Genomic DNA, 112381 nt, shown 5'->3' with positions numbered 1-112381 from the left:
ATCGTCTTCTTCGACCGCTCCTGGTACAACCGGGCGGGGGTCGAGCGGGTGATGGGCTTCTGCACCGAGGAGGAGTACCGGCTCTTCCTCCACCAGTGCCCGCTGTTCGAACGCATGCTGGTCGAGGACGGCGTCCACCTGGTGAAGTTCTGGTTCTCCGTCTCCCGGTCCGAGCAGCGCACCCGTTTCGCCATCCGCCAGGTCGATCCGGTGCGGCAGTGGAAGCTCTCGCCCACCGACCTCTCCTCCCTCGACCGCTGGGACGACTACACCGCCGCCAAGGTCGCCATGTTCCGGGAGACGGACACCGACCACGCCCCCTGGACCGTGGTCAAGAGCAACGACAAGCGGCGCGGCCGCCTGGAGGCCATGCGCAGCCTCCTGGCCCGCGTCGACTACGCGAACAAGGACGAAAAGGCGGCCGGTACGCCCGATCCGCTCATCGTCGGCGCGGCGGACACCCTCCTCGAACCGGGGGAGGAGATGACCGACCTCTCTCCCACCCCCCTGGTCCCGGCCCGGAAGGGCCCGGGGGAACACCCGGGCCGCTGACCGCGCGGAGACGCCCGGGGCGCCCCCCCCGGCCCCCCCGGACGACCGGCGCGCGGTCGCGCGATGCCGGACGGCGGGAGAAAGTGGACCGGTGCGTGCCGTGCGGACCGGCCCCGGGCGACGGCCCGGCGCGTGCCGTGCCGGACGGACGCCGCGAACGGGCCGGAGCCCCTCCCGGACGCGTCACGGGGAACCCCGCCGGGGCGCGGCGGGCGCGCCGGGACGCGATCGGCGACAGAGAGGAACGAACGACAGATGGAAATCGGCTACAAGCTGTCCGCGGAGGCGTTCGGGCCGGGCGAACTCGTCCGGCAGGCCGTCGCGGCCGAGGCCGCGGGCTTCGACTTCGTGGAGATCAGCGACCACTTCCACCCCTGGCTGGACAACCAGGGCCACTCGCCCTTCGCCTGGACGGTCCTGGGCGCCATCGCCGCCAGGACCGAGCGCATCGGTCTCGCGACCGGCGTGACCTGCCCCTCGATCCGCTACCACCCGGCGATCATCGCCCAGGCGGCGGCGACCCTCTCCCTGGTGTCCGACGGACGTTTCGTCCTCGGCGTCGGATCCGGCGAACGCCTCAACGAGCACGTCGTCGGCCGCGGCTTCCCCGACACCGTCCGGGCGCGCCACGAGCTGCTGCGCGAGGCGCTGGAGATCATCCGCCTCCTGTGGAGCGGCGGCTACCGTTCGTACGAGGGCAAGCACCTGAGGCTGGCGGACGCGCGGGTCTTCGACCTCCCGTCCGAACTCCCGCCGATCGCCGTGGCCGCCAGCGGCCGCAGCTCGGCGCGGATCGCCGCCGAACTCGGCGACGGGCTCTTCGCCACGGAGCAGAAGCCGGAGATCGTGCGCCACTACCGCGAGGCCGGGGGCACCGGCCCCGGGTACGCGGAGGTGCCCATGGCCTGGGCGGAGGACGAGCACACCGCGGCCCGGGAGGCGCTCAGGACCACCCGGTGGGCCCTCTCCGGCTGGAAGGTCATGAGCGAACTGCCCAACCCGGTCAACTTCGAGGCCGCGACCACCACGGTCCGCGAGGAGGACATCCTCGCCAAGTTCGCCTGCGGCTCCGACCGGAACCGCTACCTGGAAGTCGCCCAGCAGTTCGTCGACGCCGGTTTCGACCGGCTGGTGATGCAGAACGCGGGCCCGGACCCCGACGGTTTCATGGACTTCTACCAGCGGGAACTCGACGGACCGCTCCGCCGCATGACCCCCGGGGCCGCGGTGTCCTGACCGGCCGCGCGGGACCGGTCGGCACCACGGGAGGGACCGCCGGCGCGCGGGACGGGCCCCGTGGGCGTCACCGCCCCGGACACCGGCGCGCGACCGCCCCCGTGGGCGTCACCGTCCCGGACGCCGGCGCCCGCGACCGCGTTCCCCTCCCCGGCACGCCCCGGACGGCCCTCGGTGCCGCCGGGGCGCCGCCGTACGCGCGTCAGCTCCCCCGGACGGCCCGGCCCCGGACCGGCCGGGCTCCGGGACCGCCGCGGGCGGGCGGTGCCGTGCTCTCGCGGACGACGAGCCGCGGCAGCAGGAGACGGCGGCGCCGCTCGGCGGGCCGGGCACCCCCGGCCGCGTCCAGGAGCACCCCGACCGCCTCCCGCGCCATCTCCCGCGTGGGCAGGACCACACTGGTGGGGGCGGGACGCGTGAGCAGCCCCTCCGGCGTGTCGTCGTGGGCGACCACCGACAGGTCTCCCGGGACCGAGTACCCCCTGCCGCGCGCGGCTTCGAGGGCCCCGACGGCGAGCACGTCGTGCGTGGCGAACAGCGCGGTCGCCGCCGGCCCGGCCTCCAGCGCCTCCAGGGCCGCCGCGATCCCGCCCCGGAACGACGGCTCCGGCACCAGGCGCACGGCCCCGTCGGGGATCTCCAGCCCGTCCTCGGCGAACGCGCGGCGGAAGCCGTTCACCCGCATCGCGTGCGCCGGGCTCGCCAGGACGGCCACGTCCTCGTGGCCGAGCTCCCGGAGGTGACGCCCGGCGAGGTACCCCCCGTGCTCGTAGTCGACGGTGACGACCGGGAAACCGGCGGGAACCCGCGTCTCCCAGGCGCACAGGACGACGGGGAAGCGGGTGCGGGACAGCGGCGGGAGCTGGTCGGTCAGCCCCTGGTCGCCCGCGATGAGGAGCGCGTCGACCGACCGGCTGGTCAGCCCGGCGAGATGCCTCCGGGCGCGCGCCCCGTCGCGGCGGGTGGTGCAGAGCAGCAGACGGTGGCCGCGCTCCTCCAGGACGTCTTCCACCTCCTCGACCAGCTCCGCGTAGAAGGCGGTGGACACGGTCGGGACGAAGAGGCCCACCGTCCGGGTGCTGCCCGTGGCCAGGGAGCGCGCCACCAGGTTGGGGACGTAGCCGAGTTCGGCGATGGCCGCCCGTACCCGCGCCTCCGTGACCGGCCGTACGGCGACGCGGCCGGAGAGCACGTTGGACACGGTCTGCTTGGTGACGCCGGCACGTTCGGCCACGTCCCGCATCGTCACCATGGACCACCCCGGCTTCACCGATCGGAAGGCGACCGCAAAGTACCGCGCCCCCGGAGCGAGGTCAACGCACCCCCGCCCCACGGCCGTCCCCGCCACCGGGCCCCCTTCTCCGCAGGGGTGAAGTTTTGCGTTCCGCGGCCTTGTTTTACCGGTCAAATGAGCCGTACGGTCCCCCCAGCCGACGGCCGGCGGCTCCCGCGACCCGGGCCCGCCGACGCGGCACGACCCGTCACGCCACGGACCGGAACACCCGCTCCGGTCCGGACCCGGCCGCCGGCCGGACCGCGCCGTCCCCTCCCGCACCTCCGGCGCGCCCCTCCCGCGACCCCGCGCACGACCGCCCTCCCCGGGGACGGCGGGCCATTCACGAAGCCGCTCCCCCCTGCGGCCCCTCCGATCAGGGAGTACCCGTGACCACTCCTCGCAACAGACTGACCGGCGCGCTCGCCGCCGTCGCGCTGGTCCTCACGGGCGGCGCCGTGCCGACGGCGTCGGCGGCCCCGACCGCCGCCGCCTACACCGTCACCGTCGGGGCGAAGGGTTCCTGGACCACCCCGGACGACACCCCCGCCGGTACGTACATCGACAAGGACGGCACCTTCTACTTCCAGCAGTCCCACGCCCTCTACGGCGCGAAGGACCCGCGGAAGTGGACCTTCTACACCGGCACGAACCTCGACACCGCCACCCGGTCCGCCACCCTCAGCGACGCGGTCGACCCGGCCAACTCCAACGACCGGAACAACGACACGACATGGCGCTGCAACAACAGCCCGACCGGTGTGGAAGCCACCCCCGCGCCCTCCACCACCTCCTACGCGCACCGGAACTACTGCGACCTGGCCGGCGTCTGGGTCGATCCCGACACCGGTGACTGGTACGGACTCGTGCACAACGAGTTCACCCCGCAGCCCTTCGGCGACGGCATCCACTACGACGGCGTCGACTACGCCGTCTCCAGGAACCAGGGCCGCACGTGGACCATCAAGGACCACGTCATCACCTCGCACCACAGCACCAGACGCGGGGACACCGCCGCCTTCCCGCAGCAGACCTACCACTACGGCACCGGCGACCAGCGGCTGTTCGTCGACACGGCCTCCGGCTACTTCTACGCCTTCTACGGCTCCCGGATCGTGAACAAGGGCGGCGGCTGGGCCGCCTTCTACGGACACGTGGCCCGCGCCCCGATCTCCGCGAAGATGGCCCCCGGCTCCTGGCGGAAGTGGTACAACGGCGCCTGGACGGAGCCCGGCGTCGGAGGCCGCGAGAGCACCATGGTCCCGGTCGGCTCCGGAAGCACGACGGGATACGTCCCGCCGTCGAAGGAGTACGACCCGGCCAACACCGGGACCGTCGCCCAGCAGGTGGCCGCCGGCCTGACGCCCCCGACCTCCCCGCTGTTCGTCATGGACATCACCTACAACGCCCACCTCGGCCTGTACATCGGACAGCCCCAGGCGGTCGACCAGAGCGGCAACACCCCCCAGGAGATCTACGCCACCAAGGACCTGACGACCCAGAAGTGGTTCCGCCTCGGTGACACCGGCGCCCACCGGAACGCCTCCTGGTACCGCTGGTTCCTCGACAGCGGCAACAGGACCGCCTCCGGCCTCGTCGGCAGGAACTTCCGCTCGTACTGCTCCTTCGGCTGCTCCGGCGGAGCGAGCGGCGAGTACGTCAACCTGACGATCGACACGACCGAACCCGCGGCCCCGGTCGACACCTCCCGGGCGTACCGCATCACCAGCGCCGACGGGCGCGTCCTGGCCCAGGTCTCCGGCGACCCGTCCACCACCTCGCTCGCCGCCGCCACCGGCTCCGCCCTGGAGTCGTGGACCTTCACCTCCAACGGCGACGGCTCCCACCGCATCACCAACTCCGCCACCGGCCGGCTCCTCGGCGTCGGCGCCACCTCCACGAGCACGCGCGCCTGGGGCACCAGGCCCACCGTCACCGCCCCCGGAACCGGCGGGCCCACCGTCGGACAGCAGTGGTTCGTCATCCGCGGCACCTCGCCCGCCGACGGCACCGCCACCGGCACGTACAAGATCGTCAACCGCTACAGCGGCCTGGTCATCGGCCTCTCCGCCGACCCCGCCCGCCCCGCCGAGACCACCCCCGTCCGCAGCTGGACCAACACCACGGGCAACGCGGTCGGCGGGACCCGCACCGGCGGCGAACAGACCCTGAGCCTCACCCCCGTCGCACAGGCCCCCGAAACGGTGACGGTCGTCAACCCGGGCGACCGGACCACCGAACCCAACAAGGCCGTCTCCCTCCAGCTGGAGGCCACCGGCCCCGCCGGGAAGCCCCTGACCTTCACGGCCACCGGCCTGCCCGCCGGCCTGGCCATCAGCAGCGGCGGCCTGATCACCGGCGTCCCCACCAGGGAGGGAACATCGACGGTCACCGTCACCGCGTCGTCCGGCAGCGCGAGCGGCACCGCGACCTTCACCTGGGTGGTCACGGCCTCCCTCGACGGGACCCACACCCTCACCACCGGGGGCAAGGCGCTCGACGTCCCCGACCACAGCACCACCGCCGGGACCCGGCTCGTCGTCTGGACGCCGACCGGCGGCGCCAACCAGCGCTGGACCTTCACCCGGCAGACCGACGGCACCTACGAACTCAGGAACGCCGAGTCCGGCCTGTGCGCCGACGTGGAGAGCGGCTCCGCCGGCGCCGGGGCGAGGGTCATCCAGTGGACCTGCACCCGCGGCGCCAACCAGCGCTGGACCCTCACCCGCCGGAGCGACGGCACCCACACCCTCGCCTCCGCCGCGAGCGGACTGCTCCTGACCGCCGCGTCCTCCGGCGACGGCGCCTCCGTCACCCAGCAGCCCGACACCGGCGCCGCGCTCCAGCGGTGGACCGTCGGCTGACACCACGACGGGTGTGACCGGCCGCCGGGACCCGCGCACCGCACGGGTCCCGGCGGCTCCCGGCCGCGCCGGACCGTGGGGGCGTCAGACCATGAGCAGGAGCCGCGTGTTCGGTACGAGCTTCCGGTTCACACTGGTGCTCTGCACGAAGATCGTGAACTCGTCGTTGTGGTCCGGCTTGACGCGTACCTCCACGTCCGGCAGGCCGAGCAGCGCACGGGCCTCGGGCCCCGTGTACACCCGGTCCGTCTTCTTCTCGAGGACCGCGATCCGCTTCCGCGCCTGGACCTTCTCCGCCTTGCTCAGCTGGTAGAACGCGCACCCGGTGCGGTAGGTGTGCCCGGACTCGACGACCCGGTCCCGGATCGCCACGTCCTGGGCCACCGGTATCAGCTCGTACGCCGACGGCTCCACCGGCGTGAGCCCGGCCGCCTCGACGGTGTCCTTGTTGACCGCCTCCGCACCGGTGGAGAACACCGCCCGCGAACCCCGGATGCCCTTGGTGCGGCCCACCATGAACTTCTCGGTGGCCTCCTGGATGACCTGCCCGGCCTCCTCCAGGCCCCGGGTGCTCGTGGCGTCCCAGACGGCGATGTTCTCCTGCGGGAAACCGCACTGCATGGCCTCGCGCCTGCCCATCTGGTCCGGCACGAGAACGGCCAGCGTCCAGTTGTCCTGCTGCGCCCGGATCATCCCGGCCACGGCCTCCACCAGCTCGCGCGGCTTCGTGGAAGGGGCGTCCGGGGAGCGGTGGCTCGCGTTCTCCTGCCCGTCGGTCAGCACGAACGTCAGGAAGCTGTGGTCGCCGTACAGTTGCGCCGTCTGCGCCAGCTCGTGCTGCGACTTCAGCGCGGCCGCCAGCAGGGCCGTCATCCCGCCGACCCGGTACAACTCCTTCAGCGACGGCATCCGCAGCACGTCCTTGTCGTAGATGACGCACTCCACCGTGTCCGCGAAGACGTACACCGTGACACGGGTCTCCTGGTCCAGCTCCCTCGACCGGCGGGCGAGGTACGCGATCTGCTGGTCCGCGACCTCCACGACCTTGCGGCTCAGGTGCGACATGGACGAACTGGCGTCCAGGACAAGGGCGACGTGGTTGATGTAGTTCTGGTTTCCGGACATGACGGTTTCCCCCTCTTTCCGACGTGGTGCTTCCAGCCTCCCATCCACCACTGACAATCGATCTTGGGCGCGGACCGGAGGGGGACCCCGCCGCGCGGGGTCCCCCTCCGGTCCGCGGGCCTCACGGTGCGACGGGGGTGCCGTCCCGCTCCGGGGCCGGTTCCCGCTCCGGTCCCTCCTCGCCGAGCTGCTCGCGCAGGTAGTTCCAGACCACCGCGATCAGCGCGGCCACCGGGACGGCGAGCAGGCTGCCCACGATGCCCGCGAGGCTGCCGCCGAGCGTCACGGCCAGCAGTACGACGGCGGCGTGCAGACCCAGGCCACGGCTCTGGATCATCGGCTGGAAGACGTTGCCCTCCAGCTGCTGCACCACCACGATGATCGCCAGGACGATCAGGGCGTCGGTGGGACCGTTCGACACCAGGGCGATGAGGACCGCGACCAGACCGGCGAAGAGCGCGCCGACGATCGGCACGAACGCGGAGACGAACGTCAGCACCGCCAGGGGCAGTACCAGCGGAACGTCGAGGACCCACAGGCCGATGCCGATGAAGACGGCGTCGAGGAGGCCGACGAACGCCTGCGAGCGGACGAAGGCGCCCAGGGTGTCCCAGCCGCGGGCCGCGACGACGGCGGCGTCCGAGGCGAACCGGCCCGGAAGCTGACGGGTGAGCCAGGGCAGGAAACGGGGGCCGTCCTTGAGGAAGAAGAACATCAGGAACAGCGCCAGGAAAGCGGTCACCACACCGTTGAACACGGACCCCACGCCGGTCGCCACCGCGGTGACCATGCTGCCCATGCTGTCCTGGACCCGGGCGACCGCCGTGTCGAGGGCGCCGCTGATCTGGTCGTCACCGATGTTGAGCGGCGGTCCGGCGGCCCACGCGCGCAGCCGCTCGACACCGGCGGTCACCCCGTCGGCCAGCTCCCCGGACTGGGAGGCGACCGGCACCGCGATCAGCGCGACGATTCCGACGACGACCAGCAGGAACAGGACCGTGACGGTGGCCGAGGCGAGGGCGGGGGGCCAGCCGCGCCGGCGCAGGAACCGCGTCGGCGGCCAGGTCAGGGTCGTGAGGAACAGGGCCACGACGAGGGGCCACACCACCGGCCACATGTAGCCCAGAAGCCGCAGGGCGACGGCGGCCATCACCAGGACGAGCAGTGACTCGCCGGAGAAGCGGGCCGCCGTGCGCAGCGCGGCACGGGATTTGGCGGAGCTCAATATGGCAGACATGACGGCCACTGTATTGACCCGTCGCCCCGCCGTTCCCCTCCCCGAAGCCGTCGGCGTGCTGCCCCGCCACCGCCCCCGCCGTCCGTTGCGGGCAACCCCCGGCCCGGGGCCCGTGGTTCGGGAGGGGGTAAGATCTTCGGCAAGGCGGGGTCGTAGCACAGAGGTAATGCGCCGCGATGACATCTCGGAGGACGCCGGTTCGAATCCGGCCGCCCCGCCCCTTCACCGTCCCCGGACGCGGCAGTGTGCGCCGTCCGGGCTCCCGCCGGCGCGGAGATCCGCCGGAACCGGTCGCCGCGCCCCCTCGCTCTCCGCCGCGAACCCCCTTGGACACCCGGGGAGTCGGCTTTCGTTCCGGCGCCCGGCGGGCGGGACGTGCAGACATCGATCGCGCCGCCCGTGCCCCCCCCGCACCGCCTTCGCTCGGACGGGCCGCCGTATGCGTCGCCGGCCGGAACCGCGGTCACGGTCGGTGCGGGATGCGCCTCCCTCGGGTACGGACACGACCGAAGCGCCGCGAACCTCCCCGGAGTAGTTTCCCGTCGGGTTCCGGTGCAGAAAATCTGTCGTGGCGAAGGTAGACATTGGCGGGTGGTGGGGTTAGTGTTCTGTTCGTAGCCAAGGAAGTCCGAAGGGCGCGGCAGGGACGTATTGCCGCGTGAGCAGGTTCAGCAGGTGCGGAACGGCGGTGGGGTGGTGGAGCCGGGTGTGATGGGTTCCTCCGCCGGCCGCCGGGCCGGGCGGTCCCAGGGGCCGCGCAGCAGTGCCCGTTGGTGGAGTGAAGGAAAGAAGAGGTAAGGAGCGGACGCCATCAGGATCGCCCGGGCGTACGCGCCCGGGTACCGCAGGCCCCGGATGGGAAGGTGGTCCCCGGTCACACAGCCGCGATCCCCGCTCCTTCGCCCCGGTGGGCGCAGGGGAGCGGAAGAAGAAGGCCGGTGCGGTTCGGCCGGCACATGGTGGTGAAAGCTCGGGGCCCGGGCGCCGGTGACGGCGACCGGGCCCCCCGACGATCGCCTCCTGGTTCCACTGCGGGAACTTCCGCGACGACGGGAACGCGCGGACATCGACCAGAAAGGTGACCTCGCTCTCCCGCAGATCGACACCAGCTCGTCGAAGCCGCGCGTCGAATGTCCCACCGTGCAGATCCGGTTCGTCGTCCCGCCGTCCGTCCGGGGGAGCGCGCCACCGTCACGAAGGGGTCCGCGACTTCGTCAGCGCGCCGCCCTTGTGCAGGGCGATGTGACCGGTCCTGTCACTCCTGATCTCGTACTGGGGATCGTCCTCGGTGCACCGGTGCGTGTGTCCCTTGTACTCCACGTCCTCCGTGTGCTTCCGGATGATCTCCCCCTCCACGAACCCGGCCTCGGAGTTCCACCGGACGTGGTCTCCCACCGAGAACTTCTCCGGCATGTCCCTTTCCTTCCTCTCGCGTTCCCTCCGGCGAAATCGTTCCTTACCTGGACGATAGGACGACAGCGGTACGAGGGGCCACTCGTCGCGCCCCGCCCCTCCACGGACCCGGCCTCCGGACCCGGGGCCGGAGACCGGGCGGGGGCGTCAGGTGGTGAGGTCGGTGTCGTCCGCCGGTTCGGTGACGGGCCGGCGTACGGCCCTGGGGATGCCGAGCCGGGCGCGGGCCCGGTGGACGGCGGCGAGCTGGTCGGTGGTCTGCGGACCCCGGTCGAAGAGTTCCAGGGCCTGCTCGGGCGCGGCCAGGATCCGGATGCGGGCGCGGCCGGTGACCGGATCGACGGGCGGGGGACCGAGGCGGGTGAGCGCGGCGGCGTGACGGAGACGGACACCCGGCTCGCCGGGCCCGGAGAAGTGCCCGAGGAGCAGCGGTTCGCCGAACTCGGCCGCGGCCTCCTCGCGGGCCTTCCGGCGCAGTGCGAGCAGCGGGTCCTCGCGGTCCCCGGGCCCGGGAGCGCCTCCGGGCAGAGAGGCCGTGCCCGTGTCCGGGTCCAGCAGCACCAGCACACGGCCGTCCGGCGCGAACAGCCACCCCCGGGTCCGGCACACGGGAAGGTGCTCCGGGGCCGGGCCGGCGCGGAAGGAGAGACGGGACCGGGCGCGGGCGGTGCGCAGGACGCCGGCCCGGTCCAGGACGGTGGGGGCGATCGGGAGGCCGTTCTCCAGGAGCGCGGGGCCGGCGGCGTTGACGCGGGCGCGCAGGGCGGACAGCGTGCGGCGGACGTCGCCGGGGGCCATCAGGTCGGGCAGGCGGGCGGGTTCGGCGAACTCGACGCTCTCCACCTCGCCCTCGGGGAGCCGGATGGCGGCGATCCGCTCGTCGTTCCACACGCCGCCGTCGTAGACGTGCAGGATCTCGCCGGGGAACCGGACGGCGGGGCGCGTGAGGGCGTGGTCGGGGGAGATCCAGTCCACGGCGAGACCGCGGTCGACGGCCAGGGTGACGCCGAGTTCCTCCCGCACCTCGCGCGCGGCGGCACGGGAGGGGGATTCGCCCTTGTCGACGGCGCCGCCGGGCAGAAGGCAGGTGTCGCGGTAGTCGACGTGCTGGACCAGGACCCGCCCGTGGCGATCGGTGATCAGTACGGAGGCCCCGGCCCACAGGGCGGCCGAGGCGCGCAGGATCCCGTACTCCTCGTCGGTCATCGACGGGTTCGGCGACTCGTCGGGAGCGGGCGTGGTGGTCATCTCTGTCTCCGATCGTGCGGTGGTACCGGGGCGCTCCGGTCTGCCGTTCGGTGCCGGTCGGACGGCACGGGGCCGGGCGCGACGGCTCGCGTCTCGGGCTGCGACACGGGTTCAACGACGTGCGGGCGCCGGGGGGCACGGTCTCGTCGGCCCGGTCCGCGCACCGGTCGACGGTTCCGGAGCCGTCCCGCATACTTCCCGGATGATCACCCCGAGGGCTTCCTGGCACAACACCACGCACGACTGGGCGGCCGCCGTCGATCCCGGTCATCTGGAGCGGATCCGCCGGAACCCGGCCGTCTTCGCCCCCCACGGCATCCCGCACCTGATCCTCGAAGTCGTCGCCTACGCGGCCGACGAGGCCGAACACGGCAACGGCGGACACTGCCGCGTCGTCCTCCACCCCGACGGTTCCGTGGCCGTCGCGGACGACGGGCGGGGCACCGACACGCGCCTCGACGAGCACGGGCGCACCGTGAGGAAACCGGTCATGGCGACGAAGGACCTCCGGTTCTTCGACCGCCCCGACGCGCCGGCCCTGCCCGACGCGCACCCCCGCCGGGGCATGTCCGTCGTCGCCGCGCTCAGTACGTGGCTCGTCCACACCAACCGCCGCCGCGACGGATCCTGGACCCAGCGGTACGAACACGGAGTACCGGCCACGGAGCTGCGGCCGATCGCCGACGACGGCACGACCGGGACCACCGTCCACTTCATGCCCGTCGGGGCGTTGACGTCGGACGGCACCACGTCCGGCGACCTGGCACGGCTCACCGGGGCGTGGCCGCACCTCTCCGTGGAGATCGACGACCGTCGCGTCACGTGAGAGGAGCGATTCCCGGGCAGGGGCCACCCCTGTCCCCGGACCTTGCGGTCGGGGCCGTTCGGGGCCGTTCGGGAGCGGCCCCGGGGCGCGGACGTGACGGGGGACCGGTGGGCGGGCCGGCCGCTCGCGGCGTTCCGGGCGCGGCCGCCCCCGGCCGCTCAGGAGCCGCCGGATTCCGGCTCGTGGAGGGTGATCGCCCCGGCGGGACAGACGCCGGCGGCCATGCGCACGGCCGCGCGGTGGACGACGGGCGGCCGTGCGCGCAGCAGGAGCACGAGGCCGTCGTCCGGGTCCTGGTCGAACACCTCGGGGGCCGTCATGACGCACATCCCGGCGCCGATGCAGCGCTCGCGGTCGACGCTCAGGTCCGGCGTGCTCACTTCTCGTCCCAGGTGACCGGGAGGCTCTTCACCCCGAAGATGTCCGCGCTCTCCGGACGCAGCCGGACCTCCGCCGCCGGTACGGCCAGGCGCAGCGAGGGGAAGCGGTCGACCAGCGCGCGGAACGCGACCCGCATCTCGACGCGGGCCAGCTGCTGCCCCAGGCACTGGTGGATGCCGTGGCCGAAGGCCAGGTGCCCGGTGGCCTGCCTGCGGAGATCGAGCGTGTGGGGGTCCTCGAAGCGGCCGGGGTCGCGGTTGGCGGTGTGGTACGAGAGCACGACCGTCGTGCCGGCCTCGATGGTCGCGCCGCCCAGCTCGACGTCCTCCAGCGCGGTCCTGTGGAACGTCTTGGCGACGGTCAGGTACCGCAGCAGTTCCTCCACGGCCCCGTCGGTGAGCGAGGGGTCGGCGCGCAGCGCCGCGAGCTGTTCCGGGTTCCGCAGCAGCGCGAAGGTGCCGAGGGACAGCATGTTCGCCGTGGTGTCGAACCCGGCCGCCAGGAGGATGAGGGCGATCCCCTTCAGTTCCTCGTCGGTCAGGTCGCTGTCGGTGAGTTCGCTGAGGACGTCGTCGGTGGGGCGGGCGCGCTTGGCGGCCACCAGCCGTGCGAGGTACTCCTGCGTCGCCGTGTAGGCCGCCACCAGCTCCTCGTCGCCGGCCTCCCCGCCCATGAACACGTCGATCTGCTCCTGGAAGGAGGCCCGGTCCTCGTAGGGCACGCCCAGGATCTCGCAGATGACGATGGTGGGGAGGGGCTTGGCGAACGCGGTGACCAGATCCGCCGGCGGCCCGGTCTCCTCCATGGCGTCCAGGCAGTCGGCGGTGATCCGCTCGATCCGTTCGGTGAGCATCCGCATCCGCCGCACGGTGAACCTGCCCACCAGGGGCTTCCGGTAGCGGCTGTGGTCCGGCTCGTCCATGAGGAGGAACTCGCCGGGCGGTGCCGGGGGGAGCGCGAAGTCGACGACGTTCAGGAGGTCCTTGCGCGAGCTGAACCGAGGATCGGCCAGGACCGAGCGCACCATGTCGTACCCGGTGATCAGCCAGCCGGGCTTTCCGCCGGGATGGGTGCAGTGGCTGAGGGGACCGTGCCGGCGGGCGTCGATCAACTCGGCCGGCGGGTCGAAGGGGCAACCGGCCCGGCGCTCTGTCGGCAGCGTCGTGACGGTGGGGAGGGCTTCACTCATGGTCCATCCTCATTTCGCGGTGCACAGTGTTCGAACTTTCTTGAACGCTACGTTGCGTTTTCAAGTCGGTCAACGAGATATGGGCGTTTTCCCTTGTGAGTAAAGGGAATTGATGCAATCGCCTTGAGAGTGAATGCAATGGATCGTTGCAATGAAGCAGAGTGAAGGTAACGCTTCCCGCGTGCCGGGAAAGAGAACCGCCCCGTGGACCGGGGTCCACGGGGCGGTGAGTGCGGTGGTACGCGATCAGCCGTTGATGTACTGGGCGAGGTGCCGGCCCGTGAGGGTGGTGGGCGTGGCGACCAGGTCGGCGGGGGTGCCCTCGAAGACGATCCGGCCGCCGTCGTGGCCGGCGCCGGGGCCGAGGTCGATGATCCAGTCGGCGTGCGCCATGACCGCCTGGTGGTGCTCGATGACGATGACCGACTTCCCCGAGTCCACGAGCCGGTCGAGCAGGCCCAGGAGCTGTTCGATGTCGGCGAGGTGGAGGCCGGTGGTGGGTTCGTCGAGGACGTAGACGCCGCCGCTGTCGTGCATGCGGGTGGCCAGCTTCAGGCGCTGGCGTTCCCCGCCGGACAGGGTGATGAGGGGCTGGCCGAGGGTGATGTAGCCGAGGCCGACGTCGATGAGGCGCCGGAGGATCTTGTGCGCCGCGGGGATGCGGGCCTCGCCGGTGGCGAAGAACTCCTCGGCCTCGGTGACGGGCATGGCGAGGACCTGGCTGATGTCGCGCCCGCCGAGGCGGTGTTCGAGGACGGAGGCGTGGAAACGCTTGCCGTCGCAGTCCTCGCAGGGGCTGGAGACGCCGGCCATGATGCCCAGGTCGGTGTAGAGGATGCCGGTGCCGCCGCAGGTGGGGCAGGCACCCTCGGAGTTGGCGCTGAACAGCGCGGGCTTGACGCCGTTGGCCTTGGCGAACGCCTTGCGGATCGGGTCGAGCAGGCCGGTGTACGTGGCGGGGTTGCTGCGCCGCGAACCGCGGATCGGGCTCTGGTCGATGGAGATGACGCCCTGGCCGGCCGGGATGGACGAGTGGATGAGGGAGCTCTTCCCCGCGCCGGCGACACCGGTGACGACGGTGAGGATCCCGAGGGGGATGTCGACGTCGACGTCCCGGAGGTTGTGCGCGGTGGCGCCGCGGATCTCCAGGGCGCCGGTGGGCTTGCGCACCGAGGTCTTGAGGGCGGCCCGGTCGTCCAGGTGGCGCCCCGTGACGGTGTCGGAGGCCCGGAGCTTTTCGAGGGTGCCCTCGAAGCAGATGGTGCCGCCCGCGGTGCCGGCGCCGGGACCGAGGTCGATGACGTGGTCGGCGATCGCGATCGTCTCGGGCCTGTGCTCGACGACGAGGACGGTGTTCCCCTTGTCGCGCAGGCGCAGCAGGAGGCTGTTCATGCGCTGGATGTCGTGGGGGTGCAGGCCGACGGTGGGTTCGTCGAAGATGTAGGTGACGTCGGTGAGCGCGGAGCCGAGGTGGCGGATCATCTTGACGCGCTGCGCCTCGCCGCCGGACAGGGTGCCGGAGGGGCGGTCGAGGGAGAGGTAGCCGAGGCCGATCTCCACGAACGAGTCGAGGGACTGCCGGAGGGCGGCGAGCAGCGGGGCGACGCCGGGTTCGTCGAGGTCGCGGACCCACCGCGCGAGGTCGCGGATCTCCATCGCGCAGGCGTCGGCGATGCTGATCCCCTTGATCCTGGAGGAGCGGGCCGCCTCGCTGAGCCGGGTGCCGTCGCACTCGGGGCAGACCGCGAAGGTCATGGCCCGTTCGACGAACGCGCGGATGTGCGGCTGCAGCGCGTCGAGGTCCTTGGCCAGCATCGACTTGCGGATCTTCGGGATCAGGCCCTCGTAGGTCAGGTTGATGCCGTCGACCTTGACCTTGGTCGGTTCCTTGTGGAGGAGGTCGTCCAGCTCCGTGTCGGTGTACGCGTCGATCGGCTTGTCGGGGTCGAAGAAGCCGCAGCCGGTGAGGATGCGGCCGTACCAGCCGTCCATGTTGTAGCCGGGGACGGTGAGCGCGCCCTCGTTGAGGGACTTGGTGGCGTCGTAGAGCTGGGTGAGGTCGATGTCCGAGACGGAACCGCGCCCCTCGCACCGGGTGCACATTCCGCCGATGCGGTTGAAGTCGGCGCTGACGGCCTTCTTGCCGCTGCCCTCGACGCTGATGGAGGCGCTTCCCTTGAGCGAGGCGGTGTTGAAGGAGAACGCGCTCGGCGGTCCGATGTGCGGATCGCCGAGCCGGCTGAAGAGAATGCGGAGCATGGCGTTGGCGTCGGTGGCGGTGCCGACGGTGGAGCGCGGATCGGAACCCATCCGCTGCTGGTCCACGATGATCGCGGTGGTCAGGCCCTCCAGGACGTCCACCTCGGGCCGTGACTGGGTGGGCATGAGGGTCTGCACGAACGTGCTGTAGGTCTCGTTGATCATCCGCTGGGACTCGGCGGCGACCGTGCCGAACACCAGGGAGCTCTTGCCCGAGCCGGAGACGCCGGTGAACACCGTCAGCCGGCGCTTGGGGATCTCGACGCTGACGTTCTTGAGGTTGTTCTCGCGCGCGCCGTGCACGCGGATCAGGTCGTGGCTGTCGGCGGCGTGCGGCGCGGCCGACGGTGACGGGGAGGTGTGCGTGTACGGGACCATGCTCGTCGTTCTCCAAGACTGTTGTGCGGCCGAAGTGGCTGTGCGGACGTGGGGTCGTCACCGGTCTCGCGGGTCCGCTGCCGCGTGGTGGGCCGGTACCGGGACGTGGTCCGGGCCCGCGGTCCGGCGGACCGCGGGCCCGGACCCGGTCGTCAGCGGCTCAGGTCCCGGAACCTCTTGACGGCCAGGGGGAAGAACACCGCGACGAGGACCAGCGGCCAGGCCACGGCGAGGAGTTCCGCGTGGGTCGCGGCCCAGGAGTCGCCGGTCGCCCCCGGGTTGCCGAACAGGCCGCGCACCGCGGTGGCCGTCGCGGACATCGGGTTCCACTCCACGACCGCGCCCAGCCACGCCGGCATCGACTCGGGCGTGGCGATGGCGTTGGACAGGAAGGCGACCGGCCAGACCAGGATCTGCACCGCCTGCACCATCTCGGGCTTGCCCGCGACCATCGCCAGGTGGATGCCGATCCACAGCATCGCGAACCGCAGCAGCAGCAGCAGTCCCACCGCGCCCAGGAAGGAGGAGAAGCCCTCGTGCCAGCGCCAGCCGATCGCGTATCCGACCGCGATCATCACGACCAGGCCGACGACCGACTGCAGCATGTCGGCGACGCTCCGCCCGACCAGGACCGCGCCGGAGTTCATCGGCATCGAGCGGAACCGGTCGATGACCCCCTTGCCGAGGTCCTGGGTGACCGAGAGCATCGTCGCCTCGAGGCCGAAGGCCATGGTCATGGTGAGCATGCCGGGCACCAGGTAGGACGTGAAGTCCCCCTCGACGCCCCGTCCGCCACCGATCAGGTAGCTGAACATCAGCAGCATCATCACCGGGAAGACCAGCCCGACGACCACCTGCACGGGCTGGCGCGCCCAGTGCGCCAGCTCGCGCCGGGTCATGGTCCAGGAGTCGGCCGCCGCCCAGCTCAGTTTCGAGCCCGTGCCGTGTGCCGTGCTCACGCCGGTCGAGGTCATACCGTGGGTCGCGCTCATGCGGCGTCCTCCTTCGTCAGGTGCATGAAGACCTCGTCGAGGGTCGGGCGGCGCACCGCGATGTCCTCCGCCTCGATGCCGGCCGCCTGCAGGGCCCGCACGGTCTCCGTCAGTGCGGCCATCCGATTGCTGACCGAGGCGCTGATCATCCGCCGGTCCTCGTCCACCACCGTGTCGCCGGACAGGAGGGAGGCGGCGCGGGTCAGCTGGGCCGTGTCGTGCAGGACCACGTCGATGCGGTCGCCGCCGGTCTTGCTCTTCAGCTCGTCCGCCGTGCCCTCGGCGATGACCTTCCCGTGGTTGATCACCGCGATCTGGTCGGCGAGCTGGTCGGCCTCCTCCAGGTACTGGGTGGTCAGCAGGACGGTCGTGCCGCCGCCCACCAGGGACCGCACCGCGTTCCACACCTCCGTGCGGCCGCGGGGGTCGAGCCCGGTCGTGGGTTCGTCCAGGAAGAGCACCTCCGGCCGGGAGATCAGGGAGGCCGCCAGGTCGAGCCGCCTCCGCATGCCGCCGCTGTACTGCTTGACGGCCTTGGTGCCGGTGTCGGTGAGCCCGAACTGCTCCAGGAGTTCGTCGGCCCGCGTGCCGGCCCGGCGCGCGCCGAGGTGGTAGAGACGGCCGAACATCTCCAGGTTCTGACGGCCGCTGAGCTCCTCGTCGACGGCGGCGTTCTGACCGAGCAGCCCGATCCGTGCACGCACCTCGTCGGCCCGGGTCCTCACGTCGATGCCCGCCACCTCGACGCGGCCCTCGTCGTGGCGCAGCAGCGTCGACATGACGCGTACGGCCGTGGTCTTGCCCGCGCCGTTGGGGCCGAGGATTCCCTGGACGGTCCCGGCCCGGACCGTGAGGTCGAGACCGTCGAGGGCCTGCTTGTCCTTGTACTTCTTCCGCAGACCCTCGACGACGATCGCCAGATCGCTGTCAGACAAAACACCCTCCTTCGAGACAGTGGTAAAACTTGTCTAGTGGCTCCACCGTAGGGCACTCAAGCTTGTTGGTCAAATTTGATTAGCGAGGAAACGGCGGGGGTTTCACGGTCCGCGAGGGGCGGGCAGGGGTAGCCTAGTCAAAATTAACTAGAAGGGGGATGGGCATGTCAGCGATCCGGCTCCTGGTTCTCGGCGCGGTCCGCCAGCACGGGCGGGTGCACGGCTACCAGGTACGCAACGACCTGGAGTTCTGGGGCGCCCACGAGTGGTCCAACGCCAAGCCGGGTTCGATCTACCACGCGCTCAAGCAGATGACGAAGCAAGGACTCCTCGTCGCCCACGAGGTCGCGCCGAGCACCGCCGGCGGCCCGCCCCGCGTCGAGTACGAGATCAACGACAAGGGGACCGAGGAGTACTTCGCGCTCCTGCGCGAGGCCCTGGGCTCGCACGAGCAGAAGGCCGACATGCTCTCGGCCGGCATCGGCTTCATCGTCGACCTGCCGCGCGCCGAGGGCGTGGAGCTCCTCAAGAAGAGGGTCGTGGGGCTCGAACAGTGGCGGTCCGCCGTCACCGGGTACTACCTGCCGGAGACCGGGTTCGAACAGCTCGGGCACATCGGCGAGATCATGAACATGTGGGTGCACTCGGCCGACTGCGGCGCGGAGTGGACGCGCGGTCTGATCGAGCGCATCGAAGGCGGGGCGTACACGTTCGCGGGGGAGGGGGAGCCCTTCGTGGGCGTGCTCGCGGAGGACCAGCCGAACCCGTTCGCCACGGGGCCGCACCCGGAGGACCACCGGTAGGGCGCGCTCCGGAGGCGCCGGCGCCGGGCGGTGGCGTCGTGCCCCGCCGGTACGCTCGGATCATGAGCGTCTCCCTCTACTACCGCGCGAGCCGGGCGGTGCCCCTCACGGCGGCCGAGGCCCTCGCCGTCGAGCGCGTCACCGCCGCCCGGTCGTCGTCCTTCCCGTACCGGGACGAGGAAGGGCTCCACCTGTACGGGAACGGTGGCGGCGGACCGGACGGGATCGTGGCCGGGTCCACCCGGGTGCCGCTCGACCCCGACCGGGCGCTCCCGGTGATCGCCCATGTGCTGGACTCGGTGACCGGGTTGCGCCGCGCCCTGCCGGGAGCGGAGTGGCACGTGCACCTGGACGACCTCGACGTCCCGTGGGACGAGGACGGGGGCTACGACCTGCCGGGCCTGCGCGACGCGGGCCCCACCGGGTCCGGCGCGACGGCCCGGCCGCCGCACGGGTGACCGCGTCCGCGGCCGGCGGGCTCCGTGACGGCGGAGCCCCGCGCGGCCCCGGTCAGCCGGCGGTGCCCAGGCCCTCGCGGGCCTCGGCCGCCTCCAGGGCCTCGGCGTAGACCGCGGCCCCCCGGCCCGCGGAGAGGTCGAGCGAGGCGAGGATGGAGGGGGTCACCGCGCTGGGCAGCACGTGCCGCATCATCGCGGAGACCCTGTCGGCCAGGTCGCGGTACTCGCAGAGGGCCTGGGACATGGACTGGATGCCGGCGAACGAACCCACGATGACGTCGGCCGTCTCGGCGGGCACGGCATGGGGGAGGAGTTCGCCCCGCACCTGTGCCTCCCGCAGCAGTTCGCGGCCGATCCCGGCCCAGCGCAGGAACGGACCGCTGCGGTCGGGGTCCTCCACCACCTGGTCCGTCGTCAGCCGGACGCCGGCACGGACCATCGGGTCGGTTTGCAGGCGGTGGGCGTGCAGCATCACGACGTCCATGATCTCCTGCACCTTGGAGACGCGGGGCGGAACCGTGATCCGCCGGTCCTGCTCGGCCAGCACGGCCTGGGCCAGATCCACCTTCGACACGAAGTGGAAGTACAGGGCGCCCTTCGTCGTCCTCGCCTCCCTGAGGATCTGGGAGATCGTGGCCGCCTGGTACCCGTGTTCCTCGAAGATCTTGGCCGCCGCCGACAGGATCGTCTGGCGCGTGCGGATGGCCCGGACCTGCTCAGCCACTCCTTCTCCTCCTCCCTCGGGATCGTCGAGCGCCGGGGGTTCCGAAGAGGCCGCCCAGTCCGTACCCTACGGCGGACGGCCAGTACCGCTCATCCATGGGCGGGGAAAGACCAGGTCAAGAAGGAAGCCCGTGACGCTCGCCCCCGGTCCCGTCGGAACCGTGGGACGAGGGGAGGACGGCGTGCTCCCCGTGGCCGTCCGCTCCGGCGGCGCGGAGCGGTCCCGGCGCAACGCCCTCCGGTTCCCGCGTCGTTCCACGACGCCCGAGCCGCGAGCACCCCTTCGCGGCACCCCCGCGCTCCTCCGCCGGACGCCCTCGGCCCGGCGGGGAACGTACTCGCGGGTGCCGCCGTCCGCCCCGGCCGGTCCGGCGCCGTCCGAGCCGTCCGCGAGCGGGTCGGACGAACGTGCTCCCGGTGCCGTACCGCCCCGGTCCTGCCGGGGACCGGCTCCGTCCGGCCCGGAAGGCGTTGCCTCGTCCGACCGATAGAAACGGCACGGACGGTTTGTTATGCTCCCTCGCGAGAGGGCGCACCACGGCGGAGACAGTGGCCGTGGCGGTGAGGGGCGCCCACGCGTGCCCGATCCCGGGCTCTCCTCGTGAAGCGCCGTAGTCAACTCTCTGGCCTCCCCTTCGACGGGCACGGCAATCCCCCTGCAGTGACGGAGCGGTCGATGGTCAAACAGGAGCGTGCGATGCGTACGCGCGAAACCCTGATCCGGTCCGCGGCGGAGGTCTTCGGCCGAGAGGGCTTCACCAGGGCCTCGCTCACCGCGATCAGTTCGTCCGCCGGGGTCAGCAGCGGGGCGCTGCACTTCCACTTCGAGAGCAAGGCCGCCCTGGCGGACGCCGTCGAAGCGGAGGCGCTGGCAAGGCTGTTGGCCCTCACGCGTACCGAACTCCCGGCCGGAACGAGCCATGTCCAGCTCCTGGTCGACGTCACTCACCGCCTCGCCCACGAACTGCGCGGCGACGTCGTGCTGCGGACGGGATTCGCCCTCGGCGGCGAGCTGTCCCGTCCGGTGCGGGCCGGGCCGCGGGAGCACTGGTGGCGCTGGGTCGGGGAGGAGTTGGAGCGCGCCGAGGCGCGGGGCGAGCTGCGCGCGGAGGTGACGGCGCAGGACGTGCTGACCGTCGTGGTGGCCGCCATGGCGGGGCTCGAAGTGCTCGGTGTACGGGACGCGATGTGGCTTTCGGCGGCCACCGTGAGCCGGATCTGGCGCCTGCTGCTGCCGGCCGTCGCGCCGACCGCCCTCCTGGCGGATCTCGAGATCGACGGAACCCGCTTCCGGTAGGACCGGCCGGACCATGCCCCGGTGCCCCGCACGCGCGGAGCACCGGGGCTTTCGCGTGCGGACGCGTCACCAAGGAGACCTCAGGGTCTGTTTTCGGCCCTCTCGGACCGCCGGGGAGGGGTGGGGGAGCGGTCCGGCGTCGGAGGAGGTGTGGACGGAGACGTCAAAACCCCTGGTGGGAAAGGCAGTTGAGAGTCTGTCAGGTCGGTCGGAAGGGGGAGGCGGCTCGGTCTGTTTTGCGTTGACAAAACCGTCGGCCCTGTTTTTTACTGAGTCGCCATCCATGGACAGGGAGTAGGCGTGGACATCGAACTACTGGGCACTCTGGCGGTTCGGGAGCAGGGGCGCTCCATCACGCCTACCGCTCCCAAACCGCGACAGGTACTGGCGTTGCTGGCGCTCCACGCCGACCGGGTCGTCCCGGTCTCCGCCCTGGCGGAGGAGCTCTGGGCGGGCACCCCGCCGCGCAGCGCCCGCACGACGCTCCAGACGTACGTGCTGCAGCTGCGGACCCTCATATCGACGGCCCTGGAGCAGGGCGACGGCGGAGGCCGCGCGGGCCGGTGCACCGCCAAGGACGTGCTGGTCACCCTGCCCGGCGGCTACCTCCTGGACACCGGCGGCGGCACCAGCGACGTCCGCGAGTTCGACCGGCTCGTCGACAGCGGCTCCCGGGCCATGGACGCGAGCGACTTCCCGGGCGCCGCGCGGCTGTTGCGCGAGGCGCTGTCCCTGTGGTCGGGGCCGGCCTTCGCCGACGTCTCCGGCGGCGTCCAGCTGGACACGGAGGCGCGGCGGCTGGAGGAGACCCGGCTGTGCGCCCTCGACCGGCGCATCGAGGCCGACCTGCGGATCGGGCGGCACCGGGAGCTGCTGGCGGAGCTGACCGTGCTGGCCGCCCGGTACCGCACCCACGAGAACCTGCACGGCCAGTTCATGCTGGCCCTGCACCGTTCCGGTCGCCGGGGCGAGGCCCTCGACGTCTACCAGCGACTGCACCAGACCCTGGTGCGCGAACTCGGGATCGAGCCCTCGCCCGTGCTGCGCAGGCTGCAGCGCTCGATCCTCATGGCCGGTCCCGACGCCCCCGCCGGGACGACGGAGCCCCACGGCGAACGACTCGTCCGCGCCGGCTGAGACGGCGCCCCGCGCCCCCGCCCGTCGCGGTAGCCCCGCCCGGGTCGCGGCCCCGCGCCCCCGCCCGTCGCGGTAGCCCCGCCCGGGTCGCGGCCCCGCGCCCCCGCCCGTCGCGGCAGTCCCGCCCGGGTCGCGGCACCCCCGGCCCGCGCCCGTCACGTCGTCCGGCGCGGCACCCCGCCGCGCCGTCCGCGCGGGCCCCGTGCGCGAAGGGGCGCTCCATCTCGTGATGTCCCCCGGGCGCGTGGCCCGGGGCGGCCCCGCGCACCGGACATCACGGGCGGACGACGGTCCTTTCGGAACGTTCCCCGGTGAGCCCGTGCGCCTCGCGGCCCGGCCCCGGCTCTCCGACGGCCCGCGACCGTGCCGAAAACGCCCCCTTGACCGCTCCGCCCCGCACTGCTCCGACCGGGAAGCAGGGCCCCGCCGTCCCCCTGCCCGCACCACGGATTTCCGGGAGCCCGGCGGCGCGCCGGGTCCGGAATCCGCCCCCGCGGAAAGCACCACCGGCCGGAATTCCACTTGAGCGCATCTGGAGCGGCATTCTGCGGAACGCGACCGTTCCGAAAATACGTCAGGTGCGGTGAACGGGGCCCGGCGAAAAAACAGTCCCGGGTCGGAAGCGGAAGGCGCTTTTCTCCTTTCATGCGGTCGGCAGTGTCAATTCGGCCTGCGGGCGGCCGGTTTTCCCTCCCTGTTCACCGTTGCGTTTCCACGGAACCCGTGCCCGCCGCGAAACCCGGCGCCTCCGGCGGGGCGTGCGGTGGCGAGGCGGCCTCCGGACCCGGCTGCCACCGGGCCGGTTCCGCCTCCTTGTTCCGGGGGCGGCTCCCACCGCGCCCGGGACCCGGAGCGACCGCCGTCCGCGTCTCCGGGCCCCTCCGACGGTCGTGATCAGCCCACTCCCGCGGCCCTGCAACCGGATTGAAACCGCAGGTGAAAGCTCGTTTCCCGCATATCTCGTCCCGGCGGGGGCGCCACGTCCCCCGGCCCCGACCGCCCCGCGAGCCCGCCCCCCTCCGCGCCCGCCGCCCCTCCGCGTCCGCCACTCCTCCGCGCCCCGCCGGCGAGCGGAACCGCCCCCGGCCCGAGGGCGCGGTTTCGCGAAGCCTGCCGCTGGGAGCGCTTTCACGGACCGGGCACCCGGCCCCTTTCCCCGATGCCTTCTTGACGCCCGGTGAAAATTGTGAATGCGGCAGCACCGGAAAACGGGGAGCCATCCTTGTTGGAGACGCACTCGACATGGACTCAAGAAAATGTTGACGATGTCCCGGGCCCCGCTACTCTTCCCCAGTCGAACGCTCTACCGATGTGAACTCGACCACCAGCTGGGAGACCGTGATGATTCAGGTTCTGGGTCCGTTGAGCGCCGAGGTCAACGGGGGATCGATTGTTCCGACGGCCGGTAAACCGCGCCAGATCCTGGCGTTGCTCGCGCTCTATCCGGGCCGGGTGATGCCCGTGCCCACCCTGATGGAGGAGGTCTGGGGCACCGAACTGCCGCAGAGCGCGCTCACCACGCTGCAGACCTACATCCTGCAGCTGCGCCGCAGGCTCGCCCTGGCCATGGGGCCGGGCAATCCGGGCGGGGCCAAGGAGATGCTCGCCACCCGCCACGGCGGCTACCTGCTCCAGATCGCCCCGGAGAGCGTGGACGTCCACGCGTACGACCGGCTGGTCGCCGAAGGCCAGAGCGCCTTCGACGTGGGCGACGACGAGCGGGCCGCCGCCCTGCTGCGACGGGCGCTCGGGCTCTGGAAGGGCCCGGCCCTGGTCGACGTGCGGGTGGGCCCGATCCTGGAGATCGACGTCATGCGGCTGGAGGAGAGCCGGCTGGTGACCGTGGAACGGCGCATCGACGTCGACCTGCGGCTGGGACGGCACACCGAACTCCTCGCCGAACTCACCGAGCTGATCGCCCGGCACCCGCAGCACGAGAGCCTGCACTCGCAGGCGATGGTGGCGCTCTACCGCTCCGGCCGCCAGGCCACCGCGCTGGACATCTACCGCAGGCTGCGGGTGCGCCTCATCGAGGACCTCGGCGTCGAGCCCTCGCCGCAGCTCCAGCGGCTCCACCAGGCCATGCTGGCGGTGGACCCGGCGCTGGACGTGATCGCGAGCTCCCGGAGGGGGTCCACGTTCGACCTGTACGCGGCGTGAGCGACCGTCCGACGGACCGACGGGCACGACCGCGACGACGGGGCTCCCGAACGGCGCCCCGTGAGTACCGACCGACCACGCCGGGAGAGACGGCGCAGCAGGAAGGGCCGGGCATGGCAGAGAAGAACGGCGTGCGACTGGTGTGCTTCGCGCACGCGGGAGCCGGCACCTCGGCGTTCCACCGCTGGAACACCCTGCTGGGTGCCGCGGCGGCCCCCGAGCCGCGGCAGCTGCCCGGCCGGGGCGCGCGGCACCGGGAGCCCCGGGTGACCACCCGGCGGGCCCTCCTCGCCGATCTGCACGACCTGTTCGCGGGACAGCCGCCCGGACCGTACGTCCTGTACGGGCACAGCCTGGGCGGCCTGATCGCCTACACCCTCACCCGCGCCCTGCACGCGGCGGGGCTGCCGCTGCCGGCGCTGCTGGCCGTCGGCGCCTGCCCGTCACCCGGCGAGCGGGGCGGCCTGATCTCCTCCGCCGAAGCCTCCGACCACGAACTGACGCGGGTGCTGCGGGGGTTCGAGGCGATGCCCGAGGACGCCGTCCCCGGCGACCCCTGGCACCGCCTCGTCCTGCCGGTGCTCCGCGACGACCTGAAACTGGCCGCCGATCTGCGCGCCGCCGCCCAGGACCCCGCCACCGGCGGACCGGTCCCGGTGCCCCTGCTGGCCGTCGGCGGCAGCGAGGACGTCCTGGTGCCCACCGAGACGATGCGCGGCTGGAGCACCTGGACCGACGGCCGCTTCGTCCACCGGACCCTGCCGGGCGGCCACTTCTTCGTCCGCGACGGCGAGCTTCCCCGGCTGCTCGGCCGGGCCTGCCGGGTCGTGGGCCGGGCGGGGGCGTGAGCCGGGCCGTGACCGGGCACGGCGTCCCCCGCCGCGCGGACGGCGTTCCGCCGCGCGGGACGCGGGAGACGCGACGGACGTGCGGAACGGGGCCGGCCGGCCGGGGAGGGCCCCGGCGTGTCCGGGCGGCCGGGGCGGGTCCGCGTCTTCCGGCACCCGGTCGTGGTCCAGGGCCGTTCGAGGAGTTCTCCGGCCGTCCCGGTGAACCTCGGGGCGGGCGTCGAGGAAGGGCGGAGCCGATGGCGGTCGAACGAGCGCGCCGCAGGACGGACCCGGCGGACGCGGGCGCGGAGGCGGACGTGTACGGGGACGCGTCGGCCGACGCGGTCCGGGAACCGGCCGCGGACACCACCCGGCCGCTGTTCCCGGCGCGGGACCTCCCCACCGGACCGCCGGACCACGGCGGCGCCCGGGGCGGGTTCCGGGGACGTGCCGGGGACGGCGGTGCGGGGTTCCGCCCCTTCCGCCGCCCGGACGCCGGGGCCCGTCGTGCCGGCTCCCGCCGGGCGGCGCCCGGCGGCCCGTTCCCGCCCCCGGGCGGCCGGGTGGCTGTTCCCGCCCGCCTCCCGGGCCCCGCCGGACGGCGCGCGGAAACCGCCGCCCGCACCCCGTGAACCAGGAGCCGATCACCACGACCACGGCCGCCGCCCCGCGCCCCGGAGCCGGCACCGCGTCCGTCGCCGACGTGCCGGCCGACGCCGCCGCGCACCTCCGCGCGGCCCGGCTGGAGGCGCTCCTCGGCGACCCCGAGGACCCGGCCAACCCGCACGGGACCGCGGCCCTCGCCGCCGCCGACGCCCTGGGCGAACCCCCGGAACCGACCGAGGCCCTGCTCGCCGGAGCCGGCCTCGCCGCCGAGTTCGTCCCGGCCCGGTCCGGCGGGCTGCTCACCCGCGCCGACCTGCTCGTCACGGCGCTGCGCCCGCTGTTCCGCCGCGACCTCGCCCTGGGCCTCGGCCTCGTCTCGCTCTCGGCGGCCGCCCCCGTCTGGGCCGCGGGCGGCGCACGGCAGCGACAGGGGACCGCCGACCTGCTGCTGCGCGGCGGCCGGGTGGCAGCCGTGCACCACGAACCCGCCCACGCCAACGCCTTCGCGCGCGGCGAGCTGACCGCCGTCCCGGACCGCGACGGCTGGATCCTCGACGGCCGCAAGGACCTCGTCATGAACGCGTCCCGGGCGGACGCCTGGGTCGCCTGCGCGCGCACCGCGCCCGAACGCGGCCCGCACAGCCGTTCCCTCTTCCTCCTGGACCCCGGCGGGCTTCCCCCCGGGGGATTCCGCGGACTGCCCCGGGTGCCCACCTCCGGCCTGCGCGGCACCCCCTTCTCCGGCCTGGAGTTCACGCGCTGCCCGGCCCCCCCGGGCGCCCTGGTCGGCCGTCCCGGCGAGGGAACCGCGCTGCTCCTGCGCACCCTCCAGATCGACCACTGCCTCGTCCCGGCCGCCGCCGTCGCGGCCACCGGAACCGTACTGCGCTCGGCCGTGCGCGCCGCGACCGCAGGCCGGACCGGGCCGGTGGCCCGGCGCTGGCACAAGCCGCTCGCCGGGGTCTTCGCCGACCTGCTCACCTGCGACAGCATGGTCACCGTCGCGCTCCGCGCGCTCGGTCTGCTGCCCGACCGCGCCCACCTCCTGGCCGCGGCCGTCAGGTACGTGGTCCCGGGCCTGCTGCGCGAGAACCTCGAAGAGCTCGCCACCGTCCTCGGCGTGCCCGGCCGCGCGCACGACGGACCGCCCCACCGGTTCCTGGACAAGCTGGCGCGCGACCTGCCGTTCGCGAGCCTCGGCCACACCGGCACGGCCGCCTGCCACGCCGTCCTGATCCCCCAGCTGCGACCGCTCGCCGAGCGCTCCTGGTTCAGGTCCGCGGAACCGCCGCCCGAGCTGTTCGGCACCGGCGCGGGCCTGCCCGCCCTCGACCACCGGCTGCTCGGCGTCGCCGGAGGGGAGGACCTCCTCGCCGCCTCCCTCGTCGGCTCCGCCGGACGGCTGGCCGCCGCTCCGCACGCCGACGGCCGGATCGCCGTACTCGCGGGCCTCGCCGGAGCGTTCACGGACGAACTGCGGACACTGCGCTCCCGGTGCGCGGCCCTGCCCGCCGTTCCCGGCCCGGCCGCCGTGGTCCTCAGCGACCGTTACGCCCTGCTCCAGGCCGCGGCGGCGGTGCTCGGCGTCTGGGAGGGCCAGGACGGCACGGACGCCTTCCTCGCCGAACCCGCCTGGGCGGTGCTGGCGCTGTCACGGCTGGCCCGGAGACTCGGCATCACCGCGCCCGGCCCGCCCGACGGCTGTGTGGCGCAGACGCTGGACGAACTCGTCCGCCGCCTCCACGCCGGCCGCGACTGCGGTCTCGACGGCGGACCCGGTCACTGAGGAGGAGACCCATCGTGCCGCACCGGTCCGCAGCCGGCGGGAGAACGCCCCCGCCACCCGTGCACGTCCCCGGCCCCGGGCCCGGCCGGCCCTGGCGCACGGTGCGCTCCCGCCTCGAACGGGACGGCAGCGCCGTCGCCGTCGCCACCTGGGGCGAGTGGCTGACCGCCGCACTCGCCGACCCCGCGCTGCGCCCGCTGCTCGGCCACGACTGGCAGCGCTACCGGCGCACCCGGGACGCGACCGCCCGCTACCGCTTCCTCGCCTCCCGCATGATCGTCAAGTACACGGCCGCCGCGGTCCTGGGAACGGACCCGGCCGCGCTCGACCTCGCGTACGGGATCACGGGAAGGCCGTTCATCCGCGGTTTCGACCAGATCGACGTCAGCCTGAGCCACACCGGCGACCTGATCGCGGTCGGGGTCGGCCGCACCGGCCGGATCGGCGTGGACGCCGAACCCGCGGGCCGGGCGGTCTCCCCGGAACTGCTCCGCCGGCACATGTGCACCCCCGCCGAGCGCGCCGAGCTGGCGCGGACGCCCCCGGACCGGCAGGCGTCGGAGCTGCTGCGGCTGTGGACCCTGAAGGAGGCGTACACCAAGGCCCTCGGACAGGGGATGCGGCTCGGCTTCACCCGGTTCGGCCTCGGCCTGGACGGCGGGGCCCCGGCCGCTCCCGACGGCTCCCCGGCCCCCCTCGGCGCCTGGACCTTCACCACCCACCTCGTGCTGGACGGCCGCTACCTCGTGAGCACGGCCTGCCAGGACACCGGGCTCGGCACCGCCCGGGACACCACCGCCCGCACCATGCTCGACCGGGAGCTCACGAGCGCCGTCGAGGAGGGCCTGGCGGCCCGCTGAACCGGCCCGCCGGCCGCGCCCCGTCCCGGCGGACACCGGGCCGCCCCCGGTGCGAGGCGTCCTCGAAGCGCCCTCCAAGGTTCCTCCACCGGCGCGCCCGAAACTGGGCAGCACTACCGAGCGGAAACCCCGGGACGACCGGGCCGAACAGGGTGGAGCGGGTACGTGACAATCTTGGTGACTGGAGCGACGGGAGCCGTGGGCCGGCTTGTGGTCGACCGGCTCGTGGCGGCGGGTGAGCCGGTGCGCGCGGTGACCCGGGACCCGGCCGCCGCGAGCCTGCCGGAGCCGGTCGAGGTCGTCGAGGGCGACCTGGAGAAGCCCGAGAGCCTGCGCGCGGCCTTCGCCGGAGTGGACCGCCTCTACCTCTTCCCGGTGCCGGAGACCGCCCGCGAGGTCGTCGCCCTGGCCCGGGAGGCCGGCGTCCGCCGCGTCGTGGTCCTCTCCTCCTCCTCGGTGCTCGACACGTCGAGCGGCAACCACAGCGGCGAGTACCACCGGACCGTCGAGCGCGCAGCGGAGGAGTCCGGCCTGGAGTGGACCTTCGTCCGCCCCGACGAGTTCGCCACGAACGTCCTGTGGAAATGGGGCCACTCCATCCGCACCGAGGATGTCGTGCGCGCCCCCTACGGCGACGCGAAGCGCGTCCTGATCCACGAGGCCGACGTCGCGGCCGTGGCCGCGACCGCCCTCCTGGAGGACGGGCACGCCGGCCGGGCCCACGTGCTCACCGGCCCCGAGGCCGTCACCCAGGCCGAGCAGGTCCGGCAGATCGCCCGCGCCGCCGGCCGCCCGATCGCCTTCGAGGAGATCACCCCCGACCGGGCCCGGCAGGACATGGGCCGGGTCATGCCCGCGCCGGTGGTCGAGATGGTCCTGGGCTACCTCGCCGACGCGGTCGCGAACCCGCCCGTCCCGCTCGACACCGTCGAGAAGGTCACCGGCCGCCCCGCGCTGACCTTCGCCCGCTGGGCCGCCGACCACGCCGCCGACTTCGCCCCCCGGCCGACGGAGGGTGCGGCATGAGCACGGAATCCGCCGGGCACCCGGCGCCCGGCACCACCGGCGGGACGCGCCGCGCCGCCAACACACTGGTGCGGATGACCGGCAGCGGCACCCCCGAGGAGCGGATCCACACCGACGGGGGCCCCCGGCCCGCCCCGGGCAAGGACAGGGTCCTGGTCGAGGTGGAGGCGGCCGGCGTGTCCTTCGCCGAGGTCCAGATGCTCCAGCACCTCCACCCGTTCCCGCCCGCGTTCCCCTTCGTGCCCGGCTACGACCTGGTCGGGCGGATCGTCGAGGTCGGCCCCGGAGTCACCGGCTGGAAGACCGGCGACCGGATCGCCGCCATGCCCCGCCAGGGCGCCTGGCAGCGCTTCGTCGAGCTGCCCGCCAAGACCCTGGCCGCCGTCCCCGCGACCCTGGACGCGGCCGTGGCCGTGGCCCTGGTCGTCAACGGGGTCACCGCCTACCAGATGCTGCACCGCCTCACCCGTCCGCGACCGGGCGGGACCGTCCTGGTGCACGGAGCGAGCGGAGGCGTCGGCGCCCTGCTCACCCAGCTCGCGGTCCACCACGGCCTGCGGGTCATCGGCACCGCCTCGCCCGCCAAGCACGACGCCGTGCGGGAACTCGGCGCGGAGCCGCTCGACTACCGGACCCCCGACCTCGCCGCGGCCGTCCGTGCCCTCGCCCCGGAAGGCGTCCAGGCCGTCTTCGACCACATCGGCGGCCGCGGCCTCGACGCCGGCTGGGCGATGCTCGCCCCCGGCGGCACCCTCGTCTCCTTCGACTCCTCCGTGGCGGGCTACCGCCCCGGCCAGTGGTTCCGGCCGCACGTCCCGGCCCTGCGCCGCACCGCGGCCCGCTTCTTCGCCCGTCTCCTCGGCCTCACCGGAGGCCGCCGGATGAGCATGTACTACGTCAAACCCGGCCCGGACTTCAACGCCGACTACGCGGAGCTGTGCAGGCTCGCCGAGGACGGCGTCCTCACCCCCCGCATCGCCGGCCGCCACCCGCTGGACGGGGCCGCCGCCGCGGTACGCGCCCTGCTGGACGGCAGCAGCGTCGGCAAGCACGTCCTGACCCCCTGAGCCGGTACCACCCTCCGAGCCGGTACCGAACCTCCCGAGCCGGCACCGGCCTCCCGAGCCGGTACCGAACCTCCCGTGCCGGCACCGGCCTCCCGAACCGGCACCGGCCCCGAGCCGGCACCGACACCCCCGAGCCATTCGACTCCGCAGCAGACGAGGGGAATTCCCGCCATGACCGCAACGGTGAACGAGCGTCCCGCCGGCCGGAGCGCGCAGGAGCGCAACAAGGAGACCGCGCTCGCCTGCGCCGCCGCCTGGAACCGCTGGGAGCTGGACGGCATCCTCAAGCACTGGGCCCCGGACGTCAGGCACTACTCCGAGGACCGCCCGGTCGACACCCAGCAGATGATCGGCGCCATGCGGGGGGGCCTCGCCGCCTTCCCCGACCTCCACCTGGACGTCAGGTCCATCGTCGCCGAGGGCGACCGCGTCATCCTGCGCATCACGGTGACCGCCACCCACCTCGGCGAGTTCCTCGGCAAGGCCCCGACCGGGAAGAAGGTGACCTGGTTCATGCTCGAGGAACTCCTCTTCGACGACGCCGGCCGGATCATCGAGCACCACGACGTCTTCAACTACCTGCCGATGCTGAAGGAGCTGGGGTTCGTCCCCGCCGACGTCCTCTGAACGGCGCCGCGCCCCCGCGGGAACCCTGGGTTCCCGCGGGGGCGCGGCGCGTCCGGTACCGCCGGGACCGGACTCAGGCCAGGTCGTCCCGGGTGACCGTGCGCGCCGACACCCGCAGCACGCCGTCCCCGCCCCGCACCAGCACGTCCTCGCAGACGCACACCCGGTGGACCCGGGACGCGCCGCCGATCTCGGAGGCGTAGACGACGGCGTACGAACGGACGTCCACGGCGCCGTCGGGGCGGGGCCGGACGTCCAGCATGCCCAGGAAGTGCCGGTGCCGCTGCCCGGCCGCGGCCAGCTCCGCGTGACTGCGGGTGGTCGCCGCGACCAGGCCGGCCCGGCCCCGTACGGGCTCCGGCAGCGTCGGTACGGCGAAGGTCGCGTCCTCGGTGAAGGTCGCGGCCCAGCGCTCCGCCTCGGCGAGGTCGAGGAGCTGCATCTGATGCGCGTAGAACTGCTGCACCTCGGCGTGGAGCGCGGCGCTCCAGGCGGTGGTCCCGGGCGCGAGGTCGGACGCGGTCGTCATGGGGTCTCCCTTTCGTTCCTTGGCTGCGCCCATGCTGCGCGCCGCGGGTCGCACCCCCTTCGAGGATCCCTGGACCGCCCGCCCCGGGACCCGGCCCTCCAGCCGCCTTCCGCCCGCCCTCCAGCGGGCCGGGACACCGTCGGAACCACCGCAGAGCCGAGCAGCGAAGGGTGGGAATGGTGTCCGCAGAACAGGTGCACCGTACGTCGCACGAGGTGGAGGTCGCCGCGCCCGCGGGGGTCGTCTACGGGATCGTCGCGGACACGGGGAAGTGGCCGCTGTACTTCCCGCCGAACGTTCACGTCGAGCGCCTCGGGGGCGACGGCCGGCACGAGCGCCTGCGGATGTGGGCGACCGCCAACGGCACGGTGAAGACGTGGACCTCGCGCCGCGAACTGGACCCCGGCCGCCGCCGCGTCGAGTTCCGCCAGGAGGTCCCGGCCGCTCCGCTGACCGGCATGGGCGGCACCTGGATCGTCGAGGAACTCGGCGCCGCCTCCACCCGGCTGACCCTGCTCCACGACTTCACCGTCGCCGACGACCGCGCCGAGGACGTCGCGTGGGTGCTGCGGGCCACCGACACCAACAGCGAGTCCGAGCTGGGCCGCCTCAAGGCGCTCGCCGAACGCTGGACCGAGCTGGACGACCTCGTCCTGTCCTTCGAGGACTCGACGCACGTCGAGGGGCCGGCGGAACTCGTCTACGACTTCCTGTACCGGGTGGGCGACTGGCCCGAGCGGGTGCCCCACGTGGACCGCCTGGACCTGGTCGAGGAGACGCCGGGAGTGCAGGTCATGTCGATGGACACCCGCACGGCCGACGGATCGGTCCACACCACCGAATCGGTCCGCGTGTGCTTCCCCGAGGCCCGGCGCATCGTGTACAAGCAGACCGCCACCCCGGCCCTGATGGCCGCCCACACCGGGGAGTGGTCCCTCAGGCAGGACGGGACCGGCGTGACCGTCACCTCCCGGCACAGCGTCGTGCTGCGCCCGGAGAACATCGCGCGGATCCTCGGCCCCGACGCGGACGTCGCCACCGCCCGCCGCTACGTCCGCGAGGCCCTGGGCCGCAACTCCGGCGCCACCCTCGCCCTCGCCAAGCGGTTCGCGGAGAGCGCCTCCCCGGCCCGCTGACACCCCGACCGCCCTTTTCCGCCGCACCCCGCCGGTTCCGCCGGCGGGGTGCCCGCGTTCCCCGGGACGGCCGGACCGCCTCCAACGGGAGACAGGGGCGGGTTCGAGCGGGCCTCCAGGAAGGTCGGCGAGGCTCCAAGCACGTGCGGTGGTTGCGTCGCGTGCGCGGCGGCGATCCGCGCGGTCGCCGTGACCCCCTGGAGGACAACTGTGAAGGAAAGCCGATGAGGCGGGTTGTGATCACCGGAATCGGCGTGGTCGCACCGGGCGGCGTGGGTACCAAGGAGTTCTGGTCGGTACTCACCTCCGGTCGCACCGCCACCCGGGGCATCACCCTGTTCGACCCGGCGCAGTTCCGCTCCCGCATCGCCGCGGAGGCGGACTTCGACCCCGCCGAACACGGGTTCACCCCGGCCGAGACCGCGCGCCTGGACAGGGCCACCCAGTTCGCCCTGGTCAGCACGCGTGAAGCCCTGGCCGACAGCGGGCTCGCCGAAGAGCTCGACCCCCTGCGCACCGGTGTCACCCTGGGCAGCGCGGTCGGCTGCACCACCGGCCTCGACGTGGAGTACGCGCAGGTGAGCCGCAACGGCGCGGACTGGGTGCTGGACCACACCCGGGCCGTCCCCCATCTCTTCGACTACTTCGTGCCCAGCTCGATGGCGGCCGAGGTCGCCCGTCTGGCCGGGGCCCAGGGCCCGGTGTCGCTGGTCTCCACCGGCTGCACCTCGGGCCTGGACTCCGTCGGCCACGCCGTGGAGCTGATCCGCGAGGGCAGCGCCGACGTCATGATCACGGGCGCCACCGAGGCACCGATCTCCCCGATCACCGTGGCCTGCTTCGACGCGATCAAGGCCACCAGCCCGCGCAACGACGAGCCGGAGACCGCCTCGCGGCCCTTCGACCGCACCCGCAACGGGTTCGTGCTCGGCGAGGGATCGGCCGTCCTGGTCATCGAGGAGCTGGAGCACGCCCGCCGCCGCGGGGCCCAGGTCTACGCCGAGATATCCGGCTTCGCCAGCCGCAGCAACGCCTACCACATGACCGGCCTGCGGACGGACGGGGTGGAGATGGCCGAGGCCATCACCGCCGCCCTGGACGAGGCCCGGCTCGACCCCGGCGCCGTCGACTACGTCAACGCCCACGGCTCGGGCACCAAGCAGAACGACCGTCACGAGACCGCGGCGTTCAAGCGCAGCCTCGGACAGCGCGCCTACGAGGTTCCGGTCAGCTCCATCAAGTCGATGATCGGCCACTCCCTGGGCGCGATCGGCTCCCTGGAGGTGGCCGCCAGCGCCCTGGCCATCGCGCACGACACCGTGCCGCCCACGGCCAACCTGCACGAGGCCGACCCCGCGTGCGACCTGGACTACACCCCGCTCGTGGCCCGCGAGCAGCGGACCGACACCGTACTCACCGTGGGCAGCGGGTTCGGCGGCTTCCAGAGCGCCATGATCCTGACCCGCCCGCACCTGGGAGCGACCGCATGACCGCCACCCTCGACCGCCTCCGCGACGACGGCCCCGGCGCGGTCCGCCGCCCGCGGGCCGTGGTCACCGGCATCGGCGTCGCCGCCCCCAACGGGCTCGGCACCCGCGCCTGGTGGGACGCCGTGCTGCGGGGCGAGAACGGCATCCGCCCGCTCACCCGCTTCGACGCCTCCACCTACCCGGTCCGGCTCGCCGGCGAGGTGCCCGGGTTCGTCCCCGAGGACCACGTGCGCAGCCGGCTGCTGGCCCAGACCGACCAGGTGACCCGGCTGTCCCTGGCGGCCGCCAAGGAGGCGCTGGACGACGCCGGGGTGGACCCGGCCCGACTGCCGCAGTACGCGGCCGGGGTGGTCACCTCCAGCTCCGCCGGCGGCTTCGAGTTCGGCCAGCGCGAACTCCAGGCCCTGTGGAGCAAGGGCGGCCAGTACGTCAGCGCCTACCAGTCCTTCGCCTGGTTCTACGCCGTCAACACCGGCCAGATCTCCATCCTGCACGGACTGCGGGGCGCCAGCGGGGTGCTGGTGACCGAACAGGCCGGCGGACTCGACGCCGTGGCCCACGCCCGCCGGCAACTGCGCAAGGGCTCCTCGCTCGTCGTCACCGGCGGCATCGACTCTGCCCTGTGCCCGTGGGGCTGGGTCGCCCACGTCGCCGAGGGCCGCATGAGCCCCCGCGAGGACCCCGACCGCGCCTTCCTGCCCTTCTCGGCGGACGCCTCCGGCTACGTGCCCGGCGAGGGCGGCGCCCTGCTGGTGCTGGAGGACGCCGAGGCCGCCCTGGCCCGGGGCGCCCGGGTGTACGGCTCGGTCGCCGGCTACGCCGCCACCTTCGACCCGCCCCCCGGGGCCGGTGACTCCCGGCTCGGCGCCGCCGCCGCGCTCGCCCTGGCCGACGCGGGGGTGCGGCCCGACCAGGTCGACGTGGTCTTCGCCGACGCCGCCGGCGAGCGGGAGGCCGACCGCGCCGAGGCACGGGCGATCTCCGACCTGTTCGGCGAACGGGGCGTGCCCGTCACCGCGCCCAAGAGCATGACCGGCCGGCTCTCCGCCGGAGGGTCCTCCCTCGACCTGGCCGCGGCGCTGCTCTCCCTGCGCGACCAGGTGATCCCCCCCACCACCGGCACCGACCGGCCGGCCGACGACTGCCCCGTGGACCTGGTCACCGGCGCCCCGCGCACCGGTGCGGAGCTGCGGACGGCACTGGTACTGGCGCGCGGCCGGGGCGGATTCAACGCCGCCGCCGTGGTCCGCGCCTGAACCGCGCCGGCGCCCCTTCCCGTACGGAGAACAGCCCGCCACGGACGGCCACCCCGTCCGTCCACGAGAGACACGAGGTACGACATGACCCGCTTCGAACTCACCGACCTGATCGCCCTGCTGCGCGAGTCCGCGGGGGAGGACGAGGGAGTGGACCTGGACGGCGACGTCCAGGACGTCCCGTTCGCCGATCTCGGCTACGACTCGCTGGCCATGCTCCAGACCACGGGCCTGGTCGAACGGCAGTGGGGGGTGCTCCTGGACGAGGAGGCCGTCTCCGAGGCCGAGACCCCGCGCCAGTACGTGGAGGTCGTCAACCGGGCGCTGTCCGGACGCACCGCCGTCTGAACCCGGCCGGCGACGGCGGGCGGCGCGGGAGGCCGGGTACGGCCCCCGCCCGCCGGGCCGCGCGGCGCGAGAGGCCGGGAGCGGACGGCCCCGGGGAGGGGCCGCCCGCCACCCGGCGGCGCGGTGTCCCGCGCCCGCCGGCCCGGCCGCCCCGGAGTTCAGCGGGGCTCCATCCGGTCTCCAGACCGCGAAACCACCATCGGACGCACACCCCGGGTACAGGGGCGAGAGGGAGGGGCTGTGAACAGCAGCGCGGACACGGCGCCGGACACCGTACGGGCCGCATCGCACACCGGTGACGCTCCGGGCGGGCACCCCGGCGGGCTGGTCGGCGGATTCCTCGCCCACGCCCGCCGGAACCCGCGCGCGACCGCCCTGGTCTGGCGCGACGAGGAGATCGACTACGGCACCCTGCTGCGGCACGCGCGGGCGCTGCGCGCCCTCCTCCGGCGCCCGGACGGCGCCGGACCGGTCGGCGTCCCCGCCGTGAAGACGCCCGGGACCGTGGCCCTGGTGCTCGCCTGCCTGCTGGAACGCCGGCCGGTCCTGCTGCCCTCGGCCACCCTTGGCGCCGACGCCCTGGAACGGCTGTACGGCGAGGCCGGCGTGGACGAGGTGCTCGACCCGGCGGACACCACCGGTCCGGGCACGGACAGCGGCCCCGGCACGGAACCGGACCCCACGGACACCGGCCCCGGGGACCAGCCCGGGGCACCCTCCGGACGGCCCGCCCTGCTGCTGACCACGTCCGGCTCCACCGGACTGCCCAAGATCGTGCCGCTGGGCGCGGAGGCCGTCGACGCCTTCGTCCACTGGGCCGCCGACGCCTTCGGCATCGGCCCCGGCACCACCGTCCTCAACTACGCGCCGCTCAACTTCGACCTGTGCCTGCTCGACGTCTGGACCACCCTCGCCCACGGCGGCCGGGTCGTCCTCGTCGACCCCGACCAGGCGCTGAACGGCCCCCGGCTGCTCGCCCTGCTCGACCGCCACCGGGCGGAGGTGGTCCAGGGCGTCCCCATGTTCTTCCGGCTGGTCACCGATGCCGCGCGGGACGCCGGAACGGTCCTCCCGTCCGTCCGCCACGCCGTCTTCACCGGTGAGGCCCTGCCCGGCCCGGTCCTCGCCCGGCTGCCCGGCCTGATGCCCGCCGCCCGGCTGCACAACGTCTACGGGTGCACCGAGACCAACGACAGCTTCTGGCACGAGGTGACCGACGCCCGGGCCGAGGCCGCCGCCCCCCTGCCGCTCGGCCGCCCGCTGGCCGGCGTCGACCACTTCCTCCTCGACGGCGACGGGCGCGTCCTGGAGGGTCCGGGCACCGGCGAACTCCTCGTCTCCACCCCCTTCCAGACCGACGGCTACCTCGGCCGGGCCGCCGCCGCGCGGGTCTTCGCACCACATCCGTCGGACGGGGGAGCGCGCCGCTACTTCCGCAGCGGCGACCTCGTGCGACGGCACCCGGACGGCACGCTCCACCTCGAAGGACGCACCGACCACCAGGTCAAGGTGCGCGGGGTCCGGGTCAACACCCAGGAGGTGGAGAGCGTCCTGCTCGACCACCCGGACGTCACCGAGGCGGCCGTACTGGCCCTGCCCGACCCCGTCGCCGGACGCCTGCTGCACGCCGTCGTGCGCCGCGCCGCTGGCCGGGACCTCAACAGCCTGGCGCTCCGCGGCCACCTGGCCCGCCGGCTGCCGCGCGCGGCCGTCCCCTCGACCCTGCGCCTCACCGACGACCCGCTTCCCAGGACCTCGACCGGCAAGATCGACCGCGGCCTCGCCGTCCAGGCCCCCTTCCCCAAGGAGAACTGACATGACCCACGCCCAGGCCGTCAGGACGTTCATCGTCGAGGAGTTCCTGCCCGACGTCCCCGCCGGCGAGCTGACCGACGACCACGACCTCCTGGAGAACGGCGTCGTCGACAGCCTCGGACTGCTCAAGGTGATCGCCTGGCTGGAGGACCGCTACGGCATCGACGCCGACACGGTCGACCTCGACCCGGAGTCCTTCACCACGGTCGCGTCGATCACCGCGTTCATCGAGCGGTCCGCGTCCAAGAACGCCGGGGCCGCGTAGCCATGCACGAGGCCGTCGTCTCGCTCATCGGCCGCGACCACCCCGTGGAACTGCCGGTCTGGCGGTCGTTCTGGGACCGGCTGCACGCCGGTGGCCTGCTCCGTGGTGAAGCCGCGGCCCTCCTCGCCTCGCTGTCCACCCGGATGCCCGACCGCGTCACCCTGCACGGACTCCTGGAGTCCCTGGACGAGCGCCGGCCGCCCCGCCCCGCCGCCCCCTTCGCCGGCGCCGTCAACATCGTCGGCACCGGCGGCGGCCCGGCCACCTTCAACATCTCCACCGCGGCCGCCCTCGTCGCCGCTGCCATGGGCGTCCGCGTCGTCAAGACCGGCTCGCGGGCCTACACGAGCCGCTTCGGCTCCATCGACCTGCTCACCCGGCTCGGCATCACCCCGACCACCTCGTACGAGCACACCCGGGCGGTCCTCGACCACTGCGGCATCGCCTTCGCCGGGTTCTTCGTCTACCCGCGGGAGATCTCCCTCCTCGCCCGGGCGGTGACGCCGCTGGACATCCGCCGGCTGGGTCCCTTCGTCAACACGCTCGGCCCCTTCCTCGCCGACATGCCGGTCGCCGCCCAGGTGACGGGCGTCTCCAGGCCCCGGCACCTGGAGGCGCTGGGCCACGCCGCCGAACACGTCTCGCGCACCACCGGCCGGTCCGTCTGGCTGGCCGCCAACGAAACCGGCGCCGACGAACTGCTCGGGTTCACCGCCAACACGGTCCGGGCCTACGAGGACGGCGCCGGAAGCGAGTTCGAACTGGCCCCCGGCGCGCTCGGACTGGGCACCGGCCGGCTGTCCGACCTCGCCGCGGCCGAGGGCGGCGCGGACCGCGGCGCCGAGCTGTTCCTCGACGTGCTCGCCGGGCGGTGCGGCCGGACGGCCCGCGAGACGGTCTGCCTCAACGCCGCGGCGCTCGCCGTGGCCGGCCGGCTGACGGGGGACTGGCACGAGGCGCTGGCGGCCGCCGACGCCGTGCTGCGGGACGGCTCGGCCCTCGCCCGGGTCGAGCGGCTGCGGTCCCTGGAGGCCGCGCATGCCTGACACCGCGCCGCCCGCGGCCCCGCCCCCCGGCATCCGCCCCGGCTTCTTCGCCGGGCGGCGCCCGGGGCGGCCGGGACTGGCGGTGTTCGCCAACGCCGGCGACCCGCCCCTCGCCGCACTGCCGGAACTCGCCGCGATGCTCGACGACCACGACGTCGACTGCCTGGAACTCGCCGTCCCGTTCCCCGGGTCCGCCACCGACGGACCGGTGATCCGCCGCTCCGCCGACCGCGCGCTGGCCGGCGGAACCACCCTGGAGTCCGTCCTCGACGCGGTCGCCGCCGTCCGGCCGTCCCTGCGCCGGCTGCGCGTCGCCCTGCTCGTGGACTGGAGCCACAGCGTCAGGGGCACCGACCTGGGGCACTTCGCGCGCTCCGTCGCCGGCGCCGGCTGCGACGCCCTGCTGCTGCACGGGCTGCCGCCCCGGCTCCGCGCCGCCCAGTACGCGGCCGCCCACGACGCCGGACTGCCGCTCGTCACCACCTGCTACGCGGTCTCCGACCCGCGGACCGTCGCCGAGGCCGCCCGGCACGCCTCCGCCTACGTCTACCTGGTCGCCCACTACGGCCGCAGCGGCACGCGCGCGACGGCCGCCCCGGACCGCCTGGCCGCCGCGCTCACCGCGCTGCGCGCCGGGACCACCTCCCCGGTCGCGGTCGGCTTCGGCGTCCGCACCCGGGCCGATGTCGCCGCGCTGGAGGACCTCGGCGCGGACGCGGCGGTCGTCGGCAGCGCCGGCGTCGCCCGCATCGAACACGCCCTCTCCCAAGGGCGCGACCCCGTAGGGGAGTTCGCCTCCTTCGTACGGGAACTGCGCCGCCCGCATCCCTGAACACCCCACGAAAGGAAGTCCACCATGATCGTCCGCAAGCTCGAAGACGTGCGCTGCGTCGACTGGGGCAACGGCGTCAGCCGCCGGTTCCTCACCGCCGCCGACGGCCTGGGCTACACCGTCACCGACACCATCGTGCGGGCCGGCACCAAGTCCCGCCTGGAATACCGCCGCCACCTGGAAGCCTGCTACTGCGTCGAGGGCAGCGGAGAGGTCGTGGACACCGAAGGCGACTCGTACCCCATCACGCCGGGCACCCTCTACGCCCTCGACCAGCACGACGCGCACTGGCTGATCGCCAGCCCGCACGAGGACCTGCGCCTGGTCTGCGTCTTCTCCCCGGCCCTGCGCGGCGACGAGGTGCACAACCTCGACTCCCCCGAGTTCTCCCAGTACTGATGACCTCCTGGACCGACGACCAGCGGCGGCTGCGCGAGGGACTGCGGCCGCTGCTGGGCAGGATCAGCGAAGGGCACGTCGAGCGCGACGCCCGGGCGCTCTTCCCCCGGGAACAGTGGGACCTGCTGCGCGCCACGGGCATCCTCGGCCTGCCCTTCGAGGAGCGCTGGGGAGGACTCGGCCAGGACCTGGTGACCACCATGTACGTCCTGGAGGGCCTCGGACAGGGCTGCCGCGACGCCGGGCTGAACTTCTCCGTGACCAGCCACGTCGTCAGCACCGGCGTCCCGCTGCAGAGGTTCGGCTCGGAGGAGCTGAAGGAGCGCCACCTGCCGCGCCTGTGCTCCGGCGAACTCATCGGCGCGCACGCCATCAGCGAGCCGGACAGCGGTTCGGACGCCCTGGCCATGCGCACCCGGGCGGTCCGCGACGGCGACTCCTACGTCCTCAACGGCAGCAAGGCGTTCGTCAGCAACGGGCCGGTGGCCGACCTGATCACCGTCTACGCCCGGACCAGCGACCGCCCCGGCCCGCTGAGCATCACCGCGTTCCTGGTGGACCGCGACACCCCCGGCCTGACGGTCGGCACGCCGGTCGCCAAGATGGGGCTGCGCACCTCGCCGCTGAGCGAAGTGTTCTTCACCGACTGCCGCGTCCCCGCCTCACGGGTGATCGGCCGTCCGGGCGGCGGCTTCCTCGTCCTGGACCACGTGATGCGCTGGGAGGTCCTCTGCTCCTTCGCCGTCAACGCGGGGGAGATGCGCGACCGCGTCGAACGGTGCGTCCGGTACGCCCGCGACCGCGTCCAGTTCGGCAAACCCATCGGCTCCTACCAGGCCGTCTCCCACAAGATCGTGGACATGGAGATCGGCGTGGAGACCGCCCGCCACTGGCTGTTCTCCGCCGCCCGCAAGCTCGTCGCCGGCGAGAACGCCGCCAAGGACGTGGCCATCGCCAAGCTCGTCACCAGCGAGGCGAACCTCGCCTCGGCGCTCGCCGCCGTACAGATCTTCGGCGGCAACGGCTACATGGCCGAACACGGCATCGAGAAGGAGCTGCGCAACGCGGTCGGCGGAACCATCTACTCCGGCACCTCCGAGATCCAGCGCAACCGCCTCGCCTCGATGCTCGACCTGTGAAACCCGGCACCGAAAGAAACGGACGACGCCACCATGAAACCCCCTTCCGGATCCGCCGCCGTGGCCACCGGGGACCTGGCCGCGACCGAGTTCATCGACCACGAGAGCCCCGAGGTCCGCGCCTTCGTCCGCGACGCCGTCCCGGCGGACGCCACCACCCCCACCGAGCGGGCGGTGGCGCTGTACTACGCCGTCCGCGACGGCATCCGCTACGAGGTGTACGGGGCGGACCTGTCCCGCGAGGGACTGCGCGCGAGCCGGGTGGCGACCGGCGGCTCCGGCATGTGCCTGCACAAGTCGGTGCTGTACACCGCCGGTCTGCGCTCGCTGGGGGTCCCCGCCCGCCTGGTCCTCACCGACGTGCGCAACCACCTCGCCTCCGCCCGGCTCAAGCAGCTGATCGGCGGTGACGTGTTCCACCAGCACGCCCTGACCGCCGTGCACCTGGAGGGCCGCTGGGTGAAGGCGACCCCCGTCTTCAACCGGACGCTGTGCCGGCTGTACCGGATGGCCCCGCTGGAGTTCGACGGCACGGCCGACAGCCTCTTCCACCCCTTCGACGAGCGGGGGCGGCAGCAGATGGAGTTCCTGCGCTTCCACGGCGAGTTCGACGACCTGCCCTACGACTGGGTCATCGCCGACCTGCGGGCCGCGCACCCGGGACTGTTCCAGGACGGGACCCCCCGTTTCGCCGGCGGCTCCCTCGTCCGGGACGCCCACGACACGGCGACGGCCTGATGCTCGTCAAGGTCTGCGGTGCGACCACCGCGGAGGAGGTCAGGGCCGTCGCCGGGGCCGGCGCGGACCTCGTCGGCCTGTGGCACGGCGTACCCGGCGGGCACGCGGACCTGTCCGCCGGCCGGCTGGCCGCGCTGGCCGCCGAGGCCCGGACCACCGGCCGGCTGCGGTCCGTACTGGTCACCTTCGGCTCCGACCCCTCGGCCCTGGCCCGGACCGCCACCGCCGTCGGCACCGACTGGATCCAGCTCCACGGATACCAGCCGCCCGCCGTGGTCCGGGCCCTGCGGGCGGAACTCCCCGGGCGGACGCGCGTCGTCAAGGTGCTGCACGTCCGCGACGGCGCCTGCCCGGAGGCCGGCCTGATCGGAGCCTACGAACGGGCCGGCACCGACCTGTTCCTGCTGGACGCCGTCACCACCGACGGGCGGGTCGGCAGCACCGGCCACACCCTGGACGACCGCACGGTGACCGCCCTGGCCGACCGGACGACACGCTCCTTCCTGCTCGCGGGCGGCCTGCGCCACGCCAACCGGGACCGGTTCGGCGCGACCCTCGCGCACCCCGGCTTCCTCGGCATCGACGTGGACTCCGCCGCCCGGGGCGACGCCGGCCTGCTCGACGGGGCACGGACGGCGGACCTCGTCCACGCCTGGAAGGCGTCATGACCCCGACCTTCGCCGAAGCGCTCACCTCCGCCGACCGCCCCCTGATCATGGAGGTCAAGCGACAGGACGCCGACGGCAACGACCTGCTGGGCGGCCGGTCGGTGGCCGAGGTCGTCGCCCTCTACGAGGAGGCGGGCGCGCCCTGCGTCTCGGTGGTCACCGGACACTGGTTCGGCGGCACCGAGGAACTGCTCGCCGAGGTCGCCGCGCTCACCGACCTGCCCCTGCTGCGCAAGGACTTCGTCACCGGCCGCGGCCAGCTCGCCCGCACCCGCGAACTCGGCGCCTCGGCGGTGCTGCTGACCGCGAAGCTGCTGCCCGCGGGCGTCCTCGCCCGGCTGGCCGCGCAGGCCCTGGAGCTCGGGCTGACCCCCTTCGTGGAGGTCGCCGACGAGGCGGAGGCCGCCGCGGTGCCGCCCGGACCCCACTGCGTCGTCGCCGTGAACAACAAGGACATCGCCACCCGCGAACGGTTCCCGGGGGACGGGGACCGCAGCACGGACCTGCTGCCCGCCGTCCTGCGGACCGGTACCCGCTGCGCGGTGAGCGCCAGCGGCATCGCCGACCCCGACCGGGCCGCCCTGCTCCTGGACGCCGGTTTCCAGGGCCTGCTGATCGGCACCGGCCTGCTCCGCGCGCCCAGCCCGGCGGCGTGGTGCGCACGGCTGGACGAGGCCCGCGCCTGACCCGGCACCGGCCGCGCCTCGACGGGCGCTCCAGCGCGCCCCGTGGCGCGGTCCGCAGGATGGGGCCGGCAGCGGTTCCCCACCCACGCACGCCCCACCCCACCACGAGAAGACGGAGTCGAATGTGGACAGCGCGCTGTACAAGACGAAAGTGACCGACGCCTTCAACGAGGCCGCCGCGACCTACGACCGGCTGGGCGTGGAGTTCTTCACGCCGATGGGCCGCAGGCTGGTGGAGCTGGCCGATCCGCGACCGGGCCTGCGGGTCCTGGACGTCGGCTGCGGCCTCGGCGCCACCCTGCTGCCCGCCGCCGCGCGGATCGGTCCGGAGGGCACCGCGCTGGGCATCGACATCGCGGAGGCGATGATCGAGGAGGCCGGCCGGGAGGCCGGCCGCCAGGGCATCCGCAACGTCGACCTGCGCGTGATGGACGGCGAGCACCCCGACCTGCCGGCCCGCTCCTTCGACCTGGTGCTCGGCAGCTACAGCGTGATCTTCCTGCCGGACGCCCGGGCGGCCCTCGCCCGTTACGCCGGGCTGCTGCGCGACGGCGGCCGGATCGCCTTCACCAGCCCCGTCTTCACCCGCGACACCTTCCCCTTCCTGCCCCCGATGTTCACCGAGCTGATCCCGATGTCCCTGCTGGAGTACCTGCCGGCGGCCTGGCACCCGGAGCAGCTCCACCGGCAGCTGCACTCCTGGCTGGAGGAGCCCGCGGACCTCACGGCCGCCCTGGAGAAGGCCGGCTTCACGGACGTGCGGATCACCGACGAGAACGTCCGGATGACCGCGGTGTCCGGCGAGGCGTGGGTGGACTGGTCGCACACGCAGGGCATGCGGCTGCTGTGGCAGCACCTGCCCGGGGAGGAGGCCGCCGCCCTGCGCGCGCGGCTCGTCACCGCCCTCGACGCCCTGCGCGAGGACGGTGGCCCCGTCCGCATCGACGTGCCCGTCCGCTACGTGACGGCCACCGTCGCCCGCTGAACACCGAGGAAGGCGGCACCCCGGGTCTCCGGGGTGCCGCCTTCCTCGTCGCCGGCCGGGGGACCGGCGCGTACGGCACCGCGCCCGGCCGGGTCGTCCCGGCCGGGCGCGGTGGGTGCGTCGCCGGCGGCCTCAGGTCACCGACAGGGCGCCGTCCACGGCCAGGACGGTGCCGTTGGCGTACGCCGCCTCGGGGGACGCCAGCTGCACGATCCACCAGGCGATCTCCTCGGGACGGCCCACCCGGCCGGCCGGGATGCGTCCGGCCATCTGCTCCAGGAAGCCCCGGTAGGCGTCCTCGGGCATCCCGGCCCGCACGCCGACGCCGGTGTCCACGACGCCGGGCGCGATGCCCACGGAGCGGATGCCGCGCGGGGCCAGTTCCACCGCCCAGGTGCGGGTGAGGAAGTCCAGCGCCACCTTGGTCATGCCGTACACGGAGTTCTCCGGCCAGGCCCGGCGGCCCAGCGAACCGGCCGAGCTGACGTTGACCACCACGCCCCGGGTCTCCTCCAGGGCGTCCAGGGCGGCCTGGGCGAGGAAGACCGGGGCCAGCAGGTTCGTGCCGAGCTGGGCCCGGACCGTGTCCCGCTCCAGGCCGTCGAGGGTGGCGAACCCGGTGACGGCGGCGTTGTTGACCAGGACGTCGAGCCGGCCGAACTCCTCCAGCGCCCGCCGCACGATCAGCCCCGGCGCGTCCTCGTCGTGGACGTCCGCGGTCATCGTCCGGATCCGCTCGTGGCCCGCCGCGGTCTCCTTCAGGTTCGCCGCGGTCCGGCCGACGACCAGGACCCGGGCGCCGTCCTCGGCGAACGCGCGGGCGGTCGCGGCACCGATCCCGGTGCCGCCGCCGGTGACGACGACGGCCCTGTCACCGGAAGGCGTCGCCCGTGTCATCGCCGGCCTCAGGAGCACAGGGCGACGTTGACGCCGCGGATGACGGCCTGCTCGGCCTCCGGGCCGAAGTCCTTGTCGCCGATGGTGAACGACAGCTGGACGCGGGCCGACAGGTCGCGGGTGGTGGCCGCGAGGGTGGCGTAGCCGGGGATGCCGGCGCCGTGGCCCCACAGGTCGAGGTCGTCGTCGTTCTGCAGCTTCATGATGCCCAGGCCGTAGCCGATGCCCATCGGGAGGTTCTCGATCATCTCCGGGGGCAGCGGCGTGGTCATCTCGGCGAACTCCGGCTCGTTCAGCAGCTTTCCGGAGAACAGGGCCGAGAAGAAGGTGTCCAGGTCGCGGGTGGTGGAGATGATCTCGCCCGCGCAGCCGGCCTCGGACGGGTTCATCAGCGTGACGTCCACCGCCTCGCCGCCGATCTGCATGTAGCCGCGGGCGTGCGGGCCGGGGAGGTTCGGGTCGTCGCCCGGCAGCACCGTCTCCTTCAGCTCCAGCGGCTCCAGCACCCGCTCGGTGATCTCCGTGCGGTAGGAGCGGCCGGTGATCTTCTCGATCAGCAGGCCGATGATGAAGTAGTTGGTGTTGCAGTACGCGAACTTGGTGCCCGGCTCGAACTCCAGCGGCTTGGCCGCGGCGATGGCGATCAGGTCCGTCGGCTCGTAGTGCTTGTAGCGGTCGCGCAGGAACCGGTCGCCCGGCTTCTGGAACGAGTCCGAGTAGTTGTACAGGCCGCTGGTGTGCTGCATCAGGTTGCGGATGGTGATCTTCTCGCCGTACGGCAGCAGGCCGGGCAGGTGGCTCTCCACGGTGTCGTCGAGGGCGAGCTTCCCCTCGGCGACCAGCTGGAGCACCACCACCGCCACGAACGGCTTGGTGATGCAGGAGATCCGGAAGCGGCCGTCGGCCGGCACCGGCCGGTCGGTGCCCAGCTCGGCGATGCCCGAGGTCACGACGAACGCCTCGTCGCCGCGGGCGACCCGGAACTGGACACCCGCCGCACCCGCCTCGACGAGGCGGTCCGCCGCGCCCTGCACGGCCTTCCGAAGAGCCGAAACCGCCGGCTGGCCGACCGTTGTCTGCGTCATTTCGCGAAACCCCCATCGGGTAGCAGTCGTTGCACGTCCGGTCGAGCCTCTCCGGGCCCCGTGGAGGTACACCGGAGCCTCGTTGGAGCCGGGACGACACGCGGAACGGACGACCCCTCTTTCGGTTGCGCAGCGTGTACGGTCGGTCACTCTAGTAAAAGTTGACCAGCACGCTGGAGGCGTACTGTGACCCTTCCCGTCGACACCGGCTACGCCCCGACCGCGGAGGACCGCGCCTCCCTGGAGGCATGGTTCGCGGAGTACGACTCCCACTGCACCGCCTGCCGGATCGAGGACATGGCCGACATGGCCGTCTTCCCGCTCAACCTCGTCAGCGACGACTCCCGGGGCCACGGCCGTTCCGCGCAGTGGGACCGGCGGCAGTTCGTCGAGACCATGAAGCACGTCATGGGGGAGGGGGTCTCCTTCTCCTCCACCCGCACCCCCGTCTTCCTCTCCGCGGCGATGGCGGTGGTCTTCACCGACTGCGTCATGACCGTGGACGGCGAGGAGCAGCGCACGCACTACGCGGACGTCCTCATCAGGAAGGACGGCACCTGGGCCTTCCAGACCATGATCCAGGGCGGCTGGGGCGACCAGCTCTGACCCCGGCCGGCCCGCCGCTCCTCAGCGGACCTTCGACCGCGCTGCGAGCGGCCCCGGACAGACTCGGCACGTCCGCCGCACCCGTGTGAGGAGACCGGCCGTGCCGTCACGTACCACCACCCCCGTCACCACCCCCGCGCCACCACCCGCACGGGCGGCCGAGATGGCCGACGGCGTCCACGCCTTCGTCCAGCCGCCCGGCGGATGGTGCCTGAACAACGCCGGCGTGATCGTCTCCGAGGGGCAGAGCGTCCTCGTCGACACCGTCGCCACCGAATCCCGGGCCCGCGCCCTGCGCGAGGCGGCGCTGCGCCTGAACCCGGCCCCCCCGAAGGCCGTCGTCAACAGCCACTTCCACGGCGACCACGCCTTCGGCAACTTCCTCTTCCCCGAGGCGCTGGTCATCGGCCACGAGCGCACCCGGTCGGAGATGATCGCCGCCGGCCTGCACCTGACGGGCCTGTGGCCCGACGTGGAGTGGGGAGCCGTCGAACTGGTGCCGCCGGCCGTCACCTACCGGGACGCCCTCACCCTCCACGTCGGCTCGGTCCGCGCCGAGGTGATGCACATGGGGCCGCGCGCCCACACCTCCAACGACTCCGTGGTGTGGCTGCCCGAACAGCGGGTCCTGTTCGCCGGGGACCTGGTGATGTCGGGAGTGACCCCGTTCTGCCTGATGGGATCGATCGAGGGCTCCCTGGCGGTCCTGGAGCGGCTCCGCGCCCTCGGCGCGACCACGATCGTCCCCGGCCACGGCCCGGTCTCCGGCCCCGAGGTCCTCGACACCGTGGAGGGCTACCTGCGGCTGGTCCTGGAGCTGGCCGGGCGGGGCCGCGCCGCCGGCCTCACCCCGATCGAGACCGCCCGGGAGGCCGACCTCGGACCGTACGCCGAACTCCTCGACCCCGAACGCCTGGTCCCCAACCTGCACCGCGCCTTCGCGGAACTGGCGGGCACCGGCGCCGCGGAACCGCTGCCGATGTCCGTCATGGAGACGGCGCTGCGCGAGATGACCGAGTACAACGGCGGCCTTCCCCGCTGCCTCGCCTGAGGCCCCGCGCGCGGCGCGCGGCGGGCGGCGTACGGCGCGCGGCCCGCCGGCTCAGCCGCGCGGGACGCCCCACGGGGCCGCCGCCCGCCGGATCCGCTCGATCAGGTCCGCCTGGGCCAGCAGCTCCGCCTCGTCGCCCGCGCCGGACCGCCGGCCGTGCACGGCGGCGGCGAACGCGGTGAGGGACGCCGCCGCCTGGTCCTCGGCCGGCAGGGTCACCGTCTCGGTGCCCGAGGCCCGTTCGACGAGCAGCCGGGGGCGGTGGTCGGCGGCCGGGGTGAACGCCCGGTCCACGGTGATCCGCCCCTCGCTGCCCCACAGTTCGTAGCGCGACCGGTAGGCGTGCTCCATGCCGAAGGTGAGTTGCGCGCCGACGCCGTCGGCCCGGCGCAGCAGCGCGGCGCCGGAGGTCTCCACCCGCCGCCCCGGCGCGGCCGACAGCACCGCGCCGGCCACGTCGAGCTCCGTGCCGAGCAGGTGCACCGCGGCCCGCACCGGGTACAGGCCGATGTCGGCGAGGCAGCCGCCGCCCAGCTCCGGGTCGTAACGGATGTCCCCCTCCGCGGGCGCGGGCACCGTGAACGCGGCGTGCAGCGCGCGCGGTTCCCCGATCGCCCCGTCGGCCAGCAGCCGGCGCACCACGGCGTGCTGGCCGTGGTGGACGAACATCGTGTTCTCGCGCAGCACCAGGCCGAGGGTCCGGGCCCGCTCCAGGAGCGCGCGGGTCCGCGCCGCGTCCGTCGTCAGCGGCTTCTCGGCCAGGACGTGCTTGCCGGCCTCCAGGGCCGCCTCCGCCCACTCGGCGTGCAGCGCGGCCGGCAGCGGCAGGTACACGGCGTCCAGCGAGGGATCGGCGAGCAGCTCCGCGTACCCGGTGACCGGCCGGGCACCGTAGGGCGCCGCGGTGTCCCGGGCCCGCCCGGCCGACCGGCTGGCGACGGCCCGGAGCTCCACGCCGCCGTGGGCGGCCATCGCGGGCAGCATCCGGCGGCGCGCGAACTCGGCGCAGCCGAGCACGCCCAGGCGCAGCACCGGGCCGGGGGCCCGCTCCGCCCCGGGCGCGGGCGGCGCGGCGGGAACCCCGTCGGGGGGAACAGGCATGTCCGTACTCCACTCGTCCTCGGCCGGACCCGAACGGGCCCACGGTGTCCGGGGCGGCTCGATCCCGGCTCGATCCCGGATCGAGAAGGGGGCGAGCGGCGTCGGCGAGGCTGCTGGCGGCCGCCGCGGCTGTCGCGGCCGACCCGACGAGAGGGCCCGCATGTTCTCCGGCACGACGGAATTCCACCGCTGGTTCGAACAGGTCTGCGAGGCGCAGGCGTGCGAGGTGACGAGGGTCCCGCTGGACCGGCTGGACGGCTGGGTGACGGAGGAGGGGACCGGGAACCTGGTCCACCGCAGCGGCCGGTTCTTCTCCGTCCAGGGACTCGACGTCACGCGTTCGGGCCGCGCCGTGGACGCCTGGCGGCAGCCGATCCTCGTCCAGCCGGAACAGGGCGTCCTCGGCATCCTGGTCAAGGAGTTCGGCGGAGTCCCGCACTGCCTGCTCCAGGCGAAGATGGAGCCGGGCAACGCCGTCCCGGTCCAGCTCTCGCCGACCGTCCAGGCCACCCGGAGCAACTACACCGGGGTGCACGGCGGACGCCCGGTGCCCTACCTCGACCACTTCCTCGCGCCGGGCCGGGGCCGGGTCCTCTCCGACGCCCTGCAGTCCGAACAGGCGGCCTGGTTCCTCGCCAAGCGCAACCGCAACATGATCGTCCTCACCGACGAGGACGTCCCCGTCCTGGAGGAGTTCTGCTGGCTCTCCTTCGACCAGATCGCCGAACTGCTCCAGACCGACGACCTGATCAACATGGACACGCGCACGGTGCTCTCCGGCGCCGTCGGCCTGCGCCCGCCCGGCGGGTCCTCCCGCCCCGCACCCGACCCCGACTCGTTCCACGGCGCGCTGGCCGCCTCGTGGGAACCGCAGGGCCGGCGTCTGCACGACACCACCACGCTGCTGCGGCACCTGGCACTGGCCAAGGAGCGCTGCACCCTCACCCGCCGGCCCGTCCCCCTGGCGGAGACCACGAAGTGGTCGATGCGCGACGGGGTCATCGCCCATGACGAGGGCCGCCACTTCACCGTCCTCGGCGTACGGGTGGAGGAGTCCCGCCGCGAGGTGCCCGGCTGGTCCCAGCCCATGTTCATGCCGAACAGCCAGGGCGTGGCGGCCTTCCTGGCGAAACGGGTGGACGGGGTGCTGCACCTGCTCGTGCAGGCGCGCGTGGAGACCGGGGCGCTGGCCCGCGTCGAACTGGCCCCGACCGTGCAGTGCCAGCCCGCCGACTACGCCCCCGGCGCGCGGGACGGCGGGGGCCCCGCGCCCCGCCTGGAGTTCCTGGACGAGGTGCTGTCCGCCCGGCCCGACCGGATCCGGTTCGACACCGTGCAGTCCGAGGAGGGCGGGCGCTTCTACCACGCCCGCATCCGCTACGCGCTCGTCGAGACGGACGAGGACTTCCCGCTCCGGGTGCCGCCGCAGTTCGCCTGGATGACCGTGCGCCAGCTCATCGGCTTCGTCCGGCACGGGAGCCACCTGAACGTGGAGGCGCGCACGCTCCTCGCCCTGCTCGGCTTCCTGCCCGCCGACCGGGCCGCCCCGGCCGCCGCCCGCACGGGACGGCCGGCCGGGACGGCCCCGGTTCACGCGTAGCCGTCGGTGACCGCCAGGCAGTCCTCGTACCGGGGGAGCAGGCCCAGCTTCCGGGCCTCGGCCAGCCCGACGGCACCGGCGTCCCGCTCCGAGAGGGTCGGCACGAGGCCCTCGGGCCACGGCAGGGCGAGGTCCGGGTCGAACGGGTCGAGGGACTGCTCCAGCCCCGGCCGGTAGGGGGACGACACCAGGTAGGACATCACCGTGTCGTCCTCCAGGGCCAGGAACGCGTGCCCCACCCCGACCGGCAGATAGACGGAGCGGAAGGACTCCGTGTCCATCTCCACCGTGTCCCAGGCGCCGAAGGTGGGGGAGCCCAGCCGCAGGTCGATCACGAAATCCGTCGCCCGGCCCCGCGCGCAGTGCACGTACTTCGCCTGGCCGGGCGGGGTGGTGGTGAAGTGCACCCCGCGCAGCACCCCCCGCGCCGACCGGTTGTGGTTCGTCTGCACGACGGGCATCGGGTGGCCCACGGTCCGGGCGAACTCCTCGCCCTGGAGCGGGGAGGTGAAGATCCCCCGCCCGTCGCGGTGCACCCGCGGCGTGAACACGAAGGCCCCCTCGACCGCCAGCGCCCGCGCGCTGATCGGGGCGGCGGGGTCCGGCGCGGTGCGTCCATCGGTCTTCATCCGGTCTCCTGGCAGGGAACGTGTGACATGGCTACGACCCGCCACAGTCTGGGGAACCCCTCTCGAGCCGTGGTCGACACGGCCCCCGGGCCCGGCGGCTCCAGCGGTACCCGAGCCGTACTGCGGCCGTTGCCCCGAGCATCGGCGGCAGTACGCGGGCGGGGTGAGCGCCCCACCGGAACAGCCACCGAGAAAGGTGAACGATGACCGTTCCCAGCCGCCGGAGCTTCGTCTCCGGCACTCTCACGGCGGGCGCCACCGCCGGGCTCGCCGCCGTCGGCATCGTCCCCGCCCACGCCCAGGACGCCCCCGCCCCCGGGACACCCCCCGCCTCCGGGGGCGGGGGGACGCTCATCACGCCCGACGACCCGCGGTACGCCTCCCTGTCGACGCGCGGCAGCAACAAGAGGTTCACCGCGCGACCGGACGCCTTCCGGCTCGTCACCACCACCGCGGAAGCGGTGCGCGCGGTCGGCGACGCCGTCCGCGCGGGCAGGCGGATCGCGGTCCGCAGCGGGGCCCACTGCTACGAGAACGTCGCCGGCGACCCGGCCGTCCGCCTCGTCCTCGACCTCGGCCGGATGGACGCCGTCACCTACGACGCCCGCCGCCGCGCCTTCATGGTCGAGGCCGGCGCCCAGCTGATGGACGTGTACAAGAAGCTCTACTACGGGTGGGGCGTCGTCCTGCCCGGCGGCACCAGCGCCACCGTGGGCATGGGCGGCCACGTCGCCGGCGGCGGCTACGGCGCGCTCTCACGCGCCCTCGGCCTCGCCTCGGACCACCTGTACGCCGTCGAGGTGGTCGTCGTCGACGCCGCCGGCCGGGCCCGCGCGGTCGTCGCGACCCGGGAGCGCACGGACCCCCACCGCGACCTGTGGTGGGCCCACACCGGAGGCGGCGGCGGCAACTTCGGCCTCGTCACCCGCTACTGGTTCCGCTCGCCCGACGCCCCCTGCCACTGCGCGGACCCGTCCCGGCTGCTGCCCCGCCCGCCCGGCGAGATCCTGGCCGGCATGGTCCGCTTCCCCCGCGAGGGCATGGACCGGGCGGCGTACCGCCGTCTGGTCCGCAACCACGGCCGCTGGCACGAGCAGCACAGCGACGCCGACTCCCCGTACGCCGGGCTGTACAGCGGACTGGTCTTCTACGGGCGCCCCGAGACCGGCGACCCCGGCCCGGCGGCCAACTGCTACGCCTACATGGACGGCACCCGGCCGGACGCCGAACGCCTGCTCCGGGACTACCTCCACGCCGTCGCCGACGGCGTGGGCGGTTCCTCCCAGACCTCCGGCATCAGCGCCAAGCCCTGGATCGAGGCCGCCGAGTACCTGGCCGGCGCCCAGGACAGCGACGTCGGCCGCCACAAGCTCAAGTCGGCGTACCTGCGCCGCGGTCACGACGACGCCCAGGCCGACGTCCTCTACAGGTACCTCAACAGCACCGGCAACCGGCACGACTTCGCCAACGTGACCTTCCAGTCCTACGGCGGCCGGATCAACACGGTCGCGGACGGTGCCACCGCCTCCCCGCACCGCGACTCGGTCATCAAGGCGATCTACATGAACACCTGGCAGGACCCCGCCGCTGACCCCGAGGCCGTCGACTGGCTGCGCCGGATGTACCGCGACTTGTTCGCGTCGACCGGAGGCGTCCCGGTGCCGGGCCGCCGCGACACCGACGGCTGCTACATCAACTACTCCGACATCGACACGGCCGACCCGCGGTGGAACACCTCCGGAGTGCCCTGGCACCGCCTCTACTACAAGGACGCCTACCCCCGGCTCCAGCGGATCAAGGCCGCCTGGGACCCCCGCGACGTCTTCAGCCACGCGCTGTCCATCAGGGCGGAGCACGCCCGATGAAGGTGCTGTTCGTCTCCTTCCCGCACAACACCCACTACTTCTCGATGGTGCCGCTGGCCTCCGCGCTGCGGACCGCCGGCCACGAGGTGCGGGTGGCGAGCCACCCCGACCTGACCGACCAGATCACCGCGGCGGGCCTGACCGCCGTGCCCGTCGGCGTCACCGACTGGTACGTCAACGACCCGTGGGCGCCCGACCTCCTCGGCCAGATCCTCGAAGAGGGCTCCGGACTCGTGCAGGGCTTCGACTTCACCGGTGAGGACCGCTCCCGGTGGACCCACGAGTCGCTGCTCGCCCTCGAAGCCGTCGCGGTGCCCGCCCTGTACGCCTCGGTGAGCAACGACCCGATGCTCGACGACCTGGTGGCCTACGCCCGGCACTGGCGCCCCGACCTGGTCGTCTGGGAGCAGCACACCTTCGCCGGCGCCGTCGTCGCCCGCGCCGCGGGAGCCGCGCACGCCCGCCTGCTGCACGGCATGGACATCACCGTCCGGGCCCGGCAGGAGTTCCTCCGCCTGAACGCGGAGCTGCCGCCCGGGACCGCCCAGGACCCCACCGCGGAGTGGCTGGGCCGGGTGATGGACCGGTACGAGCCCGGCCTCGGCTTCGACGAGGAGATGGTCACCGGCCAGTGGACCGTGGACGTCACCCCGCCCGGCTCCCGCTTCGACCTCGGCCTGCCCACGGTCGGCGTGCGCTACGTCCCGCACAACGGCGCCTCCGTGGTGCCGGACTGGCTGCGGGCACCGGCCGAACGCCCCCGGGTCTGCCTGACCCTGGGGGTCTCCGGCGAGATCGACCACGCCACCTTCTCCTTCGCCTCGGCCCTCGACGCGCTCGCCGACGTGGACGCCGAGATCGTCGCCACCCTCGGCGCGCAGGCCCGCGAGGGCCTCGGCACCCTCCCCGCCAACGTCCGCCCGGTCGACTTCGTACCGCTCAACGACCTGCTGCCCACCTGCGCGGCCGTCGTCCACCACGGCGGCATCGGCACCCGCTCCACGGCCGAACTCCACGGCGTGCCGCAGATCCTGCTCCCCTACGGATGGGACACGGTCGCCAAGGCCCGCCGGGTGGAGGAGCTGGGGTACGGGCTGTGCCTGCCCGCCCACGAACTGACCGTGGACGGGCTGCGCGCCGCGGTCCTGCGGCTGCTTGAGGAGCCCTCCTTCGCCGAGGCGGCCGCGAAGGTGCGCGCCGAGGTCCTCGCCGAGCCGACGCCGAACGACGTCGTACCGGTCCTGGAGCGGATGGCGGCCTCGGCCCGTCAGACGACCGAGGCGCCGCCGTCGACCGCCACCACCGTGCCGCTGGCGTAACCCGCCTCGGGCCGCGCCAGCCGGACGATCCACCACGCCACGTCCTCGGGGCGGCCCACCCGGCCCGAGGGCGTGCGGGCGGCCGCCTCCGCCTGGTGGCGGGCGATCTCCCCGGCGCTCCAGCCCATGCGCTCGCCGATCCCCGTGTCGGTCTCGCCCGGGGCGACGCCCACCGCGCGGATGCCGCGCGGCGCGAGCTCCACCGCCCAGGTGCGGACCAGGAAGTCCGTCGCGGCCTTGGTGGCGCCGTACACGGAGAGCCCGGGGAACGCCCTGCGGCCCAGTACGGCCGCGGTGCCCACGCACACCACCGTGCCGTCGGCGGCCGCCAGGGCGGGCACCGCCGCCCGCGTCAGGAACAGCGGCGCGAGGAGGTTCGTCTCCACCTGGGTCCGCACGCTCCCGGGGGTGAGGGACCCGGCCGGCTCGGGCAGCACGGCCGCGGCGTTGTGCACGAGCACGTCGATCCGGCCGGAGTGCTCCACCGCCGCCGCCACGATGCGCTCCGCGGCGTCCGGTGCCGTGATGTCGGCCGTCAGGGTCCGGACACCGGCGTGCCCGGCCGCCGTCTCCGCGAGGGTCCGGGCGGTGCGTCCCACGACCAGGACCTCGTCGCCGCCGGCGGCGAAGGCCCGCGCGGTCGCCCGCCCGATGCCCGTACCGCCGCCGGTGACGACGACCGTGCGCCGTGCCCTGTCACTGCTGGGTGAATGCGTCATGTCCGTGGACGCTAGCCACCCGCACTCGAAGGCGGCTCTAGCGCCCGTTGGGAAGGTGGCGGGGCCGAAAAGCGTCGGCCGGACCGTTCCCCCGCACGGCCGGTTTCCGGAGTCCCGGCACCCGCCCCACCCGCGCCCCGCCGATTCCGGTCGGTCCCCGTCGCATCCCCTCAGGAGGCAAGGCATGTCCGTGCACACGTCGGAACTCTCGGCGCCCCGGCCGTCACCGGTGGCACCCAGGCGCGGCGCGGCACGCGCGGGCACCGCCCTGGCCCTGCTCGCCGGCTGCAACGCGATGGTCCTGCTCGACGAGTCGATGGTGCAGATCGCCCTGCCCGGCATGAGCCGGGGCCTCGGCCTCGACCCCGTCGGCCTCGGCTGGGTCCTCAACGCCTATCTGCTGACCTTCGGCGGGCTGCTCCTGCTCGGCGGGCGCGCGGGAGACCTGCTGGGCCGCCGCAAGGTCTTCCTCGCCGGCGTCGCCCTGTTCACGGTGGCCGCCGCGCTGCGCGCCGCCGCCCCCTCCGGGGACCTCCTGATCGCCCTGCGGGCCCTGCAGGGCATCGGCTCCGCCCTCGCCGCGCCCAGCGCCCTGGCCCTGGTGCTGAGCATGTTCGGGGAGGAGACCGCGCGGAAGCGGGCGATCGCCCTCTACATGGCGGTCGGCGCCGCCAGCACCGCGGGCGGACTGCTGCTCGCGGGCACGCTCTCCTCGCTCAGCTCCTGGCGGTGGGTGCTGCTCCTGAACGTGCCGCTCGGCCTGCTGATCCTGCTGCTGACACCGCTGGTGATCGAGGAGACCCGGCCGAGCCGCGGCCGGTTCGACCTGACGGGCGCCCTGGTGTCCACCCTGGGGGCCGTCTCCCTGGTGTTCGGCCTGACCCGGGCCGCCGAGCACCCCTGGACGGACGTGACGGTCGCCGGCCCGGCCGCCGCCGGCGTGGTGCTGCTGTTCCTCTTCCTGGCCGTCGAACGGCGGGCCCGGCAACCCATCGTGGTGCTCCGGCTGTTCGGCGACCGCAACCGCGCGTGGGCGTTCGCGGGCACCTTCGCCGTCCAGGGCGCCCTGATCGGCACGGGCTTCTTCCTCGTGCAGTTCCTCCAGCTGTTCGCCGGCTACAGCCCCCTGCTCTCGGCCGTGGCCCTGACCCCGGTGGCCGCCGCGATGATCACCATGTCCGGCGCGGCGGTCTGGCTGGAGCGGCGGCTCGGGCCGCGCGGGCTGCTGCTGACCGGCGCGACGCTGCTGATCGCCTCCAACGCCTGGCTGTCCCGTCTGACCCCGGACTTCGGCTACGCGGGGGACGTCCTGCCGGCACTGCTGCTGTTCGGCTCCGGCATGGCCTTCTGCGTCGTCCCGTCCGCCATCCTCGCCACCTCCGGGCTGCACGACGACGAGGCGGGCGCCGCCTCCAGCGTGCACAGCGCGCTGCAGACGGTCGGCGCCTCGCTGGGACTCGCGGTCCTGGTGACCGTCGGCACCCACGCCGGCCGCGGCGCCGAGCAGGCACTGCCGGCCGGGACCCCGCCCGAGCAGGCCATGGGCCACGTCTTCGTGGAGAGCATGTCGGCCAGCTTCCTCGCCGGCGCCGGTTTCGCCGCGGCCGCCCTCCTCGTCGCCGTGTTCATCCGTCCTCCCGGTGCCGCCGCCGCGCGCACCTCCACCCCGTGACAGACAGGAGAAACAGTCGTGCGGTTCGGTTCCGTGGCACGTTTCGGCATCGTCGGCCTGATGTGGGGCCTCAGTTACTTCTGGATCAAGATCGTCTTCCAGGGCCTGAACTCGGCCCAGTTCAGCTTCTTCCGGATCCTGGTCGGCGCCGTGGCCATGCTCGGCGTGCTCCTCCTCAGCGGTACGCGGCTGCCCCGCCGCCCCTCCGTCTGGGGTCTGCTGGTCCTCATCGCCTTCCTGGCCAACGCGCTGCCCGTCCTGCTGGTCGAGCTGGTGGACGACGCCCTGGGCGCCGACGCGGGCATGGTCTCGGTGTTCAACGCGAGCGTGCCGCTGTGCGTCGTCCTGCTCCACCTGGTGCGCCGCCGCACCGGCCGCGTCCCGGTCACCCTGACGGCGGGCCTGCTGGTCGGCTTCGCCGGCGTCCTCGTCCTGTACGCGCCCTGGAACGCGGGCGCCCAGTGGTTCTCGGCGGCCGCGGCCGTCAACGCCGTCGCGGCGCTGGCCTACGGCTGGTCCATGCTGCTGATGGAGAAGCTGATGAAGCCGGTCGCCGAGGACGGCCAGGACATGCACCCCGTGGTGCTGGCCACCTCGCAGGCGGTCATCGGCGTGGGCTGGGCCGCGATCAACCTGCCCAACGGCGGCTTCGACCGCGCCCCGCAGTTCTCCGCGGCCGTCGTCGGGGCCCTCCTCGTGCTCGGGGTCCTCAACACCGGCCTGGTGTACATGTGCTTCGCCTGGCTGATCCGCGACGAGGGCGCGGCCAGGGCCTCCAGCGTGCTGTACGTCGTGCCCGTGGTGCTCACCCTGGGCACGGTCCTGCTGGAGAACCACCGGCTCACCGGGCGCGAGGTGCTCGGCATGGCGATCATCCTGGCCGGCGTGGTGCTCGCCCGGATCCCGCGGCGCGGCGCCACCGGCCCGGCCACGGGCGTCCGCCCGGCACGGCCCGTGGCCGAGCCGACCACCGCGGCCCGCTGACCCCGCTGTCCCCGCTGTCCCGACGGACCCGACTGAGAGAGGCTCCCCCTTGATCACCTTCATCAACCGCTTCACGGTCACCGGACCGACCGAGCAGTTCGAGCGGGCGTTCGACGAGACCTCCGCGTTCTTCACCGCCCAGCCGGGGTTCCTCCGGCACCGCCTGATGCGGCACACCGAGGACCCCCGCGTCTACGCCAACCTCGCCGAGTGGGAGGACGAGGCGTCCTTCCGGAAGGCCCTGGGCCACCCCGGGTTCGCCGCCCACCGCGCGGCCCTGAGGGCGCTCAGTACCAGCGAGCCCCACCTCTACACCCCGCTGTACGAACGCTCCGCCTGAGGCCGCACCGGACCCGGACCCGCGGCCGGGTCCGGGAGCCGCGCGACAGCCGCACACGAGGGACGCCCGGCCGGGAAACCCCGGCCGGGCGTCTCTTCGCGCGTCCGCCCCGGTACGGCCCGCCGGGCCGTACCGGGGCGGAGGTCAGAACAGGACGGGCACCCTCAGCAGACCCCCCGTCACCGGCGCCCGCCGGCTCCGCACGACGGGACCGGCCGCCCGCGCCCCGGAACGGGCCGCGGCGAGCGCCGCCACCACCGTCTCGGCGACGGTCCCGGCGAACGGCTCCAGCGGCACCCCGTACGGCGCGGGGACCAGCGGCCGGGGCCCGGACCGGCCGGCATCGAAGACGTCCGGCCGGTCGAAGACCTCCGGGTCCCGGTTGGCCGCGCCGACCAGGACGGCCACCTGCTCCCCGGCCGCGATCCGCCGCCCGGCCACCTCCGCGTCCGCCGCCGCGGTGAACGCGTGCACCTTCACCGGCGGGTCGTGGCGCAGCGTCTCCGCCACCACCGCGGCCGCCCCCTCCCGCCCCCGGCCGGCGAGCGCCGCCCACCGTTCCGGCCCCGCGCCCAGCGCCCCGGCGACCAGCTCCCGCGCGGCACGCACCTCCACCACCGCCCGCGGCACGGCCGCGTCGCCCAGCAGCCCGCGCAGGGCGGCGACGGCGTCCGGCAGCCGGGCGGCGTCCTCGTACGAGGGCGGCGCCAGCGCCGCGTCGAGCGCCGGGGCCACCGCCGCGCACGCGCGGGCCAGCCGCTCGCGGTCCGCCCCGGCCAGACCGCCCAGGTCCGCCAGCACCTCGACGGGGACCCGGGCGGCGATCCCGGCGACCGCGTCCACCTCCCCGCGCAGCCCCGCCAGGAGCCGCTCGCAGACCCGCTCCGCCAGGGCCCGGACCCGGTCGGCGCCGTGCGGACCCCCGGGCCCGGGGGAGGGCAGCCCCCGGTCCCAGGCCACGGCCACCCGGGGCTGGGACACGGACCCGGACGACGGGCCGCCGTCCGCCGCCGGCAGGGCCAGCAGCTCGGCGGCCGTGGCGTACCGGGCGGTCACCCAGGTGCCCAGACGGCTGCGCCACAGCGGCCCCGCCTCCCGGTTGCGGGCGTACACCTCCCGCGGGTCCGGGCCGTCGTACCCGCGCAGCAGCGCGGCGTACGGATCGCCCTGCGCCCCGTACAACCAGTGGATTCCCTGCACGAGCTGGAGCCGGCGGCCCAGCTCCTTCTCCGCCACGACCATCGGGGGCTCCCCTCTCCCTCGCAGGCGCGTCCGCGCCACGAGCACGGCGCAGGCTACGCGGGCACGGCGGAGGATCGGTCGAGCGCGGACCCCGCCCGGCGCTCCGCCCCGGCTCCAGACGTGCTCCACCGGACGCGGGAACGATCACCACTCGGTTGTCCCGTCCACCCTGGAGGTGCCGTCGGCCGTGCCGAACCCCAACACACCCGAGGACCCGGTGGCGAATCCGGCCACGCTGCTCCGCGACATGGTGCGCATCCGCCGCGTGGAGGAGGAACTGGCGGACCTCTACCGCGACGAGCAGGAGATGCGCACCCCGGTGCACTTCTCCGTCGGCCAGGAGGCCGCCGCCGTCGGGGTCTGCGCCGCCCTGCGCGAGGACGACCTCGTCTACACCGGGCACCGCAGCCACGCCGCCTACCTCGCCAAGGGCGGCGACCTCACCGCCATGGTCGCCGAACTCTACGGGAAGGAGACGGGCTGCTCGGGCGGGCGCGGGGGATCCGTGCACCTGACCGACCGGGCCGTCGGCTTCGCCGGATCGGCGGCGATCCTCGGCGAGATGATCTCCGTGGCCACCGGTGCCGCCTGGGCCCTGGCCCGGCAGGGCTCCTCACGGGTCGTGGTCACCTTCTTCGGGGACGGGGCCTCCGAGGAGGGCGTCTTCCACGAATCCCTCAACTTCGCCGCGGTCCACCACGTCCCGGTCGTCCTCGTCTGCGAGAACAACTCCTACTCGATCTCCTCCCCGCTCTCCGCCCGTCAGCCGGCGAACTCCGCCACCACCGGGATCACCGAGCGGACCCGGGCGTACGGGATCGCGGCCGAGCGCGTCGACGGCAACGACGTCTCCCTCGTCCACGAGGCCGCCCTGCGGGCCGCCGCCCACTGCCGGGCCGGCCGGGGCCCGTACCTCCTGGAACTGGACACCTACCGCTGGCGCGAGCACGTCGGTCCGGGCTTCGACACCGGGATCGACCGCCCCGGGCCCGAGGTCGAGAGCTGGCTGGAGCGCTGCCCGGTCCGCCGGAGCGCGGCGGCACTGCGCCCCGGCACGCCCGACATCGACGAGCGCGTCGCCCGCTGGGACGAGGAGTTCCGCGACGAGACCCTGCTCGCGGTCACCGCCGCCAAGGCGGCGCCCTACCCCGACGTGGACCGGCTGACCGACGGGGCCTACGGGCGCCCGGCCGGCACGAGCTGACAGGAGAGCACGATGAGCCGGAAGCTCACGTACTGGCAGGCCATCGCCGAGGGCACCGTCCAGGCGATGGAGGCCGATCCGAGCATCGTCGTCGCCGGACAGAACGTCGACGACCACAAGGGCTCCTACGGCACCACCCGCTCCGCGCTCGAACGCTTCGGCGCGGGACGGGTGATCGACACCCCCAACAGCGAGAACGCCGTCGCCGGCATCTGCATCGGCGCCGCCGACCAGGGCCTGCGCCCCCTCGTGGTGCACACCCGGGCCGACTTCATGTTCCTGGCCATGGACGCGATGATCAACCTGGCCTCCAAGTGGCGCTACATGTACGGGGACAAGGGCGGCGTGCCGGTCGTCATGCGCGGCGTCGTCGGCCGCGGCTGGGGCCAGGGCGCCACCCACTCGCAGAGCCTGCACGCGACGTTCGGCCACTTCCCCGGCCTCTACGTCGCCGCTCCCGCCTCCCCGGCCGACGCCAAGGGCCTGCTGGCCACCGCCCTGCGCACGGACACCCCCGTGGTGCTGATGGAGAACCGCTCCCTCTACCCCGTCGAGGGCGAGGTGCCCGAGGAACTCACCCCCGTCCCCTTCGGGGTGGGCCGCATCGCCCGGCACGGCACCGACGTCACCGTGGTGGCCGCCTCGCTGATGGTCCACGAGGCCGAACGCGCCGCCGACCTGCTCGCCGAGCAGGGCATCGGCGTCGAGGTGGTGGACGTGCGCAGCATCCGGCCGCTGGACGAGGACATCATCTGCGAGTCGGCCGCCCGGACCGGCCGCGTCGTGGTGGCCGACACGAGCTGGGCGCGCTACGGCTTCTCGGCCGAGGTGGCCGCCGTGATCGCCGAACGCGTCCCGGGCGAACTGCGCGCACCGGTCCGCAGGATCACTCCCCCCGACTGCCCCGCCCCGGTGTCCTGGCCGCTGGAGGAGGCGTTCCACCCCAGCGCCGAGAAGATCGCCCGGGCCTGCCTCGACCTGGTGGGCTGGAACGGGACCACCGTGCCCGCCCTGACCGGGGTGGACGCCGGATTCGTCGGACCGTACTGATCCGGACCCCTCCGAACGAAAGGAAACGGGACGTGGAACCGAGCAGACCGGCGGTCGTCGCCGAGGGGCTCCGCAAGAGCTACGGCACGACCCAGGTGCTCGACGGGCTCGACCTCGTCGTACCGCGGGGCACGGTGTGCGGACTCCTGGGACCCAACGGCGCCGGCAAGACCACCACCGTCGGCATCCTCTCCACCCTGCTCTCCCCGGACCGGGGCCGCGCCGAGGTCGCCGGCTTCGACGTCGTCCGGCAGGCGGCCCGGGTCCGCTACCGCATCGGACTCGTCGGTCAGAACGCGGCCCTCGACGAGGTCCTCAGCGGCCGCCAGAACCTGGTGATGTTCGGCCGGCTCCACCACCTCTCCCCGGCCGCCGCCCGCCGCCGCGCGGACGAACTGCTGGAGCGCTTCCGCCTCACCGACGCCGGCGGCAAGCCGGTGAAGGACTGCTCCGGCGGCATGCGCCGCCGTCTGGACCTGGCGGCGAGCATGGTGCTGGCCCCGCCCGTCCTGTTCCTCGACGAGCCGACCACCGGCCTCGACCCGCGCAGCCGCAACGAGGTCTGGGACGCGGTCCGCGCCCTGGTCGACGGCGGCACCACCGTGCTGCTCACCACCCAGTACCTGGAGGAGGCCGACCAGCTCGCCGACAGCATCTCGGTCGTCGACGCCGGGAAGGTCGTCGCCGAGGGCACCCCGGAACAGCTCAAGAGCCGCATCGGCGGCGACCGGATCGACGTCGTGGCCCGCCGCGCCGACGAGCTGGGCAGGGCCGCCGCCGCCGTGGCCCGCGTCGGCGGGGCGGAGCCGGTCGTGAACGAGGACACCCGGCGGATCAGCGTCCGGGTCCGCGACCGCGCCACCGCCCTGGCGGACATCGTGCGGGCCCTGGACTCCGCCGGCGTCGCCGCCGAGGACATCGCCCTGCGCAGACCCACCCTCGACGAGGTGTTCCTCCACCTCACCGGAGCCGGCCGGCCGCCACGGGCCGGGGCGGACGCCGGACGGGAACCGGAGCCGGAGGTCGTGAAGGCATGAGCGTCACCGTCCCCGAACCCCCCACCGGACCGCTGTCCCGGCTGCGCTGGGCGCTCGCCGACGGCTGGACCGTCACCCTGCGCGGACTGACCCACTGGACCCGCGAACCCGGCACGGTCGTCAGCGCGATGCTCTTCCCCGTGATGATGGTCCTGATGTTCGGCTACTTCTTCGGTGGCGCGATGCAGGTCCCGGGCGGCGGCGACTACCGCGAGTTCCTCGTCCCGGGCATGTTCGTCATGACCATGGTCTTCGGGATGGGCGAGACGGTGGCCGCCGTCGCCGCCGACAAGAACCGCGGCGTCACCTCCCGCTTCCGCTCCCTGCCGATGGCCCCCTCGGCCGTCCTCGTCGGCCGCTGCGTCACCGACATGCTCAACTCGGTGCTCGGCCTCGCCGTGCTGTTCGCGGTCGGCCTCCTCATGGGCTGGGACGCGCACGGCACCGCCGGCGCGACCGTGGGCGCGGTCGGCCTGCTCCTGCTGCTGCGCTTCGCCCTGACCTGGGTGGGCATCTACCTCGGGCTGCTCATGAAGGGCCCGGAGGGCATCACCATGGTGCAGACCCTGGAATTCCCCGTCGGCTTCCTGACCAGTGCCTTCGTCGCACCGGCCACGATGCCGGGCTGGCTCGGCACCCTCGCCGAGTGGAACCCGCTGTCCTCCACCGTCGCGGCCACCCGTGAGCTGTTCGGGAACCCGGGGTGGGGCGGCGACTCCTGGATCGCGCAGCACGCCACCCCGATGGCCGTCGTCTGGCCCGTCGTCCTCTTCGCGGTCTTCTTCCCGCTGGCCGTCCACCGCTACCGCAACCTGACGAACTGACGGCACCGCCGGCGTACCGACGTACTGACGCAGCGCCGTACCGACGTACTGACGCAGCGCCGTACCGCCGTACCGGCTCAGCGCCGTACCGACGCACCGACGCACCGAGGGGACGGCCCGACCGGCCGTCCCCGCCCCCCCCCGCACCGACCTCTCCAGGAGAACCAGAATGGCCCTGCGCCCCCGAGCCCTGGCGGCAGCCGCCGCGGCCGCGCTTCTGCTGTCCCTGTCCGCGAACCCCGCGACCGCCTCCGCCGAGCGGACCGCCCGCTCCGGCGGGCCGGCCGGGACGACCTGCGTGCCGTTCGCCACCCGGGTGTCCCCCGCCGAGGACACCTCCGCCGACCAGCGGATCGCCGGCACGCTCTGCACCCCGCGCGGCCCCCGCGCCACCACGGTCCAGCTGCTGGTGCACGGCGGCACCTACGACCGGGACTACTGGAACGCCCGCGGCCGCACCGGCGGCCCCACCTACGTGGAGGCCGCCACCCGCGCGGGACACGCCACGCTGGCGTTCGACCGGCTGGGCACCGGCACCAGCTCCGCCCCGCACAGTTCCCGCTTCACCGAGACCACCCACGAGTGGGTGACCCTCCAGCTCGTCCGCGCCCTGCGCGACCGCGGCTACCGGAAGGTCGTCCTGGTCGGCCACTCCTTCGGCGCGACGGTGGCCCGCATGGTCGCGGTCAAGCACCCCGACGCCATCGACGGACTCGTCCTCACCGGCGAGGGCGCCCCGCCCAACCTGGCGGCGTTCGAGGAGATGGGACACCTGTACATGCCCGCCGGGCAGCACCCGCTGCTGTCCTGGCGCCGCCTCGACGACGGCTACCTCGCCCTGCGGACCGGCGCCAAGGCCGACTGGTTCTACGACCGCCGGACCACCGAGCCGCGCGTGCTGCTGCGCGACGAACTCACCACCGAGCCGAGCGTCTACCCCAACGATCCGGCCTACGGCGACATCTCCCTCAACGGGCGCATCCAGGTCCCCGTCCTCGTCGTCGTCGGCCAGAACGACAAGCTCATCTGCGGCGACCAGGGCGCCGACTGCTCCAGCCCCGCCGCCCTGAAGGCCGCCACCGCCCCCCTGTACGGGCCCCGGGCCCGGCTGGAAACCCTCCTCGTTCCGGCCACCGGGCACAGCCTCAACATGCACCGCACCGCGCCCACGTGGTACCCCTACGTGCAGGACTGGACGAAGCGCCTTGTGAACGGCGCGCGTTGACCGGACCGCGGAACCAGGGGGCGGAGCAGAGATGGTGTGGATGTCGCGTGAACAGGCCGGCCTGTTGGCGCAGTGCCCGGTGGTCTTCGAGGCGGGCGATCCGGCCCGTACCGGAAAGCTCGTCTTCCGGTACCCCGGCACCCCGGCCGGCCGCGACTCCGACGCGCCGCCCCTCCCCGGCGAACCCGGCGAGGCCGACCTGGTCACCGCCGACGACGGCACCCCCGAGGTGCGCCGCCACCGCGTCCTGCGGCTGACCGTCGCCGAGGCGCTGCCCGTCCTCACCCTGGCCCGCCGGCTGCGCACCGGGGCGGCCGGCGGCGGTACGGACGGCGTCGTTCCCAGCCCGTCCGCGGCGTTCTGGGGCGCCGCCACCGCCCTCGGCCTGCACCTCGCCGCCCGCGAACGGCTGCTCCCCGGCGTCTCCGCCACCGGTTACGACACCTGGCGCGCCGGCCCGCTCGCCCCGGAGGACAGCGGGCGCATCCGCGAACTGGCCGCCGCGGCACCGGCCGAGGCGCTCGCGACCCCCCTGCCCGTCCCGCCCGGCGGCCCGCTGCTCCTGCCCGACGCCGCCACCCTGCTCCGCTCCTTCGTCGACGCGGTCGCCGACACCCTCCCGCGCACCGCCGCCGCCCGGGCCGTGGCCGGCCGCCCGGCCTTCGCCGCCGTCGAGCCCCAGTACGTCCCCCAGCTGCGCGCCTGGGCCGAGGAGATCTCCGCCGGCATCGACTCGGGCGTACGGCTGGCCCTGCGCCTGGACCTGGTGCCCGCCTCCGACGGCCGCCCGCCCGCCGTGCGCCTCGTCCCCCGGGTGACCAGCCGCGCCGACCCGACCCTCGGTGCCGACGCCGACGAACTGTTCGCCTCGGCCGGGGCGGCCGGGCTCGGACCGCGGGCCCAGGCCGACACGGTCCTCGCCGTACGACGGGCCGCCGACGTCTGGCCGCCCCTCTCCCGCCTGCTGCCGGTGCCCTCCTCCCTCGAACTCACCGCCCGCGAGGTCCAGGACCTGCTCGGCGACACCACCGGCCGGCTCGCCGCCCACGACATCGAGGTGATCTGGCCCGAGGAGGCCGCCCGCTCCCTGACCGCCCACGTCGTCGTCGGCGGCGAACGGACCCCGCCCACCGACCTCCGCTCCTTCTTCGGCGGCGACGGCACGGTCGACCTGCGCTGGCGGCTCGACCTCGACGGACAGCCCCTCACCGAACAGGAGATGGGCGAGATCGCCGCCGCCGAACAGCCGCTGGTCCCGCTGCGCGGGAACTGGGTGCTCATCGGCGCCGACATCGCCCGCAAGGCCCGCGAACGCGACCTCAAGCCGCTCACCGCCATCGAGGCGCTCGCCGTCGCCCTCACCGGATACACCGAGGTCGGCGGCGCGCAGGTGCGCGTCGCGCCCAGCGACTGGCTCCTCGCCCTGCGCCGGCGCCTGACCGAGACCGACGACGGCGCCGGAGCGGTCGAACAGCCCGCCGCCCTCACGGCCACCCTGCGCGACTACCAGCTGCGCGGACTGCGCTGGATGCACCGCCTCACCTCGCTCGGCCTCGGCGGCTGCCTCGCCGACGACATGGGCCTGGGCAAGACCGTCCAGCTGATCTCGCTGCACCTGCTGCGCCAGGAGCACCCGGACAGCGCCGGCCCCACCCTCGTCGTCTGCCCCGCCTCCCTCCTCGGCAACTGGCAGCGCGAGATCGGCAGGTTCGCCCCCGGCACCCCCGTCCGCCGCTACCACGGCCCCGCCCGCACCCTGGCCGGCGCCGACTCCGGCTTCGTCCTCACCACCTACGGCACCATGCGCCTGGACGCCGAGCAGCTCGGCGCGCACCGCTGGAGCACGGTCGTCGCCGACGAGGCCCAGCACGTCAAGAACCCGCACTCCAGCACCGCGAAGGCGCTGCGGCTCATCCCCGCCCACGCCAAGATCGCCCTGACCGGCACCCCGGTCGAGAACAACCTGTCCGAACTCTGGGCCCTCCTCGACTGGACCACTCCCGGCCTCCTCGGCGGCCACGGCCACTTCCGCGGCCGCTGGATCGCCGCCATCGAGGCCGAGCGCAAGGAACGCGCGGAGTTCGGACCGCCGCCGGGGGAGGAGGGGGAGTACGGCTCCACCGCGCGGCGACTGGCCGAACTGGTCCGGCCGTTCCTCCTGCGCCGCAAGAAGTCGGACCCGGGCATCGCCCCCGAACTCCCGCCCAAGACCGAGACGGACCGCCCGGTCTCCCTCACCCCCGAGCAGCGCACCCTGTACGAGACCCAGGTCCGCGAGGTCATGGCGCGGATCAGGGCCACCGACGGGATCGCCCGGAGCGGCCTGGTGCTCAAACTGCTCACCGGCCTGAAACAGATCTGCAACCACCCCGCGCAGTTCCTCAAGGAGACGGAGGACGTCCGGCTGGCGGGCCGCTCCGGCAAACTGGAACTCCTCGACGAACTCCTGGACACCATCGTCGCCGAGGACGGGGCCGCCCTGGTCTTCACCCAGTACGTCACCATGGCGCGGCTCCTGGAGAGGCACCTGCGCGAACGCGGCGTCCCCACCCTGATGCTCCACGGAGGCACCCCGGTGCCCCGCCGCGAGGAGATGGTCCGCCGCTTCCAGGACGGGGAGGTGCCCGTCTTCCTGCTCTCCCTCAAGGCCGCCGGCACCGGACTCAACCTCACCCGCGCCGACCACGTCGTGCACTACGACCGCTGGTGGAACCCGGCGGTCGAGGCCCAGGCCACCGACCGTGCCTACCGCATCGGACAGAGGCGCGCCGTCCAGGTGCACCGGATGATCGCCGAGGGCACCGTCGAGGACCGCATCGCCGCCCTGCTGGAGGCGAAGAAGGGCCTGGCGGACGCCGTACTGGGCTCCGGGGAGCAGGCACTGACGGAACTGACCAACGACGAACTGGCCAACCTGGTCGAACTGAGGAGCGCGGGATGAGCGGGGACGAGACGGGCGCACGGGGCTTCCCGGCCTTCGCCGCGCGCCGGGGCGGCCGGGCACGCGGCCAGTCCTGGTGGGGCAGGGCCTGGGCGGACGCGCTGGAGGACACCTCCCTGGACGAGGAGGCGCTGAAGAAGGGCCGGGCCCACGCGCGGACCGGCCGGCTCGGACCGATCACGGTCAGCCCCGGACGCGTCTCCACCACCGGCTACGAGGGCGACGCCCCCTTCAGGACGGTGCTCACCCTGGAGCGGCTCGACGAGGACGACTGGGAAGCCCTCTGGGAGAGGACCGCCGACCGGCCCGACGTCGCCGACGGATTCCTCGCCGGCGAACTGCCGCCCGACCTGCTGGAGGCCGCCGAGGACGCGCGGGTCCGGCTCCTGCCGGGCTACGGCGACCTGGAGGCGGACTGCGACTGCGACGCCTTCGAGCACCCCTGCAAGCACGCGGCCGCGCTCTGCTACCAGGTGTCCTGGCTCCTCGACGAGGACGCGACGCTCCTCCTCCTGCTGCGGGGACGCGACGCGGAGGAGGCACGGGAGGAGCTCCGGTCCGTCCTGCTGATGCGGGCGATCATCGGCGACCTCGGGGACCTCGGGGACCTCGATGACGATGACGACGACGCGGAGGACGCCGATGCGGAGGAGGACGCGACGGAGGAGGGGACCGCCGCGCCGCTGCCGGACGGCGTTCCCGCCGAGGACGTGTTCGCCCGCGAACCGGCGGCGCTGCCCGGCCTGCCGCCGCTGCCCGGACCGCCTCCCGGACGGGACGCCTCCTCCACCGGGGCGGGAGCCGACCCGCTGGAGGAGCTGGTCACCACCGCGGCCGTGCGCGCCCGCGAACTGCTCGCCTACACCCACGGCTTCACCGCCGAACCCCCGGCACCGCTCGACCTCTGGCGGGACTGCGTACGGATCGCGGCGAACCGCCCCGACGCGCGCGTCCTGACCCGCCTGAGGGAGGCGTGCGGCAGCCCGGAGCGGCTCGACCGGGCGGCCGAGGCGTGGCGGCTGGGCGGGAGCGCCGGCCTGGACGTGCTGGAGGAGCCCTGGACGCCGTCCGGGCAGGACACCGCCCGCGCCCGTACCGCGCTCACCGCGGGCTGGGAGGGCGACGAACTCCCCGAGCCGGAGGTGCGGGACAACCGCTGGACGCTGGCCGGCGGCGGGCTCCAGCTCCGCTACGGCCGGGACGGCCGCTGGTACCCGTACCGGTGGGAGGACGGCCGGTGGTGGCCGGCCGCCGCGCCGCGCCACGACCCGGCCGAAGCCCTCGCCGAGCTCCTCGACGGCTGAGGCGCCCCGGAGGCCGTCGCCGCGGCGGGCCCGGAACGGACGGACGTCCGTCCCGGGCCCGCGCGCTACAGGTCCACCACGACCCGGCCGCCGCGGGCCCGCGAGACGCACGGGTACATCACGTCCGTACGTTCCCGCTCGGCGGGGGAGAGGACGTGGTCACGGTGGTCGGGGACGCCCCGCAGCACGCGCAGCTCGCAGCTTCCGCACAGGCCGTCCTCGCAGGAGGCGGAGAGGGCGGGCGCCTCCTGCCGCAGGGCGTCCAGGGCCGACTGGTCGGCCCGGACGCCCACCACCGCACCGGTGCTGCCGAGTTCGACCTCGAACGGGAGGTTCTCGCCCGCGGCCGTGTCCGCCGGGGCCGCGAACCGCTCCAGGTGCAGGACCCCTCCGGGACAGGCGGTGTCCATCAGCTCCTCGACGGCCCGCGTCAGCCCGTCCGGGCCGCAGCAGTACACCGCCGTGCCCGCCGGGCACGCCGACAGGTGCGCGGCGAGGTCGGGACGGTCCGTCAGGTCGCGCGCGTACACGGAGACCCGTTCCGCGCCGTACCGCTCCAGCCGGGGCAGGAACGCCATGGAGGCGCGGCTGCGGCCCACGTACAGCAGCCGCCAGGGGGTGCCCCGCCGCTCGGCCTCCTCGATCATGGGCAGGAAGGGGACGATCCCGATGCCGCCCGCGACGAACAGGAAGGCGGGGGCGCCGGCCAGCGGGAAGTGGTTGCGCGGCCCGCGCACGGCGACGCGGTCGCCCACGGACAGGCCGTGGACCTCGGCCGAACCGCCCCTGCCCGCCGGTTCCCGCAGCACCGCCACGTGATAGGCCGACCCGTCCGCCGGATCGCCGTGCAGCGAGTACTGGCGCACCTTCCCCGAGGGCAGGACGAGGTCGATGTGCGCGCCCGGCCGCCACGGTTCGGCGGCCGCTCCGGAGGCGGGCACCAGCCGCAGGCCCACGACGCCCTCGGCCGGCCGGTCGACGGCCCCGACGGTCACCGGTACGTCCCCGGCCCGGACCGGCCCGGTGGCCGGGGCGGAACCGGCGGCCGGGGCGGAGGAGCCCGCGAGGGCCCGCGCGTACCGGAGTCCCCGGCGGGTGCGCCCCCACGGCTTGTAGACCGAGACGACGCCCACCAGCACCAGCACGCCGAAGACCGGCGGCACGGTCCAGGCCAGCAGCGTCCCCTCCGGGCTCGGCCGGTGGACCCCGCCCCCGGTCGCGGCCGCCTTCTCGGCGGCGGTCAGCACCAGCGGATGGGTGTACACCCAGGCGAAGGCCGTGACGACCAGGGTGAGGACCCACTTCACCACCAGCCACCAGTGGCGCATCAGGCCCCACGGCGTCCCGCATCCCAGCAGCACGCCGGTGACCCCGCAGACCAGGCTGACCACCGAGACGGTGCTCTCGTCGAAGACGTACATCGCGTAGTACGCGCCCTCGGCCACGCCGGGGTCCGAGGTGAGGTGTCCGATGAGCGCGAGGGTGGCCATCGACAGGGACAGGCCCAGCCAGCCGACCGACGACAGGATGTGCAGGACGAGGGTCAGCTTCCGCCCTCGGGGACTCAGCCGGAAGGGTTTCCGCGCCGCCGGGGCCGGGGCCCCGGGCGGCGCTCCCTCCCTCTCTCTCCCGGACGGTTCCCGCGTCCGGTCGACGCCGGACGGGGGGCGGTGCCGCGTGGGGGTTGCCAAGGCTGTCTCGCTTTCGTCTCGCGTTCCGTGCCGGCCGTGCGCGTCGCGCGCCATCCGCCGGGCTGCCGGTGCGCTCGACGGCCTTCCCACCGTCGCGTCCGCCGCTGGAGTCCCGCTCGCGCGCACGCGGACGGCGCCTCGGGCGCGCGGCCGCCGGCCCGCACGCGGACGGGGCCGGAGACCGCCCGCGCGGTCCCCGGCCCCGTCGCCCGCCCGGCGCGGCCGTCAGGCCGTGGGCACCGGGATGCCCTCCAGGTAGGTCGCGAAGGACCGCAGCCCCGGGTGCGCGGCCCGCAGCGCCTCGATGTCCGCCCGGTACCCGTGCTCCTGGAACCACTCGAACATCAAGGCGATGTCGGGGGCGTTGGGGATGTACGGGTTGCCCGCCACCGCGTCCAGCGGAAGCTCCTCGAACCGGGCCGGCAGGCCCGAGCGGACCGAGAACGCCTCCGCGATCTCCGTCGCGGTCAGGGCGTCACCGGCGATCTCCACCGCCCGGCCCACGTACTCCTCCGGCCGGTCGAAGGCTTCGGCGGCGAACCAGCCGATGTCGTCCACCGCGATGAACTGCACCCGGGTGTCGGGCTTCAGCGCCAGTCGCACCACCAGCGTGCCGTCCACCCGCTCGGGCCCGTGAGCGGCGAAGTTGTCCATGAAGAACGTCGGGCGCAGCACCGTCAGCGGCACGCCCGTGTTCTCCAGGTACCGCTCGATGCCCCGCTTGGAGTCGAAGTGCGGAACCCCGCTCTCCCGCTCCGCGCCGCCCACCGACGTGTACACCACGTGACCGGTGCCGGCGGCCTTCGCGGCCCGCGCGAGCGCCCGGCCCTGGCGCACCTCACCCCCCAGCCCGGCCGGGGTCATGAAGTTCTGCACGGCGAACAGGCCGTGGAAGCCCTCCAGCGCCGACCGCAGCGACGCCTCGTCGTCGAGGTCGCCCCGGACCAGCTCCACCCCCAGGTCCGCGAGCCCCCGCGCCCGCTCCGAGGCCGGGTCCCGCACCAGTGCGGCCACCGGCCGGCCGCGGCGGACCAGCTCGCGCGCCACCGCCCCGCCCTGCAGACCGGTCGCACCGGTCACCAGAATCCTGCTCATCCGACCCTTCCCTCCATTCGCTTGACGCGTTTCCCGGCTGTTCAGCGGAACAGGGCCGCGTTCTCCGCGGCCCACCGGCGGTAGGGGCGCGGATCGCGCCCGGTGAGGTCACGCACCGCGCCGGTGGGCCTGGCCCACGGCACCTCGGGACTGCGCAGGGCCGCCACGTTGCTCTCGGCGGCCGGACGGTCCCCGGTGATCCCGGCGAACACGTCCACCACCTCCTCGGGCGGCGCCACCGAGAACTCCAGCTCCCGTCCCAGCACGCCGCCCAGGATGCGGGCCTGCTCCTCGGAGGTCAGCGTCTCCGGACCGGTGAGCAGGTACGACTTCCCGAGGTGGCCGTCCCGCGTGAGCGCGACCACCGCCGCCGAGGCGATGTCGTACTCGTCGATCGGGGCGCCGGGATTGTTGCCGATCCAGCAGCGCACCGAGCCCGACTCGCGGACCGTACGGATCCACCAGGAGGTGTTGGCGTGGAACGGGCCCGGCCGCAGGAAGGTCCACGGCACCCCGGACTCCTCGATCACCACCTCGGCCGCCCGGTGCTCCTCCGCGATGCCGTGCGGCACCGGGTGCTCGATGCCGGCGGAGGACAGCAGCACGATCCGGGAGGTGCCGGCCGCGCGGGCGGCGGCCGCCACGTGGGCGGCCTCACCGCCGACGTCGCCGGAGAGCACCACCAGGGCGGCGGTGACCCCGTCGAAGGCGGCCGTCAGCGAGGCGGGATCGGCGGGACTGCCCGCCACCACGTCCACGCCCCCGGGCAGGTTCGCCTCCTCGGGGCTGCGGCTCAGCGCGCGGACCGGAAGGCCCAGCGCGAGCAACTGGTCGACGGCCTCGCGGCCGACCTTGCCGGTGGCTCCGGTGACCAGGAACACGGCTCAGTCCCTCCAGCCGCGCGGCTCCGGCCACGGCGAGCCGAGCTGCCGGTACGTGCCCTGGTAGTCCGGCCAGTCCCGGTGGTCGCGGATCTTGCCGTCGACGAAGCGGAGGAGGTGGATCTGCTCGCCGGAGAAGACCCGGCCGGTGGGGGCCATGCCGACGAGGTCCCCCACGTGACGGCCGTACAGGACCAGGTACGCGCGCACCCACTCCCCGCGCTCCTCCAGCTGCACCTCCTCCAGCCGGGCCTCCTCCGAGAACGTCATCCGCAGCCACTTGACGGCCATGGCGAAGGAATCGGGGCCGCGCAGGTCCATGTGCTCCAGCGCGGCCGGGTTGAGGTAGTCCGGGTGGATGTACTCCGCCACGTCGTCGGTGTTTCCGGTGTTGTACGCCTGGATCATCCGGCGCACGGCATCTGTCTGGCTGCTCATCGCATTCCTTCCGGGGAATGTGTCTCCGGTCCTCCGGTTCTTTCGCAATCCTGCGGGTCGGGAAGCCGTCCCGACAACCTCCTGGGATATCCGGAAAAGGAATTCGACGGAGCGTGCAGCGGGATTCGAGCGCGTTTCCAGCGGAACTCCGGGAACGGGCCGCGAAGACCTTCCCTCAAGCGCCGCTCGGGCAACCGTCGAGTGGGCCGGGAAAAGGTCGGGGGCATCCATGACCCTGACGGAGGTAGACCCATGACCACACAGACCAGCACGGCGGCCCTCGTCACCGGCGGCACCAGCGGGATCGGACTGGCCGTGGTGCGCGACCTCGCCCGCCGCGGTCACCGGGTCTTCCTCTGCGCCCGGACCGAGCGGCAGGTCAAGGAGACGGTGGCGGAACTGCTCGCCGAGGGCCTGGAGGTGGCCGGCGCCGTCGCCGACGTCCGCGACCCCGAGTCGGTCGTGGCGCTCGTCGCGACCGCCGTGGAGACCTTCGGCCCGATCGGCGTCCTCGTCAACAACGCCGGACGCAGCGGCGGCGGCCCCACCGCCGACCTCACCGACGAGCTGTGGGACGACGTCATCGCCACCAACCTCACCAGCGTCTTCCGGCTCACCCGGGAGGTCCTCAGGAACGGCGGCATGCGGGAGTCCGGCCGCGGCCGGATCATCAACATCGCCTCCACCGCCGGCAAGCAGGGCGTCGTCCTCGGGGCCCCCTACTCCGCCTCCAAGCACGGTGTCGTCGGCTTCACCAAGGCCCTCGGCAACGAACTCGCCCCCACCGGCATCACCGTCAACGCCGTCTGCCCGGGATACGTCGAGACCCCCATGGCCCAGCGCGTGCGCTCCGGCTACGCGGCCGCCTACGACACCTCCGAGGAGCAGATCATGCGGAAGTTCACCGCGAAGATCCCGCTCGGCCGCTACTCCACCCCGGAGGAGGTCGCCGGCCTGGTCGGCTACCTGACCACCGACACGGCGGCCTCCCTCACCTCCCAGGCCCTCAACGTCTGCGGCGGCCTCGGCAACTTCTGATCCGGAGGGGCGGGCCTGGCGGCGCCCACCGGACGTGGCCCCCTCCTCCGGCGCGACCGCGACGGATTCCCGTGCGCGCCGGATGGATTCCGCCCGGCGCCCCCCGCACGGCTCTCGAATTCCACCGGAATTATTTCCGTCGTAATTCGTTCCGAAGGAAACGCTGCGGACGGCCGCCGGGCCGGTGGCGCGGAGCGGTATTCACCGGGCGTTCCGAAGGGACGGCCCGAGTCGGGATCGAGCGTCTCCGGAGAGCCGGGGAACGCGACGCCGGACGTTTCCGGAAGGTACTGCCGAAAGGGCCCGCATGAGTACCGTCGACGAATGGCCGCCGGCGAACGACGGCACCCGCCCGCCCGCTTCCGGGAGCGCGCCGGATCACCCGCCCCGGCCGGCCGGACCCGCCGGACCCCCGCCCTCGACGGCGCTGGCGATGGCCTCGATCCACATCTCCCGGGGAAACCCCACGCCCGAGGAGACCGCCGCCGTGGCCGCGCTGCTCATGGCCCGTCTGTGCCGGCTCCACGAGACCGGTCCGTCCGCCGGACCGCGGAGCGGCAGGCTTCCCCACCGGCCCGGACCGGCGTACCGCGCGCCGGGCACCTGGGCCTCCTGACGGCGGCCGTTCCGCCGCCGCGGCCCGCGCCGGGGAGGGCGGCCCCGGTCGAGCGGCCCCCGACCGATCCCCACGAGAGTCCGGAGCACGTCCCGCAACGTCTGGAGAGCCATGTCCCGTCGTCTGTTCACCTCGGAGTCCGTCACCGAGGGACATCCCGACAAGATCGCTGACCAGATCAGCGACACCATTCTCGACGCGTTGCTGCGTGAGGATCCGACCTCGCGCGTGGCGGTGGAGACGCTGATCACGACCGGTCTGGTGCATGTGGCCGGTGAGGTGACCACCAAGGCGTGGGCGGACATTCCCACCCTGGTGCGCAACAAGATCCTGGAGATCGGGTACGACTCCTCGAAGAAGGGCTTCGACGGCGCTTCGTGCGGTGTGTCGGTGTCGATCGGGTCGCAGTCGCCGGACATCGCCCAGGGTGTGGACACCGCGTACGAGAAGCGGGTCGAGGGTGCCTCCGGAAGGGAAGGGGGCGACGAGCTGGACCGGCAGGGGGCCGGGGACCAGGGTCTGATGTTCGGTTACGCGTCGGACGAGACGCCGGAGCTGATGCCGTTGCCGGTGCACATCGCGCACCGGCTCTCGCGGCGGCTGACCGAGGTCCGCAAGAACGGGACCATTCCCTATCTGCGTCCGGACGGCAAGACGCAGGTCACCATCGAGTACGACGGTGACAAGGCGGTGCGTCTGGACACGGTGGTGGTCTCCTCGCAGCACGCCAGCGACATTGATCTGGAGTCGCTGCTGGCCCCGGACATCCGTGAGTTCGTCGTCGAGCACGTGCTGGCGCGGCTGGTGGAGGACGGGATCAAGCTGGACACGGAGGGTTACCGGCTGCTGGTGAACCCGACGGGCCGGTTCGAGATCGGTGGTCCGATGGGTGACGCGGGCCTGACCGGCCGGAAGATCATCATCGACACCTACGGCGGGATGGCGCGTCATGGTGGCGGGGCGTTCTCGGGCAAGGATCCCTCGAAGGTGGACCGTTCGGCGGCCTACGCGATGCGGTGGGTGGCGAAGAACGTGGTGGCGGCGGGTCTGGCGGCGCGCTGCGAGGTGCAGGTGGCCTACGCGATCGGCAAGGCCGAGCCGGTGGGTCTGTTCGTGGAGACCTTCGGGACGCACACGGTGGAGCCGGAGCGGATCGAGCACGCGATCGGTGAGGTCTTCGACCTGCGTCCGGCCGCGATCATCCGTGATCTGGACCTGCTGCGCCCGATCTACGCGCAGACGGCCGCCTACGGTCACTTCGGCCGTGAGCTGCCCGACTTCACCTGGGAGCGCACCGACCGCGTCGACGCCCTCAAGAACGCCGCCGGACTCTGACCCCCGGGCCCCGCGAGGAGGCGTCCCGGAACCCCCGCCGGCCGTGGCGGAGCGCGACGACCCCGGCGCCGGACCCACCCGACAGCAGACCTCCCCACAGCCCCGGAGGAAACCAGTGACCATCAGTGACGTCTCCCCGGTCCGCGCCCAGGACCGCGCCGCGGAGCTGGCCGACATCAGGGCCCGGGCCGTCGCCGGACCCGGCCCGGAAGCCACCGAACGACAGCACGCCAAGGGCAAGCTGACGGCCCGGGAACGCCTGGAGGCGCTCCTCGACGAGGGCTCGTTCCACGAGATCGAGGCACTGCGCCGGCACCGCGCCACCGGATTCGGCCTGGAGGGCAAGAAGCCCTACACCGACGGGGTCGTCACCGGCTGGGGCACCGTCCACGGCCGGACCGTCTTCGTGTACGCGCACGACTTCCGGATCTTCGGCGGCGCCCTCGGCGAGGCCCACGCGCAGAAGATCCACAAGGTGATGGACCTCGCGGTGTCCGCCGGCGCCCCGCTGGTCTCCCTCAACGACGGCGCGGGCGCCCGCATCCAGGAGGGCGTCACCGCCCTCGCCGGCTACGGCGGCATCTTCCGGCGCAACACCCGCGCCTCGGGGGTCGTCCCGCAGATCTCCGTGATGCTGGGCCCGTGCGCGGGCGGCGCCGCGTACTCCCCGGCCCTGACCGACTTCGTGTTCATGGTGCGCGGGACCTCGCAGATGTTCATCACCGGCCCGGACGTGGTCCGCGCGGTCACCGGCGAGGAGATCACCCAGAACGGGCTCGGCGGCGCCGACGTCCACGCGGCGGTGTCCGGCGTGGCGGCCTTCGCCTACGACGACGAGGAGAGCTGCCTGGAGGACGTGCGCTTCCTGCTGTCGCTGCTGCCCTCCAACAACCGGGAGACCGCGCCCCGCGAGGAGACCGGCGACCCCGCCGACCGGCGCAACGACGTCCTCCTCGACCTCGTCCCCGCCCACCCGAACCAGGCGTACGACATCCGCGCGGTCATCGAGGAGATCGCCGACGACGGCGAGTACTTCGAGGTCCAGCCGGCCTGGGCGCAGAACGTGGTCTGCGCCCTGGCCCGCTTCGACGGCCACGTCACCGGGATCGTCGCCAACCAGCCGGCCGCGATGGCCGGAGTGCTCGACATCCACGCGAGCGAGAAGGCCGCCCGCTTCGTCCAGTTCTGCGACGCCTTCAACATCCCGCTGGTCACCCTCGTGGACGTACCCGGCTTCCTGCCCGGCGTCGACCAGGAGCACAACGGCATCATCCGGCACGGCGCCAAGCTGCTGTACGCGTACTGCAACGCCACCGTCCCCCGGGTCCAGCTGATCCTGCGCAAGGCGTACGGCGGCGCGTACATCGTCATGGACTCGCGCTCCATCGGCGCCGACGTCTCCCTGGCCTGGCCCACCAACGAGATCGCGGTGATGGGCGCCGAGGGCGCCGCCAACGTCATCTTCCGCCGGGAGATCGAGGCGGCCGAGGACCCGGACGCCGAGCGGGCGCAGAAGATCAAGGAGTACCGGACCGAGCTGATGCACCCCTACTACGCGGCCGAACGCGGCCTGGTGGACGACGTCGTCGACCCGGCCGAGACCCGCTCCGCGCTCATCGGCGCGCTCGCGATGCTGCGGACCAAATACGCGGACGCCCCGTCCCGCAAGCACGGCAACCCCCCGGTGTGACCCCACGGGGCGGGACGTCGCCGCGCGACCGCCGGACGGCGGCACGACGGCCCCGCCCCGCCCGGCCGGGTTCGACCTGCGTCCCAGCGGGGCTTGAGCGCCCCCGCCTAGGGTGGGACGCATGAAGGCTCTCGTCCTCTCCGGAGGCTCCGGTACCCGCCTGAGGCCCATCACCCACACGTCGCCCAAACAGCTGGTGCCCGTGGCGAACAAACCGGTTCTCTACTACGTGCTCGAGGACATCGTGGCCGCCGGCCTCACCGAGGTCGGGATCGTGGTGGGGGAGACCGCCGACGAGATCCAGGACGCGGTCGGCGACGGCTCGAAGTTCGGGCTGCGGGTGACCTACCTGCCCCAGCACATGCCCCTCGGCCTCGCGCACGCCGTCCTGATCGCCCGGGACTTCCTCGGCGACGACGATTTCGTGATGTACCTGGGCGACAACTTCGTCGTCGGCGGCATCGCGGGGCTCGTCGACGAGTTCCGCGCCGAACGGCCCGACGCCCGCATCCTGCTCACCCGGGTTCCCGACCCGAGCGCCTTCGGCGTCGCCGAACTCGACGCCGGGGGCCGGGTGGTGGGACTCGAGGAGAAACCCCTGCAGCCCAAGAGCGACCTCGCCCTCGTCGGCGTCTACCTCTTCACCCCGGCGGTCCACGAGGCCGTGCGCGCCATCAAGCCCTCCTGGCGCGGCGAGCTGGAGATCACCCACGCCATCCAGTGGCTGATCGACCACCGGCGCGACGTCCGCTCGACCACCATCCGCGGCTACTGGAAGGACACCGGGAACGTCACCGACATGCTGGAGGTGAACAGGACCGTCCTGGAGGGGATCGAGGCGCGCACCGAAGGCAGCGTCGACGGGGCCAGCGAGGTGATCGGCCGGGTCAGGATCGAGGCGGGCGCCCGGATCCGGGGCTCCCGCATCGTCGGCCCCGCCGTCATCGGCGCCGGCACGGTGATCAGCAACTCCTACGTCGGCCCCTACACCTCGATCGCCGACGGCTGCCGGATCGAGGACACCGAGATCGAGTACTCCATCGTGCTGCGCGACGCCCGCCTGAGCGGAGTGGGCCGGGTCAGGGCCTCCCTCGTCGGCCGCAACGCGACCGTCACCCAGGCCCCACGGATGCCCTCCAGCAACAGACTCGTGCTGGGCGACCACAGCGAGGTGCAGATCGCGTCATGACCACCACGTCCCTTCTCGTGACCGGCGGTGCGGGGTTCATCGGCTCCCACTACGTCCGCACCCTGCTCGGCCCGCACGGCGCCGACGACGTGACGGTCACCGTCCTCGACAAGCTCACCTACGCCGGACACCTCGGCAACCTGGCCGCCGTCGCGGACGACGACAGGTTCACCTTCGTGCGCGGCGACATCTGCGACGCCCCGCTGGTGGGCGAACTGGCCGCCGCCCACGACCAGATCGTGCACTTCGCCGCCGAGTCGCACGTCGACCGCTCCATCGCGGGCGCCGCCGACTTCCTCCACACCAACGTGACCGGAACCCACACCCTCCTCGACGCCGCGCTGCGGCACGGCGTCGGCACGTTCGTCCACGTCTCCACCGACGAGGTGTACGGCTCGATCGACACGGGTTCCTGGCCGGAGACGGCCCCCGTCAGCCCCAACTCCCCCTACGCGGCCACCAAGGCGTCCAGCGACCTCATCGCCCTCGCCCACCACCGCACGCACGGCCTGGACGTCCGGGTCACCCGCTGCTCCAACAACTACGGCCCCCACCAGTACCCCGAAAAGGTCATCCCGCTGTTCATCACCGCCCTCCTGGCCGGGGAGACGGTTCCGCTGTACGGCGACGGCGGCAACGTCCGCGACTGGCTGCACGTCGACGACCACGTGCGCGGCATCGAACTGGTACGCCGGGGCGGCCGCGGGGGCGAGGTGTACAACATCGGCGGGGGCACCGAACTCACCAACAAGGAGCTGACCGGTCTGCTCCTGGAGGCGTGCGGAGCGGGCTGGGACAGCGTGCGCCACGTCCCCGACCGCAAGGGCCACGACCGGCGCTACTCCGTGGACCACACGAAGATCACCGAAGAGCTCGGCTACCGCCCGGTCAGGGACTTCCCCGCCGGTCTGGAGGAAACCGTCGACTGGTACCGCCGCAACCGGGGCCTGTGGCAGGACCCGGCGGCCTGACCCCCCCCGGCGGCAACGCCGCCCCGCCGCACGCCGGCACGAGCCGGATTCCGGGCTCCGCGCGGTACGGAGCGACCGCTTCACGCGGTGGGGAACGGCAGGGCGAACGGCGCCGTTCCTGAGCCGGCCGACGCTCCCGGCGTTCGTCCGTCTTTTCCAGGAAGAGTTCACCGGATGACCGGGAACCCGTCCGTGCCCGGACCGCGCCGGGACATGGCGATGCACCACGGCCGGTGGGCCGCGGACTGGGAGCACGTCCTGCCCCTCCAGGGCATGCCGCTGACGAGGCTGATCTCCACCGCCGGCCGGTACGGCTTCACCGGCACCCCGGACGGCCCCCGGTGGTCGATGCCCGAGGTCCTGCCGCTGCCCGAAGAGCTGCTGCCCCTGGACGCCGAACTCGCCGGGCGGATCGGTTCGGTCCGCCGGTCGATGCGCGCCGATCCGCTCGTCGGCGGGCTCGTCACGCACCTGACCGACGACCTGGGCGGACCGCGGGAGGTCCTCACGTCCCTCGACCGCCTGGCCGCCGCCACCGGCCAGGAAGCCGACGAGGTCCGTCTCGCCCTCACGGAGCTCGTGGAGTCCGGCGACGCCCTGGTGGGGCGCGGGCAGGAGCGGGCGGACCCCGAAAGGCTGGAGGCGCACCGGCGCTTCCGCCCGGTCATGGACCGGGACCACTACCACGAGGCCCGGACGGAGCCCGACGTCGAGGCCGGCGTGTGACGGACGGCGGCCGCCGGACACGGCCCGGGGAGGAAGCCGGTGCCGGCCGCGCCCGGAGAGCCGGGCGCTCGCCCGGCGCGCCGCCGGATGTCCCCGCTCCCCGCGCGTGCGGGGAGCGGGGAGGACGGGGCGTCACGCTCCGGGAGACCGGTGCACGACGGCGGCCCGGAAGCGTGGAACCGTACCGCTACTTGCGCAGTTGGCGCCAGGTGGACGGCCCGACGATGCCGTCCGCCCCGATGCCCCGGGCGCGCTGGAACGACGTGACCGCGGTCTTGGTCGCGGGGCCGAACTGCCCGTCGACCGTCACGCCGTAGCCGTGGTAGCCGAGGAGGCACTGGATTTCCCGGACCCGGTCGCCGGTGGCTCCCTGGCTGATCACGACGTTCCACGCCCAGCTGTAGCCCGCGGTGAGTCCCTCGTAGTCCACGCCCACCCGCCAGGAGACGGAGCACGCCGCCTGCGTGGAGAGCGTCGTGGCGTTCCGCTCCACCCCCGTCGCGGCGGTCGCCGTACCGGGGCCGGCCAGGACGGCTCCGAGAGCGAGGGCGGAGCAGACAACCGCCCCGGTGAACGCGCCACGAAGACGCGGCGAGGAGGAATTGCCCCGCTGCAGCCCATTGAGCATGTCTTCTCCTTGATCGGCCAGGCATGTCGTCGTCGGTCAGCCCGAGGTGGCCCGACGCGGCGACACACTGGCACGGCGGGAGGACGCCGACCAACGGCTTCGGCCTCTTCCGGACAGGCCGAAGGTGTCCGGCCGAAGTCTTGCCCGCCCGCACATCGTGATTTTCCCGTGGTGCGCTCCGCCGGGGCCCGTCGGGGGACGGCGCGTGCCCGCTTCCCGCTCCGGCCGCGGTACGAGCCAGGTGGCTCCCCGTGTCCGAGGGGCGTGCGGGACGCGTGGAACGCATGCGCCCCGTGCGCCTTCCGGGCCCGGTCATCGCACCGCTCTCCGCCCGGAAGCGGGAGAAGTCCGGTCACCGGGCCGAAAAGCCTTGATCGTTCCCGCGTGGACGGCCGTCAACTTGGCCGACCCCGCGCCATGGGCGAGTGGGAGTTCTTCGAGGGACGGGGACGAGCGGCAGGCGGTGAGCACCGTGCCACGGTGCTGTGGAAGCCGGGGAACTCCCGGACGGACGCTTCCGGCGCCCCCGGGCGGCGCCACCGTCACCGTCGCGGCGGCGATCCGGCCCGGCGGCCATCCCGTAGCGCCCGGCGTCCGGGGGGTGGGAGCGGGCGTACGCGAACCACGCCCCGTCGCAGTGGAGGCGCGGCGTACTCGGGGCGAAGGCCCGGGCGCGACGGCACGGGGAGGCAGGGGGGCGGCGAGACCGTAGCCGTTGCGGGTGGGCACCCGGGAGCGGTACCGGTTCCCTCCTCCGCTCCACGGACCCGCCGGCGCGGGTGACGCGGTTCGAGGACAGGCGCGGAAGCATCTATAGACCACATCAATAGCTCCTATCCCCAGGGGCTCTTGGACACTATAGGTGGAGGTCATGCATGGTGGATCTCACCAGCCCACCAGGGCCGGCCATCATCCGGAGGGAGTGACCATGCAGGACCTCACCGAGGGCGTCGCCCGTTTCCAGCGGGATGTCTTCCCGGCCAAGGCGGAACTCTTCGCCCACCTCGCCGGGCATCACACGCCGCACACGCTCTTCATCGGCTGTTCCGACGCCCGTGTCGTGCCCGAGCTGATCACCGGCACCGAGCCGGGCGAGCTGTTCGTCATCCGCACGGCGGGCAACCTGGTGCCCGCCCACGCCCCCGGGGCCGACGGCGTCGCGGCGAGCATCGAATACGCCGTCGCCGCGCTGGGCGTGAAGGACGTCGTGGTGTGCGGTCACTCCGCGTGCGGCGCGATGACCGCCCTCGCCGAGGGGCACGACCTCAGCGGCGCCCCGGCGGTCGCCACCTGGCTGCGGCTCGCGGACGCCTCGGTGGCCCGCACCGCCGCCGACGGAGACGTCCCCGCCCTCGTACGGCAGAACGTGCTCGCCCAGCTGACGAACCTGGCCACCCACCCCTCGGTCGCCAAGGCCCTGGCGGAGGAGAGGATCGCCCTGCACGGCTGGGTCTTCGACATCCCCACCGGCCGGGTCGAGGACCTCACCGCCGCGGGCCGCACGCTCGCGGCCTGACCCGCCGGGTCCGGGACCCCGCCCGCGTCGGCCACCGGGTCCGGGCCTTTGCCCGCCGACGGCCCCGCCCGCCCCACCGGCGGCCCGCCCCCTCCGCCCCACCGATCCGCCCCACCGACCCGCCGTTCCCGCCCTTCCGCGCGGACCGGCACCCCCACACAGAAGGAACCTCCCTCATGACGCACGCCCAGTTCACCCCGGCCGCCCGCGAAGCCCTCGCCGCCCGGGCCGTCGAGGCCAAGATCCGCAAGGACCTCTCCTGGCAGCAGATCGCCGACGCCTCCGGCCTGTCCGTGGCGTTCACCACCGCCGCCGTCCTCGGCCAGCACGCGCTGCCGGCGGAGTCGGCCGAGGCCGTGGCCGAGCTCCTCGGCCTGGACGACGACGCGGTGATGCTGCTCCGGACCATCCCCACCCGCGGCTCGATCCCCGGCGGCATCCCCACCGACCCGACGATCTACCGCTTCTACGAGATGCTCCAGGTCTACGGCACCACCCTCAAGGCCCTGGTCCACGAGGAGTTCGGCGACGGCATCATCTCCGCGATCAACTTCAGGCTCGACGTGAAGAAGGTCGCCGACCCCGAGGGCGGCGAGCGCGCCGTCATCACCCTGGACGGCAAGTACCTGCCGACCAAGCCCTTCTGACCGCCGCCGTCACGGCGTCACCGACGGGTGGCGGCGGGGCGGGCCGGACGACAGGCGTTCCGGCCCGCCCCGCCTCCTCCCCGAACCCCGCGGAACCGCCTGTCGGCGGCTCCGCATCCCCTCGCACCTTCGGAGGACCCTCCATGGACTTCGTCCAGCGCACCATCGACATCGCCCACCGGAACGTCGCCGAGGGCGGCCGCCCGTTCGCGACCGTCATCGCCAAGGACGGCGAGATCCTCGCCGAGAGCCCCAACAAGGTGGCCCAGACCGGCGACCCCACCGCCCACGCGGAGATCCTCGCCATCCGCGAGGCGTGCACCAGGCTGGGCACCGAGCACCTGACCGGCACCACCGTCTACGTCCTCGCCCACCCCTGCCCGATGTGTCTGGGCTCCCTGTACTACTGCTCCCCGGACGAGGTCGTCTTCCTCACCACCCGCGACGCCTACGAGCCCCACTACGTCGACGACCGCAAGTACTTCGAGCTGAACACCTTCTACGACGAGTTCGCCAAGCCCTGGCAGGAGCGCCGTCTGCCGATGCGCCACGAGGCGCGCGAAGAGGCCGTCGAGGTGTACCGCTTCTGGCAGGAGCGCAACGGCGGCGAGCGCCGCGTCGCCGGTGCCCCCGTCGCCTGAGGAGCACCACCGACCCGGTCCGGTGGACGGCCCCGGGCCACCCGGTCGGCACGCGCCGCGCCGGCGGACCGGACGCGGCCGACCGCGACGCCGCCGAGGGTGCCGCCGGTACTGCCCCGGGGGAGGTGCGGCCGGAACGCCGGGGAGCCGGCGGCCTGATCCCCGCACCGGGAACGCCGCCTCCGTCCGCCGGCGCCCCGCCGCCCTGTCAGGGAGCGGTGACGGAGAGGTGGTACGTGGTGTCGAGCCAGAAACCGTCGCCCGTGTCCGCCTTGATCTCCAGAACGTACTGACCGGGCGCCAGGGGAGCCAGGGCCGACCACAGGCCCCAGGCGACCCTGGGCACGAGCCCGGCGCGGAACCGCGGCGAGGTGTACTCGTGCAGTGTCAGCGGGGTCCCGTTCAGGAACGCCGTGGCCTCGGCGACGTTCATCATCGCCGGACGGGAGGAGAGGAGGGCGGGGCGCTGGGTGTTGAAGACGGGGAAGAAGACCGGGCGGCCGACCGGGACGGAGCAGCGCCGCACCACCCGCCCGCCGTAGGTTCCCGCCAGGAACCAGACGTCGTCGGGCTGCTGCCAGTCGGCGAACTCACCCGTCTCGTCCAGCACCGGACTGCACGCGTCGGGCGCGGAGAACGCCCACTGCCACCACCGCGCCGCGAGCCTGCCCCCCTCCTCGGCGTCCAGCTCCCAAGCGCCCTTCTGTCCCGTTGCGCCACCCATCCCGCCCGCCCCTTGCCCATGAACGACTTTTCGAACGTGTGAACTGTATCGGCGTCGTGAGCGGTCCCGTCGACGCGGGTCGGGTTCCACGGACCGGCGCGCGGCGGTGACGAGACCCTCTCCGGGGCCCGGCGGGCGCTGCTCCCGGGGGGAAGCACCGGACCCGAACGCCGGCCGGACTACAGACCGCGGCAGATCCCGCGAGCCCGGTCCAGTTCCTGCCTCACCGCCGCGTCGAATTCGAACACCCGGGAGTGACGTTCCTGCGAACGGCGAACGGCCTGCGCCAGCTCCTTGTACCGGGCGTCGCCCGCCGCCGCCGAAGCGGAGAGCGCACCGGCTGCCGCGTAGCGGTTGAGGGCGATCTCACCGGCGGGGCCCTTGTCCGTGTACTTCTCCGTGTCGAACCCGGCGAGTGCCTCGCAGGCGGCACGCGCGTCCGCCGCGGGGGTCCCGCCGGCGGCGGAGCCGGAGCCGGAACCCAACGCCCATGCGGCGCCCGTCCCCGCGGCGCCCAGCACGAGCCCGGCGACGAGGGAGAGCACCACGGTCCTCGTACGCGTGCCGGGCTGCGCGGGGGACGTCGGGGCGGGAACGAGGGGCACGGAAGGCTGCTGTGGCTGCATCCGCCCAAAGTAACGTGACCCGCTCACGGCCCGGACAGGGGGGACCGGTGCGCGGCCCCGGCGGCTCCCGGCGGCTCCCCGGCCGCCCGCTCGGCGAACTCCCGCACCCCCGGCCCGCGTCCGGGCCGCCCGGAGCCCGGGGCGGGCACGAGACGGAGCCGGCCGGCGGCGGGGTCGTGCCCGACCGGGTCGCCCGGCTCCTGGAAGTGCAGCGCCACGGGAACGCCGGCCCGGTACGCGTCCAGCCCCGCACGGCAGTAGCCGACCATCGGCTCCGGCAGGGCGCCGAACGAGAACCAGCCCATGCCGTCGCACACCGCGGGTTCCCTGACCTCCGGGGTCCCGGTCCAGCGGCGGACCTCGAAGAAGAACCCGACGCGTGCGCTTCCGCCCGGCGCACGGTGGTGCACGGTCACCGCGGCGCACACGTCGTCCGGAGCCACGACCAGCCCCGTCTCCTCGTGCGTCTCGCGCACGAGCGCGGTGACGACGTCCTCGGCGGGGCCGTCGACGTGACCGGAGGGGAAGTGCCAGTGCCCCGCCGCGTAGACGGCGCCGGCCCGGCGCGACAGCAGCACCTCCGGCCCCTCCTCCCCGTCGCGGACGGCGATCAGGTGCACGTCCACCGGCACCGTGTGCCGCTCACCGCCGCTCAACGTCCCCAGCCCAGCTCGCTGTAGGAGCGACCGGCGCGGATCCCCTCGATCGCGACACGGGTGTAGGGGACGATCGGCTCCGGCAGATCCTTCGCGTCCCACCACTCCCAGGCGAGGCACCGGTCGGGTTCGCGCACCTCGGGGACCCCCTCCCAGCGCCGGGGCCGGAAGAAGAGCTGGATCCTCGGCCGGGCGCCGGGCCGGTCCACCACGTGCAGGGTGTGGACGAGTTCGAGATCGGCCGGATCGATGACCAGACCGGCCTCCTCGAACGCCTCGCGGACAAGGCCGGCGGTCGCCGCCTCCGCCTCCAGGTGACCGGCGAGCACATGCCACAGGTTCCCCGCGTACGCGGAGTCCGGATGCCGCAGCCCCAGCAGGACCTCGCCCCCGCGCTCCAGGTAGAGGTGGACGCCGACCACGTGCGGCACGGTCCCGGCCGGGGCCCCGGCGGGCTCCGGACGAGTGGTGTCCTGCGGGGTCTCCGGTTCGGTGCGGCCGCCGGAGGTGCATAGGAGGCCGCCGGTGGCCCGGTGCGGGATGTGCGGGATCCGCCCCCGGCGGTCGGTGACAACGGCACCGCGGGTGACGTGTTCGGGCGGAGCCGTGCGCGCGGACACGTCGACGGGCCGCTCCGGCACGGTGAGCAGCCCGGCCGGGGCACCACGCCCGTCGGGGTGGAGCGCGGGGCAGGTCTCGACGGTCTTGCGGATCGCGGAAGAAGTGGGTGGCACGAGCGTCATCTCGCCTTCGACGTGGGGGCGGTGCTGCGGAAGCGGGCCGACGGGTCAGTCCGCCGTCTCGTGGTCGGACGGCCGGGCGCCGCGGGGACCGGGAACCGCGCCGGCGGCGGGCGCGTGCCCGTACTGGGCGGCCTGGGCGGTGAACATGCCCCGGTACAGGCCGTCCTCGCGGGCCATCAGGTCCTCGTGGGTGCCGTCCTCGACGACGCGTCCCCGGTCGAGGACGTAGATGTGGTCCGCCTTCATGGTCGCGGCCAGCCGGTGGGTGACGAGCACGACCGCGTGCCCCTCTTCGGCCAGGGACCACAACCCCTGGAAGGCGGCGATCTCCGCGTGGGGGTCGAGCGCGCTGGTCGGCTCGTCCACCAGCAGGAACGGTGCCTGCCGGTACCGGGTGCGGGCGGACCCCAGCTTCTGCCACTGGCCGCCGGAGAGCTGGACGCCCCGCTCGAACCCCTTGAACACGATCGAGTCCCAGCCGTGCGGCAGCCCCTCGACCAGACCGAGCACGTCCGCCTCGCCGGCGGCCCTGCGGACGCGGTCCATGTCCCGCGGGCGGTCGCCGACACCGATGGCCACGTTCGCGGCGGCCGTCATCTCCCAGCGCGGGAAGTCCTGGGTCAACAGCCCCACGGCGCCGAAGACCTGGGCGCGGTCCGCCTCGCGCACCCCGACCCGTTCGCCCGACTCGCCCATCCACCACACGTTCCCCCCGGACGGCAGGAGCAGCCCGGCCAGCACCTTCGTGAGCGTGGTCTTCCCCGACCCGTTCGCCCCCACCAGGGCCGTCACCTTCCCCCGGCTGACCCGTACGCTCACGTCCTCCAGGGCGGGGGAGTCCGCCCCCGGATAGGTGAACGACACCTTCTCCGTCCGTACTTCCCGCACCGGCGCGGGCAGCGGGGCACCGGTGAGCGGGATGGCGTTCTCTCCCGCCACCTGGATGGCGTCCTCCGTGTCGGTGAGGTACAGCAGCTCCTCGTACAGCCGGTTGACCTGCTGCACCAGCGAGGTGAGCCGTCCCGTCGAGGTGCGGATGGCGATCACGGCGGTGCCTCCGACGGCGAGCGGCAGACCGCCGGTGGCCAGGAGCCACCACAGCACGCCGTAGCAGGCCAGCGACGCCACACCGGCGAACGCGCCCGCGACCAGGTCCGTGGACGCCTGCGCCCGCGCCAGGCGCCGCTGCTCCGCCTCCGCCTGCCTCGACATCTCCTCGTAGCTGGACAACAGCTTCGTACCGGCGGCGTGCACCCGGATCTCCCCGGCGGCGTGCGGACGGGTCAGGTGGGCCAGCAGGGAGGCGATCGCCCTGCGGTGGTCGACCCAGTTCATCCGCGAGAGGTAGTCGCGGCGCGCGGAACGGACCGCGCCCCATCCCTTCGGCAGGGCGACCGCCAGCAGCATCGGCAACAGAGCCCAGTGCAGTGCCGCCAGCACGACCGCGGCCGCCACCATGCCGATCACCACGTTGCCCACGCCGACCGAAAGGCGGAGCATGCTGCGGGCGGAGTCGGTGCCGAACTTCCCCGCCTCCAGGACCCGCTGGACTTCCGGCCGCTCGGTCGCCTCCACCTCCACCCCGGTGACGGCCGTGTAGTACCGCGCGGAGACCGCCCGCTCCACCTGCGGTTCGAGGCGGCCGGACATGGCCGTCGACCACGCCGACAGCACCGAGGTCGCCACCGCCGCGACCGCGAGCACCGCCAGCGACGGCAGAGCCTCGCGGAGCTTGTCCGGGGTCGGACCGTCGGCGAACAACCGCGTCAGGACGCCGTTGACCGCCACCAGTCCCCAGCCGGCCGTCACGCCCTGCCCGAGCTGCGCCGCCACGACTCCGGTCAGCGCCCGCCGGTCCGTCTCCCAGCCGGTGCGCAGCACCATGCCCGCCATGGCGGGAAGCGCGGCCGCCATGCGCCCGAACTTCAGCCGGGTCAGCGGGCCCTCGTGCCGGACGTAGGACTGGTCGTAGCGCAGCCGGCCCCCGTACAGCTCCCGTTCCGCGTCCGAGATGTTGTCGGCGACCGCGGTCTTCGGCGGATGGTGGGGCGTGCCACCACCCGGTTCGTCTGACGTCAAGGTGTTCCCCCTCGTGGACGCGATGCGCGATTCGGCGTGTTCAACGACGCCGTCACGATGTCGAACACCTGTCTTTCGGACGGGTTGCGCACCTTGGGGTTGAGCGGTTCGGTGAAGGTGTGCAGTGCACCGACCCTTGTCGCGCAAGAGCACGCACCCGGAGGCGGGTTGGCCGAAACGCCGATGACCGGGCCGTGCGGCTCCACGTGACCGGCAGGATCACGCGGCCGCTGTCCCGCCCCGTCCGCCCGGGGCGGCGGGCAGGGGCGTCACGTGCGCACGCGTGCGTCCCGGCTCGTCCGGCGGTCCCAGCCGGGGAGCCGCAGGGTGCGGCGCCGGGCGGGCCCCGTGAGCACGGCGGTGAACACGGCGGCCACCACCGTCAGCGCGAGCGGGAGGTAGCCGGTGAGGTGGCCGGCCGTCCCGGTCACGACCGGGACGGCGGAAGCCCCGGCCACCGCGTACGCCCCGACGACCGCGAGCCGGACGCCGGGCGAGGTGCGGCAGACCCCCTTCCAGAGGCGGACGCCCCTTCCGGCGGTCGTGGCTTCCTCGACGTCACCGGTCGGGCGCCGGATGCCGGAGGCGGGGACGGAGCAGGTGAAGGCCCGGCCGTCCGGGGCGACGAAGACCGCGGGGACGGTGTGCCTGTAGTCGGCCATGGTCCATCGGCGGGCCCAGAGCAGCCAACCCGTTCCCTCGCCGAACTCCGTGGCCAGGGCCAGGACCTCCGCGCGGTCGACGTGGAGTTCGAGCGGGCCGAGACCGGGAACGGCGGCGTCGAGCCGGACCGTGTCGACCACCTCGGTGCTGCCGGTACGCCTGCCGGGGACGGTGCGGGCGTCGTGGACCGCGGTCAGCCGTTCCACGTACTCGGCGTTCACCCGCCCGGCCGCCGCGTCCTCGGTCAGGAGCCTGCGCGGACCGTACTCCGTGATCCTCCGGTCGTTCGTCAGGACGGTGGCGGCCCAGCCCGCCCCGAGCAAGAGGAAGACGAACGGCATGAGCGTTCCGTCGCCCAGGGGCACGTACCAGGAGGACAGGTACGAGGAGAGGTCGGAACCGTCGTCCACCCAGCCGCCCAGCTCCGGGCGGCCGGGAACGTGCAGGACCCGGACCTCCATGCCTTCGTACGGCCACCGGTCGACGATCCCGCGGTCCACCGCGAGCACGGTCCCGTCGGCCGGCTCGACCCGCAGATCGGCGAAGTAGTGACTTCCCCGCTTGCCCTTTCCCACGCCGGTGGATTTCGTGCCCACAACCTCGACGACGGCAGCCGTCGACACCCGTGGCCCCGCCTCCTGGAGCGCGGAGAGTTTTTCCCCCTGGGCACCGTCCGGCCGCAGCCCCACGAGAAACGCCGACCCGACGGCCGCGGCGGCCAGTACGAGCGCGAGAGCAGGTCCCAGCGGTACGGGGAAGGGCCGGGGGAGCACCGACGGAACCGGCGGGAGTTCGTCGTCCGGATCCGGGGGAGGCGGGCCCGGCTCCGGCGGAGGCGCCCTGAACGTGGCCGCCACCCACCCCAGGCCGCACACCAGGGCCAGCGCCATCGCCACCGGCACGTCCGCGCGGGGCAGGGGAGTCGTGAACCGAACGACGGGAAGCAGGACCACCGCTGCCGCGCATATCAGCGCCGCCGTTCCCCAGCCGCGCGTCCACACAGTAGATCTTCGCATCCTCACATCCAACCGTGACGCCGGTCCCCAGGGCCAGGACCGCCACCACGACGGCCCCGATCCCGACCTCGGCCCGATCCCGACCTCGGCCCGATCCCGACCTCGGCCCGAGGCCGGGCCGGACCCGCACCGGACTCGTCGGTGGACCGAGGAGGCCGCCGCGCGCACGCCGCCACCGGCCGGGACCTGAGGGGCGCCCCGCACCCCTGCCGGCGCCGGACGAGGAGACCGGAGGCGTACCGGTCAGGCGCGGGGCGCGGTGCCCAGGAACCGGTGGAGGGAGGCCGTCATGCCGGCGACGAAGGCGTCGCGGATCGCGTCGTCCACACGGTCCAGGGACAGGTAGGGGTTGAGGTCCTCCAGTTCGACCAGGAGGAGGTCGCCCTCCCGGGTCCGGCAGGCGTCCACGCGCTGGATGCCGTGATCGAGGGTGTTCCAGTCGATGAAGGCGCGGGCGAATCCGAGATCGGCCTCCGTGGGCCGGTAGGGCTCGAGGACCCAGCGACGGTCGGGGTCGGGGGCGTGGAGGGCGTACTGGAAGACGTCGTCGATGTAGTAGAACGACACCTCGTAGCGGAAATCGATGCGGGGCTGGACCAGGATGTCACCGTAGGCGAGGCCGTCCAGCCGCCCCCGGGGGACGAAGTCGAGGCCGATGGAGTCCGCCCCCGCCTTCGGCTTGACCGCGTACTGGTCGGCCTCGGGCAGCGCGCCGAGGTGCTGGGGCCGGTCGATGGTGGGGATGACCGGGTATCCGGCCGCCGTCAGGTCCAGCAGGTATTGTTTTCCGGCCATGTCGGCCCGGCCGGACAGCGGGTTGTAGACCCGGGTGCCGCGGGCCGCGGCCCTGTTCCGGAAGGCGTCGTACTCCTCTTGGTAGTGCAGCACGGGGCCGCTGTTGCGGACCACGACCCCGTCGAAGGCGTCCATGAGGGCGGCGGCGTCCAGCGGGTGGCACAACGCGATGTCGAAGTCGTCCCGCAGCCGCGACGACAGGAAGATGTCCTCGTCGCAGTAGCGGCGCCCCCGGGCCCGGTAGGCGAGATCGGTCACGAACAACACGCTGGGGCGGCCGGGCACGGGCATCTCCTGGGTCGGTGGCCACCAACCTATCCAAGCCGCCGGGCGCTGCCCCGCGCCGGGTCGCGGGGCCGCCGCCGTACCGCTGGAGGCGTCGACCGGGTTCATGGAAGCGGCCGGGATCCGGACCGTCCGGTCCAGGACCGTCCCCGGGAACACCCCGGCGCCGCCGTCGGCCGGACCGGTCACGCTGCCGGCGGGCCCCGGCCGACGGCGCCGTGAGCCCGCCGGCAGGACGGGGTGGTCGGGCCGTGGCGGCACGTTCGGTCGAGGCGGTGACCCGGGGTCCGGGAGGAAGCGTCCGGCAGGGGTGGTGCGAGTCGCGCGGGAGGGTCTGCGAGGGCCGGCGCGGTTCCGGTCCGCCGCACGGCCCCGCCGCCGGCGGGGCCGTGCGGCGAAGGAAGCCGTCGGTGCGGGCAGCACCCGGCCCGGAAGCCGCCGATCCCATCGGTTTTCCTGTTTTCGGCGTTCCGGATCAGGCCACGGGCGCCGAAAAGGGACTCCCTTTTTTCAACAGTTGTTTCCGCACGCCTCTTCCTCAACAGTTGTTTCCGCGAAGCTCCCTTTCTGCGCTCTTCGCGCCGACGCGGCCTCCCGGGATCTTCCCTCCCTGTGGCGTGAAAGCTCACCGGGGCGTGGGGATGGACACGCCGGGTCCGCATGAATAAAGTGAGCCCGGAGCCCGGGTGGGCAGGAAATGAGGGGTGGGGAAAGGGGGGGAGTCTGCAATGCCATACCCCTCCGATCCGATATCCCTCCTTTCTTCTGAGAACCATTCGAGGAATAATTCGAAAAGGAATCCGTACCGCTCTTCCTCCCTTTTCCTGCCGTGACGGAGCCGCTCGCGGCACCGTCACGGCACCGGGCTCCGACCGGCTGACGCACCCACATCGAAGGAGAAACGATCATGCCGTTGTCGGCGACCGACCTCGCGAAGCTCGGGGACGCGCCCATCACGATCCGGTCGACGTTCTTCCCGAACGTCTACCTGCGCATGGACGGGACCGGAGTGACCGCCTTCGCCGGCCCCGGCGCCGGAACGGTCGACTGCCAGTACGGCACCGGCCCCTGGACGAGCTACAAGGTCCGGCCCCAGGCGGACGGGTCGTACGCCTTCGAGTCGGCGGCCTTCCCGAACGTGTTCCTGCGCATGGACGGCGCCGAAGTCCCCGCCACCATGGCCGGCGGGGGCAAGGTCAACTGTCAGTACGGCGCCCACCCCTACGAGAAGTACACATTGCGGCCCCAGGCGGACGGCTCGTTCTCCTTCGAGTCCGCGACCTTTCCCGGCATATACCTGCGCATGGTGACCGGCAGTGGCGTGACCGCCGCGACCGGACCCGGCGGAACGGTGAACTGTCAGGTCAACGCCAACGGCGGCGACCACGAGAAGTTCTACCTCGACAGGGCCTGACGAAAGATCCCCCCGGGGAAATCCCGGATTCCGCTCCACGCATGTTTCCCCGCCGAAGAACGATGCGTGCTTCGGGTCGGGTACGTGTGGAAACGTGAAAGCGCCTTCTCCGCGGGAAATCGGAGAAGGCGCTTTTTTCGCACCATCGGCCCGGTCCGCTCGATTTCGCATGCTCGCGGTGCGGCGAGCCGTGTCCGGTCGAGTTCGTCCCGCTCTTCTTCCTCACGCCGAAGGGGACGCCCTACCGCTCCAGCAGCTCCAGGTGTTCCGCGAGCGCGACGACCAGAACCCGGGAACCGGGGTTTGTGGTGCGCCAGCGGTGGCGCACGCCGCCGGACAGGAGCAGGCAGTCGCCGCGTTCCAGGAGGTGGATCCGGCCGTCGGCCTCCACCTCCACCGAGCCGTCCGCCACGTACATCAGCTCGTCGTGACGGTGCCGGAACTCGCGCTCCGCCTCGTGCTCGCCCACGAACTCCAGGGCGTGCAGCTGATGGCGGCCCCGCACCACCGGGCGGACCCGTGCCGCCCGGCCGAGGCCGCTGTCGTCACCGGCGCGCACCACGTCGACGCTGCGGCTCCGGTCCGAGGCGGCCAGGAGCTGGACCGCCGTGGTGCCCAGGGCGTCCGCGATCCGCTGGAGCGAACGCATGCTGGGGCGCGCCCGGTCGTTCTCGATCTGGCTGAGGAACGGGGAGGAGAGCCCGCTGCGCCGGCCGACCTCGGCGAGCGTCAGCTCGAGCGCCCGGCGCCTACGGCGCACGGCGGCGCCGACCCGCGGTGTGTTCACGGCCTCCATCGCCGGTCCCGTCCTTTCCGCCCGCCCGCCCGCGCCGTTCCGTCCGGCCGACGGCGCCCGCCCGCAGCCTACGCCGAGTGCGGCGGGGCGCCGCCGACGGTTTCGTACGGCCGACACACGCCCGTCACACAACGCGCCTAACGTCAAAGTCCGTTGTCCTCATCAAAGAAAGTTTGAAGCGAGGAGCTTCGCCGTGCCCCCGATCGACCAGAACTCACGCCGCCGCCGCCCCACCGGCCTCATCGCCCTCGACGAGACCGCCGCCTTCGACGGCTACACCCTCTACGCACCCCTCACCGGCTCCGGCGAGGTCTACCTCATCGACCTCCACGGCCGCACCGTCCACCAGTGGAACCTCCCCTACCGCCCCGGCCGCCACGCCCGGCTCCTCGACCGCGCGACCCTCGCCTACAACGGCGTACTCCCCGGTGAGAAGGCCCTGTTCCCGATGTGGCACAAATACCGGGGCGGCGTCATGCTCCACGCCGCGCCCGACGGAACCGTGCTGCGGGAACACCGCGACCCCCTCCAGCACCACGACGCCCACCACCTCGACGACGGCCGCGTCCTGTACACGGCCCTGGAACCCCTCACCGGAGCCGACGCCGCAGCGGTACGGGGCGGAGTGCCCGGCTCCGAGGCCGCCGGCGGCACCGTCTGGGCCGACACCATCAAGGAGATCGGCCCCGACGGCGAACTCCTCTGGTCCTGGCGGGCGGCGGAACACCTCGACCGGGACTCCTTCCCGCTCCACGACGCGTACGCCCGCGAGCACTGGCCCCTGATCAACAGCGTCACGCCCCTGCGCGACGGCAACGTCCTCGCCAGTCTGCGCAGCGTCTCCGCCGTCGTCGTCATCGGCCGGGACACCGGCGAGATCCTCTGGCGCAGCCGCCCCGGGACGGTCAGCCAGCAGCACGCGCCCACCGAACTGCCCGACGGCCGCCTGCTCGTCTTCGACAACGGCGTCTTCCGGCCCGGCCACGACGTGCCGTACTCACGCGTCGTCGAGATCGACCGGACGGACGGCGACATCGTGTGGGAGTACCACGACCCGGCCCGCGAGTTCTTCTTCGCGCCGTTCATGGGCTCCGCGCAGCGCCTGCCCAACGGCAACACGCTCGTCACCGACTCCCCGTCGGGGCGCCTGCTCGAAGTGACCGGGGACGGCTACCTGTGCTGGGAGTACGTGGTGCCCCACTTCGCCGGCTACGACGAGAGCGAGGTCCGGAACCTGTTCCCCTGCGAACCCAACGCCGTCTTCCGCGCCTACCGGTACGCCGCCGAGGAGATCCCGTGGCTGGGGACGAGAGCATGACGACCACCCCGGCCGCCCCCGCCGGTCCCGTTGGCGCCGGCGCGCCCGAGCCCGTGGACGCGCGGGTACCGCTGCGCCGCCTGGCCCCTCTGGCGACACAGCACGTCCTGGCGATGATCGCCGCCCCCCTCTCCACCGTCTTCCTCGTCTCCGGCACCCTCCGCATGTCACCCGCCGCGACGGCGTCGCTCCTCAGCGCCGTGCTGCTGCTCTGCGGCGCGGGATCCCTCCTCCAGTCCCTCGGCGTCCGGAACGTCGGGGGCCGCCTCCCCTTCGTCATGCTGCCCGGCGGTGCGGCGACCGCCCTGTTCCTCCAGATCGCACAGGAACACGGCGCGCCGACCGCCACCGGCGCGGTCCTCCTCGCGGCATGCCTCCTCCTGGCCGTACTGCCCCTGTACGCCCGGGTCGTACGCCTCTTCCCGCCGCTCGTCATGGGCGTGACCGTGCTGCTCATCGGCATCGCGATGATCCGGGTCGCCGCCCGTCTCGTCACCGGCCCGGACGGCACCGGGGAACCGCGCGCGGTGCTCCTCGCCGCGCTCACGCTCACGGCGACGGTCGCCGCGTACGTGCTGCTGCGCGGCGTCTGGCGCCAGAGCTCCGTCCTCTTCGGCATGGCGGCCGGCACCGCCGTGGCGGTGGCGACCGGTCTGGGCACCTTCACCCCGGCCGCCGGCAGCGGCTTCGCCCTGCCCGCCCTCCTGCCCTTCGGCACCCCGCGCTTCGACGTCCTGGCCGCCCTCCCGCTGCTGGTGTTCAGCCTCACCACCCTGGCCGAGATCACCGGCCAGACCGTGCTCAACAGCGAGACGGCCGGCCGTACCCCGGTGCCCGCCCGCGACGTCCCGCGCGTCGCCCGCGCCGACGCGCTCGTCTCCCTGGCCGGCGGACTGTTCGGCACCTCCCTCATGGTCACCAGCGCCGAGAACATCGGCATCGGCCGCCTCACCGGCGTCCGCAGCCGCTTCGTGACCGCCGGATCGGGCATCCTCCTCCTCGCCCTCGGCCTCGCCACCCCCCTCTCCCGGGTGCTGGCCGGCATCCCCGAGGCCGTCGTCGCGGGCTCCTCCCTCGTCGTCTACGCCGTCATCGCCGTCCTGGGCGTCGACATGCTCCGCCGTGCCGACCTGTCCACCACGGGCACCGGCGCCCTGACGGCCGCCCTCGCCCTCACCGCCGGCCTCCTGCCCCTCCTGGCCCCCGGCCTGTACGCGGGCTTCCCCGCCTGGTCCCGCCCGATCCTCAACAGCGGCGTCGTCGCCGGCACCCTCACGGCCGTCGCCCTCACGGCGCTCCTCGCGCCGCGCGGCCTTCCCGGCGAGACGCCGCGCGGCCTTCCCGGCGCACGGGACACCGGCGGCGGAGGCGACCGGCCGAAACGGCCGTGACCGGCCGCGCCCCACGGGGGAGGGGGCCGGGAGACCGCGCCCGGGTCCGCCCGCCGCCACGTCCCGCGGGTCCGGCGTGGACGAACGCGCTCCGCGCAGGGACAGGGTCCCCGGGGCCGTGCCCGCCGGCGCCGGAGCCGTCCCGCGCGCCTGAACCGTCCGTACCGCCGCGCCTCACTCCCAGCGTTCGGCCAACTGGGCGAAGAACGCCTCCGCCGTCACCGCGTAACCGCCCGGCCCGATGACCGCGACCGGTTCGCCGTCGGCGAGCACGGTCGGCGTCGCCTCCACTCCGCCGCGCCCGAAGGCGGCGGAGACGGCGCGCGCCCAGGGCAGGTAGACGCCCCCGGACACCTTGCACACGAACGCCTCGGTGGCCAGTCCCGGCACCTCCCCGGCCAGTCTCAGCAGGGTCTCCCCGTCGGCGAAGCCGTCCTCCTCCTCCGGCGGTTGCTCGGCGTAGAGCAACCTCAGGTAGAGCGCGAACGGTTCGCTGCCCTCGTCCAGCGCCGCCCCCAGCGCGGCCAGGGCGTGCAGCGAACCGCTGCCGCCGGCGGCGTCGTCGAGGAACGTCGCGAAGTGGTACTCCACGCGGAAGCGCCCGGCGTCGGCCGCCTCCCGGATCACCGTGCCCAGACCGTTCTCCATCCGCTTGCAGTACGGGCAGCGCGGGTCCAGGTACACGCCGAGCACGTGCGCGGCGTCGTCGTCGCCGTAGCGCACGACGGTGTTGCCGGGGCCCGAGGTGTGCGCGGGAACGGTCGTCGCTCCGCCGGGGGTGTCAGAGGTCATGGGGCCAGGCTGCGTCCACCGCGCCGCTCGCGCAAAAGGAGCGCCCCGGCCGGGCGGCGCCGTTCCCACCGACTGGTGGAGACCGGGCACCCGCATGGACCGTCCCGCCCGGTCCGCGAGGAAGGGCCGGCCACCCGGACACCCCGTGCAGCCAGGGCTTCGCCCCGGGCGACGGTCCGGATGCCGTTGAGCAGCTCCGCCGGGGGCGCGTCCTTGAGGAGGAAGCCGCTCGCTCCGGCGCGCAACGCGTCGTAGACGTAGGCGTCGACGTTGAACGTGGTGACGACCAGTACCTTCGGCGCGTCCTCGGCATCGGGACCGGCCAGCTGCCGCGTCGCCCGGATGCCGTCGAGCAGGGGCATGCGGATGGCCATCACGACCACGTCCGGGCGCAGCCGCCGCGCGGCCCGAACCGCCCCGTGGCCGTTCTCGGCCTCCCCGGCGACCTCCAGGTCGGGCTGCGCGGAGAAGATGGTGACGTAGCCGGTCCGCGCCAGCGCCTGGTCGTCGCAGACGAGCACACGGATCGGTGGCGGCGCGTCGTTCACGGGGTCACTCCCGAAGGGGCTCGGACGGAATCGTGGCGCGGACCCCGAACCCGCCTCCGGGCCGGGGACCGGCCTGCAGTTCACCAACGAGCATCCGCACCCGTGCACGCAGCCCGGCCAGCCCGCATCCGCCCGCGGGATCCGGTTTCCCTGCGTCCGGTGCGGCGGCGGGTCCGTCGGTGATCACCTCGATCTCGACGTGCTCGTCGCCGTGCCGGAGCAGGACCCGTCTCGGCTCCCCGGCCGCGTGCTTCATGGCGTTGGTGAGCGCTTCCTGCACCACCCGGTACGTGGCCGGCTCCACGTCCACGCCCCGCCGCCGCGCGCCCCGCTCGCTGAACTCGACCGGCTGCCCCGACCTGCGGGCCCGCTCGACCAGGTCCGCCACCCGTCCCGGGACGGGCGCCCGGCCCGCACCCGCCGGGTCCGCGGGGGCCGACCCGCCGGTCGCCTCCAGGACGCCGAGCAGGCACCGCGGCTCCGTCAGCGCCCGGCGGCCGGTGTCGCTGACGGCCGTCAGTCCCTCGCCGACGCGTTCCGGCGCGGACGGGAGCAGGAACTGCGCCGCGTCGGCCTGGACCACCATGGCCGTCACGTGGTGGGTGACCACGTCGTGCGGCTCGCGGGCGATCCGCGCCCGCTCGGCCGCCGCGCCCGCTCGGCCGCCGCGCCCGCTCGGCCGCCGTGGCCGCCTCGGCGGCCGGCCGCCGCCGTTCGGCCTCTTCCGCCCGCCGCGTGCGCACCGTGCTTCCCACCAGCCAGGCTGCGGCCAGGGCCGGCCAGAACGCGAGGTAGTCCGGTACCGACTGCGGCGAGCCGAGGCGGCCCAGGGCGACGGCCAGCACGGCGTCACCCGCGCTCGCCACCACGACCGTGCCGTGCCGGAAGCGGATCTGGTGGGCGCCGGCGGAGTACAGGGCCAGGTACAGCCCCACACTCGCGAACGTCGTGGCGAAGCCCAGCGCCTGGTGCACGGCGAACGCGACCGCGATGACGGCCAGACAGGCCGAGGGCCACCTGCGGCCGACCGCCAGCGGCAGGGCCTGGGCCAGGACCAGCCCGACGCCCCGCACACTCGGCGCCCGCTCGGGCAGATCACCGATCTGCGCGCCGAGACGGGACAGGGCCGGCACGAAGGCGGGCAGCGCGAGCGCCAGGGCGAGGACGCCGTCCTTGAGGGGAGCATCCCGCTCCTGCCACCGGCCGAACGGCGCCCGGATCGGTGCGGGGCACCGGGGCGCCCGACGGGACATCACTTCCGTTTCCTCCGATCGGTCCGTCTCAGCGGCCCGCGCGCCGGCGGGACTTGATGTCGCCCTTCCGGTGGGCGAGAACGAGCATGGGGACGACGAGGACCACGCCGATGAGGACGGGCACGATCGACGCCCCCAGACCAAACCCGCCACCGGTCAGGAGGGCGGAGCCGTGGACATCGACGGTGAACAGACCCTCGGGCGCGTGTCCGGAGACCGGGATGCCGGGCAACTGCTCCGTGGTGTTCCAGGCGAAGTGCAGACCCACGACGAACCAGATGCTACGCCGCCACAAGAACGCGGCTCCGAGTAGGACGCCCGCTTCCAGGGCGATCGCCAGTCCGCTCCACGCGCTCGCTCTCGGGGCCCCAGGTGGGCGACACCGAAGAACAGCGAGGTGACCACGAGGGCGGCCCGGCTGCCCCACAGCCTGCAGGGCAAGACCGCGGAACAGCAACTCCTCGGTGACCGCGGCCCCGGCCTGCACCACGACCGCGCTCCGGAGCACCGGCAGGAGGCCGTCGCCCGCCCAGGAGAACGAGTAGCCTCCGAACGCCGTAATCAAAAGGGCGGAGACGAGGACGAAACCCAGACCGGTCCCACCGCCCAGCAGCGCCTCCCGCCCGGCCCCGGACCGGGCGATCTCCGGCGTGGAGCGTCGTGCCACACGGCGCATGACCAGCCAGTACACGGCCACCGAGGCGACCGCGCCCGGCACCGGCACCGGACCGGGACCGGTCGCCGTCACCGCCGAGACCAGGCCGACGCCGAGTCCGCGGGCGTGCGGGTTCCCGGGAGCGCCCGTCGCCCGGCCGGACGACGGTCCGGCTGCCGCGGGACGGCCTGGCTGTCGGGTGGCGGGCGAGGGCTTCGTCGGCGTGGGCCGGGTCGGGGTCGGGAACGGGCGGCGGGGCGGGGGAAGTTATCCGTCCAACCGCAGTACCAGCTCGTCGATCTCCGTTCCCCGTGCGTTCGCGAAGCTCCGGTCCTTGCCGACGACCTCGAAGCCGCACTTCTCCAGGACTCGTACCGATCCGGCGTTGTCCGCCGCCGTCCGGGCGTGCAGCGGGCGTTCGGGGACCTCGGCGAGCAGCCCGCGCAGCGCCGCGGTCGCGATGCCCCGCCCCCAGTGGGAGCGGTCGATGAAGTATGTGACCTCCCGCTCGCCCGGCTCTCCGTACACGGCCGCGTGCCCGACCACGTCGCCGTCCGCGAGTACGGTGCGCGAGATGATGCCGGGCGAGGCGAGGATGTGCTCCCAGTGCGCGTCGAAGCGGGCCCGGTCCGCCGGGTCCTCGGCGGTGAAGGCGGCCATCCGGTTCGACTCGGGGTCGTTCGTGTGTCGGAAGAACACCGGCAGGTCGCTGGGGTGCACGGGACGCAGGGAGACATCGGTGGAAGCCATGGGCCGACCCTAACGACCGCGCGGGAGGAACGGGAGGGAGCCGGCGGTGGCGGGCGAAGGGTTTTACGGGGCGGGCGATGGGTGAAGCCGGCCCGGGCCCGTGGGGCCTGTGTCCGTCCGGTCCTGCCCGGGTCTCCCGCAGCCGGGGCGTCGCCGGGGTGGGAGCGGAGGACGGTACGCCGCCGGCTCCGCGTACCCGGCGGAGAGGGAGGTCCGACGCCGGGGCCGGGGTCAGGCCGCCGCGGCGCGGAACGCGCGGGGGCCCACGCCCTTGTGGCGTTTGAACGCGGCGCTGAAGCCGAAAGCGTCGGCGTAGCCGATCGACGCCGACCGCCGCGCCCGCCTCGCCTTCGACCTGCTCTCCAACACCTGGAACTCCGTGGTGTTCTGGGTCCTGCGCGACGGCCCCGGACTCGTGGGAGTCGGAGGCGATCGGCGGCATCAGTTCCAAGGTCCTCACCGAGACGCTCCGCCGCCTGCAGTTCAACGGACTGGTGGACCGGCGCGCCCACTTCGGCTCGCCGCCGCATGTCGAGTACGAACTCACTTCCCTCGGGCGGACGTTGCTCGGTCCCATCGACGCCTTCGGTGTCTGGGCCTTCGTGCACGGCGACGAGGTCATGGCCGCCATGGGGGGCGACGCACGGCCGGTCCCGACGCTCCCGACTCCGACGGATGATGACCTGCTGCTCTACGCTACCCGGCATGATCGCCAAACTGCAGTGCGTGGTGCTGGACTGCCCGGACGCCGTGGAACTCGCCCGGTTCTACCAGTCGCTCCTGGGCGGCGCGGTGAACCGGCCCGACCCCCGCTGGTCGCTCGACGACGACTGGTCGACGCTCCACACCGACGGCGGGCTCGTGCTCGCCTTCCAGCGCGTGGCGGACCACCGGCCGCCCCGGTGGCCCGACCCCGCCCGCCCCCAGCAGTTCCATATCGACCTGGGGGTGGAGGACCTGGACGCCGCGCAGGCGCGGGCCCTCGCCCGGGGCGCCGCTCTTCTCGACGCCGGGGACGAGCGGCGGAGCTGGCGCGTCCTCGCCGATCCCGCGGGGCACCCCTTCTGTCTCGTACGGGACTGAGGCGCGGGCCCGTCCGTGACGGGTTCTCGCCGGGGAACCGGGGGACTCCGCATGCGCGGGGCGGCCGGGGGTGCTGTCCCCGTCCCGTGAGGGGGCGCCGTGTCCTTCCCGCCCCTCCCTGGCGTGCCGGCCCTCGCCGCCGACTCCGGCTCGTCCGCGCGACGGGCCGCTGGGCGGTCCTGGGCCTGTCCCGACGGCGTCCACGGCCTTGCCCTCACCGGCCGGTGCCTGACCTCCGCCGCGTCCTGCACGACCCCGCGGACGATCCCGCCAGGCACGGCCACTGATCAGGACGTAGACGATCGCGGCGGACAGCGTCTCGTCAGGCGTGTCCCGCGTTCCGCCGTCCTGCGGCCGCGCTCTCGGCGGTGGGATCGGCGGTTTCGCGGTCTCCCGCAAGTGGTCCGGAACGATCCACTCCACGCACCCCGTCCCACGACGTGCCCGGCGATGACCTCACCACGGACGCCACGGCCCTGGACATCCCCCTGGTCCACGTCTGCCACCGGCCCCATGAGGGATCGCAGCAGGTTGCGACGCCCGGTGGGGGAGGGGGCCTCCCTTCCCGGCGTACCGCGCGCCGTCCCCGTCCGTGAGAGCGGTGCGCGTGCGGACGATGCCGTGCGCACCGTGTACCGAGGGGGCGCTCTGCCGGACGGAAGCTCTGCCGCACGGAAGTGGGGCGCGCTGTGCGCACCGTCCGGGGAGCGGAGCCCACCGTGGTGCGCACCAAATGCGGGCGGTCCCCGTCCGGCTTCTGCCGACAGGTGTGCGACGGCCTCCTCGGCCCACTGGGCTGATCCTCGACTGCCAGGCCCCCGTCGGCGTTCCGGCGCCGGGGCCGGGGCCGGGGCCGGGAAAGATTTTACCCCTCTACCGAAATACCCCTGGGGGGTATAAGGTCCCGATTCAGTGAAACCGGATACCCCCTAGGGGTATCTGGATGTCCATTCGGCGGAGGGCGGAGCAGTGTCGACCTCAACGGTCAATCCCCGGCGCTGGTGGGCGCTGGGCGTGCTGGCGACAGCACAGTTCATGGTGATCATGGACACGTCGATCATCGGTGTGGCGCTCCCGCGGATGCAGCGGGACCTCGGCTTCACCCAGAACGACCTGAGCTGGGTCTTCAACGCCTACGTGATCGCCTTCGGCGGGCTCCTCCTGCTCGGCGGCCGACTCTCGGACCACCTCGGCGCAGGCCGGGTCTTCGCCGCCGGCTGGGCGGTTCTGACCGCCGGCTCCGTCGTCGCCGCCGCGGCCGGAAGCGCTGGAGTCGAGATCGCGGGCCGGGCCGTACAGGGAGCGGGCGGAGCCCTCATCGCCCCGGCGTCCATGACGCTGCTGATGATGCTCTTCGGCCACGACCCCGGGGAACTCGGCAAGGCCCTCGCCCTCTACGGCGCCGCCGCACCGGCCGGCGGCACGGCGGGCGTGTTCCTCGGCGGGGTGTTCACCCAGTGGGCGTCCTGGCCCTGGATCTTTATCCTCTACGTTCCCATCGGCATCGCCACCCTCGCGGCCACCGGCCTGCTCCCCGCCACGGGCCGCCGCCGGGGCGGCATCGACATCCTGGGCGCCGCCGCCGTCACCGCGGGCCTGGCCCTCGCGGTCTTCGCCGTCGTCCGGGCCCCCGAAGCCGGCTGGGGTGGCGCGCAGACCCTGCTCCGGCTGGCCGGTGCCGCGGTCCTGCTGACCGTCTTCCTGGCCGTCCAGAAGGCATCGAGGACGCCGCTGAGCATCTGGCGCACCCCCGCGCTCGGCGCCTCCAACCTGGCGATGGCGCTGCTGGGGGCCGCGTGGATCCCGATGTGGTACTTCCTCAACTTCTACCTCCAACAGGTCCTGGGCTACGGGGCCTTCGCCAGCGGCGCCGCCCTGCTGCCGATGACCGCCCTGCTGATGCTATTCATGACCACCCTCACCGGACGCCTGCTGGGCCGTTTCGGGCCCAGGCCGCTCATCTCGGCGGGCCTGCTGGTCCTGGCCGCCGGCCTGGTACGGCTGTCGGCGGTCGAGCCGACCGGCACCTTCGTCGTCGACGTCCTGCCCGCCTCGGTGGTCGCCGCCACGGGCATGTCCCTGGCCTACATCCCGGCCCTGATGTCGGCGATGGCCGGCGCGCCCCCGGAGCAGGCGGGCCTGGCCTCGGGCATCGTCAACACCACCTACCAGGTCGGCTCCGCCCTCGGCCTGGCCGCCCTGACCGCGCTCGCCGCCTCCCGGGGGGGCGGACCGCCTCGGTGACCTGCCCGCCCTGACCGACGGATTCGGCAGCGCCTTCCTCGGCGCCGCCGCCATCGCCGCGGCCGGAGCGACGGCGACCGCCCTGCTGATGAAGGGAAAGGGATCCCCGGCCCCGCCGGCACCCCGGGAACCCGCTGCCGGAAGCGAGCGCGTCACCAACCGACCGCCACGGCCGTAGGAAACCGTCCACGAGTCATTCCCGCCGGCACGGCGCCGACCGGAGAACGGGCCGGGGAAGCAGCGTCGCGGCTGCCGGGACGGTGGGCCGTCCGCTCCGGGAGGCGCGGGGCGGTGCGTACGGCGTGGAGACCAAGCACCACCACGTCGACCACTCCGTCCTGACCTCCTCCACTCCCGCCTGACCCACTCGGCGCACCAAGAAAGGGGCTGCCCCCCGGGAACCCGGGCGGCAGCCCTTTTCGCCTGCCCACGCCGGTGCCGGGGCTGCCGTCGGCTTCGGGTGCAGTGCGGCGAGCGGCGAGCGCCGGTCTTTCCCGACGCGGCGGGGTTCTTCGTGGTCGGTTTCGGGGTGTGTGGCGGGCAGGGTGTCGGTGTCGGCGGTGCGGTGGAGCGGGACGTGGACCGTCCCGGTCCGCGAGGTGCCGTATCGCGCCTCGGCCCACTCCGCGGGCCCGGATCCACTGGAGGCGGACCATCCAGTCGTATTCCACCCTCCTGACACCGGGGCGGGTCGGCGGCCTGGTCGGGTCCGAGCGGGGTGTCGGCGGCGACGAGCTCGGCCAGGTCCTTGCGTGCGCAGACCTTGGTGACTTGACCGGGGTGGTGCGGCGTCCCTGACGGGTTGCCGGGCAGGTCGACCAGCAGGCCGCGGGCGGTGAGGCGGCGGACGGCGAACGAGGTGACCGCCGCCTTCTGCCGGTGCACGTTCGGGGTGCGGAGCGCTTCGGCGATCCGGTCCGCCGCCACCGCGCCGGGGATCGCCTCCACCGGCATCGCGGCCCGTGCGGTTCCGGCGTCCAGCGTTTCGGCGGCTGCCCGCGGCCACCGACCCGCCGGGAGGTCTGGGGCCGGGACGAGGCCTGTGTGCCGCGCCCACCGGGGCGCCGGCGAGGACCTGGCCGTCGAGCCGCATGGAGTCGCTCAGCGGCCCGAGGGCCGGATGTTCTGGTGCGACGCGACGGCGGTGTGCCGGATGCCGGGCGGGACCCGTGCCGACGCCCTCCTCGACGGCGTCGGCGACGCCCCGGCAGTCCGGGCCCGGATCCGTACCGCCGCGTGCCGTCCGGCCCGTACGGCCGCCGGACATGGCGGGACGGAGGCCGGCCCGCGCGTCGAGTACGAGCGCTACGGCGCCGACCCCGCCCGCCACGACCCCGGCCACGGCCTGTCCGCCGGCGCTGTCGTCGTCCACGTCCCCGGTGTGTTCGGGATGCCGGGCGCGGCGGCGGCGGTCCGGTCTGGTGCTGGTGTTCGTGTGGCTGGAGTGGTGGTTCGGCGTGGATGTGCGTGTGGCTGGATCGGGGGTGGGGCGTGGCCGGGGCGTGGTGGTTCTTGTTGTGAAGTGTTGTTCGTTTTCGGTCGGAGCGAATGCCTGTTCTGTTCCTTTCGCTGGTTCCGGTTGTCGGTGATGTCTGGTGTGTGTGCGTGAAAGGTGTCCATGATCGCCATGTGGAGGGTCTTGTTCCCGACCGTGTGTGAAAGGGGATCGGGGGCACGGCGCGGGTTTCGTGGCCAGGGCGTGACAGTTTGTGTCCGCCCGGTGACCAGTGGGGTCGCCGGTACACATATCCCGTGGGGGGATTGTTGTGAACTCGCGTGTCTCGGGAGCGCCTTCGTGGCGTGCCCGCAAGAAGACCGCCCGGCTGGCCGCGCTGGCTCTTGTCACTTCCGGCGCTCTGGCTCTTGCCTCTCTTCCGGCCGTGAGCGCGGCCGCGCAGGAGGGAGCACCGTCGTCGGCCTGGGGCGTGAACGCTCCGCGGCCCGCCGTGCCGAAGACGTCGGCGGGCGTCAACAGGCCGATAGCGAGCAGGCCCTCGGCACCGCTGTCCGCGGAGGAGGCCGCCTGGCACGCGGCCCAGGAGAAGCGGCGCACGGGCGGTGAACAGCAGGATGCGGGACGTTCCGTGCTGGGACCGCTGAGGTTCGTGCCCGAAGGGCAGGGGCAGGTGCCCTGGCACCGCTACTCCGACACGCGCCTGACCGACGCCCTGGTGGCGCGGGTGAACCTGTCGAACGGCAACCTGATGCTGGCGGCGACCGACTTCGACATCGCCGGGGTGGGCCAGAAGCTCCAGCTGACGCGGACCTACAATTCCTTCACCGGCCCGTACGGCCAGGTCAAGAACTGGTGGCAGGGCTATGAGCGCAGCCTGGACACGTCGTTCAACGGCATCGTGGTCTTCTACGACGCCACCGGCGCATCGGTGAAATTCACCAAGAACGCCGACGGCACGCTGGGCACGCCGGCAGGCTACAGCAAGGACCTGAAGAAGAACGCGGACGGCACCTTTACGCTGACCGACCGCAAGTCCGGCTCGAAGGACACCTATACCTCCGGCGGTGACCTGGTGAAGGTCACCGACAAGAACAACGGGACGATCACCGTCACCCGGCACGAGCAGGACGGCGAGTACACCGGCTTCAGGCTCACCGAGACCCGTTCGGGCCGCTGGGTCGACCTGGTCAGGAGCGACGAGACGCACTGGCAGGCCACGGACAACACCGGCCGCACCGTCTCCTACGAGCTGTCGGCCGCGGACGCGCAGGGAGAGGGCGGCGGCAACCTGATCAAGACCACCGCCACCGACGGCGCGGTCACCCTCTACGCCTACGACTCATCCGACCGGGTCGCGAAGGTCACCACCCCGCGGGGCAACGAAACCCTGTTCAACTACGACGCCGAGAACCGCCTGGTCTCCATGCAGCGCCTGGACGGCGGCTCGGGCCCGACCTGGACCTACACCTACGACACCGACTCCCCGGGGACGGCCGGCACCACATCGGTGATCGATCCGGACGGCGACCGCACGATCCACACCCACAACGCCGACGGTGAGATCACCAAGGTCACCGACCCGCTGGGCCACAACCGCTCCACCACCTACCAGAACCATCTGACGCAGACCACCACCGACGCCATGGGCACCGGAACGGGCGGCACCGGCGGCAACGTCACCACCTACGGCTGGGACGCGCGAAACAACCCGGTCTCGGCCAAGCTGCCCACCGGAGCGAGCGCCGCCGCCCAGTACCAGACGATCGCCGGCACCGAACTGCCCACCAACATGAGTGACGCCGACGGACGCAAGGACACCTACGCCTACGACGCGGCCGGCAACACCCTGTCGGTGACCACCAGCGGCACCGAGGGCGGTCAGCGCACCTACACCTACAACGGAACCACCCCCACCTGCGGCGGGTTCCAGGGCCAGCGCTGCACCGCGAAGGACGCCAACGGCAAGACCACGTCCTTCACCTACGACACCAAGGGCAACCTGACCAAGGTCACCCCGCCCGCGCCCCTCGGCGTCACCACCTACACCTACGACGCTCTGGGCCGTCTGACCGGCTCCACCGACGGGCGCGGCGTCAAGACCCTCTACACCTACGACGCCCGCGACCGGGTCACCAGGACCGACACCTCCGGCTACGCCACCGTCACCCACGCCTACGACGAGGACGGCAACCTCGCCTCGCGCACGGACGCCTCCGGCACCACCGCCTGGACCTTCGACGGCCTCAACCGCGAACTGTTCCGCAACCTCCAGGACGGCACCTTCACCACCCTGGCCTACACCCCGGGCGGCGAGGTCGACTGGTACAAGGACCCCAACGGCAAGACCGACTACACCTGGGACGCCGCCGGCCGCCTGACCGAACTGCTGGACCCGGCGGGCAAGAAGACCACCTACGCGTACAACAACAACGACAAGCGCACCGAGACCACCTATCCCGGCGGCACCACCCAGAACATCACCCTGGACGCCTCCGACCGCCCCACCGCCGTCAAGGCGGTCTCGGGCACCACCACCCTGGTCGACCTCGCCTACACCTACACGTACGGCACCAGCGGCGCGACCGACGGCACCAAGATCCGCACCCGCAAGGACAACACCACCCAGACCACCACCACCTACCTCTACGACAGCCAGGGCCGCCTGAGCAGCGCCGAACCCGTCACACCCGGGCAGCCGAGCCTCATCACCCGCTACTGCTACGACAAGGCCGGCAACCTCCTCGACTCCCCCCGCCCCGCGTGCACGACCAACGGCTACGGCTACAACGACGCCTCCCAGCTCGTCACCAAGAACGGCGTGACCACCGGCTGGTCCTACGACAAGGCCGGCAACGAAACCTCCGCCGCCCCCGCCAACGGTCTGGCCCGCACCGGCGAGACCTGGACCGACCACGGTCAGCTGAAATCGATCACCACCTCCGGCACCACCCGGCCCCTGACCCACGCGGGTACCGACAACACCGAACGCACCCAGCTCGGTGACACCACGTTCCACCACACCGCGCTCGGCCTGACCGGCACCACCACCGCCGGCACCGACACCGGATTCATCCGCGAACCCGCGGGCACACTCAACTCCGTGCGCAGCAACGGGAAGTCCTCCTACTACCTCACCGACGCCACCGGCAACGTCATCGGCCTGGTCGACGAGGCGGGCAAGCGCACCCACACCTACGCCTACACCCCCTACGGCACCGCCTACAGCGACCCCGTCGAGTCCTTCTCCCAGCCCTACCGCTACGCCGGCGCCTACCTCGACCCCACCGGCCTGTACAAGATGGGCGCCCGCTACTACGACCCCGCCCTCGGCCGCTTCACCCAGCCCGACCCCTCCGGCCAGGAATCCAATCCCTACCTCTACGCCGCCGGCGACCCCATCAATCACACCGATCCCACCGGCCTGCTCAGTTTCGGGGACGTCACCGGCATCGGGGACTGGGCGGGTCTCGCTTATGACACCTTGACGGGCGATACGGAAGGTGCCAACGCCACCAAGATGGGCATTCTGGTGGGCATCGGTGTGGAGGGGCTCTGCATGGCTGGGGCCGCGGCAGGAACCTTCGCCACCCTTGGCCTCTCACTCGGCGCCGGGTTCACCGGATGCTCCGTCGTGGCCGCAGGAGCCGCCGGAGCGACGACCGCCGCTTACAGCTGATCCAAAAGCCGGGGGGCGGGACGCGCATCCCGCCCCCCGGAGGACAGGAGTTATCAATGCGTATTCCCCTCATGATCGGCTCAGCTTTTATAGCGCTGCTTTGCGGCGTCGCTCTGCTCTATTTCGGCGTGAAGGATGCAGGCGACGGGGAGGCGCGGGCGGTGCTGCCCATTGCCATCGGTGCAGTTCTGGCTGTTGGCGGCCTCTACTTCCTGCGTAAAGGGTCCACGCGATGACACTCTCAGCGATCATGCCATCCTTTGCTGACGAACTCCCGACTTGGGGCATCGCCCTGGTCTTCGGGGTCTTCGTCGTGGCGGTTCTACTCGTCCTCTCCCGCCGTCGGTAACCGACGTCCTGCTTGACGGCGCCGACGATACCCCGGCCGCCCCTCTGCCTGCCCGGTCTCCTACGCTGCCTTCGCCTTCGCCTTCGGCTTCGGGTGCAGTGCGGCGAGGGGTGAGCGCCGGCCTTTTTCGGCCTGGCGGGGTTCTGCCCAGTCGGCTTCGGGGTGTGCGGCGGGCAGGGTGTCGACGTCGGCGGTGCGGTAGGGCGGGACGTGGACTGCCCCGGTCCGCGAGGTGCCGTGCCGCGCCTCGGCCCACTCCGCCGGCCGGATCCACTTGAGGCGGATCATCCAGTCGAACTCCACTCTCCTCACGCCCAGGCGGGCGGCGGCCTGGTCGGGCCCGAGCGGGGTGTCCGCGGCGACGAGCTCGGCCGGGTCTCCCCGCGCGCAGACCTCGGCGACCTGCCCGGGGTGATGCAGCGCCCCTGACGGGTTGCCGGACAGGTCGACCAGCAGGCCGCGGGCGACGAGGCGGCGGACCACGAAGCACGTGGCCACCATCGGCTTCTCACCCGACACGTTCGGGGTGCCGAGCGCGGCGGCGATCCGGTCCGCCGCCACCCCGCCGGAGATCGGCTCCTCGCTCATCGCGGCCCGTATGACGCCGGCGTCCAGAGCCTCGACCGCCGCCCGCGACCACCGCCCCGCCGGGAGGTCGGGAGCCGGGACGCTCCCGGCGTACCGCGGCCACCGGAACGCCGTCACCGGGACCTTCAGCCGCTGGGCGGCCTGGGCCTCGCCGTACTCGGTCCGTCGTGCCATGGAACTCACCTCTCGTTCGATCGCCACCAGCGATATGGCATACCGTGACGAAACATCGTAAAAGTGTCAATCCCTTCTTAAACTGGGAGAGTTGGAATCATTCCTTGGAAAGCGCGCCCGCGTACGCGAGGAGGAGATTCACCCGTTCGGGCACCCCGGCGGCCCGGCGAAGCCCCCCGCGCCAGCCGGTGTTCTGGAAGGGCTTCTGCCATGAGCGAGGACACCGGTAAGGACCTGGCCGTGACGCCGCACGGGGTCGCCCAGCGGCCCGGGGACCGGATGTTCCAGTGCGACGCGACGGCGGTGTGCCAGGTGCCGGACGGCAGCCGCTCCTACGCCCTTCTCGACGGCGTCGGCGACACCCCGGCGGTCCGGGCCTGGACCCGCACCGCCGCGCGCCGCCTGGCCTACGCGGCTGCCGGACACGGCGACGCGGAGGCCGGTCTGCGCGCCGGGTATGAGCGCTACGCCGCCGACCCCGCCCGCCACGACCCCGCTCACGCCCTGCCCGCCGCCGCGGCCGTCGTCGCCGTCCACGTCCCCGGCGGCCTGTTCACGGTCGCCTGGTCGGGCGACGCCCGCGCCTACCTCCTCCTCGACGACCCCGGGCCCCTGCGGCAGCTGAGCGAGGACCACAACGCCCGCCGCGCCTGCGAGGGCCACGGCGACCGCAGCCTGATCACCGCCTGCCTCGGCACAGTCCGCGACGACGAGAAGACCGAACACCTCTGGGGCCACCCGGCGATCGAGCACGTGGGCGGACCTGCCCGGCCCGGGTGGCTGCTGCTCGCCTCCGACTGCGCCTACGAACCCCACAAAGACACAGGCCACGACCTGACCGGCTGCCTGAACGGCGATCCGCGCGAGGCCGTCGAGCGCCTGGCCGACGGCGCCGTCCGGCGTGCCCGCGCGCAGCCGGCCCCGTACGCCGACAACGCCACCGCCCTGATCGCCTGCATCACCTGACCGGCTGTTGAGGCACGCCCGGTTCCGACCGACCACGGGGCCGGGCAGGGTGCCCCGGCCCCGACCGCGTGACGAAGGGCCCGGACCACCCGGTCCGGCCTCTTTACTTCTCGTAAACCTGTTAGATCGCCGGATGCCTCTCTCATTCCGAGCTACACCATGCCTGACCAGCAGAAATCAACGGATCACATTCGGTTGAGATACGGCTTCTCACCCCGCAACGGCACACAGGCCGGGTTGTCCGGGACGTGTCCCGGACAGCCGTTAGGGCTGCGCTGATGAGCCGAACTGGGGATTGTGGTGACCGTTACTCACAGCCGGACGACCAGGCCCTGGTTGTCCAACCCGAGAACAGGAGACTGCGATGCCTTTTGGGAAGGCGCTCGCTTACACTGCCGTGGCGAGTCTGGGCTTCAGCGCGCTCGCATCCAGTCCGGCATCGGCTGCAACCGGCTTCACCTTCGAACGGCCGGGAGCCCGTGTGGTCGGAAACGTCTCGGTTTCCGGCAACACCGTGTACCTCAGCGGCACCGTCAAGGACACGCCTCCTGGCGATGGCTACTGCGCTTGGGTCCGCGTCGTCTTCCACTACACCGACAGTGCCTTCAACCGGATAGAGAGCCGCAAGGCATGCGGGGCCGACAACCCCGCGGCAAGCTGGGCATGGAACAGTCCCAGCCCCACCGTCAAGAGCGTGGACGTGTTCGCCTGCAACGGCAGTTCTGGCGCCTACTACAGCTCCACCTGCGACGACGGTGGCACGGTCTTCATCCGTTACGAAAGTGGCTCTCAGGTCTCGCGCAGCACGCTGTGATGCGCTGGCGATGGTCAGTGAGCTTTTTCAGCGTTGACGCTCCAGAGTGAGGATGGCTGCGGCGATGGCGGTCATCCGGTTGGGGCTGCAGCGGGCTTTGCGGAAGATGC

100 protein-coding genes, 1 tRNA gene and 7 pseudogenes (1 of these 108 cut by a window edge) are annotated in these 112381 nt (G+C 73.4%); 66 read left to right on the top strand and 42 right to left on the bottom strand.

Annotated features, from left to right (window positions below):
- A protein-coding gene (gene ppk2 / locus ACZ6AQ_RS09350) for a polyphosphate kinase 2 (protein ID WP_388700153.1) crosses the window boundary here: on the top strand, positions 1-552 show its 3' portion. The gene continues 444 nt to the left of window position 1, outside the view; the window shows 552 of its 996 coding nt (coding positions 445-996); the start codon falls outside the window, past its left edge; it ends in the stop codon at positions 550-552.
- 255 nt (positions 553-807) lie between these two features.
- A complete protein-coding gene (locus ACZ6AQ_RS09345; protein WP_468758698.1) occupies positions 808-1788 on the top strand; it encodes a TIGR03557 family F420-dependent LLM class oxidoreductase in 981 nt (326 codons plus the stop codon).
- A gap of 202 nt (positions 1789-1990) precedes the next feature.
- On the opposite strand, the gene ACZ6AQ_RS09340 is transcribed toward ACZ6AQ_RS09345, so the two are convergent.
- Entirely contained in the window at positions 1991-3031 is a 1041-nt protein-coding gene (locus ACZ6AQ_RS09340; RefSeq protein WP_468759247.1) for a LacI family DNA-binding transcriptional regulator, read from the bottom strand.
- 419 nt (positions 3032-3450) lie between these two features.
- Here ACZ6AQ_RS09340 and ACZ6AQ_RS09335 point away from each other — a divergent pair, with 419 nt between their 5' ends.
- On the top strand, positions 3451-5925 hold the full coding sequence (locus ACZ6AQ_RS09335) for an RICIN domain-containing protein (protein WP_468758696.1): 2475 nt from the start codon (positions 3451-3453) through the stop codon (positions 5923-5925).
- A gap of 84 nt (positions 5926-6009) precedes the next feature.
- On the opposite strand, the gene ACZ6AQ_RS09330 is transcribed toward ACZ6AQ_RS09335, so the two are convergent.
- Both ACZ6AQ_RS09330 and ACZ6AQ_RS09325 read right to left on the bottom strand, forming a co-directional pair.
- Entirely contained in the window at positions 6010-7050 is a 1041-nt protein-coding gene (locus tag ACZ6AQ_RS09330) for a vWA domain-containing protein (RefSeq protein ID WP_388700160.1), read from the bottom strand.
- A 121-nt stretch (positions 7051-7171) separates the two neighbouring features.
- Complete coding sequence (locus tag ACZ6AQ_RS09325) at positions 7172-8287, bottom strand: AI-2E family transporter (protein WP_468758694.1); 1116 nt, start codon at positions 8285-8287, stop codon at positions 7172-7174.
- Positions 8288-8431: 144 nt separating this feature from the next.
- Here ACZ6AQ_RS09325 and ACZ6AQ_RS09320 point away from each other — a divergent pair.
- Positions 8432-8506, top strand: a tRNA-Val gene (locus tag ACZ6AQ_RS09320).
- Positions 8507-9271: 765 nt separating this feature from the next.
- On the opposite strand, the pseudogene ACZ6AQ_RS09315 reads toward ACZ6AQ_RS09320, so the two are convergent.
- The 3 genes and pseudogenes from ACZ6AQ_RS09315 to ACZ6AQ_RS09305 form a co-directional block, all read right to left on the bottom strand.
- Positions 9272-9426: pseudogene (locus tag ACZ6AQ_RS09315) on the bottom strand (DUF488 family protein); the annotation flags it as partial.
- Positions 9427-9478: 52 nt separating this feature from the next.
- Positions 9479-9700 carry a hypervirulence associated TUDOR domain-containing protein gene (locus tag ACZ6AQ_RS09310; RefSeq protein ID WP_468758692.1) on the bottom strand — a complete coding sequence of 74 codons (222 nt, stop codon included), beginning with the start codon at positions 9698-9700 and terminating at the stop codon, positions 9479-9481.
- Positions 9701-9847: 147 nt separating this feature from the next.
- Positions 9848-10948 carry an NUDIX hydrolase gene (locus ACZ6AQ_RS09305; RefSeq protein WP_468758690.1) on the bottom strand — a complete coding sequence of 367 codons (1101 nt, stop codon included), beginning with the start codon at positions 10946-10948 and terminating at the stop codon, positions 9848-9850.
- Between the two features lie 202 nt (positions 10949-11150).
- On the opposite strand from ACZ6AQ_RS09305, the gene ACZ6AQ_RS09300 reads away from it, so the two are divergent.
- A complete protein-coding gene (locus tag ACZ6AQ_RS09300) occupies positions 11151-11774 on the top strand; it encodes an ATP-binding protein (RefSeq protein ID WP_468758688.1) in 624 nt (207 codons plus the stop codon).
- Positions 11775-11932: 158 nt separating this feature from the next.
- Here ACZ6AQ_RS09300 and ACZ6AQ_RS09295 read toward each other — a convergent pair whose 3' ends face one another.
- From ACZ6AQ_RS09295 to ACZ6AQ_RS09275, 5 genes are all read right to left on the bottom strand, one after another.
- Positions 11933-12154 (bottom strand): ferredoxin, encoded by a 222-nt coding sequence (locus ACZ6AQ_RS09295; protein WP_468758686.1) that lies wholly within the window; start codon positions 12152-12154, stop codon positions 11933-11935.
- The gene (locus ACZ6AQ_RS09290; RefSeq protein WP_468758684.1) at positions 12151-13344 is read right to left on the bottom strand and encodes a cytochrome P450; all 1194 of its coding nucleotides are present in this window, start codon (positions 13342-13344) and stop codon (positions 12151-12153) included. Before ACZ6AQ_RS09290 ends, ACZ6AQ_RS09295 begins: the two co-directional genes overlap by 4 nt.
- A 246-nt stretch (positions 13345-13590) precedes the next feature.
- On the bottom strand, positions 13591-15981 hold the full coding sequence (locus ACZ6AQ_RS09285; RefSeq protein WP_468758682.1) for an ATP-binding cassette domain-containing protein: 2391 nt from the start codon (positions 15979-15981) through the stop codon (positions 13591-13593).
- 152 nt (positions 15982-16133) lie between these two features.
- On the bottom strand, positions 16134-16955 hold the full coding sequence (locus ACZ6AQ_RS09280; protein ID WP_388699490.1) for an ABC transporter permease: 822 nt from the start codon (positions 16953-16955) through the stop codon (positions 16134-16136).
- 14 nt (positions 16956-16969) lie between these two features.
- Entirely contained in the window at positions 16970-17908 is a 939-nt protein-coding gene (locus tag ACZ6AQ_RS09275; RefSeq protein ID WP_388699469.1) for an ATP-binding cassette domain-containing protein, read from the bottom strand.
- Between the two features lie 164 nt (positions 17909-18072).
- On the opposite strand from ACZ6AQ_RS09275, the gene ACZ6AQ_RS09270 reads away from it, so the two are divergent.
- Positions 18073-18711: a PadR family transcriptional regulator gene (locus ACZ6AQ_RS09270; RefSeq protein WP_388699466.1), complete on the top strand. Its 639-nt coding sequence runs from the start codon at positions 18073-18075 to the stop codon at positions 18709-18711.
- 62 nt (positions 18712-18773) lie between these two features.
- Entirely contained in the window at positions 18774-19169 is a 396-nt protein-coding gene (locus tag ACZ6AQ_RS09265) for a hypothetical protein (protein WP_468758680.1), read from the top strand.
- A gap of 52 nt (positions 19170-19221) precedes the next feature.
- Here the strand turns inward: ACZ6AQ_RS09265 and ACZ6AQ_RS09260 are convergent, their stop codons facing one another.
- Entirely contained in the window at positions 19222-19893 is a 672-nt protein-coding gene (locus ACZ6AQ_RS09260) for a ScbR family autoregulator-binding transcription factor (protein WP_388699463.1), read from the bottom strand.
- 696 nt (positions 19894-20589) lie between these two features.
- Here ACZ6AQ_RS09260 and ACZ6AQ_RS09255 point away from each other — a divergent pair.
- The 10 genes from ACZ6AQ_RS09255 to ACZ6AQ_RS09210 all read left to right on the top strand — a co-directional run bounded on the left by ACZ6AQ_RS09255 (position 20590) and on the right by ACZ6AQ_RS09210 (position 31288).
- A complete protein-coding gene (locus tag ACZ6AQ_RS09255; RefSeq protein ID WP_468758678.1) occupies positions 20590-21189 on the top strand; it encodes a ScbR family autoregulator-binding transcription factor in 600 nt (199 codons plus the stop codon).
- Between the two features lie 300 nt (positions 21190-21489).
- The gene (locus tag ACZ6AQ_RS09250) at positions 21490-22326 is read left to right on the top strand and encodes an AfsR/SARP family transcriptional regulator (protein ID WP_388699457.1); all 837 of its coding nucleotides are present in this window, start codon (positions 21490-21492) and stop codon (positions 22324-22326) included.
- Between the two features lie 1338 nt (positions 22327-23664).
- Positions 23665-24486 (top strand): AfsR/SARP family transcriptional regulator, encoded by an 822-nt coding sequence (locus ACZ6AQ_RS09245; protein ID WP_468759245.1) that lies wholly within the window; start codon positions 23665-23667, stop codon positions 24484-24486.
- A gap of 113 nt (positions 24487-24599) precedes the next feature.
- On the top strand, positions 24600-25334 hold the full coding sequence (locus tag ACZ6AQ_RS09240) for a thioesterase II family protein (RefSeq protein WP_388699455.1): 735 nt from the start codon (positions 24600-24602) through the stop codon (positions 25332-25334).
- A 239-nt stretch (positions 25335-25573) separates the two neighbouring features.
- Positions 25574-25948 (top strand): hypothetical protein, encoded by a 375-nt coding sequence (locus ACZ6AQ_RS09235; protein ID WP_468758676.1) that lies wholly within the window; start codon positions 25574-25576, stop codon positions 25946-25948.
- Complete coding sequence (locus ACZ6AQ_RS09230) at positions 25945-27708, top strand: acyl-CoA dehydrogenase (RefSeq protein ID WP_468758675.1); 1764 nt, start codon at positions 25945-25947, stop codon at positions 27706-27708. The genes ACZ6AQ_RS09235 and ACZ6AQ_RS09230 overlap by 4 nt, the downstream gene beginning before the upstream one ends.
- Before the next feature lie 14 nt (positions 27709-27722).
- Positions 27723-28568: a 4'-phosphopantetheinyl transferase family protein gene (locus ACZ6AQ_RS09225; RefSeq protein ID WP_468758673.1), complete on the top strand. Its 846-nt coding sequence runs from the start codon at positions 27723-27725 to the stop codon at positions 28566-28568.
- Between the two features lie 165 nt (positions 28569-28733).
- Positions 28734-29594, top strand: a complete 861-nt coding sequence (locus tag ACZ6AQ_RS09220; protein WP_468758672.1) for an NAD(P)H-binding protein — start codon at positions 28734-28736, stop codon at positions 29592-29594.
- Positions 29591-30661: a zinc-binding dehydrogenase gene (locus ACZ6AQ_RS09215; protein WP_468758670.1), complete on the top strand. Its 1071-nt coding sequence runs from the start codon at positions 29591-29593 to the stop codon at positions 30659-30661. The genes ACZ6AQ_RS09220 and ACZ6AQ_RS09215 overlap by 4 nt, the downstream gene beginning before the upstream one ends.
- Positions 30662-30832: 171 nt before the next feature.
- Positions 30833-31288, top strand: a complete 456-nt coding sequence (locus ACZ6AQ_RS09210) for an ester cyclase (RefSeq protein ID WP_388699445.1) — start codon at positions 30833-30835, stop codon at positions 31286-31288.
- A 73-nt stretch (positions 31289-31361) separates the two neighbouring features.
- On the opposite strand, the gene ACZ6AQ_RS09205 is transcribed toward ACZ6AQ_RS09210, so the two are convergent.
- Positions 31362-31817: a nuclear transport factor 2 family protein gene (locus ACZ6AQ_RS09205; RefSeq protein WP_468758669.1), complete on the bottom strand. Its 456-nt coding sequence runs from the start codon at positions 31815-31817 to the stop codon at positions 31362-31364.
- A gap of 179 nt (positions 31818-31996) precedes the next feature.
- On the opposite strand from ACZ6AQ_RS09205, the gene ACZ6AQ_RS09200 reads away from it, so the two are divergent.
- The 14 genes from ACZ6AQ_RS09200 (at position 31997) to ACZ6AQ_RS09135 (ending at position 44620) form a co-directional block, all read left to right on the top strand.
- A complete protein-coding gene (locus tag ACZ6AQ_RS09200; RefSeq protein ID WP_468759244.1) occupies positions 31997-32953 on the top strand; it encodes an aromatase/cyclase in 957 nt (318 codons plus the stop codon).
- A gap of 224 nt (positions 32954-33177) precedes the next feature.
- Positions 33178-34443 carry a beta-ketoacyl-[acyl-carrier-protein] synthase family protein gene (locus ACZ6AQ_RS09195; protein WP_468758668.1) on the top strand — a complete coding sequence of 422 codons (1266 nt, stop codon included), beginning with the start codon at positions 33178-33180 and terminating at the stop codon, positions 34441-34443.
- Positions 34440-35699, top strand: coding sequence for a ketosynthase chain-length factor (locus ACZ6AQ_RS09190; RefSeq protein WP_468758666.1), 1260 nt, complete (start codon positions 34440-34442; stop codon positions 35697-35699). The genes ACZ6AQ_RS09195 and ACZ6AQ_RS09190 overlap by 4 nt, the downstream gene beginning before the upstream one ends.
- Positions 35700-35783: 84 nt before the next feature.
- The gene (locus ACZ6AQ_RS09185) at positions 35784-36047 is read left to right on the top strand and encodes an acyl carrier protein (protein ID WP_388699435.1); all 264 of its coding nucleotides are present in this window, start codon (positions 35784-35786) and stop codon (positions 36045-36047) included.
- Positions 36048-36287: 240 nt separating this feature from the next.
- Positions 36288-37862, top strand: a complete 1575-nt coding sequence (locus tag ACZ6AQ_RS09180; protein WP_468758665.1) for an AMP-binding protein — start codon at positions 36288-36290, stop codon at positions 37860-37862.
- 1 nt (position 37863) lies between these two features.
- On the top strand, positions 37864-38127 hold the full coding sequence (locus tag ACZ6AQ_RS09175; protein WP_388699429.1) for an acyl carrier protein: 264 nt from the start codon (positions 37864-37866) through the stop codon (positions 38125-38127).
- A gap of 2 nt (positions 38128-38129) precedes the next feature.
- The gene (locus ACZ6AQ_RS09170; protein WP_468758664.1) at positions 38130-39173 is read left to right on the top strand and encodes an anthranilate phosphoribosyltransferase; all 1044 of its coding nucleotides are present in this window, start codon (positions 38130-38132) and stop codon (positions 39171-39173) included.
- A complete protein-coding gene (gene trpA, locus ACZ6AQ_RS09165; protein ID WP_468758663.1) occupies positions 39166-40005 on the top strand; it encodes a tryptophan synthase subunit alpha in 840 nt (279 codons plus the stop codon). The genes ACZ6AQ_RS09170 and trpA overlap by 8 nt, the downstream gene beginning before the upstream one ends.
- 24 nt (positions 40006-40029) lie before the next feature.
- Entirely contained in the window at positions 40030-40404 is a 375-nt protein-coding gene (locus tag ACZ6AQ_RS09160; RefSeq protein WP_388699420.1) for an ectoine synthase, read from the top strand.
- Entirely contained in the window at positions 40404-41543 is a 1140-nt protein-coding gene (locus ACZ6AQ_RS09155; RefSeq protein WP_468758661.1) for an acyl-CoA dehydrogenase family protein, read from the top strand. Before ACZ6AQ_RS09160 ends, ACZ6AQ_RS09155 begins: the two co-directional genes overlap by 1 nt.
- Before the next feature lie 33 nt (positions 41544-41576).
- On the top strand, positions 41577-42281 hold the full coding sequence (locus tag ACZ6AQ_RS09150) for a transglutaminase-like domain-containing protein (RefSeq protein ID WP_468758660.1): 705 nt from the start codon (positions 41577-41579) through the stop codon (positions 42279-42281).
- Positions 42281-42949, top strand: a complete 669-nt coding sequence (locus ACZ6AQ_RS09145) for a phosphoribosylanthranilate isomerase (protein WP_468758659.1) — start codon at positions 42281-42283, stop codon at positions 42947-42949. Before ACZ6AQ_RS09150 ends, ACZ6AQ_RS09145 begins: the two co-directional genes overlap by 1 nt.
- Positions 42946-43635, top strand: a complete 690-nt coding sequence (locus ACZ6AQ_RS09140; protein WP_468758658.1) for a beta/alpha barrel domain-containing protein — start codon at positions 42946-42948, stop codon at positions 43633-43635. Before ACZ6AQ_RS09145 ends, ACZ6AQ_RS09140 begins: the two co-directional genes overlap by 4 nt.
- Before the next feature lie 124 nt (positions 43636-43759).
- Positions 43760-44620, top strand: coding sequence for a class I SAM-dependent methyltransferase (locus tag ACZ6AQ_RS09135; protein ID WP_468758657.1), 861 nt, complete (start codon positions 43760-43762; stop codon positions 44618-44620).
- A gap of 132 nt (positions 44621-44752) precedes the next feature.
- Here the strand turns inward: ACZ6AQ_RS09135 and ACZ6AQ_RS09130 are convergent, their stop codons facing one another.
- Positions 44753-45517, bottom strand: a complete 765-nt coding sequence (locus ACZ6AQ_RS09130) for an SDR family NAD(P)-dependent oxidoreductase (RefSeq protein WP_468758656.1) — start codon at positions 45515-45517, stop codon at positions 44753-44755.
- Positions 45518-45525: 8 nt separating this feature from the next.
- Positions 45526-46602 carry a serine hydrolase domain-containing protein gene (locus tag ACZ6AQ_RS09125; RefSeq protein WP_468758654.1) on the bottom strand — a complete coding sequence of 359 codons (1077 nt, stop codon included), beginning with the start codon at positions 46600-46602 and terminating at the stop codon, positions 45526-45528.
- 186 nt (positions 46603-46788) lie between these two features.
- Here ACZ6AQ_RS09125 and ACZ6AQ_RS09120 point away from each other — a divergent pair, with 186 nt between their 5' ends.
- Together ACZ6AQ_RS09120 and ACZ6AQ_RS09115 are read left to right on the top strand one after the other, a co-directional pair.
- Positions 46789-47208: a nuclear transport factor 2 family protein gene (locus ACZ6AQ_RS09120; protein WP_468758653.1), complete on the top strand. Its 420-nt coding sequence runs from the start codon at positions 46789-46791 to the stop codon at positions 47206-47208.
- Positions 47209-47308: 100 nt separating this feature from the next.
- Positions 47309-48259 (top strand): MBL fold metallo-hydrolase, encoded by a 951-nt coding sequence (locus ACZ6AQ_RS09115; protein ID WP_468758651.1) that lies wholly within the window; start codon positions 47309-47311, stop codon positions 48257-48259.
- Positions 48260-48310: 51 nt separating this feature from the next.
- Here the strand turns inward: ACZ6AQ_RS09115 and ACZ6AQ_RS09110 are convergent, their stop codons facing one another.
- On the bottom strand, positions 48311-49360 hold the full coding sequence (locus ACZ6AQ_RS09110) for a Gfo/Idh/MocA family protein (RefSeq protein WP_468758650.1): 1050 nt from the start codon (positions 49358-49360) through the stop codon (positions 48311-48313).
- On the opposite strand from ACZ6AQ_RS09110, the gene ACZ6AQ_RS09105 reads away from it, so the two are divergent.
- A complete protein-coding gene (locus ACZ6AQ_RS09105) occupies positions 49359-50960 on the top strand; it encodes an NDP-hexose 2,3-dehydratase family protein (RefSeq protein ID WP_468758648.1) in 1602 nt (533 codons plus the stop codon). The genes ACZ6AQ_RS09110 and ACZ6AQ_RS09105 overlap by 2 nt on opposite strands.
- On the opposite strand, the gene ACZ6AQ_RS09100 is transcribed toward ACZ6AQ_RS09105, so the two are convergent.
- Positions 50951-51589 carry a dTDP-4-dehydrorhamnose 3,5-epimerase family protein gene (locus ACZ6AQ_RS09100; RefSeq protein WP_468758646.1) on the bottom strand — a complete coding sequence of 213 codons (639 nt, stop codon included), beginning with the start codon at positions 51587-51589 and terminating at the stop codon, positions 50951-50953. The two genes, ACZ6AQ_RS09105 and ACZ6AQ_RS09100, sit on opposite strands and share 10 nt — an antisense overlap.
- 203 nt (positions 51590-51792) lie before the next feature.
- On the opposite strand from ACZ6AQ_RS09100, the gene ACZ6AQ_RS09095 reads away from it, so the two are divergent.
- Both ACZ6AQ_RS09095 and ACZ6AQ_RS09090 read left to right on the top strand, forming a co-directional pair.
- A complete protein-coding gene (locus ACZ6AQ_RS09095; protein WP_468758645.1) occupies positions 51793-53454 on the top strand; it encodes an FAD-binding oxidoreductase in 1662 nt (553 codons plus the stop codon).
- Positions 53451-54773 (top strand): activator-dependent family glycosyltransferase, encoded by a 1323-nt coding sequence (locus ACZ6AQ_RS09090; protein WP_468758644.1) that lies wholly within the window; start codon positions 53451-53453, stop codon positions 54771-54773. Before ACZ6AQ_RS09095 ends, ACZ6AQ_RS09090 begins: the two co-directional genes overlap by 4 nt.
- On the opposite strand, the gene ACZ6AQ_RS09085 is transcribed toward ACZ6AQ_RS09090, so the two are convergent.
- Positions 54722-55492, bottom strand: coding sequence for an SDR family NAD(P)-dependent oxidoreductase (locus tag ACZ6AQ_RS09085; RefSeq protein WP_468758643.1), 771 nt, complete (start codon positions 55490-55492; stop codon positions 54722-54724). The two genes, ACZ6AQ_RS09090 and ACZ6AQ_RS09085, sit on opposite strands and share 52 nt — an antisense overlap.
- Positions 55493-55676: 184 nt before the next feature.
- On the opposite strand from ACZ6AQ_RS09085, the gene ACZ6AQ_RS09080 reads away from it, so the two are divergent.
- From ACZ6AQ_RS09080 to ACZ6AQ_RS09070, 3 genes are read left to right on the top strand one after another with little or no spacing between them, the layout of a single operon-like run.
- Complete coding sequence (locus ACZ6AQ_RS09080; protein ID WP_468758641.1) at positions 55677-57164, top strand: MFS transporter; 1488 nt, start codon at positions 55677-55679, stop codon at positions 57162-57164.
- 18 nt (positions 57165-57182) lie between these two features.
- Complete coding sequence (locus ACZ6AQ_RS09075) at positions 57183-58148, top strand: DMT family transporter (RefSeq protein ID WP_468758639.1); 966 nt, start codon at positions 57183-57185, stop codon at positions 58146-58148.
- 49 nt (positions 58149-58197) lie between these two features.
- The gene (locus tag ACZ6AQ_RS09070) at positions 58198-58488 is read left to right on the top strand and encodes an antibiotic biosynthesis monooxygenase family protein (RefSeq protein WP_388699374.1); all 291 of its coding nucleotides are present in this window, start codon (positions 58198-58200) and stop codon (positions 58486-58488) included.
- A 144-nt stretch (positions 58489-58632) separates the two neighbouring features.
- Here ACZ6AQ_RS09070 and ACZ6AQ_RS09065 read toward each other — a convergent pair whose 3' ends face one another.
- Positions 58633-59730: a cytochrome P450 gene (locus tag ACZ6AQ_RS09065; protein WP_468758638.1), complete on the bottom strand. Its 1098-nt coding sequence runs from the start codon at positions 59728-59730 to the stop codon at positions 58633-58635.
- Between the two features lie 187 nt (positions 59731-59917).
- Here ACZ6AQ_RS09065 and ACZ6AQ_RS09060 point away from each other — a divergent pair, with 187 nt between their 5' ends.
- The 7 genes from ACZ6AQ_RS09060 to ACZ6AQ_RS09030 all read left to right on the top strand — a co-directional run bounded on the left by ACZ6AQ_RS09060 (position 59918) and on the right by ACZ6AQ_RS09030 (position 69315).
- Positions 59918-60934, top strand: coding sequence for a thiamine pyrophosphate-dependent dehydrogenase E1 component subunit alpha (locus ACZ6AQ_RS09060; protein ID WP_388699368.1), 1017 nt, complete (start codon positions 59918-59920; stop codon positions 60932-60934).
- A 12-nt stretch (positions 60935-60946) separates the two neighbouring features.
- The gene (locus tag ACZ6AQ_RS09055) at positions 60947-61984 is read left to right on the top strand and encodes an alpha-ketoacid dehydrogenase subunit beta (RefSeq protein ID WP_388699367.1); all 1038 of its coding nucleotides are present in this window, start codon (positions 60947-60949) and stop codon (positions 61982-61984) included.
- Positions 61985-62016: 32 nt separating this feature from the next.
- Positions 62017-63021 (top strand): ATP-binding cassette domain-containing protein, encoded by a 1005-nt coding sequence (locus ACZ6AQ_RS09050; protein ID WP_468758637.1) that lies wholly within the window; start codon positions 62017-62019, stop codon positions 63019-63021.
- A complete protein-coding gene (locus ACZ6AQ_RS09045; RefSeq protein ID WP_468758635.1) occupies positions 63018-63845 on the top strand; it encodes an ABC transporter permease in 828 nt (275 codons plus the stop codon). Before ACZ6AQ_RS09050 ends, ACZ6AQ_RS09045 begins: the two co-directional genes overlap by 4 nt.
- Before the next feature lie 169 nt (positions 63846-64014).
- Positions 64015-65070, top strand: a complete 1056-nt coding sequence (locus tag ACZ6AQ_RS09040; RefSeq protein ID WP_468758634.1) for an alpha/beta hydrolase — start codon at positions 64015-64017, stop codon at positions 65068-65070.
- Between the two features lie 31 nt (positions 65071-65101).
- Positions 65102-68011: a DEAD/DEAH box helicase gene (locus ACZ6AQ_RS09035; RefSeq protein ID WP_468758632.1), complete on the top strand. Its 2910-nt coding sequence runs from the start codon at positions 65102-65104 to the stop codon at positions 68009-68011.
- Entirely contained in the window at positions 68008-69315 is a 1308-nt protein-coding gene (locus ACZ6AQ_RS09030) for an SWIM zinc finger family protein (protein ID WP_468758630.1), read from the top strand. Before ACZ6AQ_RS09035 ends, ACZ6AQ_RS09030 begins: the two co-directional genes overlap by 4 nt.
- A gap of 65 nt (positions 69316-69380) precedes the next feature.
- Here ACZ6AQ_RS09030 and ACZ6AQ_RS09025 read toward each other — a convergent pair whose 3' ends face one another.
- The 4 genes from ACZ6AQ_RS09025 to ACZ6AQ_RS09010 all read right to left on the bottom strand — a co-directional run bounded on the left by ACZ6AQ_RS09025 (position 69381) and on the right by ACZ6AQ_RS09010 (position 73420).
- Entirely contained in the window at positions 69381-71006 is a 1626-nt protein-coding gene (locus ACZ6AQ_RS09025) for a PDR/VanB family oxidoreductase (RefSeq protein WP_468758629.1), read from the bottom strand.
- A 225-nt stretch (positions 71007-71231) separates the two neighbouring features.
- Positions 71232-72101 (bottom strand): NmrA/HSCARG family protein, encoded by an 870-nt coding sequence (locus ACZ6AQ_RS09020; RefSeq protein ID WP_468758627.1) that lies wholly within the window; start codon positions 72099-72101, stop codon positions 71232-71234.
- Between the two features lie 41 nt (positions 72102-72142).
- Positions 72143-72982, bottom strand: a complete 840-nt coding sequence (locus ACZ6AQ_RS09015; RefSeq protein ID WP_468758626.1) for an NAD(P)H-binding protein — start codon at positions 72980-72982, stop codon at positions 72143-72145.
- A 3-nt stretch (positions 72983-72985) separates the two neighbouring features.
- On the bottom strand, positions 72986-73420 hold the full coding sequence (locus tag ACZ6AQ_RS09010; protein WP_388699346.1) for a SnoaL/DnrD family polyketide biosynthesis methyl ester cyclase: 435 nt from the start codon (positions 73418-73420) through the stop codon (positions 72986-72988).
- A 252-nt stretch (positions 73421-73672) separates the two neighbouring features.
- Between ACZ6AQ_RS09010 and fabG the strand changes: the two genes are divergently transcribed.
- From fabG to ACZ6AQ_RS08975, 7 genes are all read left to right on the top strand, one after another.
- Positions 73673-74458: a 3-oxoacyl-ACP reductase FabG gene (gene fabG, locus ACZ6AQ_RS09005; protein WP_388699343.1), complete on the top strand. Its 786-nt coding sequence runs from the start codon at positions 73673-73675 to the stop codon at positions 74456-74458.
- A gap of 307 nt (positions 74459-74765) precedes the next feature.
- On the top strand, positions 74766-75074 hold the full coding sequence (locus ACZ6AQ_RS09000) for an acyl-CoA carboxylase epsilon subunit (protein ID WP_468758625.1): 309 nt from the start codon (positions 74766-74768) through the stop codon (positions 75072-75074).
- 111 nt (positions 75075-75185) lie between these two features.
- Positions 75186-76409, top strand: coding sequence for a methionine adenosyltransferase (gene metK, locus ACZ6AQ_RS08995; RefSeq protein WP_468758623.1), 1224 nt, complete (start codon positions 75186-75188; stop codon positions 76407-76409).
- Between the two features lie 115 nt (positions 76410-76524).
- Positions 76525-78099, top strand: a complete 1575-nt coding sequence (locus ACZ6AQ_RS08990; protein WP_388700306.1) for an acyl-CoA carboxylase subunit beta — start codon at positions 76525-76527, stop codon at positions 78097-78099.
- Positions 78100-78220: 121 nt separating this feature from the next.
- A complete protein-coding gene (locus ACZ6AQ_RS08985; protein WP_468758622.1) occupies positions 78221-79288 on the top strand; it encodes a glucose-1-phosphate thymidylyltransferase in 1068 nt (355 codons plus the stop codon).
- Entirely contained in the window at positions 79285-80259 is a 975-nt protein-coding gene (gene rfbB, locus ACZ6AQ_RS08980) for a dTDP-glucose 4,6-dehydratase (protein ID WP_468758620.1), read from the top strand. The genes ACZ6AQ_RS08985 and rfbB overlap by 4 nt, the downstream gene beginning before the upstream one ends.
- Positions 80260-80433: 174 nt before the next feature.
- Entirely contained in the window at positions 80434-80985 is a 552-nt protein-coding gene (locus tag ACZ6AQ_RS08975) for a DUF6042 family protein (RefSeq protein WP_468758618.1), read from the top strand.
- Between the two features lie 187 nt (positions 80986-81172).
- Here ACZ6AQ_RS08975 and ACZ6AQ_RS08970 read toward each other — a convergent pair whose 3' ends face one another.
- The gene (locus tag ACZ6AQ_RS08970) at positions 81173-81613 is read right to left on the bottom strand and encodes a peptidoglycan-binding domain-containing protein (protein ID WP_468758617.1); all 441 of its coding nucleotides are present in this window, start codon (positions 81611-81613) and stop codon (positions 81173-81175) included.
- Positions 81614-82541: 928 nt separating this feature from the next.
- Between ACZ6AQ_RS08970 and ACZ6AQ_RS08965 the strand changes: the two genes are divergently transcribed.
- The 3 genes from ACZ6AQ_RS08965 (at position 82542) to ACZ6AQ_RS08955 (ending at position 84417) form a co-directional block, all read left to right on the top strand.
- Positions 82542-83129 (top strand): carbonic anhydrase, encoded by a 588-nt coding sequence (locus tag ACZ6AQ_RS08965; protein WP_468758615.1) that lies wholly within the window; start codon positions 82542-82544, stop codon positions 83127-83129.
- Positions 83130-83305: 176 nt separating this feature from the next.
- Entirely contained in the window at positions 83306-83776 is a 471-nt protein-coding gene (cynS, locus tag ACZ6AQ_RS08960) for a cyanase (RefSeq protein WP_388700292.1), read from the top strand.
- Between the two features lie 143 nt (positions 83777-83919).
- Positions 83920-84417 (top strand): nucleoside deaminase, encoded by a 498-nt coding sequence (locus ACZ6AQ_RS08955; RefSeq protein ID WP_468758614.1) that lies wholly within the window; start codon positions 83920-83922, stop codon positions 84415-84417.
- A gap of 208 nt (positions 84418-84625) precedes the next feature.
- On the opposite strand, the gene ACZ6AQ_RS08950 is transcribed toward ACZ6AQ_RS08955, so the two are convergent.
- The 7 genes from ACZ6AQ_RS08950 to ACZ6AQ_RS08920 all read right to left on the bottom strand — a co-directional run bounded on the left by ACZ6AQ_RS08950 (position 84626) and on the right by ACZ6AQ_RS08920 (position 92010).
- Entirely contained in the window at positions 84626-85141 is a 516-nt protein-coding gene (locus ACZ6AQ_RS08950) for a hypothetical protein (RefSeq protein ID WP_468758612.1), read from the bottom strand.
- A 179-nt stretch (positions 85142-85320) separates the two neighbouring features.
- On the bottom strand, positions 85321-85767 hold the full coding sequence (locus ACZ6AQ_RS08945) for a hypothetical protein (protein ID WP_468758611.1): 447 nt from the start codon (positions 85765-85767) through the stop codon (positions 85321-85323).
- 23 nt (positions 85768-85790) lie between these two features.
- On the bottom strand, positions 85791-86423 hold the full coding sequence (locus tag ACZ6AQ_RS08940) for an NUDIX hydrolase (RefSeq protein ID WP_468758609.1): 633 nt from the start codon (positions 86421-86423) through the stop codon (positions 85791-85793).
- Positions 86420-87166, bottom strand: coding sequence for an NUDIX hydrolase (locus tag ACZ6AQ_RS08935; protein WP_468758608.1), 747 nt, complete (start codon positions 87164-87166; stop codon positions 86420-86422). The genes ACZ6AQ_RS08940 and ACZ6AQ_RS08935 overlap by 4 nt, the downstream gene beginning before the upstream one ends.
- A gap of 45 nt (positions 87167-87211) precedes the next feature.
- Complete coding sequence (locus ACZ6AQ_RS08930; protein WP_468759242.1) at positions 87212-89143, bottom strand: ATP-binding cassette domain-containing protein; 1932 nt, start codon at positions 89141-89143, stop codon at positions 87212-87214.
- 371 nt (positions 89144-89514) lie between these two features.
- Positions 89515-90924 carry a hypothetical protein gene (locus tag ACZ6AQ_RS08925; RefSeq protein ID WP_468758606.1) on the bottom strand — a complete coding sequence of 470 codons (1410 nt, stop codon included), beginning with the start codon at positions 90922-90924 and terminating at the stop codon, positions 89515-89517.
- Positions 90925-91167: 243 nt separating this feature from the next.
- A complete protein-coding gene (locus ACZ6AQ_RS08920) occupies positions 91168-92010 on the bottom strand; it encodes an ATP-grasp domain-containing protein (RefSeq protein ID WP_468758605.1) in 843 nt (280 codons plus the stop codon).
- A gap of 901 nt (positions 92011-92911) precedes the next feature.
- Here ACZ6AQ_RS08920 and ACZ6AQ_RS08915 point away from each other — a divergent pair.
- Entirely contained in the window at positions 92912-93418 is a 507-nt protein-coding gene (locus ACZ6AQ_RS08915; RefSeq protein WP_468758604.1) for a fascin domain-containing protein, read from the top strand.
- Positions 93419-93659: 241 nt separating this feature from the next.
- On the opposite strand, the gene ACZ6AQ_RS08910 is transcribed toward ACZ6AQ_RS08915, so the two are convergent.
- A complete protein-coding gene (locus tag ACZ6AQ_RS08910) occupies positions 93660-94214 on the bottom strand; it encodes a helix-turn-helix domain-containing protein (RefSeq protein WP_468758603.1) in 555 nt (184 codons plus the stop codon).
- A 193-nt stretch (positions 94215-94407) separates the two neighbouring features.
- Here ACZ6AQ_RS08910 and ACZ6AQ_RS08905 point away from each other — a divergent pair, with 193 nt between their 5' ends.
- On the top strand, positions 94408-95532 hold the full coding sequence (locus ACZ6AQ_RS08905) for an aryl-sulfate sulfotransferase (protein WP_468758601.1): 1125 nt from the start codon (positions 94408-94410) through the stop codon (positions 95530-95532).
- Positions 95511-96923, top strand: a complete 1413-nt coding sequence (locus tag ACZ6AQ_RS08900; protein WP_468758600.1) for a uracil-xanthine permease family protein — start codon at positions 95511-95513, stop codon at positions 96921-96923. The genes ACZ6AQ_RS08905 and ACZ6AQ_RS08900 overlap by 22 nt, the downstream gene beginning before the upstream one ends.
- 174 nt (positions 96924-97097) lie before the next feature.
- Here ACZ6AQ_RS08900 and ACZ6AQ_RS08895 read toward each other — a convergent pair whose 3' ends face one another.
- From ACZ6AQ_RS08895 to ACZ6AQ_RS08865, 7 genes and pseudogenes are all read right to left on the bottom strand, one after another.
- Entirely contained in the window at positions 97098-97715 is a 618-nt protein-coding gene (locus ACZ6AQ_RS08895; protein WP_468758599.1) for a thioredoxin domain-containing protein, read from the bottom strand.
- A 142-nt stretch (positions 97716-97857) separates the two neighbouring features.
- Positions 97858-98263, bottom strand: a pseudogene (locus ACZ6AQ_RS08890) (response regulator); the annotation flags it as partial.
- A gap of 4 nt (positions 98264-98267) precedes the next feature.
- Positions 98268-98873 carry a sensor histidine kinase gene (locus ACZ6AQ_RS08885; RefSeq protein ID WP_468758598.1) on the bottom strand — a complete coding sequence of 202 codons (606 nt, stop codon included), beginning with the start codon at positions 98871-98873 and terminating at the stop codon, positions 98268-98270.
- A 178-nt stretch (positions 98874-99051) separates the two neighbouring features.
- Positions 99052-99516 (bottom strand): annotated as a pseudogene (locus ACZ6AQ_RS08880) (DUF7134 domain-containing protein); the annotation flags it as partial.
- Positions 99517-99544: 28 nt separating this feature from the next.
- Positions 99545-100264, bottom strand: coding sequence for a lysostaphin resistance A-like protein (locus ACZ6AQ_RS08875; protein ID WP_468758597.1), 720 nt, complete (start codon positions 100262-100264; stop codon positions 99545-99547).
- Between the two features lie 174 nt (positions 100265-100438).
- Positions 100439-100921 carry a GNAT family N-acetyltransferase gene (locus tag ACZ6AQ_RS08870; RefSeq protein WP_468758596.1) on the bottom strand — a complete coding sequence of 161 codons (483 nt, stop codon included), beginning with the start codon at positions 100919-100921 and terminating at the stop codon, positions 100439-100441.
- Positions 100922-101152: 231 nt separating this feature from the next.
- Positions 101153-101290 carry a hypothetical protein gene (locus tag ACZ6AQ_RS08865; RefSeq protein ID WP_468759271.1) on the bottom strand — a complete coding sequence of 46 codons (138 nt, stop codon included), beginning with the start codon at positions 101288-101290 and terminating at the stop codon, positions 101153-101155.
- Here ACZ6AQ_RS08865 and ACZ6AQ_RS08860 point away from each other — a divergent pair.
- Together ACZ6AQ_RS08860 and ACZ6AQ_RS08855 are read left to right on the top strand one after the other, a co-directional pair.
- Positions 101241-101550 (top strand): annotated as a pseudogene (locus ACZ6AQ_RS08860) (winged helix-turn-helix transcriptional regulator); the annotation flags it as partial. The gene ACZ6AQ_RS08865 and the pseudogene ACZ6AQ_RS08860 overlap by 50 nt on opposite strands.
- 76 nt (positions 101551-101626) lie before the next feature.
- A complete protein-coding gene (locus tag ACZ6AQ_RS08855) occupies positions 101627-102004 on the top strand; it encodes a VOC family protein (RefSeq protein WP_468758595.1) in 378 nt (125 codons plus the stop codon).
- 258 nt (positions 102005-102262) lie between these two features.
- Here ACZ6AQ_RS08855 and ACZ6AQ_RS08850 read toward each other — a convergent pair.
- Positions 102263-102441: pseudogene (locus ACZ6AQ_RS08850) on the bottom strand (IS5/IS1182 family transposase); the annotation flags it as partial.
- A gap of 598 nt (positions 102442-103039) precedes the next feature.
- Between ACZ6AQ_RS08850 and ACZ6AQ_RS08845 the strand changes: the two are divergent.
- The 3 genes and pseudogenes from ACZ6AQ_RS08845 to ACZ6AQ_RS08835 all read left to right on the top strand — a co-directional run bounded on the left by ACZ6AQ_RS08845 (position 103040) and on the right by ACZ6AQ_RS08835 (position 109616).
- Positions 103040-104426 (top strand): annotated as a pseudogene (locus tag ACZ6AQ_RS08845) (MFS transporter).
- A gap of 1702 nt (positions 104427-106128) precedes the next feature.
- Entirely contained in the window at positions 106129-109380 is a 3252-nt protein-coding gene (locus tag ACZ6AQ_RS08840; RefSeq protein WP_468758593.1) for an RHS repeat-associated core domain-containing protein, read from the top strand.
- Between the two features lie 56 nt (positions 109381-109436).
- Positions 109437-109616 carry a sodium:neurotransmitter symporter gene (locus ACZ6AQ_RS08835; protein ID WP_468758592.1) on the top strand — a complete coding sequence of 60 codons (180 nt, stop codon included), beginning with the start codon at positions 109437-109439 and terminating at the stop codon, positions 109614-109616.
- A gap of 173 nt (positions 109617-109789) precedes the next feature.
- On the opposite strand, the gene ACZ6AQ_RS08830 is transcribed toward ACZ6AQ_RS08835, so the two are convergent.
- Positions 109790-110491, bottom strand: a complete 702-nt coding sequence (locus ACZ6AQ_RS08830; RefSeq protein WP_468758591.1) for a hypothetical protein — start codon at positions 110489-110491, stop codon at positions 109790-109792.
- Positions 110492-110701: 210 nt separating this feature from the next.
- Between ACZ6AQ_RS08830 and ACZ6AQ_RS08825 the strand changes: the two genes are divergently transcribed.
- Both ACZ6AQ_RS08825 and ACZ6AQ_RS08820 read left to right on the top strand, forming a co-directional pair.
- A complete protein-coding gene (locus ACZ6AQ_RS08825) occupies positions 110702-111457 on the top strand; it encodes a hypothetical protein (RefSeq protein ID WP_468758590.1) in 756 nt (251 codons plus the stop codon).
- A gap of 364 nt (positions 111458-111821) precedes the next feature.
- Complete coding sequence (locus ACZ6AQ_RS08820; protein WP_468758589.1) at positions 111822-112271, top strand: hypothetical protein; 450 nt, start codon at positions 111822-111824, stop codon at positions 112269-112271.
- Positions 112272-112298: 27 nt separating this feature from the next.
- Here the strand turns inward: ACZ6AQ_RS08820 and ACZ6AQ_RS08815 are convergent.
- Positions 112299-112381, bottom strand: a pseudogene (locus ACZ6AQ_RS08815) (IS5/IS1182 family transposase); the annotation flags it as partial.

Source organism: Streptomyces sp. NPDC041191, assembly GCF_055591945.1.
Note: the sequence above shows the minus strand (reverse complement) of the source record. Positions and strands in the feature narration are given on the sequence as shown.

What these genes read in the sequence shown, in the direction of transcription:
- ACZ6AQ_RS09345 (WP_468758698.1), top strand. Translation starts at nt 808, where the DNA reads ATGGAAATCGGCTACAAGCTGTCCGCGGAGGCGTTCGGGCCGGGCGAA.
- ACZ6AQ_RS09340 (WP_468759247.1), bottom strand. Translation starts at nt 3,031, where the DNA reads ATGCGGGACGTGGCCGAACGTGCCGGCGTCACCAAGCAGACCGTGTCC.
- ACZ6AQ_RS09330 (WP_388700160.1), bottom strand. Translation starts at nt 7,050, where the DNA reads ATGTCCGGAAACCAGAACTACATCAACCACGTCGCCCTTGTCCTGGAC.
- ACZ6AQ_RS09325 (WP_468758694.1), bottom strand. Translation starts at nt 8,287, where the DNA reads ATGTCTGCCATATTGAGCTCCGCCAAATCCCGTGCCGCGCTGCGCACG.
- ACZ6AQ_RS09310 (WP_468758692.1), bottom strand. Translation starts at nt 9,700, where the DNA reads ATGCCGGAGAAGTTCTCGGTGGGAGACCACGTCCGGTGGAACTCCGAG.
- ACZ6AQ_RS09305 (WP_468758690.1), bottom strand. Translation starts at nt 10,948, where the DNA reads ATGACCACCACGCCCGCTCCCGACGAGTCGCCGAACCCGTCGATGACC.
- ACZ6AQ_RS09300 (WP_468758688.1), top strand. Translation starts at nt 11,151, where the DNA reads ATGATCACCCCGAGGGCTTCCTGGCACAACACCACGCACGACTGGGCG.
- ACZ6AQ_RS09290 (WP_468758684.1), bottom strand. Translation starts at nt 13,344, where the DNA reads ATGAGTGAAGCCCTCCCCACCGTCACGACGCTGCCGACAGAGCGCCGG.
- ACZ6AQ_RS09285 (WP_468758682.1), bottom strand. Translation starts at nt 15,981, where the DNA reads ATGGTCCCGTACACGCACACCTCCCCGTCACCGTCGGCCGCGCCGCAC.
- ACZ6AQ_RS09280 (WP_388699490.1), bottom strand. Translation starts at nt 16,955, where the DNA reads ATGACCTCGACCGGCGTGAGCACGGCACACGGCACGGGCTCGAAACTG.
- ACZ6AQ_RS09270 (WP_388699466.1), top strand. Translation starts at nt 18,073, where the DNA reads ATGTCAGCGATCCGGCTCCTGGTTCTCGGCGCGGTCCGCCAGCACGGG.
- ACZ6AQ_RS09265 (WP_468758680.1), top strand. Translation starts at nt 18,774, where the DNA reads ATGAGCGTCTCCCTCTACTACCGCGCGAGCCGGGCGGTGCCCCTCACG.
- ACZ6AQ_RS09255 (WP_468758678.1), top strand. Translation starts at nt 20,590, where the DNA reads ATGCGTACGCGCGAAACCCTGATCCGGTCCGCGGCGGAGGTCTTCGGC.
- ACZ6AQ_RS09240 (WP_388699455.1), top strand. Translation starts at nt 24,600, where the DNA reads ATGGCAGAGAAGAACGGCGTGCGACTGGTGTGCTTCGCGCACGCGGGA.
- ACZ6AQ_RS09235 (WP_468758676.1), top strand. Translation starts at nt 25,574, where the DNA reads ATGGCGGTCGAACGAGCGCGCCGCAGGACGGACCCGGCGGACGCGGGC.
- ACZ6AQ_RS09215 (WP_468758670.1), top strand. Translation starts at nt 29,591, where the DNA reads ATGAGCACGGAATCCGCCGGGCACCCGGCGCCCGGCACCACCGGCGGG.
- ACZ6AQ_RS09210 (WP_388699445.1), top strand. Translation starts at nt 30,833, where the DNA reads ATGACCGCAACGGTGAACGAGCGTCCCGCCGGCCGGAGCGCGCAGGAG.
- ACZ6AQ_RS09205 (WP_468758669.1), bottom strand. Translation starts at nt 31,817, where the DNA reads ATGACGACCGCGTCCGACCTCGCGCCCGGGACCACCGCCTGGAGCGCC.
- ACZ6AQ_RS09195 (WP_468758668.1), top strand. Translation starts at nt 33,178, where the DNA reads ATGAGGCGGGTTGTGATCACCGGAATCGGCGTGGTCGCACCGGGCGGC.
- ACZ6AQ_RS09190 (WP_468758666.1), top strand. Translation starts at nt 34,440, where the DNA reads ATGACCGCCACCCTCGACCGCCTCCGCGACGACGGCCCCGGCGCGGTC.
- ACZ6AQ_RS09185 (WP_388699435.1), top strand. Translation starts at nt 35,784, where the DNA reads ATGACCCGCTTCGAACTCACCGACCTGATCGCCCTGCTGCGCGAGTCC.
- ACZ6AQ_RS09175 (WP_388699429.1), top strand. Translation starts at nt 37,864, where the DNA reads ATGACCCACGCCCAGGCCGTCAGGACGTTCATCGTCGAGGAGTTCCTG.
- ACZ6AQ_RS09170 (WP_468758664.1), top strand. Translation starts at nt 38,130, where the DNA reads ATGCACGAGGCCGTCGTCTCGCTCATCGGCCGCGACCACCCCGTGGAA.
- trpA (WP_468758663.1), top strand. Translation starts at nt 39,166, where the DNA reads ATGCCTGACACCGCGCCGCCCGCGGCCCCGCCCCCCGGCATCCGCCCC.
- ACZ6AQ_RS09160 (WP_388699420.1), top strand. Translation starts at nt 40,030, where the DNA reads ATGATCGTCCGCAAGCTCGAAGACGTGCGCTGCGTCGACTGGGGCAAC.
- ACZ6AQ_RS09155 (WP_468758661.1), top strand. Translation starts at nt 40,404, where the DNA reads ATGACCTCCTGGACCGACGACCAGCGGCGGCTGCGCGAGGGACTGCGG.
- ACZ6AQ_RS09150 (WP_468758660.1), top strand. Translation starts at nt 41,577, where the DNA reads ATGAAACCCCCTTCCGGATCCGCCGCCGTGGCCACCGGGGACCTGGCC.
- ACZ6AQ_RS09145 (WP_468758659.1), top strand. Translation starts at nt 42,281, where the DNA reads ATGCTCGTCAAGGTCTGCGGTGCGACCACCGCGGAGGAGGTCAGGGCC.
- ACZ6AQ_RS09140 (WP_468758658.1), top strand. Translation starts at nt 42,946, where the DNA reads ATGACCCCGACCTTCGCCGAAGCGCTCACCTCCGCCGACCGCCCCCTG.
- ACZ6AQ_RS09130 (WP_468758656.1), bottom strand. Translation starts at nt 45,517, where the DNA reads ATGACACGGGCGACGCCTTCCGGTGACAGGGCCGTCGTCGTCACCGGC.
- ACZ6AQ_RS09125 (WP_468758654.1), bottom strand. Translation starts at nt 46,602, where the DNA reads ATGACGCAGACAACGGTCGGCCAGCCGGCGGTTTCGGCTCTTCGGAAG.
- ACZ6AQ_RS09105 (WP_468758648.1), top strand. Translation starts at nt 49,359, where the DNA reads ATGTCCGTACTCCACTCGTCCTCGGCCGGACCCGAACGGGCCCACGGT.
- ACZ6AQ_RS09110 (WP_468758650.1), bottom strand. Translation starts at nt 49,360, where the DNA reads ATGCCTGTTCCCCCCGACGGGGTTCCCGCCGCGCCGCCCGCGCCCGGG.
- ACZ6AQ_RS09100 (WP_468758646.1), bottom strand. Translation starts at nt 51,589, where the DNA reads ATGAAGACCGATGGACGCACCGCGCCGGACCCCGCCGCCCCGATCAGC.
- ACZ6AQ_RS09095 (WP_468758645.1), top strand. Translation starts at nt 51,793, where the DNA reads ATGACCGTTCCCAGCCGCCGGAGCTTCGTCTCCGGCACTCTCACGGCG.
- ACZ6AQ_RS09090 (WP_468758644.1), top strand. Translation starts at nt 53,451, where the DNA reads ATGAAGGTGCTGTTCGTCTCCTTCCCGCACAACACCCACTACTTCTCG.
- ACZ6AQ_RS09085 (WP_468758643.1), bottom strand. Translation starts at nt 55,492, where the DNA reads ATGACGCATTCACCCAGCAGTGACAGGGCACGGCGCACGGTCGTCGTC.
- ACZ6AQ_RS09080 (WP_468758641.1), top strand. Translation starts at nt 55,677, where the DNA reads ATGTCCGTGCACACGTCGGAACTCTCGGCGCCCCGGCCGTCACCGGTG.
- ACZ6AQ_RS09065 (WP_468758638.1), bottom strand. Translation starts at nt 59,730, where the DNA reads ATGGTCGTGGCGGAGAAGGAGCTGGGCCGCCGGCTCCAGCTCGTGCAG.
- ACZ6AQ_RS09055 (WP_388699367.1), top strand. Translation starts at nt 60,947, where the DNA reads ATGAGCCGGAAGCTCACGTACTGGCAGGCCATCGCCGAGGGCACCGTC.
- ACZ6AQ_RS09045 (WP_468758635.1), top strand. Translation starts at nt 63,018, where the DNA reads ATGAGCGTCACCGTCCCCGAACCCCCCACCGGACCGCTGTCCCGGCTG.
- ACZ6AQ_RS09040 (WP_468758634.1), top strand. Translation starts at nt 64,015, where the DNA reads ATGGCCCTGCGCCCCCGAGCCCTGGCGGCAGCCGCCGCGGCCGCGCTT.
- ACZ6AQ_RS09035 (WP_468758632.1), top strand. Translation starts at nt 65,102, where the DNA reads ATGGTGTGGATGTCGCGTGAACAGGCCGGCCTGTTGGCGCAGTGCCCG.
- ACZ6AQ_RS09030 (WP_468758630.1), top strand. Translation starts at nt 68,008, where the DNA reads ATGAGCGGGGACGAGACGGGCGCACGGGGCTTCCCGGCCTTCGCCGCG.
- ACZ6AQ_RS09020 (WP_468758627.1), bottom strand. Translation starts at nt 72,101, where the DNA reads ATGAGCAGGATTCTGGTGACCGGTGCGACCGGTCTGCAGGGCGGGGCG.
- ACZ6AQ_RS09010 (WP_388699346.1), bottom strand. Translation starts at nt 73,420, where the DNA reads ATGAGCAGCCAGACAGATGCCGTGCGCCGGATGATCCAGGCGTACAAC.
- fabG (WP_388699343.1), top strand. Translation starts at nt 73,673, where the DNA reads ATGACCACACAGACCAGCACGGCGGCCCTCGTCACCGGCGGCACCAGC.
- ACZ6AQ_RS09000 (WP_468758625.1), top strand. Translation starts at nt 74,766, where the DNA reads ATGAGTACCGTCGACGAATGGCCGCCGGCGAACGACGGCACCCGCCCG.
- metK (WP_468758623.1), top strand. Translation starts at nt 75,186, where the DNA reads ATGTCCCGTCGTCTGTTCACCTCGGAGTCCGTCACCGAGGGACATCCC.
- ACZ6AQ_RS08985 (WP_468758622.1), top strand. Translation starts at nt 78,221, where the DNA reads ATGAAGGCTCTCGTCCTCTCCGGAGGCTCCGGTACCCGCCTGAGGCCC.
- rfbB (WP_468758620.1), top strand. Translation starts at nt 79,285, where the DNA reads ATGACCACCACGTCCCTTCTCGTGACCGGCGGTGCGGGGTTCATCGGC.
- ACZ6AQ_RS08975 (WP_468758618.1), top strand. Translation starts at nt 80,434, where the DNA reads ATGACCGGGAACCCGTCCGTGCCCGGACCGCGCCGGGACATGGCGATG.
- ACZ6AQ_RS08970 (WP_468758617.1), bottom strand. Translation starts at nt 81,613, where the DNA reads ATGCTCAATGGGCTGCAGCGGGGCAATTCCTCCTCGCCGCGTCTTCGT.
- ACZ6AQ_RS08965 (WP_468758615.1), top strand. Translation starts at nt 82,542, where the DNA reads ATGCAGGACCTCACCGAGGGCGTCGCCCGTTTCCAGCGGGATGTCTTC.
- cynS (WP_388700292.1), top strand. Translation starts at nt 83,306, where the DNA reads ATGACGCACGCCCAGTTCACCCCGGCCGCCCGCGAAGCCCTCGCCGCC.
- ACZ6AQ_RS08955 (WP_468758614.1), top strand. Translation starts at nt 83,920, where the DNA reads ATGGACTTCGTCCAGCGCACCATCGACATCGCCCACCGGAACGTCGCC.
- ACZ6AQ_RS08950 (WP_468758612.1), bottom strand. Translation starts at nt 85,141, where the DNA reads ATGGGTGGCGCAACGGGACAGAAGGGCGCTTGGGAGCTGGACGCCGAG.
- ACZ6AQ_RS08945 (WP_468758611.1), bottom strand. Translation starts at nt 85,767, where the DNA reads ATGCAGCCACAGCAGCCTTCCGTGCCCCTCGTTCCCGCCCCGACGTCC.
- ACZ6AQ_RS08935 (WP_468758608.1), bottom strand. Translation starts at nt 87,166, where the DNA reads ATGACGCTCGTGCCACCCACTTCTTCCGCGATCCGCAAGACCGTCGAG.
- ACZ6AQ_RS08925 (WP_468758606.1), bottom strand. Translation starts at nt 90,924, where the DNA reads ATGCGAAGATCTACTGTGTGGACGCGCGGCTGGGGAACGGCGGCGCTG.
- ACZ6AQ_RS08920 (WP_468758605.1), bottom strand. Translation starts at nt 92,010, where the DNA reads ATGCCCGTGCCCGGCCGCCCCAGCGTGTTGTTCGTGACCGATCTCGCC.
- ACZ6AQ_RS08915 (WP_468758604.1), top strand. Translation starts at nt 92,912, where the DNA reads ATGCCGTTGTCGGCGACCGACCTCGCGAAGCTCGGGGACGCGCCCATC.
- ACZ6AQ_RS08910 (WP_468758603.1), bottom strand. Translation starts at nt 94,214, where the DNA reads ATGGAGGCCGTGAACACACCGCGGGTCGGCGCCGCCGTGCGCCGTAGG.
- ACZ6AQ_RS08895 (WP_468758599.1), bottom strand. Translation starts at nt 97,715, where the DNA reads ATGACCTCTGACACCCCCGGCGGAGCGACGACCGTTCCCGCGCACACC.
- ACZ6AQ_RS08870 (WP_468758596.1), bottom strand. Translation starts at nt 100,921, where the DNA reads ATGGCTTCCACCGATGTCTCCCTGCGTCCCGTGCACCCCAGCGACCTG.
- ACZ6AQ_RS08855 (WP_468758595.1), top strand. Translation starts at nt 101,627, where the DNA reads ATGATCGCCAAACTGCAGTGCGTGGTGCTGGACTGCCCGGACGCCGTG.
- ACZ6AQ_RS08835 (WP_468758592.1), top strand. Translation starts at nt 109,437, where the DNA reads ATGCGTATTCCCCTCATGATCGGCTCAGCTTTTATAGCGCTGCTTTGC.
- ACZ6AQ_RS08830 (WP_468758591.1), bottom strand. Translation starts at nt 110,491, where the DNA reads ATGGCACGACGGACCGAGTACGGCGAGGCCCAGGCCGCCCAGCGGCTG.
- ACZ6AQ_RS08825 (WP_468758590.1), top strand. Translation starts at nt 110,702, where the DNA reads ATGAGCGAGGACACCGGTAAGGACCTGGCCGTGACGCCGCACGGGGTC.
- ACZ6AQ_RS08820 (WP_468758589.1), top strand. Translation starts at nt 111,822, where the DNA reads ATGCCTTTTGGGAAGGCGCTCGCTTACACTGCCGTGGCGAGTCTGGGC.